Raw genomic sequence first — 115,343 nt, 5'->3', positions numbered from 1 at the left:
AGTTGTTGATGCGCTTAACCGCAGCCAGGCAGGCAATCGCTGACTACAAGGAATAAGAAGCACACAAGCATGTTTATAACTGGCGAAAAGAGACCGTGTTTAAAGAAAATTGAAATAGTAAGGTTCCGGGAAGATGAGTTAAATGCCTGATTATGGGGCAATTTGTGGAGAAAGGGATAGTACTCTACAAAACTTGTAGAAAAACATAATCAATGACTGATCCGCCTTATTCGTAAACCTCACAGTATCAACGTATGGCATGGTTTTAGTCATATGGTAAGAAAATCATTAATAACTAACCCAACAAAACCATGGCATCTCTAGGAAGTCAAATCGCAAATTTCTTTAGTGGTAATGATAATGATACCCGCGAAGGTTTACAAAGCCTTTTTGTTAGTGAACTGAAGGGAATTTACTATGCCGAAAAGCAAGCCGTAGACGCACTTGGCGAACAGGCAGATGCAGCTACTACAGATGAAGTCAGGAATGCATTCCTTCAGCACCAGGAAGAAACCCGTGGACAGGTCGCCCGTCTGGAAGACGTATTTCGTAGTGTGGGCGTAGAAGTGGATGATAAGACCTGTGCCGCAATCGATGGCTTAGTCGATGACGCCCAACTGGTTGTGTCTGAAACCGAGTCGGGGTCATTGACCCGTGACGCTGGCCTGATCATTGCCGCGCAGAAGATTGAACATCACGAAATTGCCGCCTATGGGTCGGCGGTAACGCTGGCGAGTGTACTTGGTTACACGGATGCGGCCCGTATGTTGCAGCAAACACTGGAGGAGGAAAAAAATACCGATAGAAAGCTGACTCAATTAGCCGAGTCGTTTATCAACCAGCGGGCTGCTTCGGAAGATGACAATTCTTCGTCTGGATCCAGCCAGTATGGTACTCAGGGCCAATATAGTGGTAGCCAATACGCCGGTACCGGTACCGACCAGTATGGTTCCGTAAATCCCGATGGAACCCGGTATGGAGATAGCTCGTCAACAACGGGTTATAATACGGGCGGCAGTTCATCGACGAGCGGTTCCGGCTTGATCTAAGCGGAGCTTTAGACCGATAGATTCAACAAAATAGGCTCACCACGATTGGTGAGCCTATTTTGTTGTTGAAGATGCCCGACTCTGGTTAAACCTGGCTTACCGGATCGGATAATTCCGGGTCCGGTTCCGTACCATCATTGTTACCTAAAGTATCCCCGTTGCCGTAATTCCCTGTATCTACTTCCATGTTGGGACTGCCCGAAAAAGCGCCGGTTCCATCATTGCCGGTAGCGGCTTCTTCCTCGTCCGTTGGGGTGGTAGGTGGTGCATTGACATCACCGGCTAAATCCGTCGGATTATAATCCTGATTGATGAGAATGCTGTCGTCCGGTGTTTGGGCCGTTCCGCCGGTACCGGGATCAAACGTTCGTGACTGCTCATTGAGCATTGCATCCTGATTTGTGTTTTCCATACGTGAGCTTTATTGTTTGGGACATGTTTCCCTGAATAACCCGAAAAATAAAGTTCAGTTTTTACTTGGTGAACAATTCCCACAGGCGACTGTACAATTTACCCGCATACGTTTTGATGTCGTTTGGTGAGGCATGAATTGTAAACGGAGTAAATTGAGTGGCCGACGAAGGCAGGGGTTCAATGCGAATTGTACGACCGGCGGTCCACATGCCCGCCAGCCGCCGAACGGAGCCCGTCAGACGAATACCGGCATCGTGCAGGTCGATCCGACTGGTTTCCGGGTATTGAGCAGCGGCCAGATCCTGCGAAAATCGCTGTAACTGGTTGGCATCGAACCAGGATAGCGAAGGCATATTCAGGTGTTTGGCATACCGCTCGCTGCGACACAAAAATTGCACGGACAGAATGGATTTACCGGCTGTTCGGCGGGAAGAAACCTGCAAGTCCAGTACTTCGAGTGGAGCGGTTTCTGAAGCAGTAGTAAGTTCTATATTCATAGGAGATGAAGAAGGTTGCAAAGCTGTTCCTGGCCAGTAATAGGGGGCGCTGCTGCACTGATTCCAGAGTGAACAGGGCAGAACAGTCCCCAAACGACTGACGATACTAACTAACTAATGGGGGTGGATGTTTTATTATATTTTCAGGCAATCATACGTAAATCATCTTTCGGGTCATTCCGCCGTCTACCACGAAGTTCTGCCCCGTAATGAAACTATTTTCCGGAGCGATCAGGAACAGGATCATCCGGGCTACATCGTCGGGCTGACCCACGCGCCCCGCCGGATGCTGGCTGTGATCTTCGGGCCGGAGTTTGTCTGCTTTGGCGTTTGCTTTTTTCTTCAACGCAGATACATCAATCCAGCCGGGACTAACGGCGTTGACACGAACGTTTGGCCCTAAACTAACCGCGAGTGAATGAGTAAGTGCCAAAATGCCGCCCTTGCTGGCCGAGTACGCAAACGTATCGGGCTCTGACTGAAAGGCACGGGTAGAACATAAGTTAACGATGCACCCTTTCTGATCGGCCAGGTGAGGAGCTGCGTATTTGGCACATAGGAAAGGACCGGAAAGGTTGGTGCCTATAACCGTGTTCCATTCAGCGAAGGTTAGTTTGTCGAGGGGTTTTGTCGTCATGAGGGCTGCATTGTTAATTAAGACGTCGATTTGCCCAAAATGAGACATCGTTTGTTCAATTGATTTTTTGACCTGGCCTTCGCTGGATACATCGCAGTGAACGAAAAGTAGTTGAGCCGATGAGGCTGAATAGGCTTCCTGAAGTTCGGTAAGCGCATCGGTATCGGCTTCCCATACGGCTACGTTATAGCCGTGTGTAAGCAGATATTGCGTGGTAACCCGGCCAATACCCTGACCTCCGCCCGTGATAATTGCTGTTTTCATACGACTGGGGTAAACCCTAAGAACCACGAAAATGCAGCCTTTGGTAACAGATTCGTTGCCGAATGGGTTAATAAAAACACATCTTTTATCGAACGGGACGGGCTACGTCTGCTTCTATGCTTCAGATTGCGTTTTCGCCGGTATACCGGTTACGGTTGCCGGAAGGGCATCGCTTCCCCATGCTCAAGTACGAATTGATCCACGAACAACTGCTGTACGAAGGCACCTGTACGGAAGCTAATTTCTTCGGCCCTGAACCCGTAGACGACCGCTGGGCGCTGGGCGTTCACACGCCTGAGTATGTACAGGCGTTGAAAACCGGCACTGTCGATCCCAAAATGATGCGCCGGATTGGCTTTCCATTAACACCCGACCTGATCGACCGCGAATGGATCATTACCCAGGGCACCATCGACTGTACACAGCTGGCCAAACGGGATGGAGTCGCCATGAACATTGCGGGCGGAACACACCATGCCTTTCCCGATCGGGGTGAAGGGTTTTGTATGCTCAATGACGTAGGGGTAGCCGCTAATTATTTGCTCGAAACGAAGCAGGTGAAAAAAATACTGGTCGTAGATCTGGACGTTCATCAGGGAAATGGTACCGCCGTCATGTTTCAGGCAGAACCTCGCGTATATACGTTTAGTATGCACGGTGCTGATAACTATCCCCTTCGAAAAGAAATATCTGATCTGGATATTGAACTGCCAACCGGAACTACCGACGAGTTTTATCTGAACACGCTTTACGATACATTGCCCCGGTTAATCAGCCAGCAACAACCCGATTTCCTGTTTTACGTGTCGGGGGTGGATATTCTGGCCTCTGACCGACTGGGGAAGCTGAGTGTAAGTCGGGAAGGTTGCCGGCAACGGGACGTTTTTGTTTTCGAACAGGCAATACAAAACAACCTGCCCATTGTCGTGTCAATGGGTGGGGGCTACTCCCCCCGGCTGACCGATATTGTAGAAGCGCACTGCAATACGTTTCGGGTAGCAGCAAATTTATTCTTCTAACGATAAACGGCCACCCAGTATCAATAAGGTAGCCGTTTATGAGTTGATTAACAGAAAACTAATGGTGTGGATAAAAAGCATGTAAAGATCAGAATAACCCGTTACGAGCGCAATACCCGAATTCGGGTATATTTATATGTTATATAGATTATATATTCATTTCGATGGCAAAGCGAACCAGATCGGCAACGGTACTTATATTGAGTTTGGCGTGTATATTTTTGCGGTGCGTATCGACTGTATGCTGACTCAGGTTTATTTTTTCTGCTATCTGCGGGCTACTCAAGCCATCTTTGATGAGCCGGATTATTTCTACCTCACGAGGAGAGAGTTTGTATTTTTTTAGAAAAATGTCATCAGCATGGTTACTGAATTGCTTATTATCGGCGAGTTTGGGGTCAAAGTAAGGCTGTTCCTGAGCAACGGTTCGAATAGCCAGTAGCAGTTCGTCTTTTGTGGAAGTTTTTAACATATAACCGAGGGCACCCGCTTTTCTGAAATCGTTGATGTAACGGGCTTCACCGTACATGCTCAGAATCAGGATGCGTTGTTGGCCGAGTAGAGCGATCAATTTCCGGGTAAGGGCAAGACCATCTATATCGGGCATATTAAAGTCAATTAGCAACACGTCAGGATTATACTCATTGACCTGCTGAATGGCTTCGCTGCTATGATACACATGGCCAACGATACGCATATCGGGCACATCGGCCAGCATGAGCCCCAGCCCGTCGTTAAACAGGCGATGGTCGTCAATGATCAGAATTTTGATCGGGCTAGAAACTGTTGATATCATAAGGAACGTCAAGCATCACAATGTAACTTTCGTCATTGCTGTCGGTGGTGAGAACAGCATGCAGGTATTCAGCCCGGTAATTTATGTTTTTTTGACCGATACCCGTTACTAACTGGTCGATGACAAACGCACTAATTTCTTTGTGTATTAATGGCGTATCTACCAGAATGCTCAGGTGTTTGGGGTGGTAGCCTAGTTGAACAATGGCCATTCCTGCTCCACCATGTTTGAGCGCATTTTGAACCAACTCCGCAATAATTCGGTAAATAACCAGTTCGCGTTCGGGCTTCATTCGCTCCACTTCACCAAACAGAATATACGCAAATGTTATCCGTGACGATTGATTGGCCCGGTCAACCAACTGCCCCACCACGTCGGGCAATGCATAGGTTTCAAACTCAATAGGCATCAGGTCGTGTGTAATGTTACGAAGGTCATTGCCCGCTTTGTCGATCATGGTATAGGCTTTATCAACTTCGGGCATCTGGTCTGTCTGGGTAAGCCGGTCTCTGGCCAATCCCAGTACCCCTTTAATCGCTGCCAGGGTGTTTCCTACATCATCGTGAAGGTCACGGGCAATTCGTCGACGCTCGTCTTCCTGGGTGGCCAGTGTATTCTGTAATAGTCGTCTTTGCTGGTTAAGTTTTTGCTGGTTATAGGCGGTTAACCAGGCCGCTACACTACCCACAATAACCAACAAGCCGAGCAGACGAAACCACCAGCGTTTCCAGTAAGGAGGATGAATGGTGATGGCCAACTGAATGGTTGGCGTAAGCTGTCCGCGGGCATCGGTAGCCCTGGCTTTAAAGATATAATCTCCGGGAGGCAGATCGGCATAACGCACAACGTTGGTACTCTTTAAATTAACCCAGTCCCGGTCAATACCAGACAGCGTGTAGGCAATCTGGTTTCGCCCGTTGCTGAGGTAATCCAGGGCGGCCAAACCGATAGACAATGTATTTTGCTCATGCGAAAGGTCTGCCCGGCCGGTTTCGCCTACAAAACCGTCAGTACGATAGGGGAGATCATTGACATCAAAACTGATGATCCGAACCGGAACGTTGGCCTTGTAGTTTTCCAACTGCTCGGGTACGAAGCGATCCAGTCCATGTACGCCACCTGCATAAAATGTTCCATCGGAGCCGGTTAGCAGCGCATGGCTGTTGTACTCCCGGCCCTTTGTCGAGACAACCGGAGCAAACTTCAGTTCGGTCGGGTAGAACTTCACCAGGCCATTATTAGTGCTCAACCAGAAATGGCCTTTTCGGTCGGGAAGTAAACCATAAACCACATTATTGGGTAACCCATCACGAACGGTGTATCGGTGAATGACCCGCCGGGTGGCCGGATCAAAACGCACCAGGCCCCGGTCTGTAGAAAGCCATAAGCAATGACGTGCCGGGTCGGCAAAGAAATCCATGATATTGTGGCCCGACAGGGTTATATACTCAAGCGTTAGCTGATCCATCCGTTGTGCTGATGCAAAACTGCCATTGCGCTGGTATTGATACACCGCCAAATCCTGATCGCGCCGTCCTGCATACAACAGGTTGGTAGCCGGATCAAAATAGAAAGAACCAAAATAGGTGCCGTCCGGATCAATGCGGCTCATAGGTTTCAGGTCTTTCGTCAGTACGAATAGCCCACCGAAAGTCGCCATGATAAATCGGCCATCGGGCAACTCGCAAATACCCCTTGCAAACCGGCAGTCGGGATCAGAACAAAGGGGATTCGGCAATTCAATAAAGCGATCCTGCTTAGGGTCGTAGCGCAGTAACCCCTGCAGGTTTGTTGCTAAAATTCGCCCATCTCTGGTGCAGATTATGTGGCGGACGTTGCCTTCTGCGGGAACACCCTGCGCCGACGTATAGGCTTGCATATAGCCCGTAGCGGGGTCATACCGCCGGATACCGCCGTCTACCGTCCCAATCCAGATTCGTCCCTGCGTATCTTCACACAATCCCCGAATTGGATGTCTGTTCAGGTCATGGATGTTGAGCGGATCGTCGGGGAAAGTTTCAACACTGAAGGCGTTTGGGTAGATAATGTCAATGCCAAATGGGTCGCTATTGGCCCACACGAGCCCCAGATCATCAATGTAGACGTCCGAAATCTGGTTCGTCATCAATGAATTGGAGAGGGTAGGGCCGGGGGTTACTTCACGGAGCAGGGTCATGGCATCCGGGTCATAAAGCCACACCCCTGAGCCCTCCGCGCCAATCCACCAACGTCCCTGTTTATCTTCGTCCATGCTCACCAGCCGATACATTCCGATTCCGGTTCGTACCGGGTGATATCTGAGCAAGTGAGTGAGGGTGGCGTCAAACTCATAAATGCCCTGAGGTCCGGCAAAGCAGTAATGCCCATAATGAGCGCCTGGTACGTGGCAGCGATGAATGGATTGAAACAGAGACGCCCTCCCGACAGGACCATGAGGAGAGCCGACAACGGGTTGGTCGGTAGTGCTGCCCGTCAGGAAGGTTGTAAGCTTGTGGGTTTGGTAATTGTAGCGGGCAAATCCCATGGGCAGCAGATAGAGCAAAGACTGCTGATCGGGCTGATGGAGAATCCATTCGGTATTAATGCTGAATTTGGGTTTCACCCACGGACTAATACTCGATTTTCGGCCTGTTTTGTAATTCAGTTTCATGATACCCTCCCGATTGCTGGCATACCAAACAGTTGAGTCGTCGGCGAAAAAGGGTTCCTGTAAAGCAGCAAGACGTTTTCCCCGCCGATCCGTAGCATACACATGCTCAAATGAATCGGTATGTCGACGATAGCGGTTGAGGCATTCCTCAGTCCCTATCCAAAGGTCACCGTGCGGATCTTCGACCACTCCCCGTACCTCCCCCTTGCCAATCGTAGTTGAATCCTGCTCATTGAAACTGTAAACGGTGAATCGACTCCCGTCGTACCGGTTCAGGCCATCCTGGCTACTCATCCACATGAACCCCCGCGAATCTTTCAGGATATAAAAACAGGAACCCTGCGACAGACCATCGTTTGTCGTGAGATGGTGGATCGAAAAGGGAGACTGTGCCCGCCCTATCTGTGTTAGTAAAAGGAAAATCAGAACTAACCAGTGCATAAAGCAGTGAAGTATAAAGCCCGTGCTGGCTCTTTATGGATGTATGACACTCTAAGATAAGGCAAATCAGCTACTTATGAACAGGTAATCTGACGATTGTTAGTACATGGTAGGAGGGTTTTCGTTGAAGCCGATTCGGTTGTAACTTAGCCGCCCAATATATTTCGTATAAAATGCAGTAAAGCGCGGCCAGGTGCCCGTTTTGCCTACACTATGAAGCAAAATATCGTTAAAACCCGGCTTAAAAATGGCCAACCCGTTCTGGGTGTCCTGTCGAATAGCAGCGATCCAACCGTTGCCGAACTTTGTGGCTTTTCGGGGCTGGATTTTTACATGATCGACGGCGAACACAGTCCCGTTACGACGGCCCAGGTTCAGGACATCGTACGTGCCTGTGAACTGACCGGTATTACGCCCCTGGCCCGTGTGCGCAGCAACGACCAGAAATTGATTCTACAGTTTCTGGATGCGGGCGTTATGGGCATCATGATGCCCGCCATCAGTACCGTTGCCGATGCCGAAGCGTTGGTGCGGGCCGTAAAATACCCACCGCTGGGCACACGCGGTTTCGGGCCGGTGCGGGCCAATGACTATTTGCTGGGCACCATGAACCAGGGCGAAGCCGTTGCGTTTGCCAATGAACAGATACTTGTTTTACCCCAGCTGGAAGATAAAGAAGCCATCGACAACCTGGACGATCTCCTGACCGTGGAAGGCATCGATGGCTTTGTGATCGGCCCCCGCGACCTGGCCATGAGTATGGGCTATTACGATGGGCCGGGTCATGATGAAGTAAAACGAACGATTGCCGGTGTTGTGGAGAAAATCAGAAAAGCCGGTTTGATAGCCGGAACTACGGCCGCTACCGGGGATCAGGCCAGGGCCTTAATCGACCGGGGTGTTTTGTTTTGCCTCAACTCCTTTGCCGGTCTGCTTAAATCGGCCGCCGGTGATTTTATGAAAGGAAGAGCGGCTTGAGATGTAGGATGTATGGGTTAGCGGATACATCATACATCACTCTTATTGTCAATAAAATTGCACGCCTTTATTCGTAAATCGTAATTTTTTTCTTACTTTTGCACCTCATTTCCAATTTTATACACAAAAAATGTACGCAATCGTAGAGATCGCAGGACAGCAATTCAAGATCCAAAAAGGTCGCCACATCTATACCCATCGGTTAGAAGGCGACGTGGACGCTGTACTTGCCTCCGACAAGGTGAAGATTCTCCTTGTTGATAACGAAGGGAGCATCACCATAGGTGCCCCAACCGTTGCTGGTGCAACAGTATCGGCCAAGATAATGGAACACCTTAAAGGTGAGAAAGTTATCATCTTTAAAAAGAAGCGTCGGAAAGGTTACAAAAAGAAAAACGGCCACCGTCAGTATTTGACCAAGGTCATGATTGAAGACATAACTTTATAACTAGTAGGTAGGAGTTAGGAGTTAGTAGTGAGAATGCTGGCGCAGCCATTTCTCCTAACTCCTAACTCCTAACTCCTAACTTCTTAAAAAAAATGGCACACAAGAAAGGTGTAGGTAGTTCCAAAAACGGCCGCGATTCGCACAGCAAGCGGCTGGGTGTTAAATTGTTTGGTGGTGAGTCGGCTATTGCCGGTAACATTATCATCCGTCAGCGCGGTACGAAACACCACCCCGGCAAAAACGTCGGCTGTGGTAAAGATTATACTCTGTTCGCTCTGGTAGCGGGTACGGTGAAGTTCCGTCCGGGTCGCGATAACCGCTCGTATGTAGATATCATTCCAGCTGAAGTGGCAGAAGTAGCCGCGGCTTAAGTACAGATTAAACCAATAAGGTTTTTGAAACTTTATTGGTTTAATGAAAACCCGTTCAACCACTGTTGAATGGGTTTTTTTATGGACAAAAACTAAAAAAACAAGTCGGCTGTTACGCTAGTACGAAAACCGACCGAACGTTTCGGTGAACTAAAATTTTGCGCTAAATGAACCCTACGCTAGACCGTCCCGTATCCATCTTTACGGAAGGAAGCCCCAACCCGAACTCTATGAAGTTCGTCGTTAACTTTGAACTTGTACCTGCTGGCCTTTCGTTCGACTATGCAACCCCGGGCGATGCCCTTCTTGATGGAAAAGCATCGCCGTTAGCCGTAGCCCTGTTTGGATTTGAGTTTGTTCGGCGGGTGTTTATTTCGGCCAACTTCGTAACCGTGACCAAAGACGACGAGACTGACTGGGATGAGGTAATGCTTGAAGTGAAACTCTTCCTGAAAGACTATTTCGGGGCACAGAAGCCCGTTTTTTCGCAACGGACCGTAGAAACGAACACGACCAAACTGGATATGGATTCCGAAACAGTCCAGAAAATCAAGGCCGTATTGGATCAATACATCAAACCTGCTGTAGAATCGGATGGAGGAGCCATTAGCTTTTACTCCTTCGATGAGCCCAGCGGCACGGTGAAAGTTTTGTTGCAGGGATCGTGCAGCGGCTGTCCTTCCTCCACGCTCACGCTTAAAGCGGGCATTGAAAACCTGCTGACGCGTCTGGTTCCCGAAGTGAAGCTGGTCGAAGCTGAGGGGGTGTAAGTAAGCTATAAAAGGAAAGCAGACAGGCATCCGTTCAGGTCAGAACGGATGCCTGTCTGCTATAAAGCCACCAGTAAAGCACGGGGATAACCGTCCAGGATACCAGTACGCCTACACACATGCCCCCAATAACCGATAGCGCCAGCGGTTGCTGTAGTTCGGAGCCCAGTCCGCCACTGAAAAGTACCGGTACCAGCCCTAGTACAGTCGTTAAAAACGTCATTACCTGCGATTTGAGCCGTCGTTGACCCGCCGACCGAATCGAGTCCATCAAAGACATGGCGTCCCGACTTCGGTTCATCGTATCTAGTTTCAGAATTGAATCGTTGTCCAGCAGGCCAATTAACACGATCATACCAATTACCGATAGTATGTTCAGGCTCTCGCCCGCCAGAAACAGCGACCAGATAGCTCCTGCCACACCTAAAAGGATAATTAGCAGGACAATAAGTGGTTGCTGAAGGGATTCAAACTGGGCTGTCAGAATACAGAATAATAACAAAATTGCGACCGCTACAACACCCAAGAGTTCGTTCAAATAGGTTTGGTCGCGAAAGTGCTGCCCCGACCACCCTGCCAAAACACCCGGCTCCTGTTGTAAAAAAGAGGCTACACGTTGCTGAACGGGCCTTACCAAAGGGCTGTCGATCAGAAAATCGAACGGGACATACGCACCTTCTTTGTCAGCGTAGAAAACAGAATAGTCGGTTTGGGGAATTGCCTCAATCAACTGTCGCAAAGGAATGGATTGTTTCTGGCGGTTATTCACGAAGGCCTGTTGCCAGGTCGAATACCCATTCGGGGTAGTAGGTTCCGAGAGTACCAGCGGAATAAAACGCTGCTCGCTTTGCAGATTCGTGACCTGATTGTTATTGAATACAGTTTTGAGCTTTTTGATCAGGGCGCTTTCATCGACATCATAAAGCAGCAGTTTATCGGTTCGAATCCGTACCGTTAGCTGATTTTCCTGCCCAACGGGGTTCGTTGTCAGTCCCGAACGGGTCAATTTTTCCTCTATCCCTGCCATACGAGCCGGATCAACGGGCTGCTTCCCCTGGGTATTATAGAGTTTCAGGCGAAGGGTGGGCTCTGTGGTGTTGAATAGCTGTTCAAATACATTTCGGGCTGGACGAACCGCCACAATAGCTGTGGGGTATTGTGGCCGTACCAACGTCATTATCTGCGCTGACAAGCGTCTGTAGGCTTGCTCAGACGCTGTTTGCAGACTAAGAAGCGTCTTGTTCTGGCTTTGCTGGAGTTGCCGGTTGAGGATAAACTGCTGTTGCCCTGTAAACATACTGACATACTCCGGCGCAGGGGCAAGTTGTCGACTTAGTTGTTCGGTTCGGCGTTGATTTTCAGCGACAGTCAATGGCTCGTTCCAGTCGATAAAGACCTCCAGTTCGGTTCGACTAACGTCGGGCATTCCCTGCTTCCCGATATGAACGGCCATCCAGCCCGCGCCAGCCAGTAACAGCAGTAGGCTTACCAACAGGCTCCGTTTAAATCGAAACGCCAGTGAAAATGTAGTGAGGTAAGCCGTATCCAACCACCGCATAAAACGGGTTGGCGATTGTGTCAGTTTAGGGCCTGTTTCCTGGCGATACAACAAAGAATACAAAACCGGCACGAGTGTATAGGAGCAGAGCAGCGAGGTGCCCAATGCCAGCGATACCGATACCGCTTGGTCGAAGAATAACGCTCCGGCCAGTCCGCTCAGAAGCAGCAGCGGCATAAACACCGCCGAATTGGTTAGTACGGAGGTAAACAATGGCCGAATGACCTCTTCGGTACCTGCTATACAACTAGCCTCGACAGGCATACCTCCTTCGCGCTTCTCCTCGATATTTTCCAGAATAATGATGGCACTATCCACAATTTCGCCCATGCCCAATACCAGCCCGGCCAGCGACACAATGTTGATCGACAGTCCCAGCAGGTAAAAGCCCAGAAACGTGACCGCAATGGAAACCGGAATAACCAGACCAACCAGTAACGGTAATCGCCGGTCGCGCATAAAAAAGAAAATCATGCCGAATGTCAGCAGAGCACCCGTCAGCAGGTTGCTGATGAGGTTATTCACGGATATATCCAGCAACTCGGTTTGGTCCTGACTCAGCGCAAAGTCGATTTGCGGGTAATCTTTGCTGAACTGAGTTTGCAAGTCGGCCAGTTCAGCCCGTAAATGCAGCAATTGAGCATCGCTTTGCTTAATAATGGCCAGGCAGACACTCCGCTTTGACGTAGCTTTTTGAGAATTCGACTCGTTTCGGCTAAAGCTGTATTCGCCCGTTAAGGGCTGTTCGCGCAGTGTTACCGTAGCTATTTCCCGGAGGGCAACAAGCCGACGGGGGGCTTCTGCCCGCGTTTCCTGAGCGGTCAGCACATTGTCGGCAAAATACGACACACGGGGATCGTTCTGCGCTGCGTTCGCTAGCGGTGTGCCTGAGCCACCAACACTGATGTAGATGTTCTCGACATCCTGTGGTGTTTGCAGTACCGACGAAAAGCGGATGTTGTACTGGTAGGGCCCTTCCCGAACACTAAAATTGCCGGGCTGGAGATTGGCCTGTTTCAGCACATCGGTCAGTTGCTGCTCGGTAATGCCCAAGCTGGCCAGCTTTCCCGGATCGACCTGAACGACGGCTTCGGGTTGTGCTAGGCCTGTTGCATCCACAAGAGCCACATCGGGAAGCTGCTCGATACGTCGTTTGAGCACATTCTCGCAGAACTCGCTCAACGCCAGAAAATCGCCTTGATAGCCAAGTCCCGGCAATACGTTCAGGTTGAAAACCGGAATGTCGCCCGCACCGGCTTTAATGACTTTAGGCCGTTCGAGATCGCGGGGAAGCTGCCCCAGAATCGCGTCGATTTTCTCGTTTGTTTCCAGATACGCCAGCCGGGTATTGGTGCCATAGTCGAACCGGAGTGTCAGAACGGCCAATCCGTTTTGCGTAACCGACTCAATATCATCAAGATGATTGACCTGCAGGAGCTGGTTTCGGAGCGGCTGCTCAATGATTCGCTGTAACTCCCGCGCCGATGCCGTTGGGTAGCTGACCTGCACCGTAATTTCCGGTACCGGAATGTCGGGTAACAGCGAAACCGGCAGTTGCCTGAACGCCAGGATGCCCAGCACGGCTAATGCCAGCGTGACCACACAAACGGCAATGGGGCGATGGATGAGGTAGCGTGTCAACTCGTCTGAACCGGGATTTATATGATTTTAATGATTTTCTTGATTATTCGCTAATGATTGAAAGTCTTGTAGTTAATACTAGGCTTCGACTCAAAACCTAAATTGATTATTGCTTTTCAACCCCCACCGGGGCATCGTGAGCCAAGTTCAGGTTACCGGAAACAATGACCCGGTCGCCGGGTTTTAGCCCCTCGCTAATGGCTACTTCCGTATCGTTTTCGTGAGCAATGGTCACGTAATTCCATTTGGCCAGTCCAGGCCGGGCCCAGCCTGGATTGTTTGCATTATCCTCGACTGTAAAAACTACCTTGCGCCCTGACCGCTCGACCACGGCCGATTTGGGAATAACCAATTGATCGGGTATACGCCGTTCTATAACGATCCGGGCGTTCATGCCCTCAAAAAGTTGGTTGTCGGGCTGGTTGATGCGCGCTTTCACCAGCACCAACCCCTGCGCGTTGACGAATGGGTTAATTTCCTGCACTTGTCCGGCATAGGTACGGCCCGGCACCGCAACGGGCATAACCCGAACCGGTAACCCAACCCGAACCGTAGCCAGTTCGCTTTCCAGGATGGAAAACTCGACCAGTAAGCCTGCCCGACTTAACAAGGTGCAGAAGGGTTCGTAAGACGTAATGAAGTTATAGGGTTTGGCCGTCAGGTTAGCGACCATGCCGGCATAGGGTGCGCGTAAGGTTGTGTAGTCCAATTGCTGACGTGCCTGCGCCAGGGCCGTTTGAGCCTTGTAAAATCCGCTTTTGGTAAGGACAAAAGCACGGGTGTTGGGCTTCAGGCTGGCCGTGTCGAGTTCGTTACCACCAAACTCGGCAATGAGTGCCCGGAGTTGAACGCGGCTCTCGGCCAGTTGGTCCTGCGCCTGCCGAAGAGCCAGTTGTTGGTCGCGGTCGTCGAGCCGGGCCATAACCTGCCCGGCGGAGAGTAACGAACCGTTATGCACCAGAACTTGCCGGATGGTGCCCCCCATCCGAAAGCTCAACCGGCTTTGGGCGGGCGTCCGAATCAGGCCCGTAGCGGCAGCGGTGAGGGCAAAGGTGGCCTTGCGGGCGGGCTGCCAAACCACAGTTGGTAGATTAGCAACTGCGGGTTTATTCAGCGCGGTGCTGTCGGCCTCGTTGGTAGAAGAGGTGGCCGGTTGGCAGTTGGTCAGAAGTCCACTCCCAACCAAACATAAAGCACTAAGTACGACTGGCCATCTATGTTTTTTCATTCACACACTTCTAAAACCCCGTGGTATAAAAAATGCCGGATGCGACTCAGGATTGTATCGACCAGTTCGGCCCGGTCTACCTCCGACTGATAAGCCGCCACCTGGTCACAAACCCCGTCGATGACCGAAGTAATGCTGGCAGGCGCTTCCAGAGTATCCAGAATCAGCATGTTCAACGCATCCAGCAGTTGTTCCCGCACAATGCCCTGATGTAGATAGATGTACAGAACCACTTCATGATAAGAGGGCTCCAGGTGCAGATTATGGGCCAGATCCCGGTCTGCCGTCTGCTGAGCGAACTCATTGGTCTCGGCCCAGTTCCAGTCCGACTCGATACGCTGGCAATAGCGTCCAAGCCGAATCGATTGCTGGTGGTATACTTCAGCAGGCAAAGCCAGCAGCGTATTGGTTTGTCGGGAATACGTTTGCCAGTGCTGGGTTAGCGTTGCCGAACCGGGTAGGGCGTCGATGAACCTCTGCCGACCGTATTCGAATTGATAAACATCCTCCAGAACAGATTTGACCTCGTTTTCGGGCAGGGCCTGGATATGGGTTGATAAGGCCGCTACGGATGGGCCAATGGGGTTTGGTAATTGGACCGACTCAAGCAGATACGCCGTTCGATAAAAGGGAGATGGTATTTGTTGTTGAACCGGTTGTGAAATGGGATGATGGGTAGCTTCCAGCTCGCGGCAAACGGTCAGTACCCGCTCATAAAGTTCCGGAGATTCCAGCCAAAGGCGTTGGGCTAACTGCTCGCAAACGGTAGAGTTGCGTTTGTAATTCATCACATGGATGTAAGGGCAGTTAGTAGGCAATTGGGTAAAATTGGCCATTTGGTAGTCTGGCGCAGGACCAAACTCTATTGAGGATACATAGTCAATGGGTATATTTTTATAGTCAGCAAATTTTTTGAAGAGGAATTGCTCGACAAAAATATTTATGTTCTCATAAGTACACTTTCTAAGCCCAGTCTCATTCTTTTGAAAAAATTCCTTTGTAAATGTTTCGAATTCTTTGAAAAAAGAAACGTTAGTACCGCCAATCAAACCAGCGTTTACGGCTGTTAAGCGGCCAAGTTCATCTGTTCTGATAAAATCGGGTAAGTACGTGCAATTGGCAATAACTTCCTGAAAGGATTGAGTATAATAGGTATGGTCGTATTCGAAATTCTGCGCTACTAATGGTGCGGTAAGAAGCTTACTGTGCAGTTGTTTGAATAGGTACGCGTCCGTGTCCAGGTGAATAAATGGTTCATTTTGGATGGAGTAGGTGTAAAGCTTGTTTGATACCCAGAAGTAGTTATCCTGCTTAATTGTTTCTAAGTCAGTACTGACATGAGTGTATGGTAACTGGAGTTTTCCTATAGCAAGTTCAGCACCGATACTATCGGTAATTAATTCTCTTTTGTTGTAGAACTGAGTAAGCTGTAAGCTGCTTAATACCCAACTGAAAAGGTTATACTTTGTATCTAACCACCCACAGGTAAAATATTTTTTTTCTGTTTCTCTTAGCCAAAAACTTTGAATTCCTTTCATTTTGATTTTCAATATAAATGAAAATTATTTTTTATTGGGAAAATGCCAAATTTTTATTTCTTATATATACTCATTAGGTAGTGTTTGGTCGAAACTATTTGGGACGAATAAATTCTTAAAGTTTAAGCCATTCGATACTATAGATAGAAACGGTACATATGTGATATTTATTTTTAAGTCTTTATAGGTTACTCCCAGTACTGTGAAGTCTTTTCTCCGTTCTTTGAACTCTACGACGGTTTCTCTTAGTCTATATGAATCGACAAAGATAATGATGTTACTAATCCCTATAATATTAGCAGTATTACTCGCGGATATGCATTAGAAATGTGCATCCGCGTATTTTTTCTTTATAACTTAAAATAAACAAATATTTTCCTAGGCTAACTTTCGTATCTTATTGGCAAGAAGTACTTGTTCTTTACTATTCTAAGATACTCGTCTGTTAAGTTTGGAGAGTTTAGGTTATGTATGTGCAGATTTTTTGCTCTTAAATCTTTATCTAAAACAAACATAAAGGGTGATGATTTATTAAATAGATCAAGGCCAAGCTCGCTACTTTCTACCCCATATATTTGAATATTGATCTTTTTGGCATTAACACCCAACTCAACAAACATTTCTCTTAATTTTGATTTCGGTACTAATATTATGAGATTATCTTCTCCAATTATTTTTGAGTAATTAATGAACTCCTCAAAGAACGTTTCATAGCATACATTGCATACACCTTCAGGAATGCAAAATGCAACCTTCTTTTCTAATTTTGTAATTTGCAATGTGTTGCTGTGTAAATCATACAATTTGGCTTTGGGACTTACTGATTTATCGAGATTTTCTATTTCTACATAATAGTACTGAGTCATCGTCTTAATAATTCCTTTATGCATGCTAGATGTTTTGGTAAACAGATCTCTTTGAGACGTTTCCCTATTTAGACCAACATAAAATACTATACCAATTATGGTTAGTAATACTACAATTATTAAACTCTTAGTGCTCATATTTTTAGAATCCAGCTAAAATTAAAATTGGGTTGTTTGAAAGTGTTGTGGTATTATATATTTGTTTAATATCTTTGTGATTTGTTAGCAATTTATTCCATGCTTGGTCACCTATCTTGTTTTTTACTTCCTGAACCATCTGTAAAAAGTCCTCTGATTCGATAGATATAACAAGCGATTTGTTGTCTATACCAGTAGGAATGGTATTAAAACTAACTGGTAAAGAAAGATTACCATCAAAATTAATATCATCAATTATGGCCTTGCACAATACAGTCTCTCCGTGCTTCTTATTGTATATCAAGTAAAGCTTTTGATCTGCATGATAAGTAATAACTAACCATTTAAAGTGATCAGTTTCAAGGTACATGGAGTTAAATATACCTACATATTCATTTTTTTTAAGGTAATTATCAAACTCTAACACATCATTGAAATTCTGATTAAAGACGTTGTCAGGAATTGTGTATTTCCCGAAATCTACGTTTAAATATGGGGTAAATTTATTTTTACTAAATTTATAGATAGTGTTATCTCCCGACTTTGTAAAATTTAATCCTTTATAAAAAATAAAATTATTATGATCGTCATATTGAAAATACCTGGCGTTTTGAGACTTTATTGGAAATTGACTATGAATTACTGAATTCTTCTCCCTGGAAAACACTCGAACCATACTATTGTCATCGTTGGGTGCATTACCACTATAAAACACGTAATTTCCATCAGGCATCTTTACAAAGTTGGTTGCAATAAAGGGATATTTCCATGAAAATAAAAACTTTCCAGTTAGATTAAAAACTATAACTTTACCACTTATGTGATCTAATATTTCTATGTTATCACTGATAATAAAATCAGAAATGGTTTTATACTCATTAGATCCTTCACCTTTGCTTGAGATATCAAAGATGTATTTCCCTTTTATATTAAAAGCAGTTATATTATCCTTAGTTTTTATAAAGAATACGTCTTTATGTAGTATTACTTTCGATATCGTTCCAATCAACTTATCTTTTTTGGATTCTAAAGGAATAAATTTAAATGTTTTAAATAATTCGGAAGCTTTAAGTGCTCTACTGTTGCTAATATTGCCCAGCTTCAAGTTTGGCACTTTATAGATATCTTCTTTTTCATTATTAGTAGAACAACCAATAAAAAAAAGCGCATACAACGCTAAAGGGATATATATTTTCATAAAATGAAACATTTTTTTTAAATCGAAATAAAAGACTGCCGGAGTACATCATGAATACTCCGGCAATGTATGTTTACTAGCAACCGGCTGCACCACAACTTGTTGTTTCAGTGTTTCCGCAACAGTATTTTCCGAGGTTACTCTTTTTAAGAGGTCCTTTACTACCGCTACCACCAGTAGCTTGGGCTTCATTAAACATTGATTGTCCTAATGTTAGACCCATTACTAAGGAAGTACTTAGAATAGCTGCCTTCAACAGTGTTTTTCTGTTCGTCACTTGAGTATTCATACTTATTTAATTTAAAAAGTGAAACAATCTATTGAACACTACAAAGTTTAACCTTCTCTTGGCCATACACAATGGATAACATTACCCATATTGATGGGTTACTTAACCCATTTTTCGAGCTCGGGCCGGATTTTTAGCGCAAATAGCTGCAACCTATGATAGCCTGTCAGGCCAAAACGAGTGCGGATGTTTTCGCGGTGGCGGGTAATGGTTTTGGGGCTACGGACGATTCGCTCGGAAATTTGTAAGATCGTTAACCCCTGTAGCCCTAGCCACAGCACTTCGGCTTCACGGGCAGTTAGGTAAGACCCGTGTATCGGGAAACTGGTTGGGAAAAACATATCGCTTATGTAGAAGGATTGGTGGATTTAATTTACTTGGCAAGTGTAAAAAAAAAAATATACTTTCGCCAAACAAATACACAAATTCTTTTTAAAAGATTACAGTGTACAACTTTCGGTATATGATATGCTCGCTAAAAGCTACCAGTTAGTAATCGTATTTACGGTTTTATCGGTTATAGGGCTTGCCTTACTACCTCGTTTATCGGTGCAACTGGCTCCCCAACAGGCAGGTCGCTCTATTACCGTGAGCTATGCCTGGTGGGGAGCCTCGCCGGAGGCCATTGAGCGGCAGGTGTCGTCGCGGCTGGAAGGGGCTTTCAGCACCCTGGCTAATGTTAAAAAAGTACGATCGGTATCCGCCTATAATCGGGGGTATGTAACGGTAGAGCTGGATCGTTCGGCGGATACCGATGCGCTTCGGTTTGAGCTGGCCGCGCTGGTTCGGCAGGTGTATCCCCGGTTGCCGCCATCAGTAGAGTATCCGCAGATCAGCCTGAACACGCCGGACGAAGAGAGCCGTACAAAACCTTTACTTACGCTCCAGCTCAGCGGCCCCGTATCGTCGGCCAGCCTTCAACAATACGCCAATGAGCAACTAAAACCCCGCCTGGCGGGCACAGAGGGTATCGGGAGTGTGGCGGTGTTCGGTGGTAGTCGGCCCGAGTGGGTATTGACTTACAACGCCGATGCACTGACTACGTTACAACTTACCGAAAATGATCTTCGGGTAGCGGTAACCGCCTATTTTGCCCGCGAACCCCTGGGGCTGCTTGTTTCGTCGACCGGTCAGACGCTGCGGGTCCGGCTGGATAATGTCCCCGCAACCCAGCCGAACGTTTGGGCACACATTCCGGTCGCAAACAGGGCCGGGCGGATCATATACCTGACAGATCTTGTCAGCATAGCCCGGCAGGAGCCCCCGCCCGATCAGTTTTATCGGATCAACGGCAAAACGGCCGTCAACCTGGTTCTGATGGCTACCGCCGGAGCCAACCAATTGGCTGTAGCGCAGGGGTTACGGAAGCAATTGGCCCAGCTTGTGCTACCAGCGGGCTATCGGTTAGACGTCGACTATGACGCCACCGTTTATATTGCCGAAAACCTGCGCAAAATTGGCATTCAAACCGGTGTTGCCATTGCCGTATTACTGCTTTTTGTGGCGCTTACTACCCGAAGCCTTCGCTACGTTAGCCTGATTGTGGTGAGTACGGTGGTGACCCTGCTTTTATCGGTGCTGGTGTTTGTCTGGTTGCGCATCGACATCCATCTGTATTCGCTGGCGGCCCTGACAACCTCGCTGGGTATTATCATGGACAACGTTATTGTGATGATCGACCATTACCGCCGATACCGGGATTTGCGGGTATTTACGGCCCTTCTGGGGGGCACGTTAACCACCTGCGCCGGTTTGGTTGTTGTCTGGTTTTTGCCCGAAGAAAACCGGCAGGCACTCAGCGATTTTGCGGTGGTAATGGCCATTACACTCGTTATTTCGTTGCTGGTGGCTATGCTCCTGACACCCGCCCTGATGGAGCAGTTCTGGAAAAATGAGCCCGGCCCGAACCCGTTGGCTTCTGAAAAACACCGCAAACGAGCGAAACGAACGCTTTGGTGGGAGCGGCTATACGGGCGCGTTGTGGCAGGGCTAATTCGGTATCGGTTATGGGCTATGGTGGCTGCCGTTCTGCTCATTGGCTTGCCGGTGTTCAGGCTACCAACGGCACTGGAACCGACGAACCCGCTGGCTCCGTACTACAAAGCCACGTTGGGCAGTGATTTTTATGCGGATAACCTACAACCTTCCGTTAACAAATGGCTTGGTGGTACGAGTCGGCTGTTTGTCAATTATGTGTATGCAGGCTCGTACCAGCGCGAGCCCGAACGCACGGCGCTATACGTCATAGCCGAACTACCTAACCAAAGTACGCCTGAACAAATGGATGCCGTATTTCGGCGGTTCGAATCCAATCTTGGCCAGTATGGAGAGATTGATAAATTCATTACACAAATCAACAACGGGCAGGAGGGTAGTCTGGTCGTGTATTTTAAAGAGCCACACGATCAGGGCATTTTCCCGTATCAATTAAAGAACCGGGCTATTTTACTCTCGACCGAAATGAGTGGCATCGACTGGAATATTTACGGCCTGGGGCAGGGCTTTAGCCAGAGCCTTAACGAAGACGAAACGCCGACCTTCAATGTTGAATTATATGGCTATAACTACCTACAGTTGGGGCAGCAGGCTACTGTACTGAAACAACTGCTGGAGAAACACCCACGCATTCAGGAAGTAAACATTAACCGGAGCCCCAGCTTGTTTCAGCGCAGGCGATTGTACGAATTTGTGCTGAAAAGCGACCCCGAACGACTGGCGTTACGGGGCATTGGGTCCAGTCAACTCTACGACCGGCTGGCCGAACTCAACGCCCGGCCCCAACCCGACCAGTATGCCTTTATCGACGGCGACTATGAGCCTATCAAACTAATACCGGCTCAAAGCCGAACGACAGACATTTGGCAATTGCAGAATCAGCCTTTGACGATTGGGTCGGCAAGCACACAATTGCACGATATGGGCACAATCGTGCGCCAAAAAGTAACCCCGGAAATCCATAAGGAGGATCAGCAGTACAAACGATTAATCAGTTTTGAGTATTTCGGGAGTTATAATTTCGGTGAGAAGTTCCTGAACAAAACGCTGGATACCCTACGGGCCAGGCTTCCGCTGGGTTACACCGCAAACGTTGCCGATCGCTTCTGGTTCGGTAAAGACGAGCGCACCCCTTACGAATTAATTGGGTTGGTTATCCTATTGATTTATATCATCTGCGCTGTCATCTTTGAAAGCTTTTGGCAACCACTGGCATTAATTGGCCTGATTCCCTTATCGTATACGGGTGTATTTCTGGCATTTTACTGGACTGATAGCAATTTCGATCAGGGCGGCTACGCTTCTTTTATTCTCCTGGCGGGCAATGTGGTCTGTGCCGGTATCTTTATGGTAGCCGAGATGAACCGGCTTCAAAAACGATTCCCGAGTTTAACACGCTTCGCTGCGTACCAAAAAGCATTCAGGCATAAAATTGGGCCGGTATTGTTAACGGTACTCTCGACCGTGGTGGGCATGGTTCCGTTTCTGCTATATGAGCAGGAAGCGTTCTGGTATGCCCTAGGTATTGGTACAATAGGGGGGCTGCTCATGTCGCTGGTAGCTGTCACGGGTTATTTACCTCTCTTTTTAGTTAGAAGAGCCAGGTAACGAACGCAAAAATTAGCTGGTTTGATTTTGGTAGTCGATTCGCTGCTAAATTGAAATAATTTGAAAAGAGTAAACACCAATAGCGGATTTGCGTTTCTTTTGCAGTATGCTATCGTATTCACCCAGTCATTGCATGAAGTACCCGTTTATTTGTGGTTTTTTAGTTCTGTGTGCAACCACCTGCTTTTCTCAAAATCTCCTTGGTATTTCAACCAGCCGATATGGCGGTACTAACCGGCTCTACATTAACCCTGCTTTAGCGGCCGACTCCCCCTCGAAATTTTACCTGAACATTGCTACGGGCAATGGACATGTTGATAATAACTACGTTCGTTATCAGGCCCCTTTTTCGCTGCTCCGGCTAATCACCGACAATGTACCCGCTCAGTACAAAAGTCCAGATGGTTCGATTCGTTTCGAAACCGATTACACCCGTGAAACATTAAATGGCCGCCCAAAGAATGGAACGATCTGGGGCGAAGTCCGGGGTCCTTCGTTTCTGGTGCGCACCAGCGAACGAGCCGCTTTTGCCGTAACCACCCGCTTTCGGGCGGTGGGGCAGGTGGTTGGGGCATCAGAATCCATTTTGTCGTCTTTGCGGGCCAGCCTGAATAATGGTGGATTCTATAGTATCCCGAGTAACGATAATAAATTTAGCGCCAACACCAATACCTATGCCGAACTGGGAGTTACCTATGCCGGTACCCTTTGGGAAGGCGATGGGCGAAAGCTTCTGTTGGGGGCCACCGGCAAGTTTCTGTTGGGCTATAACGCCCAGCAGTTGATAAACAGAGGATTGGACTACCGGATTATAACCGACCCTGATAACCTGAATAATGCGCTACTGGAGGTTACCGACCTGGATGCCACCCTTGCCTATACGACCTTTCTCCAGAACAGAAGCCTGAATCCACAAACACTATTCAATACATCTGCGCCTGGCAAAGGGCTTGGTCTTGATATCGGCTTTACCTATGTTGATCAGTATGATTCTGACAGCCCGGCATTACGGGTAGGGATGGCGATAGCCGATATTGGCGGAATTTCATACACGGGCGGTGAGTATAGCTTTACGGATATTGGGGTAAACCCGGTACGGTTTGCTGCAAGCGACTTTAATGGAAACAGCCGTCCACAAGCCATCGCTCAGGTTATTCAGGAAAAACTTAACACGGGTCGCGCTGCTGATAAAAACAGCTTCAACGCAGGTTTGCCAACGTCGTTTAATTTCACGGCAGATTATCAGCTTCCCGGTGGACTGGGTATCAACCTGACCTACCTGAAGGATATGCGGTCAATACAGGCAAAAGCGATTCATCAGCCCACGATTCTGGCCATAACACCCCGGTACGATGCCCGTTGGCTGAGTTTATCGGCGCCAATCGCCTATTTAAATGGGGCCGTTACCGCCGGAGCCTCCGTTCGGATGGGACCAGGTTGGCTGGGCACCGATAACCTGCTGGGGTTGATGGGTAATAGTTCTAACGGCATCAATCCGCGCGGATTGGATATCTACATGGGTGTAGCGTTTGGCATTGGGCGCGTGGAGGAGTAATCGGCAGAAATGCGTAATTTTGGTCTAATCCTGCCTATAAACCGGGATTTACCGGGTCTGTTATGACCGAACGAGCTACATTTTTTGATACTCCGCTTGCCTACCTCAAAGGCTTAGGACCGCAGCGTACAGAACTGCTCAACAAAGAGTTGAACCTGTTTACGTACGGTGACCTGATTCAGTATTATCCCTTTCGTTACGACGACCGGTCCCGCTACTATACCATCAGCGAGTTGATGGATTCGATGCCTTCTGCCCAGATTCGGGGGCGGCTGCGTGATTGGTATCTGGAAGGTGAAGGGCCTAAAAAGAGGCTGGTGGCTACTTTTTCCGACGGTACCGGCTCGATGAGTCTTGTCTGGTTTCAGGGAATCACCTTCATCGAGAAAACATTACGGCGGGAGGGCGAATACATTGCGTATGGCAAGCCCCAGTCGTTTAATGGCCAGTTTAGCATTGTGCATCCGGAGTTGGAGAACGCCAATGCCGCTACCGAAAATGAACCGGGTTTCTTCCCGGTCTATAACTTAACGGACAAGCTTCGCAAACGACATCTCGACAGTAAAGTGCTGGGTAAGGCCATGCGAATCCTGCTGGAACAATCCTGGACACATATCCGCGAAACTCTGCCCGAGTCGCTCATTCAGCAGTACCGGCTCATTGGCAAACGGGAGGCAATGTGGAATATCCACCTGCCGCAGAACCAGGGCTGGCTAAAGCAGGCCCAGCGCCGATTGAAATTCGAAGAACTGTTCTATAACCAGCTTCGGCTGATCAAGAACAAACTCATTCAAAAAGAGGAATTTCCCGGACAGATTTTCCGGGATACTTCCCTGATGAAGCATTTCTACAACGAACTGCTGCCCTTCGAACTGACGGGGGCGCAGCAGCGCGTTATCAAAGAAATCTACGCTGACTTCCTGAGCGGTAAGCAAATGAACCGGCTGTTGCAGGGCGATGTGGGCAGTGGTAAGACAATAGTAGCCTTTATCACCTGCCTGATCGCGATTGGCAATGGAGCACAGGCCTGCCTGATGGCCCCCACGGAGATTCTGGCCGATCAGCACTATAATGGCCTGAAACCCTTTGCCGACGCTATGGGCCTGAACCTCGGGATTTTGACCGGTTCGACTAATAAAAAACGGCGGGTTGTGCTTCACGAGGAATTGCAATCGGGAAAAATGCACATTCTGGTGGGTACGCATGCGCTGCTTGAAGATGCTGTTCAGTATAAGAATCTAGGCCTTTGCATCATTGACGAACAGCACCGGTTTGGCGTAGCGCAACGAGCCAAACTGTGGCGTAAAAATGAGACAGTTCCCCCTCATATTCTGGTGATGACGGCAACGCCCATTCCGCGCACGCTGGCGATGACGTTATACGGTAACCTCGATGTGTCGACCATCGATGAGTTGCCCAAAGGCCGCAAGCCTATTAAAACCGTTCATAAGTACGACAAGCACCGGTCGGAAGTGTTCGGGTTTATCCGGCAGCAAATCGAACTGGGTCGGCAGGTGTACGTGGTGTATCCGCTCATCGAAGAATCTGAAAAGCTGGATTACAAAGACCTGATGGATGGCTTCGAGAGCATGCAGCGGGCGTTTCCCCGGCCTACGTATGAAATTGGTATGCTGCACGGCAAGATGTTACCCTACGAAAAAGACGATGAGATGAAGCGGTTCCTGAAAAAGGAAACCCAGATTATGGTGGCAACGACGGTTATTGAGGTTGGTGTAAACGTGCCGAACGCCAGCGTAATGGTCATTGAAAGTGCCGAGCGGTTCGGCCTTTCACAGTTGCACCAGTTACGGGGTAGGGTAGGTCGGGGAGCCGACCAGTCCTATTGTATCATGATGACCGGGTACAAATTGAGTACAGACACCCGCACCCGGCTCGAAACGATGGTGAGGACCAATAATGGCTTCGAGATTGCCGATGTCGACCTTCAACTACGTGGCCCCGGCGACTTATCGGGCACCCAGCAGAGCGGTGTGATGGACCTCATGATTGCTGACCTCGCAAAAGACGGAGCAATTTTATCAGCCGCCCGTGAATCAGCTCAGGCCATTCTGGCCGAGGATCCAGAGCTTCTATTACCCCAGCATGCACCCATTCGTAATCACGTAGATTCTATCAAACAGTCAGAAAACAACTGGGGTAGGATTTCATAGTAATTCAGTACTAAGTAAACTGAACAAGATAATAGTATATTTATAAATTTAAATATATATATAAGTCGTATAATTGTCTTATTTAATGTTAAAATAGATCAAATTTTGGTTAAGAATTGCTGAGTATAATTATTTCCGTGTGCTACTTTAGCCTATAGTTAATATAGGCTTAATCATAAGTACACATGTACAAACAATTTACTCAACAGGAAGCGCTCTTTCAACGCGATGAGGCTTTTCCATTCTACGCGACCGTCAGTCGACAGGTCGCTTTTTGTTCCTTATTTCTCCTGTGCCTGCTGGCCTCGGCAGGTGCTTACGCCCAGACAAAGGTTGCGGGTAAGGTAGTCGATGCGCAGGGTCTGTCCCTGCCGGGGGTGAGTATCGTCGTGAAAGGCACAGCAACGGGTACGGTTTCGGGTAGCGAGGGCGATTTTTCGCTTAACGTAGCCAGAGGTAACGAGACGCTGGTTTTCTCCTACATCGGCTTCATTACACAGGAAGTAGCGATTAATAACCGCAGTAGTATTAACATTACGCTGGCCTCTGACGATAAAATGCTGAGTGAGGTTGTTGTTGTCGGTTACGGTGAGCAGAAGAAAGAAACCGTTACGGGTGCCGTGGCAACCGTAAAGGGCTCGGATCTGGTTAAGTCGCCAGCCGTAAACCTGAGTAATTCCATTGCGGGCCGGATGCCAGGCGTTATTGCCACCAATGCCAGTGGTGAGCCGGGCTATGATGGAGCAGCTATCCGGATTCGGGGTTCCAACACATTGGGGAACAACGACGCCCTGATCGTTATCGACGGTGTGCCCGCCCGGGCTGGTGGTATCGACCGCCTGAACCCGGCGGATATTGAGAGCATGTCGGTACTGAAAGATGCCTCAGCAGCTATCTATGGCTCACGGGCGGCCAACGGGGTTATCCTCGTGACTACCAAACGGGGTAAGAGCGGCAAACCGGAACTGTCATACAGCTTCAATCAGGGCTTTGGTCAGCCAACCGTCATTCCCAAGATGGCCTCTGCGGCTGAGTATGCTCAGCTTAACAACGAGATCAACGTGTATAACCTGCCTTCGCAGTATTGGAGAGATGCAAATACCGCGTTTAATACGACGGGAAGTTATACCCGGCCTGATAATGGATCCATTGCCAAAGCCGCTTTCACACCGGATGACATCAAGAAATTTCAGGATGGATCCGATCCCTGGGGACACCCTAATACCGACTGGTTTGGTGCGGCTCTGAAAACCTGGTCGCCACAGTCACGCCATACGCTGCAACTGGTGGGTGGCAATGAGAACGTGAAGTACCTTACATCAGTCAACTACCAGAATCAGGATGCCTATTACAAGAGCTCCGCAACTGGCTACAAGCAATACGACTTTCGTCTGAACCTGGATGCCAAAGTGAGTAAATACATCAACCTGGTAACAGGCGTGGTCGGTCGTCAGGAAAACCGGTTCTTCCCAACGGTAGGTGCCGGAGATATTTTTCGGATGTTGGCGCGGGGGTATCCAAACAAACCGGCTTTCTGGCCCAATGGCTTACCTGCTCCCGACATCGAAAATGGCCAGCAGCCCGTACTTGTTACAACCAGCGCCACGGGTTACGATCGGGATACCCGGTATTATCTGCAAAGTAATGCCAGCGTTAACATTACAAATCCCTGGGTTGCGGGGCTGAAGTTAACCGCTAGTGTCGCGTTGGATAAATACATTCAGCAAGGTAAACGGTGGCAGACCCCCTGGTTCGTATATAGTTGGGATTATACCTCCTACGACCCAACAACGAAAGAACCCCTTCTCCAGCGGGTGCAGAAAGGCCCGGCCCAGTCTACCCTCAATCAATATACCAACGATCAGCTCAATTCGTTGCTGTCGGGTATTTTGTCCTACGACCACACCTTCGGCGGCAGCCATGCCATTACACTGCTGGCCGGTATTACGAAAGAACAGTCTAACTCAACCGGTTTTTCGGGCTTCCGTCAGTATTTCAACTCGACGGCCATCGATCAGTTGTTTGCGGGTAGTCAAACCCAGCAGGTTGCCAATACAACGGCTGCCTGGCAACGGGCCCGCATGAGTTACTTTGGTCGGGCAGCGTATAACTATAAGGAAAAATATCTGGCCGAATTCCTCTGGCGTTACGATGGCTCGTATATGTTCCCGGCAGCTAGTCGGTGGGGCTTCTTTCCCGGTGTAACGGCGGGCTGGCGTATCTCAGAAGAAGATTTCTTCAAAAAAGCCTTACCGGTTGTCAGCTCACTGAAACTTCGCGCATCGTGGGGTCAATTAGGTAACGACCAGGTGTATTTTAACAACACCCTGCGCGAGTACGATTACCTGCCTACCTACGCCTACGGCGATCCGGTCAATTCAGGCTGGGGTTACGTAATCAACGGACAAGTGGCCCAGACACTGTATGAAAACGGTGTTCCTAATACCAAGTTAACCTGGGAAGTTGCCAACAATTCTGACATTGGTCTGGAAGGATCATTGCTGAATGGAAAGGTCTTCTTCGAGTTTGATGTATTCCAGAACAAACGGTCGAACATTCTGTGGCGCCAAAGTGCATCCATCCCACAAACGACAGGTGCTACCTTACCCGCAACTAACATTGGCAGGGTTACCAACAAGGGATATGAGTTCCGGATTGGCTACAACGGACAGGCTGGCGACTTCAAATACAACGTTAGTGTGAACGGGGGGTATGCTAAAAATACCATTACGTTCTGGGATGAAACCCCCGGCGCACCGGAATGGCAACGGTCAACGGGTAAGCCGATTCCAAGTAACGTGAACGACCCGAGCCAACAAAATGGTACCCTTATGTATCAGTATGATGGCATTTTCTCGACACAAGCCGATATCGATGCCAATACGCTGGATTACAGTGGCGTAGGGGCTAGTTTGTTGCGCCCTGGCGACATGAAGCTCAAAGATATTGATGGAAATGGGAAAATTGATGGAAATGACCGTGTACGGGCCGACCGTAACAACCAGCCTCGTTTTCAGGGCGGTTTGAACGCTGGTGTACGCTATAAAAACTTCGATCTCAGCATTCTGTTCCAGGGATCGACCGGTGGCCAGATTTTCCTTCAAACAGAATCCGGTACCATTGGTAACTTCCTGCAGTACAGCTACGATCACCGCTGGACGGTGGATAATCCCAGCACGGTTGACCCCCGTATTGTTGACCGCAGCAATCAGTACTTCTCCAACGGTACCACTTATTGGTTGAAGAGTACAGACTATATCCGGTTGAAAAACCTGGAGCTTGGTTATAGCCTGCCTAGTACGGTCGGGAGCAAGATTGGTTTAAATAACTTACGGGTGTATGTAAACGGCTTGAATTTGGCCACTTACGCGCCTGCCATGAAAGGTATATACGATCCTGAGTCGACGAATAGCGCGGGGCAGTACTACCCACAGGCACGGGTTATCAACGCGGGTTTAACACTTAGTTTCTAAATGATTAATCAGAATAGTATGAATTATATAGCGAAGTGCATATCGTTTAGTCTGCTGTTGGGCACAACGATGGTCGCCTGTAACAGTGATTTTCTCAATACACAACCCCTTGATAAAGTATCAGGTGATGCCGTTTGGGCCGATCGTGCCCTTTCGGAAGCCTTCGTTACCGATGTATACAACGGTATTCGGGATGGCTTGCTGGATCAAATGAGCCTGGACTGTCAGACAGACAACGCTTTGTACAGTTTTGGTAAACAGGATGTCAATGAAGCAAACGTCAGCCCTTCCAACACGGGTACGATCAAAAGTACGATGGAATGGGGTGCTGTTTATGCCCGAATTCGGGCTGCCAACATTGCCCTGGCGAAATTAGCCAAACCTACATTTGATAACAGTGGTGATCTGGCCGGACGAATGCGCGGTGAAATGTACTTTATGCGCGCCTACCTGTATAACCAGTTATTGCGTTACTATGGGGCCATCCCTATGATCAAAACGCCCTATACGCTGGATGAGCCGGATTTTACGGTTGCTCGTAACACGTATGAAGAGTGCGTTAATGGCATCGTTGCCGATCTGGATTCGGCTTCTACGCTGTTGAAAGGCCGGAGCATGCAGGCTGGCCGAGCCACCCAGGGCGCTGCCTTGGCCCTCAAATCACGGGTGCTGTTGTATGCCGCCAGTGACCTCCACGACATTCCGACGGCAAAAGCCAAGTCGACGGTGATCGCCAGCTTCACCAAGCCCGAACTGCTGGGCTATGTGAGTGGCGACCGGACGGCACGCTGGCAGAAAGCCAAGGATGCGGCCAAGGCGGTGATGGATCTGAACCAGTATGGTTACAAGCTTAACCTGGCCGCCCCTGTTACGGCGGCTGAAGGACAGCAGAACTATGTTAACCTGTCTTTGTCGCAAAACGGGGGCGAAGCCGATGGTATTTTTCTGAAATATTACATCAGGGCATCCAACGACGACTGGGGTTCCTGGTTTCCGCGTAACAATATGCCTAACGGATACCATGGCTGGACCTCCAGCGAACCGACCCAGCAGATGGTGGATAACTATGAGATGATGGATGGTACTAAGTTCAGCTGGAGTAATCCGGTCCATGCCGCAGCTCCCTATGAAAACCGCGATCCCCGCTTCTATGCCTCTATCCTGTATGATGGTGCGCAATGGAAACCCCGCACGCCCGATGGCGCCGGTATTGATCCCTTCGGACAGATTCAGATGGGGGAATACGAGGTAGGCTCCTCTGCGGCTCCAACCAAGTTCTCGGGTCTTGATACGCGTAACAGTACCATTGAAAACTGGAACGGTACCTGGACAGGTTACGCCATCCGCAAGTTTTTCAATACCGACCCGTCAATTGTGGATCAGAACATTCGCCAGGAAATTCCTTCGATTCAGATTCGCTTTACGGAAGTTGTTCTGAACTACGCTGAAGCCTGTCTGATGCTGGGGCAGGAAGCAGAAGCCAGAACATGGATCAATGCCGTTCGCTTTCGGGTAGGCATGCCCGCCATCACCGAGTCGGGTGCTGCCCTGGTGGCGCGCTACCAGAATGAACGAAACGTTGAAATGTTCCTGGAAGATCAGCGTTTCTACGATGTTCGCCGGTGGATGATTGCGCCAGCCGTACTTGGCCAGCAAGCCCGGATTATTTCAATTACGGGTAAACTCAAACCGGGTAAGACCGTAACCACCTACAAGTACAGCAAGGAGAACTATACGTACTCGTATAATGTACAGGACCTGGGCACGGGTAAGGAGAACCGCAGATGGGCGGATAAGATCTATTTCCTGCCCATCAGCCGCGATGAGATCAACCGGAACAACAAACTGGTGCAGAATCCGGGCTATGAATAGCGCCTAAGAACACTCTCTGAAATACGCTGTAGTTGCTGAACTCACAAAGTGTAAGCAGGAGTGAACCCAAGGCTGACTTTATTACAGAGGCTCCTTTAAACAATAAAGCGGTACTGAGAAATCTCGGTACCGCTTTATTGTTTAAAGGAGCTGGGTTGTTAGGGCTGGCCTGTGCTCCTTCCCTTATAGAAACTACCCATATTGACTGATTTTAATCTAATTAGCAATCGAAGGACACAATAGACCGCCCTCTTAGCTCGAATTTATCTTTAGCTGGAAATTATAACGAGTTCTATATATATAGATACATACTTGTTGCTGTAGACCTTTTCTGACCAACACCATCCCTAAAAGCGCCGATGGTCTCTCCTAGATCAATGGAATTTACTTCTTAGTATATAGACTTACTACTCATACAAGTGTAAGTAGTATCATATAGTATATCATAAGTATAACCTACAATCGACTTTAGTATCTTCTAATCGGTATTTACCTGAAAATTTGCCTGATTTCAATAATTAATGTTAAAATAAGTTAGGCATTGGATAATAATTGATAGGTAGAAACACTCATGCACCAAGCTTTGGGCTCTAGTGAATCTCTATTAAAAACAGGTTTATCATGCAGAAAATGTTTACACAAGAAAAGCTCCTCTTGTTCAGAGTAGGGGCTTCCCTGACAAACGCGGACGTCAGTCGACGATTCGCGTTTTGTTCCTTATTCCTTCTGAGCCTGTTGGTCTCGGTAGGTGCCTACGCCCAGACCAAAGTTTCGGGTAAGGTTGTCGATGCGCAGGGACTGGCGCTGCCGGGGGTAAGTATCGTGGTAAAAGGAACGACGATGGGTACGGTTTCGGCCGCACAGGGTGATTATACCCTTAATTTGGCTAAAGGGAATGAGACGCTGGTTTTTTCCTACATTGGCTTCCTGAGTCAGGAAGTACCCGCTAACAACCGGTCTACCATTAACATTACACTCGCTTCAGACGATAAAATGCTGAACGAAGTAATCGTAGTAGGTTATGGAGAGCAAAAGAAAGAGACCGTTACGGGTTCGGTTGCTACCGTTAAAGGAAGTGAGCTGATCAAGTCGCCAGCGGTCAACCTTTCCAACTCGATTGCTGGTCGGATGCCGGGCGTTATTGCCACCAACGCCAGCGGTGAGCCGGGCTATGATGGAGCTGCCATCAAAATCCGGGGTTCGAACACGCTGGGAAACAACGACGCCCTGATCGTTATCGACGGTGTACCCGCCCGTGCCGGGGGTATCGACCGCTTGAATCCGAATGATATTGAAAGCATCTCGGTGTTGAAAGATGCATCGGCAGCCATCTACGGCTCGCGGGCGGCTAACGGGGTTATCCTGGTAACGACCAAACGGGGGAAAACAGGTAAGCCCGATATTTCATACAGCTTCAACCAGGGATTTTCTCAGGCAACCGTAATTCCTAAAATGGCGACTGCATCGCAGTATGCCGAGTTGAACAACGAGATCAACGTCTATAACCTACCCTCTCAGTACTGGAAAGATGCCAATGCGGCTTTCAAAGCTACGGGTAGCTACACACGTCCTGACAACGGGTCGATTGCCAAGGCGGCTTTCACACCTGATGATATGAAAAAGTATCAGGACGGTTCAGATCCCTGGGGTCATCCCAACACCGACTGGTTCGGGGCGGCTCTGAAAACCTGGTCTCCTCAAACGCGTCATACCTTACAACTGGTGGGTGGCAATGACAATGTAAAGTATTTGACCTCTCTCAACTACCAGAATCAGGATGGCTACTACAAGAACTCGGCCACGGGTTATAAGCAGTATGACTTCCGGATCAACCTGGACGCTAAAGTCAATAAATACATTAACACAGTTGTTGGAGTGGTTGGTCGTCAGGAAAACCGGTTCTTCCCTACGGTAGGGGCGGGGGCCATCTTCCGGATGCTGATGCGGGGCTATCCCAACAAACCCGCCTTCTGGCCCAACGGTCAGCCTGCGCCGGATATCGAGAACGGACAGCAGCCCGTACTGGTAACGACAGATGCTACAGGTTACGATAAGGATACCCGGTACTATGTACAAAGCAATGCGAGCGTAACGGTAACAAACCCATGGATTGCAGGTTTGAAATTCGTTGGTAGTGTTGCGCTGGATAAATACATCCAGCAGGGAAAAACCTGGCAGACACCCTGGTTTGTTTACAGCTGGGATTACACCTCCTACGATGCTAACAAGCAACCATTACTGCAACGCGTTCAGAAAGGACCTGCTCAGGCAACGCTGAACCAGTACACCAACGACCAGTTTAACTCGCTGCTGTCGGGTATTCTTTCTTACGATCATGTCTTCGGCGGTAACCATGCTCTGACGCTACTGGCGGGTATCACCAAAGAACAGTCCAATTCCAGCGGTTTCTCGGGCTTCCGCAGATACTTTGCCTCCACGGCCATCGACCAGCTGTTTGCCGGTGGTAGCGCTGAGAAAAACGCCAACACGACGGCCGCCTGGGAGCGGGCACGCATGAGCTACTTTGGTCGGGCGGGTTACAACTACAAAGAGAAGTACCTGGCCGAATTCCTGTGGCGCTATGATGGTTCCTACATGTTCCCTTCGGCAAGCCGCTGGGGCTTCTTCCCGGGGGTAACGGCGGGCTGGCGTATTTCGGAAGAAGAGTTCTTTAAGAAAAGTATGCCAGCGGTAAGTTCACTGAAACTACGGGCTTCGTGGGGACAATTGGGTAACGACCAGGTGTACTTCAACGGCGCTCTCCGTGAGTACGATTACCTGCCGACGTACGCCTACGGCGACGTAGTCAACTCGAACTGGGGTTACGTAACGGGTGGTCAGGTGTCGCAGACGCTCTATGAGAACGGCGTGCCTAACCCAACGCTGACCTGGGAGGTTGCCAACAACGCCGACATCGGTCTGGAAGGCTCGCTGTTGAACGGAAAGATCTTCTTCGAGTTTGACGTTTTCCAGAACAAGCGTTCCAACATCCTGTGGCGTAAGAGTGCTTCCATCCCTCAGACAACGGGGATGACCCTGCCCGCTACCAACATTGGTAAAGTGACCAACAAAGGGTACGAGTTCAATATTGGCTATAACGGCCAAACGAGCGGTGGCCTAAAGTATAGCGTTAGCGTCAATGGCGGTTATGCCAAGAACGAAATCACCTTCTGGGATGAAACGCCGGGTGCACCAGAATGGCAGCGTTCGACGGGTAAGCCTATCCCAAGTAACGTAAACGATCCAAATCAGCAAAATGGTACGTTGTTGTACCAGTATGAGGGCATCTTCTCCACCCAGGCCGACATTGATGCCAATAAGCTGGATTACAGCGGTGTAGGAGCCAGTCTGCTACGTCCTGGCGACATGAAGCTGAAGGACATCAATGGCGATGGCAAGATCAACGGCGATGACCGTGTACGGGCCGACCGCAACAACCAGCCTCGTTTCCAGGGTGGTCTCAACGCCAGCCTGCGGTATAAGAATTTTGACCTGAGTGTGCTGGTTCAAGCCTCCGCTGGTGGTCAGATCTTCCTGCAAACGGAGTCGGGCACGATTGGTAACTTCCTGGCCTGGAGCTATGACAACCGGTGGACGGTCGATAACCCAAGCACGGTTAATCCCCGCATCGTTGACCGCAGCAACCAGTACTTCTCCAACGGTACCAGCTACTGGTTGAAGAGCACCGATTACGCTCGTCTGAAAAACCTGGAATTAGGCTATACGCTGCCAAGCACGATTGGTAGCAAAATTGGCCTGAACAACCTGCGGGTATACGTCAACGGACTGAACCTGATCACGTATGCACCAGCTATGAAAGGACTGTTCGATCCTGAGTCGACCAGCGGTAGCGCACAGTACTATCCTCAGGCACGGGTTATCAACACAGGGGTATCCGTTAGTTTCTAACTGATTAATTCGATTTTTTATGAACTACATATTTAAAAGCTTATCGTTCTGCCTTTTTCTGGGCGTAACGCTGATAGCCTGTAATAGCGATTTCCTTAACACCAAACCCCTCGATAAGGTCTCGGGGGGAGCCGTCTGGTCTGACCAGGCCCTGGCCGAAGCCTTTGTAACCGACGTTTACAATGGTATACGTGACGGTATCCTGGACCAGATGAGTCTGGACTGCCAGACCGACAACGCCCTCTACAGCTTCGGCAAGCAGGACGTCAACGAAGCTAACGTGAGCCCTTCCAACACGGGTACCGTTAAAAGTACGATGGAATGGGGTACCCTTTACGCCCGTATCCGGGCCGCGAACATCGCCCTGGCCAACCTGGCCAAACCTCAGTTCGACAACGCTACTGTTGCCGACCGGATGAAAGGGGAGATGTACTTCATGCGGGGCTACTTCTACAACCAGCTGCTGCGTTACTACGGTGGTATCCCCATCATCAAGTCGCCCTACACGCTGGACAACCCCGACTTCACCATCGCCCGTAACACCTACGAGGAGTGCGTCAACGCCATCGTGAGTGATCTGGACTCGGCGGCTATCCTGCTCAAAGGCAAGAATCTGGCTGCTGGCCGGGCTACTCAGGGGGCCGCTTTAGCCCTTAAAGCCCGGGTGTTGCTGTATGCTGCCAGTGATCTGTACGACGTTCCAACGGCCAAAGCCAAGTCGAGCGTGATCGCCAGCTTCACCAAGCCCGAATTGCTGGGCTACGTGAGCGGTGACCGCACGGCGCGCTGGCAGAAAGCCAAAGATGCGGCTAAAGCGGTGATGGATCTCAACCAGTACGGCTATAAGCTCAACCTGACGGCGCCGGTTTCGGCGGCTGAGGGGCAGCAGAACTACATCAACCTGTATCTGTCCCGCAACGGGGGTGAGGCTGACGGGATCTTCCTGAAGTACTACATTCGGGCCTCGTTTGACGATTGGGGTTCTTGGTACCCCCGCAACAACATGCCCAACGGTTACCATGGTTGGACATCGAGTCAGCCGACTCAGCAGTTGGTTGACAGCTATGAGATGATGGATGGCAGCAAGTTCGATTGGAAGAATCCGGCGCAGGCTGCCTCGCCTTACGAAAATCGTGACCCTCGTTTCTACGCGTCGATTTTGTTTGACGGTGCGCAGTGGAAGCCTCGTACGCCCGATGGCGCGGGGATCGACCCGGCCGGTCAGATTCAGATGGGTGAATACGAAGTGGGTAGCTCGGCTAGCCCAAGCAAATTCTCAGGTCTGGATACCCGTAACAGTTCCATCGAGAACTGGAATGGAACCTGGACGGGGTATGCGATTCGGAAGTTCATGGATCCGGACCCTACGCTGGTGGATCAGAACATTCGTCAGGAGGTGCCATCGATTCAGATTCGGTTCACCGAAGTGGTGCTGAACTATGCCGAAGCGTGTATGGCCCTGGGTCAGGAAGCGGAAGCCAAGAACTGGATCAACAAGATTCGTTTCCGGGTGGGCATGCCTGCAATCACCGAGTCGGGAGCGGCTCTGGTGGCCCGTTACCAGAACGAGCGGAACATCGAGATGCTTTTTGAAGATCAGCGTTTCTACGACGTTCGTCGGTGGATGATCGCGCCGACGGCCCTGGGCAGTCAGGCCAAGATCATCACGATTACAGGCAAGCTCAAGCCGGGCAAGACGGTGACCACTTACAAATACAGCAAGGAGAACTACACGTATTCGTACAGTGTACAGGATCTGGGTGTGGGTAAGGAGAACCGCAAGTGGGCCGACAAGATTTACTTCCTGCCCATTAACCGGGACGAGATCAACCGGAACAATAAACTGGTACAGAACCCAGGCTACCAATAAGAGTTTTAAACCAACTCAACTACAAAAAATGCCAGTACCCTCGGGTACTGGCATTTTTTTAGTTTATTTTTATAGGATTTTGGGTTTCAATGTCGGCTCTTCTATGACAAGCACCGCCCGTGACTGTAACTTTCTAACCATGTCAATCCTTAAAAAAACGGATTTCGTGAAAACGATTACGTATTTAATTGCCCTAACCAGCCTCATTTCACTAACCGGGTGTAATCAGTCGAAGTCAAGTGAGGAGGCAACGAAGAATGAGGGACCACCGCTGTTCACATCCCTAAGCCCCGAACAAACCGGGATTACCTTTGCCAATAATTTGACCGAAGGACTCAACACAAATGTGCTGATGTATGAATACTTCTATAATGGGGGTGGTGTTGCAGTAGGCGACTTAAATGGCGATGGGCTGGACGATATTTACTTTAGCGGCAACATGGTGCCCAACCAGTTGTACATTAACAAAGGGGGGCTGAAGTTTACAGACGTAACCGCCACGGCGGGTGTGGCCGGACGCGAAGGCCCCTGGCGAACGGGCGTCTCCATGGCCGATGTGAACGGCGATGGCAAACTGGATATTTTCGTTTGCTACTCCGGAAGTTTACCCCCACACAAACGCATTCCCCAACTGTTTATCAACGAAGGGCCGGATGCACAGGGAGTTCCCCACTTCTCCGATCAGACCGCACAATACGGATTGGACAAGCCACAACAGAGTACACAGGGTGCTTTTTTTGATTACGATCTCGATGGGGATCTCGACTTGTTTTTGCTCAACCATAACCCCCGTTTACTCCCCATCCTCGATCCGGATGCAACGGCGGCTATCATGAAACAGCCCAATCCCGAAATTGGCGTTCGATTATTGAAAAATACCGGTAATCGATTTGATGATATTACCGAAAAATCGGGACTTAGTAGTTCAGTATTGACTTATGGATTAGGCATTGGCGTATCGGATATAAACGGCGATGGCTGGCCCGATATGTATATCTCCAACGATTATGGCGTTCCCGATTATCTCTATATAAACAACCAGGGTGGCCGAGCGGGCGGTCCGGTGTTCACCAACCAGTTAAAAGCCAGTATTGGGCATACGTCTAACTTTTCAATGGGGAATGCCGTGGTTGATGTCAATAACGATTCACGCCCGGACATATTTACCCTCGATATGTTGCCGGAAGACAACCGTCGGCAGAAACTATTGATGGCCCCCGACAATTACGAAAAATTTGACCTAAGTGTTCAGTCGGGGTTTCATTACCAGCATATGCGAAATATGCTTCAAATCAACGAAGGAATAATCGGTTCAAGGCTGGGAACAAAAGGCCACTCATCAACGGCAGTGGCCCCTTTATTCAGCGAAACAGGCCAGTTGGCCGGCATTTCCAATACCGACTGGAGCTGGTCGCCGTTGTTCGCTGATTATGATAACGATGGCTGGAAAGACCTGTATATCACCAATGGCTACGTCCGCGACTATACGAATCTGGACTTTCTTAAGTTCATGACGGACTACATGCAGAACCGTCCGGCTAATTTCCGACGTGAAGATGTGCTCGAACTGGTTCACCGGATACCTTCGTCCAACGTAATGAATTACATGTTTCGCAACCGGGGCAGTGAACAGGGAGATGAAGTAACATTTACCAATGTTGGAGCCGACTGGGGGTTAACCCAGGCCTCGAACAGTACGGGGGCCGCCTACGCCGATCTCGATAACGATGGCGACCTGGACCTGATTGTCAACAATACGAACCAACCGGCCTTTGTTTTTAAAAACGAAGCAAATACCCTTCGTAAACACCATTACCTTGCCCTTCAGTTGGCAGGAGGTCAGGGCAATACGCAGGGGTTAGGCACCAAAGTAACGCTCTATCGAAAAGGCAAACAACAGTTTCTGGAGCAGATGCCTACCAGTGGGTATCAATCGAGTATGTCGCCCCGGTTGCATTTTGGCCTGGGAACCGACCCGCTCATCGACTCTCTGCGAATTGTGTGGCCAACGGGAAAACAGCAGCTGCTGACTGGCGTTAAAGCCGATCAACTCCTGAAACTGGACGAGAAAGATGCGGTTACCCCGTACAAAAAGCCAACACCAGCACCGGGGCTGTTTCAAGAAGTAAAATCGCCGGTAGCGTTTGCCGATCCGGCCAGGCGAATAAACGATTTTAAACGACAGCCACTCCTGGTTAATTCGCAGTCATTCAACGGGCCTTGCCTGGTTAAGGCCGATGTCAATGGCGATGGTCGTGAGGATATATATGCCGGTGGAAGCAGCGGACAGGCCGGGGCTTTGTTTATTCAGCAGGCTTCCGGGCAGTTTAGTCAACTGACACAACCTGCGTTTGAGGCCGACAAGCTATGTAATAATGCCGATGCGGCTTTCTTCGACGCCAACGCCGATGGTTTTCCTGATTTGTATGTGTGCAGTGGTGGCTATGCCGATCTGGAGATTGGAAACGACCTGCGCTTGCTGGATCGGTTATACCTCAACGATGGCAAGGGTAAATTCACCAAAAGCCCGAATGCGCTGCCTGCCATGCAAACCAGCGCTGGTTGTGTACGGGTGGCCGATGTGAACGCCGATGGTCGCCCTGATCTATTTATCGGTGGGCGTGTCGTACCCGGTCGGTATCCTGAAACACCCCGGAGTTACCTGCTTGTTAATGCCGGGAAAGGGCCGGACGGCCAGCCGAAGTTCACGGATCAGACGGCCCAGCTGGCTCCCATGCTCTCGACCCTTGGTATGGTTACCGATGCGGCCTGGACAGACCTCAACGGCGACCGTAAACCAGAGTTGGTGATCGTTGGCGAGTGGATGCCCGTCACGGTTCTCGGGATAGAAAAGGGAGGCAACTCCGTGCAGTTGGTTGACCAGACAAAAACGTACTTTGAAAAAGAATACCGGGGTTGGTGGAACAAACTGCTGGTAGACGATATAAACGGAGACAGTAAGCCCGATTTGGTGATCGGTAATCAAGGACTCAACACCCAATGCCGCGCCAGCGACAAAGAACCTGCGGAACTGATCTACAAGGATTTCGACAACAATGGTAAAGTCGACCCAATCCTTTGTTTCTACGTACAGGGAAAGAGCTACCCCCACGCTACCCGCGACGAACTGCTCGACCAGCTCGGTATGCTCCGCCATCGGTTTACCAATTTTGAAAGCTACTCAAACGCCACCCTGACGGATGTGTTTACGGAGTCGGAGTTGTCGGGGTCGAATAAACTGACGGCTAATCAGTTAACCACCAGTGTCTTTGTTAGTAGTGCGGGCGGAAAGCTGGTAGGAAAGACACTTCCGCTGGCGGTCCAGGCGGCACCCATATTTGCCTTAACGGTGTTAGATTTCAATCATGACGGCCGAAAAGACCTGTTGCTGTGCGGTAATGCAACACAGGCTCGGTTGCGGTTTGGTCGCTCGGAAGCGAATGCCGGTTTACTGCTTGAGGGAGATGGGAAAGGTGGTTTTCGGGTGGTACCGCAATCCCGTTCCGGCTTAAAATTGACCGGTGATGTACGTAGTATATTACCCGTTGCCAGCACCAACACATTTGTGTTTGGCATCAGCCAGCAGGCCGTACAGGCGTATCAACTGGCTGGTACTAAATAGGTGTTTTGCCCGATGTGATGCGGATATTTTTTATTTTTGAAAACCGACTGGTGGGGAACGCCCTGCATTCACCTGAACCGCCAATGGGCGGAGCAGTGGTACCTGATTCGGTATTTCGGGCCTTGCGCCAGTTTGTTATGGACGATGAAGAGGCCGAGGGCTTGTTTACGTTTACTGTACAAAAAGGGCGTGAATACATCCGTGCCCATAATTATGTCGGCTTACTGACCCTGCCCGATGGAAGCTGCCTTGAAATTCTACCCAAAATAGAACAGCTGTCGGATACCCGGCCTTTATTGCTGTCCATGCTTCGGCACCTGCGGCACAGTCCGTTCAGGACGTTGCGTACTGCGCATAGCCGGGCTGTCCGAATTCCGTTGTGGGAGGTGTTCATTGCTGCTTTTCTGGATGCTGTAGACGGGTTGGCGCAGCAGGGCCTCCAGCGGACTTATGTATCGGTGCAGAGCAATGAGCGGTTCTGGAAAGGCAAATTTCAGGCAACGCGTCAACAACGGGAAAATGCCTGGCACGCCGAACGATTGGCGGTGGTTTACGATACCCTAACCGCCAACGTACCCCCCAACCGAATCCTGAAAACGGCCTTGTCGTATGTACATGAAAAAACGACGCAGCAGGCTAACAAACGACGGATTCATCACCTGCTGTCGGTTTTGGAAGAGGTGCCGGTTTCTGATGCTGTGCGAGTTGATTTACTGGCTGTCCGGCGTAGCAATCGCTTGTTCAGTCGATATGAAACAGCTTTGTGCTGGGCTGAGATGTTGTTATTGGGGCAGGGACCGGGGGTAAAAAAGGGTCCGAAAGAAAGTATAGCCTTACTATTCCCTATGGAGCGGGTATTCGAAGACTATGTTGCTCATGGTATACGGATGTACTGGCCCAATGCAGACGAAATTAATGTACAGGAGTCATCCACACATCTGGTCGACGAACACGTAGGCGTACCCCGGTTCAAACTCCGGCCGGATGTTGTCATTCGGCATCAGGATAGAACCTTTGTTATGGACACAAAGTGGAAGCAGGTTAATGGACTTTCCCCGGACTCTTCCTCACGAACTGCCAGTTACGGTATTGAGCAGGCAGACATGTATCAGGTATATGCCTACGGGAAAAAGTATGCTGCCAACGACCTCTTCCTAATCTATCCGGCTAATCCAACCTTCCGCGAACCGCTGGCGGTATTTGCGTATGATGCCACCACTCGTCTTCATGTTGTACCCTTTGACGTGACCAATTCACTGGCTAATGAAGTAGAAAAATTAGCCCTATACGCTTTGTCGTTCTAACTAGAACTACCACCATGCCCCTGATTTTAACCTTAATCGGTATTTTAACCCTTGTTCTTCTCGTCGCTTTTGTTCGTTTAGATACCTTTATTTCGTTTGTCATCGTATCCCTGGGTATTGGCCTGGCGTCCGGAATGGACGTTGTCGCGGTTGGTAAATCCATTCAGACCGGTATTGGCGGTACACTGGGTGAGCTGGTGCTGATTATTGGTTTTGGGGCAATGCTGGGCCGGTTAGTGGCCGAAAGCGGAGCCGCCCGACGCATCACTGATGTGCTTATTGGCTGGTTTGGAATCAAAAACATTCGGTGGGGGCTGGCTTTGGCGGGCTTTGTAATTGGGATTCCGCTGTTCTACAATGCGGGGTTCATTATCGTCGTTCCACTCATTTTTACCATTGCGGCTTCGGCCCGTCTGCCGCTGATGTCGGTTGCTGTACCCATGCTGTCGGCGCTGTCCGTTGCCCATGGCTACCTGCCCCCACATCCATCGCCGTCGGCGGTAGCGGGTCAGTTGAATGCCAACATCGGACAAACGCTCATTTATGGAATTATCGTAGCCATTCCCGCTATTGTCATTGCCGGACCACTCTTCGGAAAAACACTGGTTAACGTGAAGGCGACGCCAAATCGGGAGTTATTCAACACCCGCGAAATACCCAAAGAGAAGTTACCCAGTGCAGGGATTAGCTTTTTCGTAGCCCTATTGCCGGTAATTTTGCTAACCACGTTCGGCCCGCTAAAAAATGCGTTACCTGCCGAATCTCCTCTGAAAACAATCGTTACCCTCATGGCTGAACCCTATATGGGTATGTTGTTGTCGGTATTGGTGGCAATGTATGCCTTAGGTATTCGGCAGGGCTTAAGCATGAAAGCCATCACGAAAGATCTGGAAGAAGCGGTTAAGGCGGTGGCACCTATTTTATTGGTTATTGCCGGGGCGGGTGCCTTGAAACAGGTCTTTAGCGACAGTGGAACGAGTAAATACATTGGTAGTCTCCTGGCCGATGCCGCCATTCCGCCTTTGCTGCTGGGCTGGGGTATTGCCGCCTTTATTCGGGTTTGCGTAGGTTCGGCAACGGTCGCGGGTTTGACAACGGTTGGTATTATCTTACCGCTGATCCAATCGCAGGCCATTAAGCCTGAACTCATGGTACTGGCTATTGGCTCTGGAAGTCTCATGTTTTCACACATCAACGATGGAGGCTTCTGGCTGTTTAAAGAGTACTTCAACCTGACCATTGGGCAAACAATCCGGACATGGTCGCTCATGGAGACAATCGTATCCATTGTGGGCCTGCTGGGCGTATTGGCGCTGAACCTTGTTGTTTGAGTTCATTTTTGCCCATCTCAGTCTTATTTTGGCTGATAAACTGCGTGATAAATTGCCTGAATTCCACTCGGGTGAGTGTTTCTTTGCCCGTGCATCAATAATTCAAGTACCAGCTACCTCCCAATCACTATGCACTGGCTCAACTAATTTAGCCATCAACGCTCGGGTATCTGCCTTTCTCGTAAACATGCTGAAAGAAAGTACGGTGAGGCCCAAATTTATTATTGTACAATTCATTTGAGATGCCTGGTTACCCGTTACTGGCTTCCAGATTAAATAGAGATTAAAAATTTGCAGTATAGATAAATTTAGGTGTCATACATCTAGAAATCTATGAAATTTTTAACATAAATTGACGTCTGAAGGATAAGTGATTTTCCGGCAGGTATAGGTTTTTTTGTTTTATGCGTGTTTATGTTTTAAAGTAGTTTAGCTGATTTTTTAGTTTAATATCTTCTATTTTTTTAATTGATTACTGCATCCAACTTATTAATTGACTAGTACATTCACTTGACTACTTGTAAAGGAAATAATATAATTTACATACAGATTTGACTCGAAAAAAGCGGGTTTCTGTCAGAGAGAAGGCTAATCTTGTGTCTTTAAATTGCTGATTAATAGATATTTGCCCTAGGATAAGGGAAATGTCGTAAGCAAAGGACATTATATTTTCTTACTAATTTGTAAGTACATCGGTCTATTACAATTTTATATTTTGAAGAATCTAATAGCTTTAAATTCTTGTGAGGAAAATCTGTAATTCATAAAATGTAATTAGTTTTGATAACTAACCTGAAAATTTTGTCTGAATCAATTTCGAAGAATTTTAAGTTCACTAATAAACTTAAAATTGACTTGCATTATATCACAATTCAATAAATTTTTTCTCATAGTACAGGAGAATAATGCTCGCACGATAATTTTATGCTACAAATCACGACTACTATTTTTTTTGTATAATATATAATAAGTAATATAGTATTTATGAATAGTAATACTATGATATAGATGTAGTAATTCGCTAGTAATTATTGGTCATGTTACTCTTAAAAATAACTACAAGTTGAGTAAAGGCTAATACTTAGTAACAAATAGTATTAATGGACAGAATTCCACTGGTACCCCCAACTATCCACCCTATAAAGAAACTATTGAGCGGCCGCTTTGGTCGGTTATGATTCCGGCTTACAACTGCGCTTCTTTCCTGAAAGAAACGCTTTACTCCGTATTGGCGCAGGACCCCGGTGCTGATCAGATGCAGATCGAAGTAGTTGATGATGCCAGTACTGATGCCGACGTTGAAGCCCTCGTAGCTACTATTGGTAAAGGTAGAGTGTCCTACTTTCGGCAACCACAAAACGTAGGTAGCCTGCGCAACTTCGAAACCTGTATTAACCGCGCTAAAGGCCATTTGGTACACCTACTGCATGGCGATGACCGCATACGTCCTGGCTTCTATGGTAAAATGGGTGAATTATTTACAGCATACCCAACCATAGGAGCGGCTGCCTGCCGATACGCTTATATCGATGTATGGGGAAATGACCGGCAATGCAGCGACCCGGAACGGCCAGACGATGGTCTATTAGACAATTGGCTGATCCGCATAGCCCAGCAAGACCGGCTTCAATATGTATCGATGGTTGTTAAACGCTCCGTTTACGAGCATTTGGGGGCTTTCTACGGCGTTACCTATGGCGAGGATTGGGAAATGTGGGTGCGTATCGCCCGGTATTATTCGACGGCCTATACGCCCGAGGTACTGGCTGAATATCGCGGACGTCCTGAATCGATCAGCGACCAAAAAATGGCAACGGGTCACGCACTTCGGGATTTACGTTCTGTTATATATGTAATTCAGAATTACCTGCCCGCTGAGTATAAAAAGTCAGTTTTACGACACAGCAAAGACGTTTATGTTCGCTTCGGTATGTACGGTGCCTTCAACGCCTGGAAAGTCTCCGGCAACACAAACTATATACTGAGTACTATTCGGGAAGCATTTAGATTGGATTCGGGTTTATCTTTTTATCGAATCTTCACTAAAGTTTTTTTAAAAATAATTTGGTATAATTGTACTCCACATAAAGTGGAAAACGTAAACATGGCTACGGGCCCGGTTTTCCTTTCGGATACAAAAAGGATAGAATAGTATATATAGTAACTGTATTTTATAGAGATAAAACGGCGTAAGCCAGAAGTATAATCAACAACGGTACCTACATTATGGATATAAAAGAGAAACAGTTTGATTGGGATTGGCAAACAACGAGCAAGACCAACTGGTGGCAATTGGATTTGCGTGAGGTTTGGGGGTATCGAAATCTACTAGCCCGGCTGGTAAGACGTGATTTTCTTCTCAGCTATCAGCAAACGCTGCTTGGACCCCTCTGGACCCTGTTGCAACCCCTGCTTACCGTATTTACGTACGTTCTGGTCTTTAGTAAACTCGTAGGTATCTCAACGGGAACCGTTCCACCTGTCTTGTTTTATCTGACAGGGACGATCTTATGGGGGCTGTTTAACGATGTGTTTACCGGAACGTCAACAACCTTTACAACAAATGCTGACCTGTTTAGTAAAGTGTATTTTCCCCGACTGGTTATGCCCTTCGCATTTGTTAGTGCTCAACTCTTACGGCTTCTTGTTCAGTTGGCCTTGCTGGCGGCATTTTTGATCTTTTACTCCTTCCGGACCGACGTGACTATACACATGAATGCCTGGGCACTTGCCCTTCCGGGAATACTAATCGTGGTAGCCATTTTAGGCCTTGCCGGGGGACTGATTTTCTCGGTTATAACGGCTAAATACCGTGATTTGATGAACATCGTGCCAATTTTAATGCGTATACTAATGTACGTAACCCCGGTTATTTACCCCATGAATATCATACCGGTTAAGGTACGCTGGATTCTGGCAATTAACCCAATGACACCTATGTTCGAACTATTTCGGTATGGCTTGCTGGGGGAGGGTAGTTTTACGAGTGCCCAACTTGTGTACAGTCTGGTTTGTACCGTAGTATGTCTGTTAGTTGGGCTGTTTCTCTTTAACAAGCAAAAGGATGCCCTGATGGATATTCTCTAAAAACGTATTCATGGCCAAGCTCGCAATTCAAGTTGATAATATATCGAAACTGTACCAGTTAGGAACAATTGGCACGGGTTCATTCAAGAGAGACCTCCACCGCTGGTGGTCGACCTCCATCCGTAAACAGAACGACCCATTCGAATTGAATTCGACGGGTGAAAATGAGGCACAAGCGTCTCATATCTGGGCACTGCGCCAGGTAAACCTCGACGTGGCAGAAGGAGACGTTTGGGGTATTGTTGGCGGCAATGGCTCCGGAAAGTCAACCCTGCTTAAAATTATTTCGCGAATTATTCGGCCTACGCATGGCACCGTTCGCGGAAGAGGCCGATTAAGCAGCATGCTGGAAGTGGGCACAGGATTTCACCAGGACTTGTCGGGGCGTGAGAATATCTACCTGAGTGGCTACGTCCTGGGAATGAAGCGTCATGAAATTCGACGACGCTTTGATGAAATTGTTGAGTTCTCAGGCATCGGTCAATTCGTGGATACGCCCGTCAAGCGTTATTCATCGGGTATGTATGTTCGACTGGCGTTTGCTGTTGCTGCCCATCTGGATTCCGACATTCTGATTGTGGATGAAGTGCTGGCGGTAGGTGATGCTGAATTTCAGAAAAAATGCCTGAACAAAATGCAGGAGTTTACCCGTACTGAAGGCCGGACTATTCTCTTTGTTAGTCACAATATGCAGGCTGTCAGTCAGTTGTGTAAGCATATTCTTTGGTTGAAAAAAGGTCAGATGGTAGCCAGCGGGCCTATTCAGTCAATTTTAAATCAATACAGTAATCAGTCGCAGATCAATCAGCTCAGTCAAAACTGGCACACGCCCCAGGAGGCTCCCGGAAATCACTGGATTCGGCTAAAATCAATTGAATTGATTCCCCAAAAGGAAGCAGAAGATTCGTTGGTAGACGTGCGCACACCATTAACGTTACAGTTTAAGTTTTGGGTTTGTCAGGATCAGCTACGCTTATTAGCTGGATTTCAGTTGATGAATCAAACGGGCGAATGCGTTTTTGATATTATGACTCCCTTTACCGATTGCAAGCGGGGATTAGTGGAGGCAACCTGCGAAATTCCCGGCAACTTTTTGAATGATGGGTCCTATTCCATTTCGCTGATTGCCTACCGGAACTCCTGGGAAGATTACTTCGATTACCAAAACTGCCTGTCGTTCGAAGTGGAAGATTTCCGGGGCGAAGGAATGAACTTTACCGGTAAATGGTGGGGGAGCGTTCGACCCAAATTTCCGTTAACGCTGGTGCATAAACCCGAGAATCAGCCTCTTAGCCTTTCTTTATGAAGCAATCATTTGTTTATCAGATAAAGCACATTCAGCTTGCTGAATCGATTAATTTACCCGCTGTTCCAACCAATGAAACGGGTTGGTATCTGGTATTCTGGTGGCGGCAAGTACCTGTTGGGCACTTGTTTGTCGAACCGGGGGAGGTAGTAACACCGGCTGAATTAGCCGAAAAATGCTGGCTGGCCATACAACCAACCCTTCAGGTCTATTGTACAGCATCAAACCTGCCCGACCTGGCAGGTTTATCAGCGACTGCCCCGCCAACGGATTTACAGGAAGTACTGTCGACCACGCTAAGCACGTTCGATGTTGAAACACTGCCGAACGAAGTGCCCATCTCAGTTGTCATTTGTACCCGAAATCGGGCTCCTGATTTAAAGATCGCCCTTCAGGCGTTGAAGGATCTACCCTGTAAACCCGCCGAAATCGTCGTTGTCGATAATGCACCGACCGACAACAGCACCGCTCAGGTTGTAGCGCAGTTTCCGGATGTTATCTATTGTCATGAACCCCGTCCGGGGCTTGACATTGCCCGAAACTCGGGAATTCGGATGGCGACAATGCCTGTGATGGCTTATGTAGATGACGATGTACAGGTGCATGCGCACTGGGCTTATCATATTTGGAAAACCTTTCAGGATACCAACATTGCCGCCATGACGGGGCTGGTGATTGCAGCCGAACTTGATACCGAAGCGCAACTTATTTTTGAAAAACACTGGAGTTTCAACCGGGGCTACGTGGATAAGCAGTATGATGCTACCTATTTCAATCGAACCCTGTTTGGCGGGCCACCGGTCTGGGAAATAGGCGCTGGGGCAAACATGGCATTTCGACGGGACTTATTCGAGAAGATAGGGTATTTCGATGAGCGACTGGATGTAGGGGCTGCTGGTTGTAACGGCGATTCGGAAATGTGGTTTCGCGTATTGACAAACAACTACGCTGTACACTACAACCCAAGAGCGGTCGTCTTTCACAAGCATCGGCAACAACTGCCGGCTCTGAAAAAACAGCTGTTCAGTTACATGCGCGGGCATACCGCAGCCGCCCTTATTCAGCAGAAGTATCATCCACAAGCGGGCTATCGCCGACACGTGTTCAAAAGTCTGCCTCTTTACTATCTGCACTATATTAAAGATGGGTTTCCTGCCTATGCCTTCCGGCATCAAACCATTGGTATGGAAATAAGAGGTGCTTTGTCGGGCGTACTTTTTTACCTCAAAAATCGAAATCGGCCTTCTCAACCACAGGTATAACCGTATGGACCAGCAATACTATAACGTTCATCTTCAGCGATTGGGACAAGGTTTGTACAATAGGTTAGTAAAACGCTCTCCTTTGGCCACAGCTGCAATTGCGTATAAAGTTCGTCTCCAGCGAGTAGGACAACGTTTGTATAATAAGATAAAGGAGCGCCCTCCGCTGGTCACGGTTGTTATCACTTGCTATAATCACGGAAATTTTCTGCCAGATGCCATTGACAGTGTATTTCAGCAAACGTGGAACCCGGTGAGCCAAATGGCGAGAATGGAAAACCCCATTGAAATCATCGTCGTGGATGATGGTTCGACGGATAATACCCGAGAAGTGGCAGGTCGGTACAGTAAGGTGCGGTATATCTATCAGGAAAATCAAGGTCTATCAGCGGCCCGGAATACCGGGATCTTGCAAAGCCGGGGGGATTTTTTAATTTTTCTGGATGCAGATGACTGGCTATACCCGCAATGCGTTGACATCGGTGTTGGTTTGCTAAGCGATAATCCTACGGCTGCCTTTGTGTCGGGCGGTCATGACAAGGTAACGATAAACAAGCAGTTGATATCGTCCGAATCCCGGTTTGTGGGGGGCGATCACTACCTCCTGTTTCTGGAAAGCAATTACATTGGTATGCATGCAACCGTCATGTACCGGCGTACCATTCTGGATGAGTACAAATTTGATACGTCCCTGAAGGCCTGTGAAGACTATGATATGTATTTACGGATAGCCCGTAACCATCCCGTCCTTCATCACCCCCATATAGTGGCGGCTTACCGGATACTTCCCAAAAGCATGTCGTCCAATAACACGACGATGCTTGCGGCTGTTCAGCGTGTGCTGAAGCGGCAACAGCCTATGCTGAAAGATGAACCGGAGCAACAGGCTTACCTGCGGGGACAGCAAATCTGGATCGACTATTACCAGTCTCAGAATACCCGCTCTACCCAGTCACCCTAGCCGGATCCTACCATGGGTCAATGAATTTAATTGTTTAACCACCATAAAACGGCAAGCTTATCAAAACGTTTATCAAAAAAAGTGCCCCGGCGTTCGCTTTGCGCTGGTTAAAGCAACTAGGGCTATACACAGCATTTACCCCGCCAGTTGGACAGGTACAGTTTGGCGATCTCAATCGGACAACCCCATTCAGCACTGAATTTGGCTATGATCGGGGAGGGCCCGTTGACCGCTATTATATTGAAAGTTTTTTACAGAAACAGGCGGGTAATATAAAAGGGCGGGTGCTCGAAATTGGTGACAATGAATACACACTCCGCTTTGGTGGTCAGCAGGTTACGAAAAGTGACGTACTACATATCCATAGCAATAACCCCATAGCGACCATAGTGGGCGATCTTAGTAATGCTCCCCATATACCCGATAACAGTTTCGATTGCATTGTACTGACGCAGACACTTCATTTGATTTATAAGGCGCAAGATGCTCTGAAAACCTGCGAACGCATTTTGAAACCCGGTGGAATATTACTGCTTACCTCGCCCGGTATTTCGCAAATCGCGAGTGATGAGTGGCAGAGTACCTGGTTCTGGTCGTTTACGGCCACCTCCATGCGCCGAATGCTGGGCGAAGTTTTTCCACCTGCAAACATAGAGATTGAACAATACGGAAATGTATTTGTGGCCACGAGCTTCCTATATGGGGTGGGTGTATCTGAAGTAAGCAAAGAACAATTGGCGGCTAAGGACCCCAATTATCCGGTAATCATCACGGCTAAGGTCATTAAACCGAGTATCTCTTGATCAGAACGTGGCTCAATAAACTCATTAATAAGACATCAGCGAGCAAAGCACTTATTCTGATGTATCACCGCGTCGATACCTTACCATGCGACCCGTGGCAGTTAGCAGTTAGCCCCGCTCATTTTGAGGAGCAACTAGCCGTAATCTGCCAAAATTGGCGACCGATCTCACTGACAAAATTAGGTCAGGATGTAGCCAGACGATCGGTTGAAGACCGAAGCATAGTGTTAACGTTTGATGATGGCTACATCGATAATTTTGTCCATGCCAAACCCTTGCTGGAAAAATACAAGGTGCCTGCTACTTTTTTTATTGCTACCCAGCATACCGAAAGCCAGGCCCCGTTCTGGTGGGATGAGTTACAAACCATACTTGTCGATACGCCAAAACTACCCGAGCTGTTGCAGGTATTGATTGGCGATGAGCTCATTACCGCCGATCTAAGCAACGAAGCAACACTGACCCCAATGCTCCGGGAGAAGCAAAACAAGTGGACTGCCTGTGTAAATACACCCACTGAACGGTGCCGTATATACGAGCAGATTTGGATGCGGTTAAAAACAATGTCAGCTCACAACCAGCAGGTACAGATGGCTCGATTAAGAGAATGGGCAGGATTGTCGCAAGATAGCCCTGCTGCACTACGCTGTATGACACCGGATCACCTGCATCAGTTAGTGTCAAATCCGTTATTCACGATCGGGTCGCACACAATGAATCACCCGGCACTAGGTGAACGGCCTGCCGATGAGCAGTCCAGCGAGATTGTGGGTGGTAATCAATACCTCAACAATTTGATGGGCAAGTCTGTTGAGTTGTTTGCCTATCCGTATGGCAATTATAATGAAACGAGTGTTTCGTTGGTCAAAGGAGAAGGTCTGTCTACAGCCGTTACAACCGAGGAGGGAGTTATTACAAATCGATCCAATCCGTTGAGAATGAGTCGATATCAGGTGTGTGACTGGGATAGCTCCACGTTTGGAAAGAAGCTCGACGCCTGGTATTCGCACCAGTAAAGAAAATCCAAAAACCCAAGGGAATTACGTTATTATTTACTTAATACAACGAACATTATTCGACACGCTGGTCTGGATAATGAAGTGACTAAACTAGTTTTTGAAATGGATCGCATCCCGCAACAGCCACCTGTAATACTTCCATTGGCAGACGAGGTAAACCGGCCTCTCTGGTCGGTCATGATACCCGTTTACAACTGTTCGGATTACCTGCGCGAAGCCCTTAACTCCGTATTGGCACAGGACCCCGGTGCTGATCAGATGCAGATCGAAGTAGTAGACGATGCCAGCACCGATGCCGATGTGGCAGCTCTGGTAACTAGCATTGGGAACGGACGTGTCTTGTATTACCGGCAACCACAAAATGTAGGGAGTCTGCGCAACTTCGAAACCTGTATTAACCGCGCCAAAGGACAACTGGTGCATCTGTTACACGGAGATGATCGGACCCGGCCGGGCTTTTACCAAAAAATGAGTAAATTTTTCTCAGAGTATCCTGAGATTGGAGCCGCCTTCAGCCGGTTTACACACATCGATGACAAAGGAAATCCCCTTTCGGAAGATCCCCCTTTGATGGATTACGATGGTATTATTCCGGACTGGCTCTTTAGGATTGCCCAACAGCAACGTCTTCAATACGCCTGCAAAGTTGTGAAACGTTCGGTATATGAAAAACTGGGTTCCTTCTATGGGGTTACATACGGCGAAGACTGGGAAATGTGGGTGCGTATTGCCAAATATTATCCGGTTGCCTATACACCGGAGGTGCTGGCCGAATACCGCGTTCATAATGACTCGATCTCGAATACTAAAACACTGGCTGGGCAAACGGTTCGTGATCTGAAGTTCCTTTCTAAAGTGATAAGTGAGCATTTGCCGGCATCACAGAGAAAGGAAGTTTCGCGCAAATCAACACGTATCTGGGCTGGTTACGAGTTGGGCAAGGCAAGTGCGTTATGGGATCGTACCCATAATTATAAACAGGTTGAAAACTACGTTAAAGGTATTCTGGACTTACATACGGATGTTGGTATTTTGTTGCGCGTTTGTAAGCTTTACGCAAAAATGGCTATTCAGACAGTCGTACCTCCATCGAAACCAGCCAGCTCGCGTCCGATAGGTCACTAAGCAACGGGAATATTGGCGCAGGATTTATTTTGTCATCGCCCCAAAATACTTATTATCAGAGGCTTGGTTTCTTTTGGCGGGTAGAGAGGGGTAATTCAGTAACAAAAAAATCATCTGCGTCAATATCAAACTTCCGGGCAAAGAAATAATTTTCTGACCTTTTCTGAATCAGTTGAGGAAGATTATCTCTGGAAAACGTTATAGGGGAGGGAGAATTTTTGCTTGACCATTCGGTATATGTAATAGAATGCTTAATAGGATTATTTTTTAGAACATGCGGTAGGTTCATTAGCAACGTATGAAAGAAAATTTCATCAGGTGAGTGAGTAAATTTATACTGGTTTAGATTAGCTGGATTATTTCTGGTATGTGCCAACATTGCTTCGGCAGTAGACTGGTTAAGAGCCCACCACTGGCTTCCGGCAAAGTTTTTAGAGAAAAATGAAGTTCTGGAATGTCGGAACTCTTTCAAAAAATTCAGTTCATCATATCTTTTCTCTATTAGACTAAATGCGATAAATTTTAGCACTCGCTTTAGCTCAAATAAAAGTGTTTTGAATGATGTTACCGGGTTTATACTAACGGCTATTCTTGGCCTAAAATGAATGGTATAAGCAAGAAATCTTCTTTTCATTTCCTCCAGGTCCAGGAAATTCTCAAGTTCAAAGATGTCAATAAAGTTTACGTCTTGATTATCAGACAAATACTTGGTTATGTCGTCATTTGACGCGAGTGGCATACAAGCGCCGGATAAGAGAATTAAGTGGCCATTTTTTTTTAATTTCAAGGCAAATTCAATCATCACCAACGTTGCCTGAACAATTGAAATATTACCCCAGATACAGGAAATCCGTTCTTCAATAAAATGAACATTTTCCAGAGAAATTGTAGCCTTGAAATCGGCAATATTTGACCCTTTGTCTACATGAATAATAAAGATTGAATTTGAATCATTCAATTTATTAATTAGAATTTGTAATTGAGAAGGCCTGTGATGAGCCAGGATGAGATATAATTTATGATACATTACCTTTTATTGACAAAATAGCTTTAGCTATGGATGGATATGTTTAGTATTGTGCAATAATAGTTAACTGATTATTAAAATATGATAAAAAGCCATACAAATAAATCTGCACAAAGTTAAGGAATTAGTATTCTTTATGGTTTAAATCTAACTTATTTGTTTGTAGAATTTTATAAATGGGTAACTAAATATATTAAATGGTATTTAAACGATAATTAGCTATGCCAGCCTTATATCTATGAGTAATGGTTAATGTCTGGCTACTTTAGTATGTATGAAGACTATCATCAAATCTCTGCTTTTTTTAGTTACCATGGGCCTGCTGGCCATGAATGTGGCAAAGCCCACTCGTGTTGTTTTCTTTGGCGACTCCATTACGCAGGCAGGCGTAAATCCCGGCGGTTACATCGACTTACTCCGGAAAATGGTACCCGCTGATCAGTTTGAACTCATTGGTGCGGGCATTGGCGGCAATAAGATCTATGACCTTTTCCTGCGTATGGACGACGATGTTCTGGCTAAACAGCCCGATGTCGTGGTGGTTTGGGTAGGCGTTAATGATGTTTGGCACAAATCATCGTTCGGTACCGGTACAGACCCCGATAAGTTTGTGAAGTTCTATGAAGCAGTCGTGAAAAAACTGAAAACGGCCAACGCCCGCGTGATCTTGTGCACGCCAGCCGCCATTGGCGAAAAAACCGACTTTAGCAACCAGCAGGATGGTGACCTGAATCAGTATAGCCAGTTGATCCGCGATCTGGCCAAACGACAGAACCTGCCTCTGGTCGATTTACGGAAAGCATTTCTGGACTATAACCTCAAAAACAATCCTGAAAACAAAGAGAAAGGAATTTTAACGACCGACCGCGTTCACCTGAATGAAGCCGGAAACAAACTTGTGGCCGAGCAAATGCAGAAAGCACTCATGGGCGCTGCCAAATGATTACCCTCTGGCGGTCTACTTCTATATTCCTACCAACATGACTCGATTTAAGCCATTCTGGAAGTTAGTGACGCTGATGCTGTTCGTAACTGTAACGACCATGGCGCAACCAAGTCAGGTAAGTAACAACGGTCCAATGCCCGGCCACCCGAGGTTGCTGTTGCTCAGCGGTGAGGAAGACGCGTTAAAGCGCACCATTAGCGCCGACAAAACCTGGGAAAAGCTCCACCAGGCTATTGTAGCGGAATGTGATCAACTGGTTGGTATTGAGCCGCTAAAGCGAATTCAGATCGGACGACGGTTGCTCGATAAGTCGAGGGAGGCACTGCGCCGGATCTTTTACCTGTCGTATGCCTGGCGGATGACCCATCAGCTCAACTACCTGCAACGGGCTGAAACGGAGTTGTTGACCATCGCGGCCTTCTCCGACTGGAATCCAACACATTTCCTGGACGTAGCCGAAATGACCATGGCCGTTTCAATCGGTTACGACTGGTTGTACAACGACTTGTCCGAACAGTCCCGGTCGACCATTAAAGAGGCAATCCTGAAGAAAGGTATTGAACCTTCTATGGATTCGAAATACAATAGCTGGCTCAGGAGTAGTAACAACTGGAACCAGGTCTGTAATGCCGGGATTACCTACGGGGCCATTGCCGTATACGAAGATCAGCCGGAGCAGTCGAAGGCGTTAATTAGCCGGGCGGTATCAGCCGTTGTGTTACCCATGGGCGACTACAAACCGGATGGAGCATACCCCGAAGGCTACAGCTATTGGGGCTATGGAACGAGTTTTAATGTGATGCTCATTAGTGCCCTCGACAAGCTCTTTGGGAACGACTTCGGGCTATCAGCGCAACCCGGATTTTTGAAAACAGCAGGTTACCTGGAAAATATGACGGCCCCCTCGGGCAATGCTTATAATTACTCGGACTCTGGCCTGAGTGGCGAATTACAGCCCGCTATGTTCTGGTTTGCCAAAAAGCTGAACGATCCTTCGCTACTCTGGGTCGAACGAAGCCGATTGATGAACAGCAACCCCCAAAATCACCTTCGGAACCGGCTCCTGCCTGCCGCCTTACTTTGGAGTAATGGCGTAAAAGTTGCCCAGATGAACGCACCGAAAGAAGCTATGTGGGTAGGAGAGGGTAAAACGCCGGTTGCGCTCATGCGTACCTCCTGGACTGATCCGGCGGCAATTTTTGTCGGCATGAAAGGTGGTAGTCCTGGCACGAGCCACGCTCACATGGATGTGGGGTCATTTGTGATGGAGGCCGATGGCGTTCGCTGGGCTATGGATTTTGGTATGCAGGAATATGAATCGCTGGAGTCGAAAGGAGTTGACTTATGGAATATGAAGCAGAACTCGCAACGCTGGCAGATTCTACGCTATAATAACTTTGCCCATAACACCTTGAGCATTAACGATGAACTTCAGGCGGTTGACGGTAAGGCACCGCTCACGGCTCATTCATCGTCCGCCAACTTCATGAATGCACAAGTGGACTTATCCAGTCTGTATAAACAATCGATAGCTAAAGCGAACCGGGGTATTGCCGTTGTTGACAAAGCCTATGTAGTAGTCCAGGATGAAATTGAAACATCACCTGCTGAGGCCACCGTACGCTGGACACTCCTCACGTCGGCCACGGTAAAAGTAACCGGTGCGAATCAGGCTGAACTGACCAAAGATGGCAAGGTGCTCACGATTCAGGTCATGGAACCTGCTCAGATTGACTTTAAAACCTGGCCGACTGAGCCTGTTTACGACTTCGACGCGCCAAACCCGGGAACGACACTGGTTGGATTTGAGGTAAAACTCCCCGCCAATACTAAATCAGTTATTCAGGTTACGCTCACGCCGGGATCGTCGGCCGGACAGAAAAAAAAGCCTGTAGAACCACTGTCTCAGTGGCCGCGCTAGGCAAACGTAGGGACTATAAGTTCTCGAATTGGGTATGGTCGCTTAGACTATACCCAATTTTTGTTTCAGCTAAACACGTGTTCGGTTAGGCAACAAGTATATAAGTCAGGGTTTGTGTAATAGGATAATTATTGGATTATATAATATCTGTAGGTCCATTGTGATCATTAATAAAGTAGTAGCAAGTCACTAGGCTGGTAGTGCCAGCCCTTAAGCTTATTAATCCTTTTTAAGAACAGGATTTTATGCAACCGTTCCCGCAAACGCTTGTGGGAACGGTTGCATAAAAAAACCGTGATTGTATATGAGTAAAGCTCGTGTAAGTTAAACTCTATGAAGAAATAGGCTCAAATTGGCTTTACTGTATCGTAAATAAGCCAGCCATCAGCTTGAACAATAGTAGCGCACCATTAAAGCTGAGCAATCGGAAGTAATACTTTTTCAAGTTGTGCGGATGATCAGGCAACTGGACTAACGTAGATGCATTAATGTTTCGGTACTTAAATAGCGTTTTTCAAAAGGATTCAATTTGGTCAAATTTTCATCTTTTATGTTCAAATAACTATGCAACACAGTTACTTATTCCGAAGGGTGGCACTTGTCTGGCTCTTCGTTCTACAAATGGTCGTTAGTTTATCGGTGTCGGCTACTGCCGCCGACCAGCCCGTATCCGGAAAGATCACTGACGAAAAAGGCGAAGGTTTACCCGGCGTTAGTGTGGTAATTAAAGGCACAACGCGTGGTACGACCACAGATGCAACCGGGCAGTTTAAAATTAGTGTCTCAAGCGGGAAGTCGATCTTGATTATCAGTTTTGTGGGGTACACACGACAGGAAGTTGAAGTCAATAACCGGTCGGTCGTTAACGTACAGTTGCTGAATGATGATAAAGCGCTGGAAGAAGTTGTGGTGGTTGGTTACGGTACACAGAAGAAAGTGAACCTGACCGGGGCCGTATCAACCGTAGATTCCAAATCACTTCAATACCGCCCAACGACCAACCTGGCCAATGCCTTACAGGGCGTTACCCCCGGACTGACCATTACCCGTCAGAGCGGACAGCCCGGTAATGAATCCATCCGACTTCAGATTCGGGGTGTTACATCGGCTAATGGTAACGTCGACCCACTGGTTATTCTGGATGGGGTAAGTGTTCCCATTTCCACCATGACCACGCTGAATCCCAACGATATCGAGAGTATCAGCGTACTGAAAGATGCTGCTGCAGCCGCTATTTATGGCGCCCAGGCAGCGGGCGGTGTCGTGCTGGTGACGACCAAAAAGGGAAAGTCGGGTAAAGTTACCTTCGATTATCTGGCTCAATATGGTACCGACTGGTCCATCAATGTACCGGGCCGCATGAGTTTGCTCGAAGAAGCGCAGTTCTCGAATCTGGCCCGTGCCAACTCGGGAAGTGCGCCGGAGTATACAGAAGAAGATTTACAGCGCATCCGTAATAATGTTCCCTACGTGGTCAATCCAGCCGATACGGGAACGTATCTGTATTATAACCAGCAATCACTCACAGACCAGTTGCTGCGCAAGTATACCGCCATGAAGACCCACAACTTTACGGCGCGGGGTGGTAGTGATAAAGTGAATTTCCTGCTCTCGGGCGGCTATTACGAGAAACAGGGGGTATTTAAAGTCGGTCCGGACAATATGAAACGGTATAACGTCCGGCTTAATCTGGGGGCTCAGCTTACCAAACACATCTCGCTGGATACCCGGTTGTCGTATTCGCTGGAGAGAATCAGACAGTCTTCGGCCGATGCCAACGGAAGCGGGTTGTTATATCAGGTGTACCGGCTTCGAACTCGGACGCCTTTCTTCACGCCCGAAGGACGGTACAACGGGGCTGGTTCGGCAGCTACAGCTTACGGCTTACTCGAATCGGGGGGGTATAACAACCAGAATAGACGCCAGTTCGACGGTGTCGTGACCCTTCAGGCGGCCAATTTTGTAAAAGGCCTCACTCTGCGTAGTGTGGCTGGTGTACAATACCGCCCGTCAAATCGGCAGCAATTTTTCCGTACGGTACCGCTCTGGGGCAAATCCCGGATTTTGAGTTATGCCAACAACCCCAATTCGTATCAGGTAACGAATGAACTGGTTCGAAATACGAACCTCCAGTTCCTGGCAACCTACGAATATAAGTTAGGGGAGAAGCATAATTTCAGTATACTCGGTGGTTATCAGTGGGAAGACTACCGCGAGGAAGGGGTTGCCACCGCTTCATCAAACCTGGTGAGTAATGACTTGCCCACGCTCAATCTGGGCGACGACCGTACGAAAAGCAATAGTGAATACGTACGCGCCCGGGCATTTCAGTCGGTATTCGGTCGATTTAATTATAACTACGATGGGAAATACCTGGTTGAGGCTACCCTGCGCCAGGATGAAAGTTCGAAACTGGCTTCCGGTCTGCGCACCAAGATATTCCCATCAGCTTCGGCGGGCTGGAACCTCCAGCGCGAAAACTGGTTTGCCAAAGCCTTGCCCTTGTTCTCGGAATTTAAACTACGGGCATCCTGGGGCCGTCTGGGCGGTGCTTTAGGAGACAACATCGGTAACTATGACTACCTGAGCCAGTTAAGCCGTGGATCGGCTCTGGTGCTGGGCGATGCCCGGACGTCTTATATCTTCCAGGGCTCTATTCCGTCGGCCGCTCTATCGTGGGAAACCATCGAAACCAGCGATGTAGGTCTTGATTTGGGCTTGTTGCAGAACCGGCTTCAGTTTACCGCCGATTACTACGTGAAGTTCAACCGCAATATGCTTACCCCGTTGCAACTACCCGGAACCATCGGTATTGGAACGCCAAGACAAAATAATGGCGAGCTGAAGTCGTGGGGTTGGGAAACGGAAATCAAATACCGCGACCGGATCGGTAAGGATTTTACCTATTCTATAGCGGCCAACCTGTCGGATAACTTCAACAAACTGGTGAGCTACGTTGGTCGGACTGTAGTAGGTGCCGGCACGAACAACCTGATCGAAGGCTACCCCATCAACACCATTTGGGGTTATCAGACAGCGGGCTATTTCCAGTCGGCAGATGAGGTAAAAGGCTGGGCCTTCCAGGACAACCGCACCGGTGCCGGGGATATCAAGTACACTGATCTAAACGGCGACAGTAAAATCAACGTGGGCAAAGGCTCCATTGCCGATCATGGTGATCTGGTGCTGTTAGGCACGACCCAGCCACGCCTTCAGTTTGGCTTCACGTTAGGGGCTCAGTGGAAAGGGTTCGACCTCACCATCTTTATGCAGGGTGTGGGTAAGCGCAGTTACCGACCCAATACGGAGTCAATAGCGCCATTGTTGGTTACCTGGAAACAGGCACTGGCCATTCACAACGACTACTGGACACCCGAAAATCCTAATGCACTCTACCCAAGGCCTTACGTTGGCGCAACGCATAACTATGTTTCGTCCGACAAATGGGTGCTGAATGCCAGTTATGTTCGAATGAAAAACCTGCAATTCGGGTATACCCTGCCAAACACGTTAACGGAGAAAATCCGGATCACGCAGGCTCGTTTCTTCTTCTCCGGGCAGGACTTGTTCACGGTGTCCGGGCTGAAGGCATTCCAGGGATATTACGATCCTGAAATGCGTGATGGTGTCGAGAATGATTACCCATTCTTTGCCACCGCTTCGGTGGGGCTGAACGTCTCCTTTTAACGAACCGACTTCCGTAGAACGAATCATCAGTTAGCCATGAAAAAAAGTTTCAGATACATCATTATTGCATTGGGTATGGCCATAGGCTTACCCGCCTGCGAGGTGGAACGCCTACCCGAAACCTCCATCAGTGACCAGACATTCTGGCGCTCGGAAGGTGATTTGAAGGCCGCAGCCAATTACCTCTACACGTTTTTGCCGAACTGGTCGACGGATGATGTCTGGTCGGACGATGCCATCGGGTTGGCGTCTAACAGCATCAGCGATGGCTCCCGATTGGCCCCCGCAACGGATGGGAATTATAACACCAACTACAACCTGATTCGAGCGGCTAACAACATCGTTGAGAAAGCGCCCCGGGCATCGGGCAATGCTTCGCAAACCGTTATTGACCGGTACTCCGCCGAGGCCCGTTTCTTTAGAGCCTGGGGTTATTTTGCACTGGTTCAACGCTATGGTGAGGTGCCCCTGATTCTGAAAACACTCGATGAATCGTCGGCTGAACTGACCGCTCCGGCTAGTCCGCGCGAGGCCATCTTCGATCAGATTTATCAGGATCTCGACTTCGCTGCCCAAAAACTGCCAACGCATACGGCATTGGGGACGGCCGATTTTGGCCGTATCAGCAATACCACTGCCTTGGCGTTTAAAGCGAGGGTTGCCTTATTTGAGGGGACAAGGGCAAAATATCACGCCTATGGCGATCCAACCAAACACCTGAAAGCGGCTGCGGATGCCGCCAAAGCGGTAATCGACAGCAAGCAGCATAACCTGTATACAGGGCAGTATTTCGATCTGTTCCAAATGCCGGGCGAAGGTCGCCAGAATCCCGAAAATATTCTGGTAAAGCAGTTTGGTGTATCATTGACTGAGCGTGTTGTTACCCATTCGTATTACCGGGGCTCACTCGAAAACGGGAACATGAATCCAACGAAAAGTCTGGCCGATTCATACCTGATGAAGGACGGATTACCCATCACTAAATCACCCTTATACAAAGCGCCGGTTGCCTCTGTCGATGTGTTCCGCGACCGCGACACCCGCATGGGCGATACCTTCATGAAGCGCGGTGATCCAATGATGACCACAAAGCCCATTTTTGATATTGCGCCCCTGGTATTCAATAAAACGGGCTTCATGTTCCGTAAAACAGCGAATATCGACGACTGGAATACCCAGGCATCAACCATCGACCGGCCCATCATCCGGTATGCCGAAGTACTGGTAACCTACGCCGAAGCGCTCTTTGAACTGAACGGAACCATTAGCGACGCCGACCTCGATCTGACCGTTAACCGACTGCGGCAACGGGGTGGAGTAGCCAAACTAACCAATGCGTTCGCAACTGCCAATGGCCTGACTATGCGCGACGAAATTCGTCGGGAACGCCGGGTTGAACTGGCGCAGGAAGGGCTTCGGTACTGGGATTTGATCCGCTGGAAAACCGCCGAAGTTGAATTGCCAAAACCCGTATTGGGAAATTTCTTCTTCAAAACTGAATTCGGGACGGTAGCTGCGGTTCGGCTCACCGCCGATAACTATATCCTGGTTCAGGATGCGAGTTTCCGGAGGTTCGACGCTCAAAAGGATTACCTGTGGCCATTACCAATCAACGAAATAGCCCTTAATCCTTCGCTCAAACAGAATCCCGGCTGGTAAGGATTGGTTAATGGTTATTGAGTCAATGGTTATTGGTCAAGCGGATTGCCTAATAACCATTGACTCAACAACCATTAACCAACAATAACTTTTCTTATGAAAAAAATCGTCTTTTTAGCCATTGCCAGTCTGGTATGTCTCTCGATTTTTGCGCAGGGGCAGAACCTGTTAAGCGGGAAGTTTACGAAAGAAACGTTGCAAAACGTCCTGATTCCGCAGGCAGAATGGGCTCCGTTTCCCCGGCGCGACGATCGGGCAGGATGGGCCAAAGCCGACCAGGCGATGATGAAAGCGTACGTCAAAACAGCAGAAACCTATTTGACCTACCAATGGCCCTACGTACCCGCCACAAAGTCACTGCTTATCGAACGTACCGGCGACCGTGACCAGTACCAGGCCGTAAGTTTCCAAAAACGCGAAGTGCTGGGTACCCTGTTGCTTGCCGAAATCTACGAAAACAAGGGGCGGTTTGTCGATCAGATCATCGATGGCGTCTGGTCGATTTGCGAGGAGTCTTTCTGGGGGGTATCCGCCCATCTGCCAAAGTCGAAAGAATACGCTGGCTTGATGGATGTATCCAAACCGTTCGTCGATCTGTTCGCGGCCGAGACCGCTACCTATCTGGCCTGGGTGGATTATTATCTGGGAGATAAGCTGGATGCCGTTTCACCTCAAATCCGGAAGCGGATTTATACCGAAACCAACTACCGTATTTTTCAGCCCCTAATGACAAAACCGCACGGCTGGATGACCAAAACTGCCGCCGGACGAGCGCCCAATAACTGGAATCCCTGGATTTGCTCGAACTGGCTAAATGCCGTTTTACTGCTGGAGAAAGATGACGACAAACGAGCGGCCTCTGTGCATAAATTGCTGACTGTGCTGGATGAGTTTCTCAATCCCTATCCGCAAGATGGCGGATGCGATGAAGGTCCAAGTTACTGGGGAGCCGCAGCTGCTTCGCTTTACGACAATATTGCTATGCTCAACACCGCCAGCAATGATGCGTTTCAATACGTTTATGCCGATGAAAAATTCAGGAATATGGGCCGGTTCATTTATCGTGCCCAAATCAGCGAGAAGTATTTCCTGAATTTTGCCGATGCCGATCCTCAGCCCGCTATGGCCGCTACTATGATCTACCGATATGGCAAAGCCATTAATGACCCGGATATGATGAAGTTCGGGGCTTTTTACCGCAAGCCGGAAGCAGGCGAAATCGGGCGGTTTCATTATTTCCGACATTTCTACGCCCTGTTTATGCAGGATGAATTTCAACAGGCGCAGCAGGGGTTACCATTGCCCAAAAATGTGTGGTTGCCAGACCTTCAGGTGTTTGCTGCCCGCGATCAGGCCGGGACAACAGATGGATTTTACGTTGCCGCCAAAGGTGGGCACAACGACGAAAGTCATAACCATAATGACATTGGTAATTATGTGGTGTATTATAATGGACAGCCGTTACTGATTGACGTTGGGCGCGGTACCTATACCGCCAAAACGTTCAGTGCCCAACGCTACGAAATCTGGTATAACTGCTCCGATTATCATAACCTGCCAACTGTGAACGGAGTCAATCAGCTACCGGGTATGGCGTTTAACGCAACCAATATATCCTATAAAGAGGATAATATGACTACCCAGTTTGGGGTTGATATTGCCCAGGCTTATCCGAAAGAAGCGGGCCTCAAAAGCTGGCAGCGTACCATACAATTAACTCGTGGCAAGGGCGTTCAGGTGCAGGATGTGATTAGTTTAAATCAGGCCAGTTCCCTGACGCAGCACCTGATGACCTGCTACCCGGCAGAAATAAGTAAGCCCGGCGAACTGATTATCCACTACGCCCCGAAAGGCGGGGTCGCCAAAAAGTTTGTTGTGAAGTATAATCCCAAACAAATGCAGCCAACTGTCGAAAAGGTGAAGCTGGAAGCACCCGAAGACCGGGGCATCGTTACGAAATGGGGCGATACGATCTACCGAATCAACTTCCAGCTACTCACGCCTAAACTAGCCGATAAACTACTATTTGAGGTCGCGGCCAAGTAATTTGTGCGGGGTCACCAAAATAGCCCCGCACAAACCTTACTTCTTACTGAAGTCCAGATCGTACTTTACGTTCAGACGGAAGCCGTTATTGATTTCAAAAACGGGCTTTTGGGTAATCGGTTCCAGCTCCGGGTGCTGCGTGATCTGGTTCAGGTAGTTCAGTTCAATCTTGAACGCATCGCTGAACTGATACCCGAACCCTCCCGAAAGTCGGTTCTGGTTGAAGACGTTCTGCCCAACATTCCGGCCAAATCCAATAAAAATCTCCTCGAAGAAGTCTGCGTAAAATTCGCCGTCGTCAATGGTTGACCCCTGGAGGGGAATCGTCCCTGAAATCTGGTAACGAGCCCGGTTCTGAAACTCCCAGCTCTCAACATGGCGCGGCTGGTCATCGGCACCGATTCCAAGCCATCGCTGCTCAAGCCTGAAACGGTGGCTTAATTGTATCACCCCTGCCGTAGCGCTCAACTGAATATCCTGATGGGTACGGTTTTCGATGGTCGGCACACCGGCGTCGGCCACTGGGTAATCGCCGTAGGGAAAAGTTGTAAAAAACGTATAGCCGCCAGCCAGTTTAACCTGATCTGTTAGCGTATAGGCCAGTCCAAGCCGAGCCAACGATTGTTGCCAGGACTGAATCAACTCCACCCGTCGCCATTGGTATTCGGTATGAATTTCCCAACGTTTGCTTAGTTTATGGTCGCCGTTAAACGTATACCACCCAATGGCATTACGGTCAATAATTCGGTTTTGCTGCCCGAAACCGCTTAATGAGAGAAGCGTAAAGAAAAGAAGGTAACGAAATTGCATCAGGCTGATGTTGAGAAGGCACTTATTGAATAAGTGCTTTCTGGCCTGATAGGTTTGAAATTAGTACCGACTGGTTCCCGGACGAAAGGTTTGCCAGCTATGCCAGAATTCCTGATGAGCCGGAAGCCGACCTAAAAGATGATTTTTATGATGTAATGAATAATAGCCCGCTGATTTTACGATTGATTTTAAACCAGCGGGCCGTTATTCATTACGGCAGGGAAAACGCCACATATTGATTTCCTTTCTTCGCCCCCAGTTTACCGCCCCCACAGGCAATGACAACGTATTGTTTGTTACCAACCTGATAGGTAGCCGGGGTGGCAAAACCAGCGGCCGGTAACGTTGTTTCCCAAAGTTGTTTGCCGGTTTTCTTATCGAAAGCCCGGAATTTACCATCTTTTGTAGCCGCGATGAACAACAAGCCACTGGCGGTTACTACCGGGCCACCATAGTTTTCAGAACCTGTATTGCGAATTCCCTTTTTAGCCAGTTCAGGTTCTTCGCCGAGGGGTATTTTCCACAGGTATTCGCCCGTATTAAGGTCAATGGCGTTGAGCGTTCCCCAGGGGGGCGAAATGCCCGACAGACCTTTGCTATCGAGAAACTTCGTGTAGCCGGAGATTTTGTAAGGCACAAACGGTGCTTTGCTTCCTTTCGACGCCTGACCACCCGCTTCAATCTTTTCATCATCGAACAGAAAACCGACCAACGCCTGTTTTTCTGCCGTCGACAGTTGGGCGAAACCCGGCATCATCCCTTTTCCGTGACTGATTACCTGGTTTACATAAGCCCGGTCGCGTCGCTGTCCAATGTTCACCAGCGAAGGGTAGCCACTAGCAGCATTACCCTTCCGTTGGGCACCGTGGCAACTTGAGCAAGTTGTAGTGTAAAGCCGGTTCCCGAGCGTTAAATGGGCCAGTTCGTCCTGTTTAGGAGCCTGGTTCAGCGCAATGAGCCAGGCCGCTTCGTTGGCATTAACGTACATGATTCCGTTAGGGTCGGTGGCGGCACCACCCCACTCGGCACCACCGTCGAGACCGGGGTAAATAAACGTTCCCTGTCGGCTTAGTGGCTGGAATGTTCCCTTGCGACTCCGCCGGAACTGAGCCAGTAACGTATCGCGGTCTTCAGAGTAGGGATTGAGGTCGGCTTCGGTAAAATTCTGCCGGGCAAAGGGAGCCGGACGGGTTGGAACGGGCTGTGTGGGCCAGGCTTCCTCTCCCGGAACGTCGGATTTAGGCATTGGCATCTCCTTGATCGGGAAAAGCGGCTTGCCCGTGACCCGATCAAATACCAGCACATGGCCCGATTTGGTAACCTGAGCTACCGCATCTACACGCCGGGGGCGGCCGTCGGAACCTTTGGTCGTCACCGTCAGCAAGTTGGGCGGGGCCGGGAAGTCGCGGTCCCAGATGTCGTGGTGAACGGCCTGAAAATGCCAGAGTCGTTTGCCGGTGCGGGCATCGAGGGCCAGCAAACAGTTGGCAAACAGATTTGACCCTTTACGGTTGCCGCCGTAGAAATCGAACGCGGCTGAGCCAGTTGGTACGTACAGGATACCACGTGGCCGGTCGACCGACATGCCCGACCAGTTATTGGCTCCACCCACATCGGTATTTTTGTAGGTGTCTTTGGGCCAGGTATCGTAGCCATATTCGCCGGGTTGCGGAATGGTATGAAATATCCAGGCTAGTTTTCCCGTGCGGACATTAAAGGCGCGAATATGCCCCGGTGCCGCATCGGCCCCTTCCGATAAACGAACGGGCATAATGATCAGGTCTTCAAAAATCGTACCCGGTGTATTGGAGATAACAAACTTGTCTTTGGCCTGCTCGCCCAAACCTTCGTGCAGGTCGACGTGCCCATCCTGACCGAAACTCGGAATGGGTTTCCCCGTTTTGGCATCAAGCGCATAGAGTAACGACCCAACGGTGTACAAAATTCGGGCTTCGGGCTCGCCCGTAGCGGCTGGTTTGCTGGATTGCCAATAGGTAACGCCCCGGCTGGTACTGAGCGACTGCTTCGTTGGACTGCCAAACTTCCAGATTTCTTTACCCGTGGCAGCATCCAGCGCAATGGCCTGCACGGTTGGCGTGACGCTGTATAAAACGCCATCGACAATAATGGGGTTGGCCTGAATCTGACCACTGTCGGGTGCTGAGTAGGTCCAGGCAACGGTTAAGTTCTGAACGTTTTCCGGCGTGATTTGTGTCAGCGCCGAATAATGGCTACGGTCGGGACCACCGAGGTATTCACCCCAGTTTGTGTAATCATTCGGTTTTGTATCGGTGGTATTCTGGCTTAGCTGAGACCAGCCAACTGCCAGTACAGCCAGCCCACCGAGCGCAAGAAAAAATCGTTTCATGAAGCTAAAGGAGTAGTCTAACAAATCTACACTAAAAGCAGAAACGATGTACTGTCTACGCAAATCAGGCTGATTTGCACGTAAACAAAAAGCCCCGGAGAATGTCCGGGGCTGAATCGTTAATAATTTTTATCAGAACTGGAATTGCTGAAGCGGCTGTTTCCCGTGCCCCGACTTTGGGGCTGCGACGGACGGCTGCTAGGTCGCTTTGGTGCACTGGTTTCGTCACGGCGGAAGTTACCTTCCGATGGTCGTTGCTCAGTTGTCCGGGCTGGACCGCTGTTTTCGGCCCGACGACTGTTGTTAGTGTTACCACTCCGATTGAACGAACCGGAATTGCCGGAACCTCCCGAGCGACCGCTACTGTTGCGGTTGCCGCCGTTTCCACCGCGGCCTTGTCCCTGCCGGGCAGGAGCTGGAGTAACGGTTGCAGTAGCAATGTCGAGCACATACGGGTGGTTGTCGATTACCGGCACCCGCTTGCCAATCAACTTATGAATGTCGCGCAGATACTCGGTTTCTTCGGCATCGCAAAACGAAAGTGCAATGCCATCGTGACCCGCGCGGCCCGTCCGGCCAATCCGGTGAACGTATGTTTCCGGAATGTTGGGCAGTTCGTAGTTGATCACGTGCGACAGTTCATCGACGTCGATGCCCCGGGCGGCAATATCCGTAGCGACCAGCACCCGCGTTTCCCGGCTTTTAAAGTTCGAGAGGGCACGCTGGCGGGCGTTTTGTGATTTATTGCCGTGAATGGCTTCGGCACCAATACCCGCTTTCAGCAGGTCTTTTACGACTTTGTCCGCACCGTGTTTGGTACGGGCAAAAACCAGCGCCGATTTAATGTTTTTATCGTCGAGAATATGGACAAGCAGTTTACGCTTATCTTCTTTACCAACGAAATACATCGCCTGTTCGATGGTGTCGGCCGTAGAGGATACGGGCGTCACTTCGACTTTGGCGGGGTTATTTAAAATCGTATCGGCCAGTTTAGCGACATCGGGTGGCATCGTTGCCGAGAAAAACAGCGACTGCCGATGCGTGGGCAATTTGGCAATGACTTTCTTCACGTCGTGAATAAAGCCCATGTCGAGCATGCGGTCGGCTTCGTCAAGGACAAAGAACTGCACATCACGGAGCCCAACAAATCCCTGATTCATAAGGTCGAGCAAACGACCGGGCGTAGCGATCAGCACATCGACACCCGATTTGAGCGTGTTCACCTGCGAATGCTGCGAAACACCCCCAAAAATAACCGTATTACGAATGTTTAAATGGCGACCATAAGCCGTGAAACTTTCGGCGATCTGAATCGCTAATTCACGGGTGGGAGTCAGAATGAGGGTTTTAATCCGACGGGGACCGCCAGCACTTTTGCTTCGTTCTTCACTCAGCAGTTGTAAAATAGGAATGGCAAAAGCGGCTGTTTTACCGGTCCCGGTTTGGGCGCAACCTAATAAATCCCGGCGGCCCAGTAAGATTGGTATGGCGTTTTCCTGGATAGGAGTTGGGTTGGTATATCCTTCTTCAGCGAGTGCCTTCAGGATGGGGTCAATTAATGATAAATCGGAAAATTGCATGTGTCGGATGGACGTCGGTAGGCAATGGAATAAGGTAATGATTAGTGTCCAGCATCCAACGTCTTTGTAAAGTTATATTGGTACAACGGGCATGTGGCAAATAAAGTGCCATTTTCGCGCATCTTAGGCATTTTGCTATAGATCTGGCCCTTTTGCTTCTGTTTAGCTACCCATAAACCTGATCTTAGTCGGGTAGGTATGGTCCTGATTTTTCGGGGATTCAGAGAAAAAAAACGACCGCCCTCTGATGAAAGCGGTCGGTGATAAGTAAGTCATTTGGCTGTCTACTCGTAAATACTTCCGGCGGTCTGTTCAACCAACCCTTTGGGGAGTAACCAGGCCATAAACTTTCCTGCTTTGTTCAGAAAACCGGTTACGACTTCTGTTTTTCCCGCCAGCGTGGCTTCTACGGCCTGTCGGGCAACCTCCTCAGGAGTCATATTTACTTTTTCGGCGGCTTTCCGGCCTTTATCGCCAATCTGCGCCCGGTCAACAAAGTTGGTGTCGGTAGAGCCGGGACAAACGCAGGTAACCGAAACCGGTGTACGTTTCAGCTCCTGATGCAGCCCCCGGCTAAACTGAAGAACGAACGATTTGGAGGCTGAATACAGACTTAACTTGGGTACCGCCTGATAAGCCGCTGAACTGCCAATGTTAAGGATATAGGCTTTGGACTGCTGCTTAAGCTGGGGCAGGAACAGATAGGTCAACTCGATGAGTGCCGTCATGTTAACGTTCATCATGTTGATGTGCTCAGCAAGGGCATGTTTCTCAAAAGGGCCACTTAGCCCGTAGCCCGCGTTGTTGACCAGCATCTGAACAGAATATTGCTTTTGGCTACACCAGTCGAAAACATGCTTGGCGGCACCCGTTTCGGCCAGATCAACAGCCAGATAATCGGTTTTGATGCCGTGTTCGTTTGCCAACTGACCCGCCACCTGCTGTAACAGCGATTCGGATCGGGCGATGAGCAGCAGATCAATTTTTCGTCGGGCTAGGTCCCGGGCAATGGCCAGGCCAATGCCCTTGCTGGCTCCTGTAATTAAGGCGTAGGCCATAAGGTATTGAGTTGTACGTGGTAGGTTCTTAAGCAGTAAGTGGCTGACGCGTTCTAATAACATGCGTCAGCCACTTATTGCTTAAGAACCTACCACGTACAACTATTAAATGTTTACTTTGGAAATAAACCGGTGGTAGAATGGCGTTTTGCTGTTCTCGTTTTTCGGCATGTACTTGCCCGTTACCACGGGAACGTACATAACCCGCCGACGGCTGGCCTCTCCAACGAAAGGCGACTGCTGCGCCCGGTGCCAAAGCCGACCATCGTGAACCGACAAATCGCCCGCGTTCATGTCGAAGCCAATTTCGTGTTTATCGGGGTCGTTATCGACAAAATACTTTTTACGGAACAGCATTTTGAAAAGGCCCTGCTTGTGCGTACCCGGAATAACGCGTAACCCGCCGTTTTCGTAGGGAGTTGGATTCAGGTGAATACCCACATTAAGCATCGGCATGATCCGCTGACCCAGAAAAATATCGCGGGGGCTATCCGTATGCCAGCCCATCTGCGAAAACTTACTGTTTGGCGTCCGAACGTAGTGATTCAGAATCAGGCCATCCTTTTCGATTTCGGCGATGCGTCCTTCGTAGGGCTGGAGGAGGTCAACAACGGCTTGTAGGCGTGGGTCCTGCAAAAACTCATGGAGTACGTTGCTGTGCTGGGACAAAAAGCACATCCGCTGAATCATTGAATTCCCCTCTTCGTCCTGACCGAATTTGAGGGGCACACCATTGACTTTATCACGCCCTTCGGCCAGCCATTCTTTCTCTATTCGTTCAACCTCGCTGATGAATAACTTAACGGTTTCGGGGTGAATAAAATTACGAAATACGATGACGCCATTTTTGTTGAAAAACTGGCGTTGTTCGGGGGTAATCGTTTCGCCCAATGTAAAGGGCGGCAAGTTTAATTTGCTCATATCGGTGGTTTACAATTCGGAGGTTCCATCCTTGATGCCGACCGGCGACCGCGCTCCAACTGGATGAGCGCAAGTTTAACGGTTTATTAAAGGCTCAAATCTACGAAATTTACAATTTTAGGATTACTTTGCCGCAATTTAATTAATGTGACTTTAATAAACGGTCACTCAAGTTCTAGTCCGTAACTTACTGTATAAAAGGTCGATTTTGCTGTTAATCAGTCTGTTGGTAGATGGTTTAATGCCCTCATGCAGCCAGTCAGATAGTTTAAAGTTGCCCTTCGAGCCCCTCCCAAATCAACGACTAAAAACCAGAAATACCCTACTTCTACCCTTAATTTCCCGCTCCATCGAAACAGATTGGTCTAATGGGTAGCTGGGTCTTTCACATTTCGGCTGGCCGAGTAAGGGTAAAGAGCGACTCAACCTCCGCGTCGATTATGGATGGGGGATTGGCCGGAGCCATTCCCATTAACTGTATTTTCAGTTAGGCGAAGCGTTCTGATCGTCATTACTCTCCACAGCAAGCGTGTTCCAGCCCCTCAAGGCGAACTTCTTTCCGAGCCAGTACAGTGGGTAGGTGAAAACAAAGGCTCCCAGTACATCAATGGTGTAATGGACGTGCTGCACCAGCAATAAACTGCCCACAATGAGAGTACCAATAAAGGCAAACAGGCGGTCCCACCGTTGGCGTAAGCATAAGAACATCAAAAAGATAGTAGATGTGTGGCCTGAATAAAACAGATCCTTCGTGATGAAGGTCTTGCCGTAAAAGGCATTACTCAGCGGGTCGATCAACGGAATAAGCCCTACCGGTGGATCGAGCGGTACCAGGTTGATGCTAATCATACGGGACAGACTGACAATCAGGTAGCTGTAAATGAACATCATAAAAATGGCGGGACTTCGCCGGGCGCGGATCAATAACAATAAAGCTGTAGCCCAGATCGATAAAAAAATACCGAGCGATACGTCCTGCGCGGGTATCTGGTTAAGAACCCAGTCGTTTAAGACCGGGCCCGAGTGCTGCTGAATCGTTTGAAAAAAGTACGGGAATGTGAGCAATAAAATCAGAACGAGGATAATGCCCAGAATAAATTTCCTGCGAAAGGCCGGAAATTGCCAGGCTTTTTGCCAGACAAAATCGCCGATTGGATTAGGTGTTAGAATTGACATGTAAACCTGTAAAAGGCCGCAAATTTACGAAGTAGAAGGAAAAATCACCGTTTATCTTCTAATCGAACTCAACAACATGAGAATAGTTAACAGGCCAATACGCTTTAAAAATAGAAAGTGGAGTTTAGTGAAGGTGAAAATGCCGCTCGGTAACTTATAGAGCAGCTCCACAGTATTTGCAATGAACCGCATCGGGATCGTGGCCCTGCCGCCCGCAATTGGGGCAGGCCTGGGTCGAAATCTCATGCTTTTTGCTAGCCGCCGTCAGGCTAACCGCCACGATTCCGGTTGGTACCGCAATGATTACGTACCCGAGTAGCATGATTAGGGTAGCGATGAACTTGCCCATGGCCGTGCTGGGTACAATATCGCCGTAGCCGACGGTGGTAATCGTGATAACCGCCCAATAAATGCTCAGGGGAATACTTTCAAATCCGTTGGCGTGCCCTTCCACTACATACATCATGGAGCCAAGCGTAATGACCAATGTGAAAATAGCCACGAAGAAGACCGTAATCTTGGCCCGGCTTTCCCGTAACGAATAGGCAAGTATAGAAGCCGCCGAGGTGTATTCACCCAGTTTCAGGATTCGAAAAATACGCAGGAGCCGAAGAATACGGACAGCCGCCAGCTCGTGCGCTCCAAACAGAAACAAACCGAGGTAACTCGGTAAAATAGCCAGCAGGTCGACGAGCCCGAAAAAGCTGGTCATGTACCGCAGGGGCTGACGGATACTGATAATGCGGAGGAGGTATTCAATGGTAAACAGGCCGGTAAACAGCCACTCAATGTTATCGAAAACAGGCCCATACGAGTGGGTCAGGGATGGTATACTCTCCAGAATAACCGCGAGTACACTCAGCATGATCAGGAAGAGGAGCGTAATGTCGAAAGCGCGACCAGCCCAGGTATCGGCTTCGAAGATTATTTCGTGCAATCGGTGCCGAAAACGTTGCCATCCAGATTCCATAATACTGGTTTCGTTTAGAGCCTAAACCATTAACAATCGCCAGATGCCCGAAATCAGCAGGAGAGCCAGCCCAACCGGTGTCAGCACTTTCCAGCATAAATACATCATCTGATCGACTCGAACGCGGGGGAACGTCCAGCGCACCCACATTTGCAGCAGCACCGCAAAAAATACCTTGGAAAGCAGCCAGAATGCGCCCGTCAGATTGCCCCACAGTGTGCCGGGTGCCCCGCTCGTCCAATCGGCCAGTTTGACCGGGCCGATATTGGGAAGGGGCGTGTTCCAGCTTCCCAGAAACAGGACGGCACCCAGAAAAGAGACCAGCAGCATCATGGCATACTCGGATAAGTAAAGCAACGCAAAGCGCATTCCCGAATATTCGGTGTGAAAACCGGCTACGATTTCGGATTCGCCCTCGGGTAGATCGAAGGGTGCCCGGTTACTTTCGGCCAGTGTACAGATGAAAAAGACGACGTATGCAATGAGTAGAAATGGGTTCCGGAGGATGTTCCAGGAGAAAATACCACCCCATCCGGTCACGTCGATACCTGTGGCTTTCAAGCCGAAAAGGTAGTTTGTTTCGTGGGTGTAAATGCCCTGTTGAAAACTCAGTGTTTGTAGGTTGAGCGTCTGGCAAATCATGACCACACACAGAATGGTGAGGCCCAGCGGAATTTCGTAGGAAATGATTTGCGCTACCGACCGCATGGCGCCAAACAGCGAGTACTTATTATTGGAGCCCCAACCCGCCATCAGAATACCCACAACGTCGAAAGAAACAATAGCCATCAGGTAGAAAACTCCAACGGATGCTCCTGAACCCTGCAAATCCGGCGAGAGAGGAAGCACCGCAAAACCCGCAAAGACCGAAGCGAAAATAATGGCGGGTGCCAGCAGGAAAAGCCGACGGTCGGCCGCTGTGGGCACAATGTCCTCTTTCTGAAGGAGTTTCAGTAAGTCAGCAAAAAGCTGAAGTAGCCCCCATTTTCCCGTTTCCATCGGACCCAGGCGGTCCTGCATGAATGCGGAGACCTTTCGTTCGGTGTAAACACCTACGACCACAAAGCCGGAAGCCAGGGCTAGGAAAATGGGGAGTGCAAGCATAAGTTGTCTTTTATAGAGACGCAATACCTTGCGTCTCCGAGGCTTGGATAGAAAATACAATTCCGTCCGGTCAGAAGACGCAAGGTATTGCGTCTCTACGATTAAAACTCAGCCGTTTTCGGTGCGCGTGGGAAGGGGATCACATCGCGGATGTTGCCCATACCGGTTACGAACAGAACCAGTCGCTCGAAGCCAAGGCCAAATCCGGCGTGGGGTGCCGACCCGAAACGACGCGTATCCAGATACCACCACAGCGCTTCGGGTTCAATGCCAACCTCCTGCATACGAGCGGTGAGCTTGTCGAGGTCATCCTCACGCTGGGAGCCGCCAATGATTTCGCCGATGCCGGGAAACAGAACGTCCATGGCCCTAACCGTTTTACCATCTGGATCTTGTTTCATGTAAAACGCCTTGATTTCGCGGGGGTAGTTGGTCAGGATTACTGGTTTCTTAAAGTGTTTTTCCACCAGATACCGCTCATGCTCCGACTGTAGATCGACGCCCCAACTTACTTCGTACTGGAACTGGCCCTTCTTCGCCGGTTTGGAATTCACCAGGATGTCGATGGCTTCGGTGTAGGTCAGCCGAACGAATTCGTTGCTGATCACAAACTGAAGTTTTTCAAGTAAGCCTAATTCACTCTGTTCCTCCTTCTTTTTGGTTTTTTCTTCGTCTTTCAGACGGGTATCCAGGAAGGCAAGGTCATCGGCGCAGTGTTGCAGCGCGTACCGGATAACGGTTTTAACGAAATCTTCGGCCAGATTCATGTTGTCTTCCAGTTCGAAGAAGGCCATTTCCGGCTCAATCATCCAGAACTCGGCGAGGTGGCGGGTGGTGTTGGAGTTTTCGGCCCGGAATGTAGGGCCAAATGTATAAATCTTACCCAGCGCCAGTGCGCCCAGCTCACCCTCCAGCTGACCGGATACGGTCAGGTTGGTTTCGCGACCAAAGAAATCCTGGCTGTAATCAACCTTTCCATCTTCGGTTAACGGTGGTTTGGTGGCATCGAGCGTCGTTACCCGGAACATTTCACCGGCACCTTCGGCATCGGAGGCCGTAATGATGGGTGTGTTCAGGTAAAAGAATCCGTTGTCATTGAAGTATTTATGAACGGCGAAGGCCAAGGCGTGCCGGATGCGTAAAATAGCACTGAACGTATTGGTACGAGGCCGCAGGTGGGCAATTTCGCGCAGGAATTCCAGCGAGTGCCGTTTGGGCTGCAGCGGGTATTTGTCCGGGTCGGCGGGGCCGTAAATGGTCACGTTGGCAATTTTAACTTCAACCGCCTGTCCGGCCCCCTGCGACTCCACCAACTGACCCGTAACGGCCAGGCAAGCACCGGTTGTGATGAGTTTCAGCGTTTCTTCGGGAAGCTGACCCGACTCGGCCACCGCCTGAATGGTATTAATGGTAGAACCATCATTTAGGGCAATAAAGACCGCGTTTTTACTTTCCCGCTTGGTACGGACCCAGCCCTTAACGGTCACTTCTGTGCCAGTTGGGGCGGTTTTTAATAATTGTTGAATGGATTGATAACTCATACTAAAACAGCGACCGGATAGTGATTGTGGGCGCAAAAGTACGGATTGTCACGCGAAACGCCCAGAAATAGATTCGTACACCTATAAAGTTGGATAGATCTGGTTTGTAACGCTCATGCACTAATAAAAGCTATAGACTTCACTTTAACTTTGTTTTTATATGCATACAGAATAAATATAACGGTATACGGGAAACTTCTTACATGTTAGTTAGCTAGCAGCCTGCCAGGCTATTATTTTTGCAACCTACCTCTCTCTATTATGCCAATTACACTTTATATCGTTCGACATGCGAAAGCCGAAGACCGTGCGATGTTCATGTCTGACCACGATCGTCAACTAACTTCCGATGGAATCATGGCAGCCGCCCGGATAGGGCGTTACCTTCATGGGAAATCCATTGCCCCCGATGCGCTAATCAGCAGTACCGCCCCTCGCGCCAAAGACACTGCCAAGGTGATTGCGGAGCAAATTGGCTACGACCCGGCAACGATTCAGTTAAACGACCTGCTATTTGATGGCGGACCCAAAGCGTACCTGGCTGCCATCAATGCATTACCGAACGATCTGAAATCGGTGATGATTGTGGGGCACAATCCCGATGTGTCGTATCTGGCTGAGTTTTTAACGCACCAGAACATTGGCTCGATGAGCAAAGGAGCCGTTGTGGCTATTACCTTTGATGGCACGAATTGGGCTGAAGTCTCGGGTCGGACGGGAAGCGTGGTGTTTCAGATTGCCCCCAAGCAACTTCCCCAGGAATAAGCTGATGTAATACAGTGCCTGAATAGCTGTAGTACACTAATAACCAGAACAGGGTATGAACCGAAACCGTAAGATTTTTATCACCGTTTTTATTCTTTTCACATCCATTGTCATTCTAATTGCCGTCGACATGGGCCGTCGAACTACGGCACCCTGGAACAAACGCCGGGAAGTGGAACGGGCACTACCAACGGCCAAAGATGGCGTTGCGACTGATACATTGGCAACAGACACGTTACTTACGCCCTAGTCCTTATGCTCAATCTGGCTGCTGTTCATCATATTGCCCTCATTTGCTCGGATTACGAAACGTCGAAACGATTTTATACCGAAATACTAGGCCTCTCTATTCTCGGCGAGTACTTTCGGGCCGAGCGAAACTCGTATAAGCTCGATTTGGCTCTAAATGGCCAGTATATCATTGAGTTGTTTTCGTTTCCAGATCCGCCTAAACGGCCTTCCCGACCCGAAGCGCTTGGGTTACGCCATTTAGCCTTTGCCGTCCCGGACCTCGATGCAGCTATTGCGCATCTGAACGAAAATGGAGTAGAAACGGAGCCTGTTCGGGTGGATGCCCACACCAGTAAGCGATTTACCTTCTTCGCCGATCCGGACGATTTGCCATTAGAATTTTATGAATTGTAGAGACCGCACCGGCGGACCGGCAATACCTTGCGTCTCCTCGTGCGACAGCAACTGGCGCAAAAAAGAGACGCAAAGGGTTGCTGTCGCATGAGGAGAGACGCAAAGGGTTGCTGTCGCATGAGGAGAGACGCAAAGGGTTGCGTCTCTACATAGCTAACACCTTTGTCAGCACCCGTACCAGTGCGTCGGTGTCCTCGGGCGTGTTGTAGACATGTGGGGCAATGCGTAAGGCTCGCGCTCTGGCCGAAACAGACACTTTTTCGGCTTGTAATGCCTGTTGAACGGTCATTGGATCGACGTGTTCGGGTAGCCATAAGCCAACCAAATGGTGGCTCCGTCCCTGGTTTCCATTGAGGGGTTCCACCTGACAGCCAAGTTGCTCCAGGGCTGGCCAGGCATGCTGCATAAGCTCGCTGGTGTAGGTCTGAATCCGTTCCGGTTGCCAGTCGAGAAGCTGCTCCAGAGAGGCTTCGAGCATGGGCATCTGGATAAAATGCGTGTGTTCGCCTACGTTATACCGGTACGCTTTGGGTCGATAAATGGGCTGGTAATCCATCAATTTATGAAACTGATTGCTGTCGAGTCGATTCATCCAGCCTTCTTCCAGTGGAATGCCTTCGTCAAAGGCTACACCATAATAGGCCAAACCGAGGGAATAGGGACCCATCAGCCACTTATACCCTGCGCAAATGACGGCGTCGGGTTGGATCGCCGTGAGGTCGAAGGGCAGGGCACCAATGGCTTGCGTGCCATCTACGGCTAGCCAGGCACCCACCTCGCGCGCCCGGTGCCCTACAGCCTCCAAATCGAAACGGATACCGTACATCCAATGAACGGGTGGGGCAATAACCAGCGCCGTATTGCTGTCGATAGCGTCCAGCAACTGCTCATTCCAGCGTGGCCCTCTGGGGAATTCATTGGGCATGGGCACGGTTTTAATCGTCAGGCCCAGGTCTGCACAAACGCGGTCCCATGCGTAAACATCACTGGGAAATTCACTGCCGACAAGCACAATGTGCTGCCCGGCCCTGATGCCGGGTTTGTTCGGGAGATTTCTGGCCACCACCGCCATGCCATACGAAACGGAAGGCACCACCGCAATTCGATCGGGGTCTGGATTGTTAATGAGTTCGGAGAATAACGTTCGGACGCGAATGGCAGCGCTGAAAAAGTCGTCGGGACGCAGGCCAAAGGGATTGCTGTCGCGGTGAACGGCATCGTGACCTGCCTGCTCAACCGTTCGGCTGAGGGGCGAGCGGGTGGCGCAGTTCAGGTAGTGGATACCGTCTGGAAGGGAGAATTTATCTTTTTGGGTCGTTAGTGGCGAAGCGACAGTAAGCATAAAGAAAGACTGATCGGTTAAATTATTCTGGCACGGGGTTTGTAAATACGAGGCTGAAATGTATAAACAATTCTTATTATGAATACCCTGTTGGGCATTGGTTCACGCATTCAGCACGATGAGTTTGGTAACGGAGTCGTCATTAATCTAAAATCGAATGGGTACATCGTTACCTTTCTCGAACAGGGCGTGAAGATACTTAAATTCGACGCGCCACTAACGATTATAGAGGCTATAGAACCGGATAGTGATCTGGTCAGCTTATTCGATGTCGAACAGTCATTGGGGCGCATTCTTCAACGCTGGGCTGACCAGACCGAAGTTGTCCCACTGGGTGATAAATGGAAAGGAGGGAAGCTTATTCTCAAACCCGGTCGGACTGATCTGTCCTCTAAAGAAATACCAATAGATGCCTTTTTTCATAAAATCGTAATGGTGCGCGACCGCCTTCGGGTTCTTGAACAGCGCGTAAATGCCAGTAACATGGACGATGAGGAAAAGGTAAACATTCAGCAGTACATCACCCGTATTTACGGTAGTCTGACCTCGTTCAATGTCTTGTTCAAGAACCAGCATCAGCAATTTGTTGGCGAAAAGACGTCTGTCGAAGCCTGATTTACCGCTGCACCCGCTGTCCCTTTGCTCTAGGGTGATACTCTTTTAAAGTCTGCTGTAAATAATCGCGATCCAGGTGGGTGTAGATTTCGGTGGTTGTGATGGACTCATGGCCAAGCATCTGCTGGACGGCCCGTAAATCAGCGCCCCCTTCAATAAGGTGCGTCGCGAACGAATGCCGGAAGGTGTGGGGGCTGATCGTCTTTTTGATACCCACCTCAGATGCCAGTTTTTTGATGGTCGTAAAGACCGAAATGCGCGAAAGCTGTTTGCCGCGTAGATTGAGGAAAATCGTGTCCTCATCGCCCTTCTGTACATCCAGCTTTTGCCGAACGTGTTCCACATAAATACGGGTATAATGCATGGCATCTTCGCCAATGGGTACCAGCCGTACTTTGTCGCCTTTTCCCAGAACGCGCACGAAACCTTCGGTAAAAAAACAGTTTGTCAGGCGGAGATTGAGCAGTTCAGACACGCGCAGTCCTGAACTGTAAAGAACTTCCAGCATGGCACGATCGCGGGTGCCGCCGGGGGTGGAGAGGTCGATGGCGGCCAGTATGTCTTCAATTTCGGGAAAACTAAGCGTGTCGGGAAGTTTTCGGCCCAGTTTGGGCGATTCCAGTAACTGAGTAGGGTCACGCTGGATTAACCCTTCTAGCAATAAGTATTTGAAAAACGATTTTATACCCGACAGCATCCGGGCCTGGCTGTGCGCCGATAAACCCAACTCACCCAGATACTTCAGGAAGTTCATCAGCTCCTTCTCCGTAACCTGCATGGGCGTCCGGGCGGGGTCGGTCAGCAGTATGTATTCGTACAGTTTTTCGGCATCATGCAGATAGGCCTCCACCGAATTTTCGGCCAGCGACCGTTCTAGTTTGAGGTAGTTCTTAAAGGCGTTTATATAACTTTGCCACATAGGAGTGAATGAATAATTTATAATTGTTAATGAATAATAGTTGAGTGGTTGTTTATTCCTCTGGTTCATTAACCATTATTCATTAACCATCATACATTATATGAAACAACTGTTAATCATTAACGGCCCTAACCTCAACCTGTTAGGCAAACGCGAGCCGACAATTTATGGGAACCGCTCGTTCGTTGGGTATCTGGAAACGCTCGAAGCACAGTTTCCCGACGTGCAACTTCGCTATTTTCAGTCGAATCACGAAGGCGAACTGATTGATAAAATTCACGAACTGGGCTTCGATGTGGACGGCATCGTCATTAATGCCGGGGCTTACACCCACACATCCATCGCCATTGCCGATGCGCTGTCGGCTGTAACGGCACCCGCTGTAGAGGTGCATATTTCCAATGTTCATGCCCGCGAGTCGTTTCGGCACCACAGCTATTTGTCGGCCAAATGCAAAGGCGTCGTCGTTGGTCTAGGGTTGTTGGGGTATGAGATGGCCGTGCGGTATTTATTGAATGATGCATGATGTAGGACATTATCTTAACTCCTCATTTCTATTCCTGCATCTACTTCTCTGTTATCTACTAACTCCTCGCTCCTCACTCCTAATACTAAAACATGATCACCTTCTACCCCGGTCCGTCGAAAGTTTATCCGCAGGTAGCCGACTATGCGGCCGAAGCTATACGTGAGGGCATTGTAAGCCTGAACCACCGAAGTGCCGGGTTTATGGATATTGTGAAAGAGACGGTTCGGCTGCTTCACGACAAACTTGATATCCCGGCCGACTACCACATTGCTCTGGTATCATCGGCCACAGAGTGCTGGGAAATTGTGGCCCAGTCGCTAACCGCTGTATCCAGTTTGCACCCCTACAACGGCGCCTTTGGTAAAAAATGGGCTGAATACGCGTATAAAATCAAACCCCCGGTCAGCCTGAGCGATGCCGATGTACTGTGTCTTGTACAGAATGAGACCTCTAACGGTACGCAGGTTAGTATGGAAACACTGGCTCAATTTCGGCGGGATTTTTCGGCGCTGATTGCCGTCGATGCCGTTTCGTCGATGGCGGGTATCCAATTCGACTGGTCGCTGGCCGACGTCTGGTTTGCATCCGTTCAGAAGTGTTTCGGCCTTCCGGCGGGTCTGGCGGTGCTTATTTACTCACCAGCCGCACTGAAACGGGCCGAAGAAATAGGAGAGAACGCTCACTATAATAGTCTCCTGTTTATTCATGAGAATTTCTCGAAATTTCAAACGCCTTATACGCCCAATGGTTTAGGTATTTACCTGCTGATGCGGGTGTTGCAACAAGTGCCGCCTATCGGCACGGTGGATGCTCTGACAAAAAAGCGGGCTACTGACTGGTATGCCTTCTTTGAACAGGAAATGATGAATTCGCCGTTTCGCGTTCTGATCAACGACCCCACGACCCGGTCTGATACCGTTATTGCAGTGCAGGGTAACGAGCAGGAAGTGAATAAACTAAAAAAAGCTGCTCAGCAAGAAGGTATTACGTTGGGTAACGGCTATGGCGACTGGAAAAACACAACTTTCCGAATTGCTAACTTCCCCGCTATTACGGACGAAGAGATTGGAACCTTAACGCAATTTCTTCGGTCATACTAAGCATGAATAGGCTCTGGCTATTCATAAGTATCAGCTAATTAGATAACAGCCGAAGCCTGTTTGTGCCTTGTCATGTTGAGTCTTAAAGAAATCGTTTCGGTTACGCTCATTCTCTTTTCCGTTATCGACGTCGTTGGGTCGTTGCCGGTAATTATTGATCTGCGTAAAAAAGCCGGTAAAATAGAGTCCGAGCGGGCCACATTCGCATCGGGTGTGTTAATGATCTCCTTTCTGTTTGTTGGGGAGAAGATTCTCAAATTGTTTGGGGTCGATGTTCAGTCATTCGCTGTGGCAGGGGCGCTGATCATTTTTCTGATCGGACTGGAAATGATTCTGGGGCGAACCATCTTCAAATCGGAAATGAGTTCGGGCGGGGCTACACACATTGTGCCGATTGCCTTTCCACTGATTGCCGGGGCCGGTACGTTAACGACAATTATTTCACTGCGGGCCGAGTACCAGACGCTGAACATTGTGATCGGGATCGTGCTCAACCTCGTTCTGATTTACGTGGTACTTAAATCATCGGGCTGGCTCGAAACCCGACTTGGGACGGGCGGACTGGAGGTATTGCGTAAAATATTCGGAATTATTTTGCTGGCCATCGCCATCAAACTCTTCAAAACTAATCTGATACCGGGATTATAACAGCTACCAGACCCAGTTATTCCGGAAGTTTCTGAAAAGGCTAAAAGTTAGGAATAGTACCATTTTTTTAGTTAGCACCTATGAATTTGAAGCAACTTCAAGTTTATAGGTGCATTTTTTTTGGTAGCTGCTTTATCTGATAAACTTATAAAAAATGAGGCCAAATGTTGTAAAATACTGTACAGAACAAACTTTAATTATAATAATTCCATAAAATCAGTAAGAAATACGGTAAAAGGCACTAACGGCATTTATATTTTATTGTAAAGGCGTACTATATTTGCTGAAAGTATTGTGAGAACAACCCTATTCAATTAATCCACTTGTACATCATGGCAAAGGCTAAGTTAGAATACATTTGGCTCGACGGCTACAAGCCCACCCAAAGCTTACGTTCCAAAACTAAAATTGAGGCTGATTTCTCGGGTAGTCTCGAAGATTGCCCTATGTGGTCGTTCGATGGTTCATCGACCGAGCAGGCCGAGGGCGGTTCGTCCGACTGTTTGCTGAAGCCGGTTTTCATCTGCCCTGATCCACAGCGTAAGAACGGTTATCTAGTTATGTGTGAAGTCCTCAATGCAGATGGTACGCCACACGTAACGAATGGCCGGGCTACGATCGAGGATGATGATAACGATTTCTGGTTTGGCTTTGAGCAGGAGTACTTCCTGTGGGATATGGCCATTGACAAGCCACTTGGTTTCCCGGCTGAAGGCTTTCCAACTCGTCCACAAGGTCCTTATTACTGCTCGGTAGGTGCTCAGAATGCCTATGGCCGGAACATCGTTGAAGAACACCTTGATGTATGTCTTGAGGCTGGTTTAAATGTTGAAGGTATCAATGCTGAGGTAGCTACGGGCCAGTGGGAGTTCCAGATCTTTGCCAAAGGGGCTAAAGATGCTGGCGACCAGATCTGGGTAGCCCGTTATCTGCTGGAGCGTATCGGTGAGAAATACGCTGTTTCGATCAACTGGCATTGTAAGCCACTGGGTGCTACCGACTGGAATGGTTCGGGTATGCACGCTAACTTCTCGAACACCGCCCTGCGTACATCGGGAAGCAAAGAAGTATACGACAAAATTTGCTTGTCTTTCTCACCTGCCGATGTCATCAAAGCGCACATCGCCGTGTACGGTGCTGACAACGAACTTCGCCTGACGGGTAAGCACGAAACCCAGTCGATCGATCAGTTCTCGTACGGTATCTCCGACCGCGGTGCTTCGATCCGTATCCCCATCGCAACGGTGGAGCGCGGCTGGAAAGGCTGGTTGGAAGATCGCCGGCCAAACTCGGCGGCTGATCCCTACAAAGTAGCCGCTGTGATCATCAAAACCGTTAAATCTGCTGACGTTCTGGAAACAGTTTAGTCAGATCAATTACATATTCTAAGCCCGGCTACGAAAGTGGCCGGGCTTTTTTGTTAATGAATTCGTTCACAATAGAAAAGAGAGGTAGTTATCCTGGTTGATAACCTGAAATGTAGAGCCGGGGTAATGCTCCGTCCAGGAGGCTGGTGCTTTGGATGGTTTACGCGAAAATTTAAACTCAACACCAGCTAATTGTCCATTACTTTCCTCAATATAATCGAGTTCGGCCCCCGTGTAGGTTCGCCAGAAATAAGTATTGACAAAATTCCCTTGGTACGCGTTTCGCTTACGACGCTCAATTACCAGAAAGTTTTCCCATAAGGCTCCAACATCTGTTCGAAGATCGAGCGGTTGGAAGTTGTCAATGAGCACATTGCGGATGCCGAGGTCATAGAAATAAATCTTGTCCATTTTGCTGACTTCTTTTCTAAGATTGCGGCTAAAACCAGACAAACGGAACACAACAAATGCCTTTTCCAAGAGGTCGATGTAGGTGTTTACTGTGTCTTTACTCATACCAAGCGTGGTTCCCAGTTCGCTCAATGATACTTCGGAGCCAACCTGAAAGGACAAGAGTTGCAAAAGTTTTCGAAGCTTATCCGCATGACGTATAGCGGCCATTTCCAGAATGTCTTTGTATAAATAGGCAGACGATAGCTCGCGTAGGTATCGTACCTTGTCTGTTGCGTTGGGCAATTGAAGCGTATCGGGATAAGACCCAAAACGAAGTAGTTCGTCAAGGCGCTGCGTTAACGAGAATGCATTTTGCTGAAGGTGCAGTTCGCCCAGCGAAATCGGGAAAAGTTCGTACGTCCAAGTCCGTCCTGTTAACGCTTCTTTGGTTCGGTTTGCCAATTCAAAAGAAGAGGAGCCTGTTGCTACAATCTTCAGCTTAGGGAGCCCATCGTGTAAAATCTTGAGGTTTATACCAATATCCGGAATACGTTGGGCCTCATCTATAAAAAGTAGTTCGTAGCCTTCTACCAGAAGCTTCATCCGGGTTAAATCCCGCGCTGATAAAACGGTTTGATACAGCAGTTCGTCAGCACTAACCTGTAATGATTTGTAAGGCAATTCGTTAATCAACTCTCGGATTAATGTAGTCTTGCCAACCTGACGAGGGCCATACAAAATTACAATTTTATTAGAGTCAATAATGCGTTGACGAAGGCTATCTGCTAATAGACGAGGAATCATATTGCTCTTAAGGTTAATATAGCTGGTATATTAGCTGTATTAGCGCTAATACAGCTAATATACCAGCTATTTCTTGTTATCAGTATATTTATTGAGATCAGCTTAATTATTACTTTCAGCATTTATAGGCTATGATGATCAATACCGTTAGATTGAAGTGCTGGAAACAGCTTTATCAGAACCTATATATATCAGCCCGGCTACCAGTATGGCCGGGCTTTTTTGTTCCTCCCATTGTAATCTGTTCATAAGGCGTGTATGTTTGGTTAAATTTTAAAACCTAAATCGAAACGCCTTTTCAATGTCTAATTTTCGTTTCAAAGCCCTTGAGGTTGCTCAAACTCGCCACGCCGTACCGGTAGCCGCACCAACTGAGCGCGTCGGCGATTTTTTTGGTAGTTACACCTTCAACAGTGAAGTGATGCGGGCCTTGCTGTCGCCCGAAGCGTATCTGAAAGTTACGGAAGCGATTAATACCAATGGTCAGATCGACCGGAACATCGCCGATGAAGTGGCGGGCGCCATGAAATCTTGGGCCACGTCGAAAGGCGCTACACACTATACCCACTGGTTTCAGCCGTTGACCGGCGAAACTGCCGAAAAACACGATGCCTTCTTTGATATCACAGTAGAGGGGAAAGCTGTTGAGAAATTTAAAGGAAGTGCCCTCGTGCAGCAGGAGCCCGATGCGTCGTCGTTCCCGAACGGCGGTCTTCGTAATACCTTCGAAGCGCGCGGGTATACCGGCTGGGACCCGTCGTCGCCCGCTTTTTTGATGGACAATGGGGCCGGGGGCAAAACCCTGTGCATTCCCTCCGTCTTTATCTCCTATACCGGCGAAGCACTGGATTACAAAACGCCACTGCTCAAAGCCCTGAATGCGCTGGACAAAGCCGCCACGGCCGTTTGTCAGTATTTCGACCGGAACATTACCAAAGTAACTCCAACACTCGGACCTGAGCAGGAGTATTTCGTCGTTGACCGGGCGTTGTTCTATGCCCGGCCTGATTTAGTGTTGGCGGGTCGTACCGTATTCGGGCACGCACCCGCCCGTGGGCAACAACTGGAAGACCATTACTTTGGGTCGATTCCTCCACGTGTCAATGCGTTTATGGTCGACTTTGAGTTCGAATCCATGAAACTCGGTATGCCCGTCCGAACCCGGCATAACGAAGTGGCTCCGGGTCAGTTTGAAGTAGCACCAACGTTTGAGGAGGTCAACCTGGCCGTCGACCACAACGCGCTGCTGATGGATTTGATGGAAAAAATTTCCGAGAAGCATAACCTGAAAGTGCTTTTTCACGAAAAACCATTCGCCGGTGTCAACGGCTCCGGTAAGCACAACAACTGGTCGATGGGAACCAATACGGGCGTGAATCTGCTGGCTCCCAGCACCAAGCCAAAAGAAAGTCTGCGGTTTTTGACGTTCCTGGTCAATGTTGTCAAGGCTGTTCACGACAATGCCGATTTACTGCGGGCCAGTATTGCCTCGGCCGGGAATGAGCACCGCCTTGGGGCAAATGAAGCACCGCCCGCCATCGTGTCCGTATTCCTGGGCGAAGCACTGACCCAGACCCTGAATGATCTGGAAACGAAGTCGGAAGTAACGGTCAACAAGGGCGATAATGTGTATTACAAACTGGGCCTGAACCGGATCCCAAGCCTGATGCGCGACAATACCGACCGTAACCGAACATCGCCATTTGCCTTTACTGGTAATAAATTTGAGTTCCGGGCCGTAGGGAGTTCGGCGAACTCGGCGTCGACCATGACGGTTTTGAATGCGATTGTGGCCGATCAGCTACATAAATTCAAATTTGATCTCGATGCCCGTCTGGCACGGGGCGAAAAGAAAGAACTCGCGATTGTCGACATCCTGAAAGACTACTACGCCAACTCAAAAAGAATTCTCTTCGAAGGAAACGGATATTCTGATGAGTGGGTGGAAGAAGCCGCCAACCGGGGACTGTCGAACATCAAGTCGTCGCCGGAAGCGTTGGGCGTGTTTGTACAGCCCGAATCATTGGCTCTGTTCGAACGGACGGGCGTCATGAACCATGCCGAAGTGGAGTCACGCTACGAAATTGAACTGGAGAAGTACATCAAAAATGTGCAGATCGAGTCGCGCGTGATGGGCGATCTGGCCATGAATCACGTGGTATCGACCGCTCTGAAATACCAGAACAAGCTGGCCGAAACGGCCCGCAATCTGGTGGAGTTGGGCATGACGGCCGAAGCCGAACCGATCAAGGATATCCTGCGCGAAATTTCGACCCGCGTCATTGTCATCAAAAAAGGGGTAGAAGCCATGATCGAGTCGCGCAAGAAAGCCAACAATGTGACCGATACCCGCGAACGCGCCAAACTATACGCTACTGAAGTAAAGAACCACTTCGATCCGATCCGCTATGAAGTGGACAAACTCGAAGAAGTGGTCGATGATGAAGACTGGCCATTGGTGAAGTACCGGGAATTGCTCTTTGTGAAGTAAATCAGGACTTTTTAAGAGAACACGGGGTTATGGGCTATATCTTCAGGCATAGCTCGTAACCCCGTGTTTATAAAAGGTTGAATCACCTTTCCCGTAAAATCAATTACTTAATGGAAATTCCGCAGGGCCGTCCGTCGGTTCAGACAATACTAGAAGAACTTACGGCTTTTCCCCACCGGGGAGCCGCCACCGCTAATGAAGGCAAAGCCGCTGAGTTATTGCAGGGCTACCTTTCCGATATGGGTGCTGTGGTTCGAAAAGAGCCATTTGATACCCCCAAAACGTATGCTACCATTGTTTATTGGCTTACTGGGGGCTTGTTGACCGGGCTGGCGTTGATTCCGGTAACGGGGGTAGCTATCGGGTTAGTCTGGTATTTTATCTGGCTGGGCTGGCTCTACTTCAACTGGCGGTATTCGTTCATCACCCGGTTCCCGGTGCAGCATACGGCCTATAACGTAATCGGTCGCTGGCCCGCTGCGGGGGCAACAGCCCGGAAGATTATTCTAATGGCGCATTACGATACCGCGCCGATATCCAGGCTCTATAGCCCCAAAAAACAGGCTGGCTTCCGATTATCACTTATTGTATCGTTATGGCTCATGCTGCTGGCCGGAGTTACTTCGTTGCTGGAAGTTGCGGGAATTGGGCGGTCTTATATTTCGTACCTGCGGTATGCTCTGATGGCCTACTTTGTCGTTCAGGCGATAATGAGCACCCTGGGCTATTGGCTCAAAGGCTATTCGAACGGGGCCAGCGATAACGCAACGGGCGTTGCTGCCGCTCTCGCTACCGCCGATCAACTCCGACAGGCTAATTTGCCCGATATGAGTATTGAGGTCGTCTTGACCAGTGCCGAAGAAGTAGGTATGATCGGCGCTTATCAGTATGTGGAAGCACACCGGAAAAAGTGGAACCGGTCGCAGACAATCGCCATAAACTTCGATACCCTCGGTGCGGGTAAGCTCACCGTTGTAGAACAAACCGGCACCGCCGAACTGATCCGGTATGATAATGCGCCCACCCGAATAGCCCGTCAGCTACTTAAAACCGAAGCTTTCCGGGATCGGGCGCAGGTAGGGGAGTGGCATACCGCCGACTTCGATAGTGTCTGGTTTGTCCGAAACAAAATTCCCGTGCTGGCACTCTGCGCCTTGGATGAAAGCGGCCAAATGCCCCGTATTCACCAACCGAGCGATACACTGATCAATGTGGACTTGACCCCTGTTTACACCGCTATCGAGCTGGCCGAAGCCGTTGTCCGGGAATGGGCGCAGGATGGCCAAAACTGAACGGTTGGTTATTGAAATCAGCAAAATCAGTTGATCGATTTTGCTGATTTCTTCATTTCATACTGTCGCCCATAAATATACCGTAACGAAGCACCAAAGCCCCAGCCAGTGCCATTGGCAACGACTGTTGCAGTCTGTAAGGACGTTTTATTGACGGTATACGCCAGGTCGGAGCGGAGCGCATTGCCCAATCCCCAGTACTTACGCATATAGAACCCAAGTTCGAGTTGCGGAGATAACCGGGCTGCATACTCAACCCCCAATTCTGCAAGCCCTGTAATACTCTTCGACACGGTTGTGGTGTTGGTCAGTCGGATCGTATCCGATCGGTTGCGTCCCCGGTACGTGTACCCGATCAGGCTGAACTCGCCCATCTGGCCGCTGCCGTTGGGAACAAGCCAGGCTCCTCCGGTAAGCCAGAAACCAGTGCCATTAGCTGCCCGGGACCCTAGGCCGATACGCCGTTTTATCCGGAACGGAATGCCAAATCCGGTATTTTGATAGTTGAAAACCAGTGGGTTCGAGCCGTTTGCAATCCGGATATTCAGGTGTGTTGGCGACTGCATGTAGCCGGTTTCCAAAGTCCACGCGTTTCGGTAGGTGTACCCAAGGTAAACGCCCCAGTTCACTTTCGTCTGCGTAGGCGTGGTCACTAACTGGTCGAGGGAGTTGCTGAGGATACTACCATCAGTGCGCCAGCCACCCTCGGCCCCGACATACCAGGTTTGGACCTCATCGAGCTGTTTGAGTAATTCGCGCCGTTTATCAGCCCGCCGACCGGCATTCGATGTGTTCTGGTCGGCGTCTGCCATCAGTACCCGCCGACGCACAACGGGCGGTGGGGCGTAGTAATTTGTATCGATCACAACCTCCTGAGCCTGCGCCGACACCGATAAGGCGACCAGAAAAGAAAGAAGCGAGATGTGTTTCATTGGTAGTGAATGGTTTGACGGAAAACTAGACAAAGTTATACGGACAGATACGCAGATGATACGGCCGATGTTGCTGCACCCTGAAATTCATTTGTATAGGGCAGCAGACTACACCTACAAATAGACTCGGTTGAATGATTAACTAAATAAATTGCTGAATAAAGGATAGTTAGCCGTAGGGTTTTCAAACGAATGTCGTTTAAGGATATAAACCCATCTTATATGAAAAAGCTACTATTCATTCTCGCCATATCCGTACTGACCCTGCAAGGTTGTACTCAACCAAGTGAGTCTGTAGAGGCAGCCGTGGCCGCTGGTTCTGCCCGGCCCGAACTGGCCTCGTACAATTACCTGGTTGAACTGCCAGCGCACATTCAACAGGCGCTGGTGGCTACGGACAACAGTCCGGCCAATAACCCCATAACGAATGATGGCGCTACTTTGGGACGGGTGCTTTTTTATGATAAAAACCTGTCGCTGAATCGGACAGTTAGCTGCGGTAGCTGTCACAAGCAAGCCAGTGCTTTTGATGATGACGTTGCCTTGAGTAAAGGGTTTGCCAACGCCCGAACAACGCGTAACTCAATGTCACTGCTGAATTTACGTTTTTACAAATCGGGGCGAATGTTCTGGGATGAACGCGTGCCTACCGTTGAGAAGCAAGCCCTTCAGCCCATTCAGAATTCGCTGGAAATGGGCCTGACGCTGACCGAGCTCGAAAGCCGGGTCAAGTCACTCACCTACTATCCGGATTTATTTCAAAAGGCGTTTGGTAGCCCGGTAATTGACTCGGTACGGATTGCCAAAGCACTGGCGCAGTTTGAGCGGTCCATTGTTTCCTATCAATCGAAATACGACAAGGTAAAACAGGGTTTGGAAACTTTCACGGCCGCTGAAGCGCGTGGAGAGCAGATTTTCCTGACCGCGCCCAATGCGGGTCCGGGAGGAGGGGGTATTTCCTGCGCGGGCTGCCACACGCCCCCCATGTTTATTACGTCGACACCCGCCGGAGGCTTTGCTTTTCCACTGGAATCGGGCATCAATGGACAAAATCGCTTTAAAAGCGGGTCATTGCGGAACATCGCTACCCGAAAGTTTCTATTTCACGCAGGAACAATAACCGACTTAAATGCCATGTTCACCGGCCCACAGCCCGTCCCTGCGCATGGCGTCCCTCCCCAGGATGTGGCGGCCATGATCGCCTTCCTGAACACGCTGACCGATACCGCCATCACCCAGGACCCTAAGTACGCCGATCCCTTCCGGTAATACCTCAGGCTGTCCGTGTGCTCGGATAGTCGCTGATCAACGGTATGCTGATATGGTTTCTGATTTAGAAATAGTAGCTTTGTCCCATGGCAAATTATAAGAATGAAGGGTTCGACCCTGAGGAAATCAGCGCGCTCAAAGAAGAGTGCCTCCAGGAAGGCAAGTCGTTTATCTATGTAGAAGATGACGATCTGGACGTACTGGAAGAAGGCGAATGCCGCCACATTCAGTTTCCCGGAAAATACCAGGGCCAGGAGGTTATTTTCGATACACTGGTCTACACGCTACGGCTTCACCATAGCAGCTTGGTCTATGAAATGGCCGTTGAGGAAGTACAGAAAACCTTCCCAACCTACGTGCCGCCCGAAGAGCGTAAACCCAATTATAAAATTACGCCCGAACTGGAAGAAGAGGCCGAAACGGCTCTGACCGAGATTATCGAAGAAATCGAAGAAACAGAGACGGTTAAGGTGCAGGAACACGTTGAAGTCGACATGGATTCCGATTATGGCATTGCGCTCGACGTATGCCTGAACGTTGAAGAAATAACGGACGAGGTGATCGAAGACTTTATCGCCCATTTTCAGGCAAACACCCTTTCATTAGATACCACCCTTTATTCGTTTTCCAGCGCCGAAGACGAAGAATAACGTATTCGTTAAGCATGTAGCGTGTATAGTAAAGAATAGAAGGACGTTCCTGTATTCTTTACTATACACGCTACATGCTTAACTCCTAACCACCAAATTATGCAACAGCCGGACTCACTTAACCAGGTTGCGGAGTTCCACCGTACCTTTCATGCTCCTATTTTAGACGCTCCCCAGATTCCATCCGAAGCGCGTAGTCAACTGCGGGTTTCGTTGCTTGCCGAAGAACTGGATGAACTTCGTGAGGCCATCGCCGAGGGCGACATTGTAGCCGTTGCCGATGCCCTTTGCGATTTACAGTATGTGCTGTCGGGCGCGGTGCTTGAATTCGGGCTTGGCGATTCGTTCAAAGCCCTGTTCGACGAGGTACAACGGTCGAATATGAGCAAAGCCTGCCTGACCGTTGAGGAAGCGGAGGCCACCGTAGCCCAGTATCAGGCCAAAGGGGTGCCCTGCCACTACATCGAATCGGATGGTAAATACCTGGTGTATCGCGACGCCGACCGTAAAACGCTCAAAAGTGTAAATTACTCCCCCGCCGATCTGGAGGGAATACTCCAGAACGTTCAGTAAGCGATTTGCAGTACACAACGCCAACCCGTAACCGAAATACAAAAAGAATTGAATGGAGAATCATCAACTTTCTGAACGTCAACCCAGTGTGGTCGAGCGTTTTTTGCGCTACGTCCGGATAGACACCCAGTCGGACCCGCAGTCGGCGACGAATCCGAGTACCGAAAAGCAAAAAGACCTCAGCCGTGTATTGGTGCACGAACTGCTCGATATGGGCATCACCGATGCCGAAATGGATGAGTGGGGCTATGTATACGCCACCATTCCGGCCAATTCAGACAAGCCGAACATACCCACAATTTGCTTCTGCTCGCACGTCGACACATCGCCCGACGTGACCGGTGCCGGGGTAAAACCCATCATTCACCGGCAATGGAATGGCAATGACATTATCCTGCCGGATGACACAACCCAGATTATCCGCGTAGCCGATCATCCTGATCTGACCAGTCAGGTTGGCAACGACATCATTACCGCCAGTGGTACAACCCTGCTGGGGGCGGATAATAAAGCCGGACTAGCCGAAATTATGGCCGCTACTGAATATTTAGTTGCACATCCGGACATAAAACACGGCCGTATCCGGTTGCTGTTTACGCCCGATGAAGAAGTAGGGCGCGGTACCGAAAAGGTGGATATTCAAAAGCTCGGGGCCGATTTTGGCTACACCATCGACGGAGAATCGCTGGGTACGCTGGAAGATGAAACCTTCTCTGCCGATGCCGTAAAGATCACCATTCAGGGCGTCAGCACACACCCTGGCTTTGCCAAAGGCAAACTCGAAAACGCACTGAAGATTGCCGCCGATGTGCTGGCTGTTTTACCCAAAGATGCGCTGTCGCCCGAAACGACGGACGAAAAAGAAGGATTCGTGCATCCCACCCGCCTGGAAGGCAATCAGGACAACGCCGTTCTGGAGTTTATCATCCGCGATTTTACCGAAGTGGGTTTGCATGAAAAAGAAACCTACCTGCAAAATCAGTTGAATGATGTGCTGGCCAGTTACCCCGGCTCGTCGGCGCAGTTTGTCGTGAAAGAGCAGTACCGCAACATGAAAGACGTGCTGGACCAGCACCCGGCGGTAGTCGACAATGCACTGGAAGCCATTCGACGGGCGGGGCTTTCGGCCCGACGACGCAGTATTCGGGGTGGTACAGATGGGTCGAGACTGTCGTTTATGGGCTTGCCCTGCCCGAACATTTTTGCTGGTGAACACGCCTTCCACTCACGACAGGAATGGGTGTCGGTGCAGGATATGCAGAAAGCCGTTGAGGTGATAGTCAACGTGGCCCAGGTGTGGGAAGAGCGGAGCTAAGGCTGTTTTCATTCCAACATATCAAGAAACAATCCATTGATTCCGTGGGTTAAAGGGGAATTAAACTCAACGCACATGGAAACTCAACTTGAACTGGATGCGCCGGTGGATACCGGCGGTAAAACGCCCTATGATGTTACTGCCGATGTAGCGGGCATTAAAACACTGTTCGTCAATGTATTTTTTATCGGTACGCCCGGCCACGGCAACCATTGGGTGTTGGTGGATGCAGGTTTTATGGGCTACGCCAGCCAGATAAAAAAGCGGGCAGAAGAGTTATTCGGCCCCGGTACCAAGCCAGATGCCATTATCCTGACGCACGGCCATGCCGACCATGTCGGCTCATTAAAAGCGCTGCTCAAAGACTGGGATGTGCCCGTCTACGCCCACAAACTTGAATTGCCGTTTTTACAGGGTAAATCGAGCTATCCGCCACCAGATCCTGCCATTGGCGGGGGTGGCATGTCGTATATGTCGTGGGTGTTTCCCATTGGGCCAATGGATTTTGGTGACCAGATCAAAGCACTTCCCGACGATGGGAAGATTCCTGAACTACCCGATTGGCGGGCGATCCACACGCCGGGACACGCACCGGGCCACATTTCCCTGTTTCGGGACAAAGACCGAACGCTCATTGCGGGCGATGCCTTTGTGACGACAAACCAGAACGCCATTACGGCGGTAGCTACCCAACGCGAGGAGTTTCATGGTCCACCGGCCTATTTCACCTGCGACTGGCAAGCGGCCAAACAGTCGGTACAGAAGTTGAACAACCTGAATCCGGCAGCTGCTGGCACGGGTCATGGTGTATCGGTGCGGGGACTCGATTTGAGTATGGGCCTGAATAAGCTGGCGCACGAATTCGAAGCCCGTTCCATTCCGTCAGAAGGTCGGTACGTGAAGCAGGCGGCCATTACCGATGAAAATGGCATTGTGGATATGCCCGCACCAACCTCCTTCCACGTAGCCCGGGCAATCGGTCTGGGAATTTTGACCGGCGTGATTGGCTATGCGATTTGGTCAGTGGTGAAACAGAACGACTAACCGAAAGTACACGAAACAAAAAGCCTTGCTGATGCAGGGCTTTTTGTTTTTAAATCCTTTTTGCTCTTCAGGCTATGTATCAAACGTCATTGTGTACTTACTTTTGAGAAAAAGAATAGTCTATGGCTCAGAAAAAGCCTAAATTTTATGTTGTCTGGCAGGGCCGTAAGCCGGGAGTTTACGACAGCTGGGACGAAGCCAAAACCCAGACAGACGGATTTGCCAAACCCCTGTTTAAGTCGTTCGATAGCAAACCCGCTGCCCTGAAAGCGTTTAAGGAAAAGCCACATGTCCACATCGGGCAGGCACCAAAAGTAACGGGTAAGCAGGGGAAATTAACCGAATTGGTGGGCTTACCGATTCAGGATAGCCTGGTGGTCGATGCCGCCTGGAACACGGCTACCGGTGATATGGAATACCAGGGGATTTATCTGGCAACAAAGCAGAAGCTTTTCTTAATGGGTCCTTACGCAGATGGGACAAATAACATCGGCGAGTTTCTGGCCATTGTTCATGCGTTGGCGTTGCTGCATCAAAAGAATAGCAACATCCCCGTTTATTCCGATTCGCGAACGGCTATTGGCTGGGTAACGAAGAAAAAAGCCAATACCAAACTCGAGGAAACCTCCCGTAACGCCGAACTCTTCGAACTGCTGGAGCGAGCCGAAACCTGGCTCAAAACGCACCGTTTCGCCAATCCCGTTTTGAAGTGGGAGACCACCGTCTGGGGCGAGAATCCGGCCGATTTTGGGCGAAAGTAGGACCGGAATTTTAACAAGATTTGACCGATTTGCACGATTATCCGATTGGTATTGGACTCAGTAGTTTAATTTTCCTGGTTAACGTGAATAAGGGCCGCGTAGCGACGGTCGGCCGTTGCCGTTGGATGTTTGTAGCAACCATGAGTCATCCCGAATTTTGAGTTAAGTCGTCAGCCTCATCGGAGACTAGTAAAGGTGGGCATGCGGTGGTCGTTGGGCATAGTCTGTGACTATGTCCGGGTGTTATCCGGTCTCTGACCGGTGTATCAGGTTGGTCATCTACGCCGGTCAGAGACCGGATAACACCCGGACATAGTCACAGACTATGCCGAGCCACTAGCTAAATCCATAACGCAAGGTATATTCAGCAGCCCAGACTAAAATTCGGGATGACTCATGTTGCTGCAAACATCTCGTGCCTACAGCACTTAAAGGCCTGAAATTTAGTCACGTTAATCCGTTATTCACGTTACTTAACGGATTTGAATGGTGTCGTTTACACCCAACCCCCAATACCCATAGGACACCGTAGCCTGCTTTGAACCAGCTGGGAGCTTGTAACGCGCCGTGAAAACACCCGAATCGGGGGCGGTTTCCTGAACGGGTACCTGAAAGGGAGCGTTACCATCGAGGCTCACCAATACCCAGCCTGCTTCGGCTTTGGCAGGGTCCTGATTCAGGGCTGCGGTTAGTTCGAGAGTGACGGACTGCCCGGCTTTCCCGTTGCGTAACGGCTTCTTCCCGGCGGCATCCAGTACCCGGATTTTCTGCGTACCCAAAGGGGCAAACGTGAGGGTGGCCATCCAGCCTCGATTCGAGATTGCCCAGCCTTCGGTAGCATAGGCATTCTGACCAATGTGGTCGCCTTGTCCGGCCGTCGATTCGTTCGCTGTCATCAACTTGCCTGGCCGGGGAAACTGGGCATCGAGTGGTGTACCGTCGAGTGTGCCGCGCACCTTGCCGAGCATGCCGTAACCATTAGGGTGCGCCCTGGGCCAGCCATTTTCGACCCCTGCCCAGTAGCCATTGATAGCCAGCCGTTCCGGACTTTTGTTGCTCAGGTGTGCCCCGATGGGATTGAGGCCAAATACAAAGTTCACCTGCGACCAGCCAATGTTGCGTAACTCGCGGTCGCCCAGCAGATGCGCCACGGCAAACATCGAACCACCCAGGGCCGGAGCACCGCCCAACTCTTTGGTGCGGGGATGTGCCCATTCGGTTTCGCTGTGAACCCGGTACTGCCAGAAATTGGCGGTTTTCTGCTTCATATGGTCGCGCCAGGCCATGAGTTTTTCGCGGGTACCTTCGGGAGCTTTGTCGGGCGCAACGAGTAGAAAGAACGCCAGTGCCTGCGGGGTAATGTGCTCGGCGTTCCGAATCCACCACATGTGACGGGGATTGTTAAAATCCCAGTTTTTGATGATGTCTTCGGCGCTTTCCTGCGCCCAGCGGAGGTACTGGTCGGGCTGGCCGTCGGCGTCTTCTTTCTCAGCAAGGTACATGAACAGGTTGCTGAACACCGACTGCCCGAAGGCGTTACCCATTTCGTTGAACTCCTGAAAGCCTTCATCCACCCATTTCGTACTTTGTGTCCAGTGCCGAACGACTTTATGCCGGTCGTAGGCCTGCCAGCGTTTCCGGCACTCGTTGCGGTAGTTCAGGTAGGTTTGCCGGGGTAGGTAGGGTTTTAGAAAACTGTGGTAGCCTGCACATACGGCCGCCAGTTGGTCGAGCGTGTTCCAGTAGTCGTAGTTCATCCGGGGCTGACCTTCGTAGCCGAGGGTGCCGTGCCGATTGGCTACCGGGCCGTTGTAGTCCACATGATGGTAAGCAAACTCGCCATGCCAGAGAATAAGGTCGATCAGGTCGGCGGTTTTTTTGTCGCCGAGTTCCGTTGTCCAGCGCTCGAACAGCGCCGGGTTAGATGCGTAGAAGAGCGTTTCGAAGGTTGTTTCCAGTCCATATGAGCCCTGATCGCGGGAGGGTCCACCACCGTATACCTTTGCTTCGTTCGAATGTACCGGGTCTTCGGAGCCGCGAACATCCACAAAAAAATCATAGGCCAGTTTCGAGGAAATCCCTTCGATCAGGTGGTCGGCAATACGAAACGGCACACTCGGTTTCCGGCCTTTTAGGGTTACTACGTACTCTACGCGGGCGTCTTTGGGGTTGAAACTGGAAAAGTCGCCCGCGCGGTTCATAATTTTCCCGTTAAAGACAATGGCTTTATCCGATTGCCGGATGAGCTGGAACGGGCTGCCATCGGGGGCTTCGTAGCAGACAAACCGTTTGGCTTCCCCTCGGTTATAACCCGCCTGATTGACCAGCGGCACCGCCAGCGGATTAGTCTGAGCCATCGACCTGTGGCCCAGGAAAAAGCAGAGGAGCAGCAACGTTGTTCTGATGTTTATCATAGGGGAGAGGGGTCTATCGAGCGGCTCATTCATAGCACCGGATTTCCAGCAACGAAGCGGGGGCCAGTCCATTCATGGCGCTGAGGTGTAGGCTCAGGCTTCTGGTCTCCACCGGTTTGTTAAACCGGATAATCTGCTGGCTGAGGTAGTTGCCCGTCTGCTCGTAAATGCGCTCGTTGCGGTCGTTGCACAGGACAAAGTCCCGGACACAGAACGGCATCGCTGTTTCGGGGTGGGTCATCAGCACCGACTCCAGCGGGTGGTCGAAATCGGCATCAAAGTGCAACACGACTTCCCGAATCAGTTTGAGACTATCCCACTGTATGGTAAGGGTCGGATTCGTATCCCAAGGGTCAGCTACCCACGCATTCGGCTGATGGGTAGGCCGCTGAATGCCGTTACGGATATTTTCTACCGCAAACGGGCGTAGTGCCGGCTCGATCAGGAGGGCAATATTATGCCCATCCGGACGGCGTTCGGGTGTCCAGAATTCAAATGCATCGACACCAATATCGTTGGTAGGTTCCTGCCTGCCGTAGTTCGATACCGCCGGGTTGGTTTTGTTGAACACGGATAACAGTCCTGTTACGCGCAACTGGCTTCCCTGCACGGAAACAGCTTCATTTTCCCCAAAACAGATAAAGGCATAAGTCGTGTCGGTCATTAACGCATCGAAATGCAGACTGACGGACTGTTGACCGCTATGCAGGGCAATTTGTTTGGTTTCCAGCGTTATATCGGGCGTGTGATTCTCGGGGCGGCTGCTTCGACGGAGTTCAACGGTAAGGCTGGTGTCGTGAGTGGCCGTGGCCCAAAACGTCAGTTCAGGAACAGGTCCGGGTGTAAGCGGCAGCATTTGTGCCGCCGAATGACGCAGGGGAATGAGTGGGCCATCGGGCGGTAATTCGCTTAGCGTCAGTTTGCTGGATGCTGACAGGCGACCCTGGTGAACCAGATTCTGTTCGTCGTGTAACCGAAGGCCGGGAATGTGGTGGCCTGTCTTCATCAATTCCGTTTGCAGCGTTTTTAGCTTCTCGCCGGTGAGGTCTGCCGGACGTACCTGCTGCCGGGTACAAACGGCTGCGGCCATGCCCACGGCCTGCCCCACGTAGGCGCTCGTGCCCATCACCCGCGACGAGCCAAAAGCCACGTGCGACGCGCTGATGATGCGACCCGCCAGAAAGAGGTTCCCGACATTTCGGCTGTACAGGCACCGGTACGGAATCTGGTAAATGCCTTTGCTGTGCCACTGATTGCAGCCCGGCTTTTCGCTGAACACCCCATCGGCCGGGTGCAGATCAATCGACCAGCCGCCATACGCCACCGCGTCGGCGTGGGTGCGCTGCTCTACAATATCAGCCTGGGTCAGCATGTAATCGCCCTCAAACCGGCGGCTCTCGCGTTTACCGGGAATCTGCCCGACCCATTCGAGGGTCAGGTTTTGGGCCTCGGGAAACTGCCCCGAATTTTTGATGTGGTTCCAGACGCCATAAACCACTTTCCAGAGTTCCCACTTGATGGTTTCGGTATCATGAACGGTGTCCAAGCGTCCGCCATATTCGATCCACCACAGCCGACATCCGTAGTCGTTGACGTTGAACGAGCGAAAACGGGGTATTTTGGTGATGTCCTGCAAGGCATAGGCGGGTGGCACAAACCGAACCGGCTTCCCAGTATCTTTCGAGTAGAAATACATGGAGTGGCCCAGCAATTCGCCGTAATCAGCGGAGGGGGCGAATTTCTCGCCGAACTCTTCCCTCGATTCGGCCCCCATTCGGAAAGCCGCACCCGCCTGAAAAGCCATGATGCCATCGCCGGAGGCATCGCAGAAAAGGGGGGCGGTCAATTCATAGGTCGTACTGTTTTGCGAGCAGAAAGCGCTCACCGATTTGATGCGGTTACTGGTTTCTGCCCCGCTGTCCGAGTCCATCTCTACCGAATAAACGGCCGTGTTCAGCAGCAGGGTAATATTGGGTTCGGAAACGACTTTTTCGAGCAGAATGGTATCGTAAATGAGGGCGTTGCCTTCGGGGTTGCGGTACAGATTTTCGAGCAGGATTTCGTCGATGGCACCCCCTTCTCGGGCCCAGCGGTTGTTGTTGCCCATGTGGGAGGTGGCACCCAGCACCCAGAGCCGCACTTCGCTGGAGGAGTTGCCGCCCAGCACCGGCCGGTCCTGCACCAGCAGCACCCGAGTGCCCGCCCGGGCCGCTGTCAGCGCACAGCAGACGCCGGATAGCCCCCCGCCAACAACCAGCAGATCGGCTTCGTGGCGAATACTTTTAAGTGTTCGTTTATCAGTTGCTTGCTCGCGTATCATTCGTTGGATCAATCGTTTGGGTAAGAATTGAAAAGCCGGTTGGTTTGATGACCTCTACCGTCAGGGTCTTGTCGAAACCACGTACCGGGAACGTGAAGTTGGCCTGTTGACCCGGCTGTAAATCGGGAATAGACAGCAGCGTCTTATCCACTTTCAGATGGTACTTTTTAAGGGCGTAGGCAGGGAAGTCGGCACGGGCGGTAACCCGGAGGGTGACGGTATGGACGCCCTCAGTGCCTTTTGTCCAGCTCACTTTTTCAACGGTAACAGGTGCCATGCCGGTCTGGTGTGCCTTGTAAAGCAACCGTTTCGAGCGGTCACCCCGAACCAGCCCCCACGGGCGGGTGCCGTCCGGGTTGGTGCCGTCGTGCCGACTCAGGTAATCGTTGAACGACCACCACGACGCACCCACCACATAGGGCAGCGGTCGAATGTCGGCCAGGAATTTCTCGATGTGCGTTACCTGACCGGCTTCGCCCTCTCTTCCATCGGCCCGCGTGCCGTATTCACTCACGAAAATCGGCTTGTCGGGGTAGAGCGAGTGAATGTGTTTCAGGATATTGGCGTGGTTGCCATAGGTGTTGGTCGAGATGAAGTCGCAGTACTGGCTGGCTTCATCTTCCGGTTTTTTGGGCAGGGCATTTAATCGCATGGATGCGAAGGTGTACAGACGGGTAGGGTCGAGTTCGCGAGCGTAGGCAATCATATCTTTGGTCCATCGCTGGCCCGCTGGTTGCTCGGACAGGTATTCGTTGCCCACGCTGTAGGCAATCACGCTGGGATGATTCCAGTCGCGCTCGGCCATCTCGCGAAACTGCTGCCGGAATTTGGTGCGCATGGTGTCGTTGTCCATTTGCCGGGGCGTAAGCTGCCAGTTGCCCGCTTCGCTGATAATCAGCATCCCGTTGCGGTCGGCCCAGTCGTATACGGTTTCGGACGGCGTGTAGTGGGTGAGCCGATGCAGCTCCATGCCCGCTTCTTTCATCAGGCGCATGTCTTTCTCCACCAGCCAGTCGGGTTCCAGTGAGCCCAGTCCTGCGTGGTCAACAACACGATTGCCACCCGCTACCTTAATCGGTTGCCCGTTCAGCAGCAGTTGGGCGTTGCGAACTTCTACTTTCCGAATCCCGAAATGTGTCCGAACGGTGTCGGTGGCGGCAATTACCTGAAGGTCGTACAAGGTAGGCTGGTCGATGCTCCAGAGCTTCACATCGGCGGGCTTGAGGATTGTTTCCGCTTCCAGCACAACCGTTTGGCCAGCGGCAACAGAACCCGTCGACTGCTTCCAGGTCAAGCCAATGGGTTTGCCATTCTGCTCTACCCGGAAGGCCAGTTTTGGCGTAATGGCCTGCTTTCCTGCATTCCGAATGCGTGTTTTTAGCGTCAGGGTTGCGGTGCCTTTCGTTAGATCGGGCATGGCTTCTACCTTCATGTTCTCTACGTATACCTCCGGCTCAACGGTCAGGTAAACGGGCCGGATCAGGCCCCCGTAGTTGAGCCAGCCCGGAAACGATTCGGGCAGGTTATTGTCCTTAGCACCCGGTATGGTCGTTGTTTTCCAGGTATTGTTGTTAACCGAAATAGCGATGGTGTTCAACGCGCCATTGGCCGATTCCGGTTGAAGGAAGTCAGTAATGTCAAAGTGAAACGGCGTGTAGCCACCTTCATGCGTCCCGACTTTCCGGTTGTTTATCCAGACCGACGTTTCGTAGTAAGCCGCGTCGAAATGAAGAATAACGCGTTTGCCAGTGGTGGGTTGAAAGGGGAATGTCCGGCGGTACCAGGCCGTTCCGGTGTAAAACTGAAAGCGGGGATCGACCGAGAAACAGTGCGGTACCGTAACCTTTTCCCACCGATTGAGGGACGCATCGTCACGGTACCAGTTGCCCCGCTGGCCCGCGTCGACGGGGTCGAGGGTAAACCGCCACTCGCCATGCAACGGAATAGCGTTCGGGTCGCGGATGGTGTATTGGGCAAAGCCGGGGAGTGTACAGAGCGTGAGCAGTACAAGAAGAAGTCGTTGATGCATAAGTGGGTTAAGCTAAGTTTAGGGGTGATTAACTTCCCGGATCAGTGCAGGTTCGGGCTGTACCTGAATGCGGAGGGCGGCAACCCACGAAAAGGCAGCCCCGCCCAAAATAAAGATGGCAATGATCGCCGTTACGCCCGCCCCCTGCGCCGTGAGCAGGCTGAGTCCCAGCAGCATGAGCGCCGTGAAGGCCAGCGCACCCGCAATCACTTTCAGGCCAAATCGGTTTTGCCGCCGGGTTTCCAGTGCCTCCGAAGCGGCCTCTTCTGAGGAAATCACGGGCGTATCGGCTTTTTCCTGCACATACCGGAGGTAATCAGCACTGACGGTGCCCTGGCGCGAGGCCAGCCATTCTGCCAGCGCCAGCAGTAAGATAGGTACGCCCATACCCATCACCATTTCTTCGGCCCGGCTCAGTTTGATACCGGCCAGTACCGGAAGAATTAGTTTAAAAACCAGATTCAGGCCAAGTGTCGAACAGGTTATCCATAAGGTGGTGCGGCCCGTTTGTCGCTTGGAAAACAGTGCCCAGATCGCCGGTGCCAACAGGGGGCCACCGGTTACGGCCCCAATACTGAGCACCACTTCGACAATTCCACCCACATAAGGCACCAGCAGCGCAATGCCAATCATGCCCAGACCGAACCCCCATGACGACAGCCGGGCTACCCGAATAAGCTGCCGGTCGGTGGCTCCGGGGTTGATGATGCCTTTATAAATATCGTTCGTAAAGACCGCCGACACCACATTAAGGGCGGTGTTGGCACTGGCCGACGTAGAGAAGTACATGCCCGTGAGCATCAACCCGAGCAGTCCGGGGGGTAACACCAGTCGGCAGATTTCGAGGTACGCATTCTCCGTGTCGAGCCCCACCAGCGACGGGTTAATGGCCTTGTAGATCATGGGCGGCATCATCCAGATAATCGGGCTGACGAGGTAGAGTCCGGCAAACAGAAACGCTACTTTCCGGGCCGACTTTGGGCTGTCGACGCTGGTGTACCGCTGCACAAAGGTCCAGTTTCCGCCAATGTAGGCGATGTGGTAAAAGATAAATGCCAGCACGAACCCGAAGGTGTACTCACCATTAAGCGGTTCAAAAAAGGTAGCGGGTACTTTCTGGGTAAACGCTTCAAATCCACCCACTTTATCAAACGCCAGCGGCATCAGGATAAACACCGCTGCTGATAGCACCACAAACTGGAGAATGTCGGTCACCATAACCGCCCACAACCCGCCAACGGCGGTGTAAGCAATCATGAAAATACCCAGGCCAATGGTGGTGGGTACCAGCGGCAGGTTGAGCGACACGCTCACCAGTTTGGCCACCGGATACAGCACCGACCCTTTGATGAAGATGCTGACGAGGGTAAAAATAAAAATATAAGTTTTCTGGACGGGTAGGCCCAGGCGTTTGCGAATGAACTCGGCGGCCGTAAGAGCACCCGTTTTTTTCCAGCGGGGAGCCAGCCAAAGGCCGGTAAAAATGGCCCCAATGCACATGGTCCACTGGATGGTAATGGCTACCCAGCCGTATTTGTAGGCAATGCTTCCCCAGGCCACGAACGTACCCGCCGAGAAAAAGCTCATGAACAGCGAGAGACCGCCAATAAACCAGGGCACCGCTTCGCCCCCGGCAAAGAACGATTTGAGGTTACGACCGGTACGGGCAAACAACATGCCGATGACCAGCACAAAGGCCGAAAAAATAACAATAACGGCCGTATCGATGGTTGTATTCATAACTGAAACCCTGTCAAAAAAATATCCTTTAGTTTAACGCTACTTCAAGCACTTGCTGCCCAAAACCCGGCAGGTCGAGCAGGATGTCTCCCGTAGGAACAGCCTGCTTTGTGGGTAGCCAGTGGGCCGTTGTGATGGTCTTCTGAATAACGGCCGGGTTCAGTTTTACCGTTGTCTTTGTGGCCTGCGCCCGATTGTTCTGCAAAACGATGTACAGCTTTTTCTGATCGGCAGAGCGAGCCAGGATGTAGTCGATAACCGGGCTGTCGGGCTGCACCAGCCCTTCCTGAATGAGCAGACTGGCCGGTTGACCATACACAGAGCCTGCCCTGAAGCCGTACGTCTGGTGCGGGCCAACCTTCGGCGTAACGAACCCACGCGGAAAGGTCACCTTCCCCGCCGAGCGTAGTTCGGCTTCGGCCATCAGGTAGTCGGTGAGCCAGCCAATCTGCCACCAGGCGTGGTGCGGGTACGGCCCCGAGCCTTTATTCATCCGTTCCCAGTAATACGACGCCACACTCGTTTTCGGGTCGACAAACGCATCCCGGCCGATGGCTCCCGCGCGTGCCATGTCCGCAAAAATTGGTTCTTTCGTGAGTTGATACATGCGAATGAACAAACCCGCGTGGCTACACAACTGAATGGGTCCCAGCCGCGTGGCCGAGCCGAAAATGCCGCCATGTTCAAAACTTAAGCCTGTCTGACTAATTTCCCAATCCTCACGTGGGATACCGTTCGCCGTTTTTTGGGTATGACTGGCAATGGGGTGCGTGTAGATTGAGGTCGTGTATATTTTAGCTGCCGTAATGGCCGCCCGCTGATAGCGAATGTCGTTTGTCAGGTCATAGAGATCCAGCAAGGCCTGCGCCGACTGCCCCGTTGCAAAATCGGGGGCGTATCGGGCATCGCCACACACACCCAGAAAGTTACCCGTTTCGACCGCGTTTTTGATGAACCAATCGGCTCCTTTCCGGGCGGCAGTCAGGTATTTCGGGTCTTTCAGGATTCGGTAGGCAACAATCAGGCCGTAGAACGTGGGACGCACATCCTGAACATCGGTAAAGATCTCCTGTTCAGTGTTCCGGTCGTAGGCCACCGCCCAGCGTCCATCCGGTTTCTGCCAGGTCAGCAATCGGTCGGCACCCATTCGCAGCCGCGCTTTGAGTTCTGTATTAGCCGGGTCGAAAAGGAGCATGTTGCCCATGTCGAGTGTGGTGTAGTACGTCAGGCCAATGGGTTCCACGACGGAGCCCCACTCCTCCACGAACTTCTTTGACTTCGCCAGATAATACTGTCCCTCGGGTGCACCTTTGAAGAAACTGCTGCCGGTTTCCTGCTGGGCCAGCTTGAAGTTTTCGGCGTAGGGTAACACGTTTTCGGTCAGTAACGGGTCGTTGGTGGCGTTGGCGAGCATCCACATGGCCCCGTAGTCGGAGTTTTTCATGGCATCTTTATCGGAGCCGACAACGCCACCCAGATACGACTGCGCGCCAAGCTTTTTACCCTCAAACTCCTCGATGTTCCACAGCGACGTTTTGGGGTCGGTGAGGTAGTGGTGCATCTTCTGGATACGGTTGGTGAGCGATTGGGTCGACTGCCGCAACGCGAGCGTTTGCCGGAATTGATAGATATCGTACACGGCATGGTTGAGCGCTTTGAACCAGTCGCCATCCGTCAGGCTGTACCGAAACGTATACTGAATGCTTCCGCCGGTTTGCAGGCTGGATTTTGGCTCACCCAGAACGGGGTAATACAACGTTGGCGACAATTGGGCCTTTCGGTTCATGTGCGACAACCCAATTTCCCAGTCCGTCTGGGTGCTTTTATCCACGGCCCAGGGGTCGCGGGAGAGGCCCGGCTCCGGTATAACCGAGATGGTAACGCCGTTCTTCGTGGTCACCATGGGGCAAAGCGTACTGGCGCATCGCTCGCGATAAACGGCCGGAATCGTCGGAATGCCGTGCCCATAGGCGTAGGCCAGCGCGAAATTCGGCTGGAGTTTATTGCCTTGGAAATAGCCCGGAATGGTTGCCCAGGATAGATTCTGCTCAGAAACTTGGAACAGGGTCGGACTGGCCAGTGAGAAGTACCCTGCCTTTTTTGCGGTGACGGTCTGTTTTACAATAATGTCGGACGGAAACTTAGGATCGAATGTCCAGACCGTGCTAACCGTGGCTGCGTCTGTCTCCTGCCGAAACGACAGGCTATTCGGGCTCGTCTGTTTCGCTTCTTTCGGAAAAAAATACATCGATTTTCCGGCCTTATTCAGCGAAACAGGATTGGTACTTTCGGCCCACTGTTTCTGCTGGTAATGGTATTTTTCGGAGGGAAACGGCTGTCCCGTAATATCCGTAAAGGTCGTGTCGGGCTTCTCTGAAGGCTTCTCGGCGGCATACAGCAGCGTATTCTCACCAGAGGGCGCTGGCAGGTTCACCCAGCTCGCGCCTTTCCGCACGGCCAGCTGACCAATAGTCCAGCCGGTCGGGGTATTTTTCCAGACGATCCTGACGCGGTCGTTCGCCAGCGATACGGGCTGGGTCGATTGGGCCCGCACCGTGAGCCAGCCAATACTTAAAAGTGATATTTTCCAGATAAAACGCATTGAGTGAGTGGTTTAATCGTACCCACGGACTTCAGTCCGTGTTTCGTATTAAATAGTACTAAAGAAAACACGGGCTAAAGCCCATGGGTACGTTACTTTCAGGCCGGGTTATGCTTCAGTTTGAGTTTGGTAAGTAGGGTAAGTGTTGAAAATTAAGCCTTTAGCTTTATCTGGATGTTGTACGACAAGTCCGAATCATCCGCGTCGTCTTTGGCTTTTACTGCCAGAAACAGCACCGACGGTTTGCCATTTTCGAGCCATACCTGCGGCTGATCGAGCCGGTGGAGCCGGTCGCTGACGGACCCGTTGGCCCAGCGAAGGTGAAAATCCGACACAAAAGGATGAGCGGCCAATGTCCAGTCGCGCCCGGTTTCCGACGTAAACAGCACCAGCGACTCTTTTTCTACTGAATCCGGTCGGGCCTGTTTGGTGTAAAAGCCCCGGTAGTCTTTCACGATGGCATAAAAGCGGCCCGCACCGTTTCCGGTTGGCTGATACCAGATGAAGTTATCGTCGGTCGGAAATGGCTCCGTCGGATGATCGAAGAGGGTAATGTTTTCCTTTTTCCAGGGACCAAGCGGGTTCGTTGCTGTTGCCAGCCCCATTCTGACCTTGCCGCCAAACGGCATCGGCCCCTCGCTCACGCCTTTGTAAACCATCACGTATTGCCCGGCCTGGTTGCGGGCTACGGTAGGGCTATTGACCAGCAACCCATCGAAGGAGCCGGGTGTTCTGTCGAGCAGGGGCTTATCGAAGCGTTTCCAGGGTCCGGCCGGATGGTCAGCAACGGCTACTCCCAGTCGCTGGTTGTTGCGGTGAATCCACCAGCCATCTTTGGTGCCGTTGCGTGGTCCGAAATTGCCCGAGTAATAGAGGTAATACTTGCCGTCGAATTCCTGAATCAGCGGGTTGTGCAGGTTATCCGCATCCCAGAAACCCGGTCGGCGCTCAAAAATCGGCCCCGTCACGGTCCAGGGGCCAAGCGGGTCGTTGCTGGTGGCGTGGGCAATTTCGGAGTGTGTCACCCAGGCATTGAACCCTTCTTTACGCGGCCATCGGGCAAATAGCATATGACAAACGCCATCGGAAGTGCGCACCATGCCGCCCCCCCAGATAAACCAGTTGGGGTCGCGCAGTACGGAGCGGGGCTGTACGGGCTGCATCAGCGCATTCAGGTTAAGACTATCGGGGAGACTACTGGTTGGGTCGGGCGAACTTTGCCGAAGTGACCCCATAGCAGAGCCCGTCAGGAATAACCCGGCGGCTGAGGCCAGAAAGGTGCGTCGGTCTGTCATTGTTGAGAAAGGGTGATAGGGTAAAGCGTTGGCTGTTATTTCCAGGCCGGGTTTTGCTCCAGCTTTGAGTTGGTCAGCACTTCGACGTTCGGAATGGGAAAGAATCGGTGCTTATCCTGGACCGGCCTCGATGGATAGTACGAGTTCAGCACATTGGCCACCATCTTGAATTTACCCGTACGGGTGAGATCATACCAGCGGTCGGCTTCTACAAACAACTCCCACGAGCGTTCCTGTAAGACAGCTTCGATAAAAGCATCTTTGCCCAGGCCCGGTGTCAGGTCGGGGATGCCCGCCCGCCGACGAACGGTATTGATGGCGGTATAGGCTACGGCTGTCGGGCCATTTTGCCGGGCTTCGGCCTCGGCAGCAATGAGATACACGTCGGCCAGTCTCAGAATCGGGAAGTTATTTTCGCCGTTGGCTCCGTTGGAGTTGGGGTCAAGAAACTTCTTGATAATAACGCGGTCTTTCAGCGTTGCGTCGGCCTGACCAATCAGCTTACCGGCCGAATTTACGTAGGCTGTATCGAGCAGTTGCCGACGTTTATCGATTGGATTGAATGAATTATAGAACGACATGTAGCCGAAGGCTGACCCAAAAGCCGTTTTCGAGAAAACCGGGGGCGAGTTGGCCGGGGCATAGAAACCCACCAGATCGGACCCGTTCAGGCCGCTCAGCGCCGAAAATTCAGCCGCAAAAATCTGCTCCGTCCGAGCGGCATCTTCCCGGAGGGGATTGTACAAATCCAGCACGTTGGGCATCAGGCTGTAGCGGTTCGACTGAATAACGGCCTGTGCATTTTCGGCCGCTTTAGCCCAGTTTCCGGCATACAGGTGTGTTTTTGCCAGCAGGCCCTGAGCGGCACCGATTGCCGCCCTGCCCCGGTCTTTGGGTGTTGCGGGCAGGTCTTTTACCGCCTGTTCGAAATCCTTGACAATGAGTGCGTACACTTCTTCGACTTTGCTCTTGGCGGCTTCTGTTGAGGCAATGTCTTTGGTACTAGCCTGTTTGATGGGGACTTCACCAAAGGTCTTCACGAGGTGGAAATAGTACAGCCCCCGCAAGAAATACGCTTCGGCCAGAACCTGCTTTTTCCGGGTGTCGTCCATCGTAATCTTCGGGACATTTTCGAGTACCTGATTAGCCCGGTTAATCCCGTTAAAGCAATGCTGCCAGTACCCGCCAATCAGATCCATGGTGGCATCATACGAGAAAACCGTCAGCTGGTCGCGGCCTACGACGGCCCTCGGAAATGACTGATCGGCAGAATAGTCGGGCAACTGTGTACCCACCCGGCCATACAGATCGGTAACGGGTGTATAGGCGGCCGTGAGAGCTGCTTCGGCATCGGAAGCCGAGGTATAAAACTGTTGGGGCGAAACGAAGGAATAGGGCGTTTCGGTTAACTGACACGCACTGAGCTGAGCCAGCATAAAGGTCAGTCCCAGGAATGAACGAATTCGGGTAAATTTCATGGTAGGAGTTGGCTACGGTTAGAAGTTGAGTTGAAGACCAGCAATGAACGACTTGGCCACCGGGAAGCCGATATTGTCCACGCCCAAATTGAGGTTATTCTGCCCGGCGGTATTCACTTCCGGGTCATAGCCCGAATAGTTGGTCAGGGTAGCGAAATTGTTGGCACTCACATACACCCGCGAATTTGCCAGCCAGGCCAGTTTACCAACGGCAGGGATCGTATAACCGAGGGTTATGTTCTTGAAGCGGACAAACGAACCATCTTCAATGTGAATGTCCGACTGGTTGACCCGCTGCCCCGTCGAGGCTTTCAGGTACTCGTTGGAGGGGTTGGTGGGTGTCCAGCGGTTTACATAGCTGGCGTACTGATTGATCATACCCGCCCCAGCCTCCAGCCGGACTCTCGAAACGGCAAAGATCTGGTTGCCTTGCACACCCTGCACAAACAGGCTCAAGTCGAAGCCTTTGTACTTCAGCGTGTTGTTGATCCCGAAAATATAGCTTGGGTTCGGATTGCCGATAATGGTCTGGTCGGCCCCCGAAATGACGCCATCGCCAGTCAGGTCACGGTACCGGATGTTGCCCGGAATACGCCCCGTCGGGATGTTGTCGCCGGTTTGGTAAATTCCATCGAAGACGTACCCGTAGAACGAGCCGATGGGCGCGCCCACCCGCAGAATGCTGTTGTTGGTGAAAGCGCCAATGGAGCCATCACCACCACCGGGGATAATTTCGGTGCGGGTTCCGTCGATCAGCGTGAGCTTGTTCCGGTTGGCCGAAACGTTGGCGTTGATGTCCCACTTCAGCGGACCATTCAGCACGCCCGCGTTGACGGTTACTTCGATGCCCCGGTTCTCGACCGAACCAAAATTGCCGAATACCGACCCGAAACCCGACGAGAGCGGAATAGTGCGCGACAGCAGCAGATCGGTCGTTTTCTTGTAATACACATCGGCCGTTACCTGAATCCGGTTGTTGAGCAGGCCGAAATCCAGGCCAATGTCAGCCTGCGCACTTTTCTCCCATTTAAGGTCGGGGTTGCTGATGTTGGCTGCGGCAATACCGATGGTACGCACGTTGTTGAAGTTGTAATTACCAACCGAATTCAGGCGCGACAAGGAGTTGTAGAGCGGAATATCGGCGTTGCCGGTCATGCCATAACTGGCCCGGAGCTTCAGGTCGCTTAGCACCTGCTGCCCCTGCATAAAGGCTTCTTCCGATACCCGCCATGCCCCCGCCACCGAGGGGAAAAAGCCATATTTGTTATTGGTGCCGAACCGGCTGGAGCCATCTACCCGGCCGGTCAGCGTGAGCAGGTATTTACTCTTGTAGTTGTAGTTGATCCGGCCCGTGTATGAGTCTAAGCGCCAGGCCTGTTTGTTACTGGAAATGGTTAAAATGGATGCCTGCGACAGGTTATTGTTCAATACAAGGTCGTTGGGAAACTGCTGGCCGGTCATGGCATCGGCGGTTTGTAGCTGCCCCTGGGTCGAAAACACGCCGGTCAGGTTTACATCGTGGGTACCAAACAGGCGATGGTAATTCAGCAGACTCTCGTGCAGTACCGTATTGGTGTTGGCATTCCCTTTGCCACCAATGCCGTTCACCTGCGAACCCGCCCGAATGTTGCGGGTAACGTACGAGTCGCGGGTATCGGTAACGAGGTCACCCCCAAACGAAGCGCGGTAGGTTAAGCCACTGGCAATGGTCCAATCGGCAAAGATGTTGCCCAGAAACCGGCGGGTTGTATTTCGGTTCAGTACCTCCGTAGCCATAGCAATAGGGTTGTTGAGATCCAGGTAGCGGTTCGTGAAAATGGCGGGCGTACCGTCTGCGTTATAAGGTGAAAAGACGGGCGGAGCGGTTAGAGCCGACAGGATAATTCCTCCCGAAGGACCGCCGTCGCCCAGCGTGGCGGTAATGGCTCCATTATTCACGGAGTACGTATACGTCAGGCTCGTACCTATTTTAAGGTTTTTACTGACGGTATTGTCCAGATTGACTCGCACCGACCCCCGCTTGAAGTTGGAGTTTATGATGATTCCGTCCTGATCAAAGTAATTCATCGACAGCGCAAACTGCGAGCGCTCGTTGCCGCCCGATACGGAGAGCTGGTGGCTCTGCATGGGGGCTTTACGGAAAATGAGCGACTGCCAGTCGGTACCCTGCCCCAACTGATCGGGGTTTGGGTAGAGTGTTGTACCGGCAATCTCGTTTTCGTATTTGGCAAACTGCGCGGCATTCATCACATCCAGCGTTTTTCGGATTTGCTGTTCCCCGTAATAGCCGTCGTAGCTCACGCGGGTTTTACCGGCTTTTCCCCGTTTGGTTGTGATCAGCACCACACCATTGGCCCCGCGTGTACCGTAAATGGCGGTGGCTGAGGCATCTTTCAGTACTTCCATCGACTCAATATCATTGGGATTGAGCGTCGACAGCACCGACAGCCGGTTGCCATTGTCGTTCCCGAGTCCGCTGCCGCCCCCCGCTACCGGGTTGTCGCCCCCGGCAATGGGAAATCCGTCGACTACATAGAGCGGTTCGCTGCTGCCGCTAATCGAGTTATTTCCCCTGATCCTGACGCTCACACTCCCACCCGGCGCGCCGGAGTTCTGGGTAACCTGCACCCCCGAAGCCCGTGCCTGTAAGCCCTGTACAAAGTTGGCAATGGGCGTTTGCCGTAGTTCAGCGGCTTTCACCGACGATACCGAGCCGGTCAGGTCGCTCTTTTTAACGGTACCGTACCCCACAACGACCACTTCGTTCAGGGAACGATTATCGGGTTGCAGGGTGATGGTTAGCTTGCTCTGGCCCGAAACTGGCACTTCCTGTGTTTGATAGCCTATCGACGAGACGATAAGCACCAAAGGCCCGGCGGGGGCTGAGAGCGTAAATTCACCGTTGGCGTTGGTCGTAGTACCCAGTTGCGTGTTCTTAGCCATAACATTGGCTCCGGGGATTCCCTGGCTGCTTTCAGCCGATGTAACCAGACCACTGACGGTGCTCGTTCGGTTCGATTGGGCCAGCGCGGGCAATCCCAGTACGAGCAGCAGGCCGACGAGCCACCCGATTTTAGGTTGGACTTTACTTATCGTAGAAAATGGCATATATAATAGGTAGGAGTTTAAAGGGTTTTAGTGGAAAAATACAATATAGGTAATGCGCTGTTGAGTCGACTTGCTATTTACCGTCAGCTTAACTCACTTGGAAAATGTTAATGCGAATGATTAAGTAAGTGCCGGTATTTTGCTTGCTGTCTTTTCACAGCACAAAACTTAAAAAGTATAGTACAATAAATTCTTTTAGTTGGCATTATTTTTCGTTGGGAACGCTCCCATTTTTTGGGAACGTTCCCAAAGTGCGGCTTTTAAAATATGGATAAACTTTTGAGCTATTCTTTATTTATTACAATATAATCGGGCTCTGATTCTGGAATGCTCCAATTGAATACCAGTTTGTTGTATGCGCCTAAATCACGTTTTTTGCCGTTTCACTAAGTTGTGTATTTAAGGGGCACTTTCCTGAGCAAATTCCCGTAACTAGATTATGTTTTCGTTCAAGCAATTCACCATTCAGCAGAATCGTACGGCCATGAAAGTGTGTACGGATGCCTGCGTGCTTGGGGCGTATGCTAATCAGGATGCGGGGGAGCGCGTCGAGCCTACTACGGAGGTGTCGCGGATTCTGGACATTGGCACCGGCACCGGCTTACTGGCGCTTATGGCAGCGCAACGAAATCCAAGGGCGGTAGTCGATGCAGTTGAGGTAGATGACGCGGCCTTTAGTCAGGCTATCGAAAACGTAGCGGCCAGTCCGTTCGCTGACCGGATTCGGGTAACACAGGGTCGGATACAGGATTACCAACCCGCCATTCGCTACGATCGAATCCTGACCAATCCGCCTTTCTATACCAACCACCTTCGTTCGCCGGATGCGGCCGTTAACCGGGCCCTTCATACCGACTACTTACCGTTTCCGGAACTGGTAGAAGCTGTTACCCGGCTGATGCAGCTTACCGGGCAGTGGTGGGTTTTACTGCCGCCTTATGAAACAGACTTGCTCGATGAACTGGCCCAAAAAGCAGGCCTGCACGCCTTTAAACGCCTATTTCTGCGGCACAATGCGCAAAAGCCCGCTTTTCGGGTTGTGAGTGGGTATTCGTATACGGAAAGGAGTCCTGAGCAGGAAACGCTGACCATTTATGAGCGTACGAATGTATCCGATCAGACGAAAACGCAGTCAAAAGAGATATATACGTCAGATTTTCGGTCATTACTCCGGGATTTTTACCTGATATTCTGAAAAGTCTGCGACCTTTGCAGAAATCTTTGCGCCCGTTTCGGCGTAGGGCCGCCCGTGCGGTTCGACCTTGCGTTTAGAAAAATATATGCCAGAACCGCTTCAACTAACCGTTTTGATTCCGCTTTACAACGAAGATGAGTCGCTGCCCGAACTGCACGACTGGATTGTAAGGGTCGTAACGGAACACCAGTACACATACGAGATCCTGTTCGTTGACGACGGTAGCACGGATAATTCATGGGCTGTTGTTGAACAGCTGGCAGCTCGAAACCCGAATGTACGGGGCATTCGATTCAACCGGAATTATGGTAAAACGGCCGCCCTGCAAACTGGTTTTCTGGCCGTTCGGGGGCAGGTGGTCATTACGATGGACGCCGATCTTCAGGACAGTCCGGACGAAATACCGGAGCTGTACCGCATGATCACGAAGGAGAAGTACGACCTCGTTTCGGGCTGGAAACAGAAGCGATACGACCCGATCACCAAAACGTTGCCGACCAAGCTGTTCAATGCGGTTTCGCGCTGGATATCCGGGGTTCAGTTACACGATTTCAACTGTGGCCTGAAAGCGTACCGGCAAAAAGTGGTGAAAACCATTGCCCCATCTCTCTACGGCGATATGCACCGAAATTTGCCCATTGTTGCCAATTGGGACGGGTTCAGCCGAATTGGCGAGAAAGTTGTGCAACATCGGGCCCGAAAATACGGTACCACCAAATTTGGTTTGGAACGTTTCGTGAACGGCTTTCTGGATGTACTCGTTATCGGGTTTGTCCACCGGTTCAGCAAACGGCCAATGCACTTCTTCGGAACCTTCGGGACGCTGTCGTTTTTCATCGGCTCGCTACTGGCCATTTGGCTCATTGTCGAGAAGCTCATTAATATTTCAAGAGGGGAGAAGTTTCGTAATGTGACTGATAACCCGCTGTTCTTTTTCGGCCTTGTGGCGATCATTCTTGGCGTACAACTGTTTCTGGCGGGCTTTCTGGGCGAAATGCTCGTTCGCCAGAGCCTGAATCGCTCAACGGATCAACTGGTAGCCGAAAAAATAGGATTTACTGACCAAAACGTGCCGGTATAAACGGCTTTTCTTTATCAATCAATAGCATAAATTAGTAATACAACCAACCATGAAGAGTAATTTTAAAGCCCATCCCTGGCACGGCATTTCAATTGGCGACTTAGCGCCCAAACAAGTAACGTGCTTTATCGAAATCGTACCGACGGACACCGTTAAGTACGAAATTGATAAAACCACTGGCTACCTCAAAATTGACCGGCCTCAACAATACTCCAACGTACTGCCAGCTTTATACGGCTTTATTCCACAAACCTTTTGCGGTGAACAGATTGCCCGTCTGGCCAGTGAAAAGTCGGGCCGGACGGTTGAACTGGGCGATGGTGATCCCCTCGATATTTGTGTGTTGACCGAGCGAGAAATCACACACGGTGACCTTATTTTACAGGCTATCCCCATCGGCGGTTTCCGCCTGATCGATAAAGGAGAAGCAGACGATAAAATTATCGCTGTGCTGAAAGGAGATGCCATGTACGGCCAATATACCGAACTGGCTCAACTGCCCGAGGCCGTTGTAAAGCGGCTTCGCCACTATTTCATGACTTACAAAAATCTGCCCGACGAACCGGCAGTAATGGAGTTAGCCAACATCTATGGCCAGGAAGAAGCCTGGGAGGTAATCCAGACCTCAATCAACGATTATAAGCTGATGTAAGGTTTACGCCATTCGTCCGCTATTTTCGCGTACTTAACACTTTTATAGCCCGGAAACTTACTTCCGGGCTATATTTGTATATAGCCCGATTTGTAAAG

81 protein-coding genes are annotated in these 115,343 nt (G+C 50.1%); 48 read left to right on the top strand and 33 right to left on the bottom strand.

Annotation, left to right across the window (positions count from 1 at the left end):
• The first annotated feature begins 311 nt into the window (after positions 1-311).
• Positions 312-1,049, top strand: coding sequence for a YciE/YciF ferroxidase family protein (locus CRO74_RS10455; RefSeq protein WP_097125881.1), 738 nt, complete (start codon positions 312-314; stop codon positions 1,047-1,049).
• Positions 1,050-1,134: 85 nt separating this feature from the next.
• Here CRO74_RS10455 and CRO74_RS10450 read toward each other — a convergent pair whose 3' ends face one another.
• The 3 genes from CRO74_RS10450 to CRO74_RS10440 all read right to left on the bottom strand — a co-directional run bounded on the left by CRO74_RS10450 (position 1,135) and on the right by CRO74_RS10440 (position 2,861).
• Complete coding sequence (locus CRO74_RS10450; protein ID WP_097125880.1) at positions 1,135-1,461, bottom strand: hypothetical protein; 327 nt, start codon at positions 1,459-1,461, stop codon at positions 1,135-1,137.
• 61 nt (positions 1,462-1,522) lie between these two features.
• Entirely contained in the window at positions 1,523-1,960 is a 438-nt protein-coding gene (locus tag CRO74_RS10445) for a hypothetical protein (protein ID WP_097125879.1), read from the bottom strand.
• 151 nt (positions 1,961-2,111) lie between these two features.
• The gene (locus CRO74_RS10440) at positions 2,112-2,861 is read right to left on the bottom strand and encodes an SDR family oxidoreductase (protein ID WP_097125878.1); all 750 of its coding nucleotides are present in this window, start codon (positions 2,859-2,861) and stop codon (positions 2,112-2,114) included.
• 116 nt (positions 2,862-2,977) lie between these two features.
• Between CRO74_RS10440 and CRO74_RS10435 the strand changes: the two genes are divergently transcribed.
• On the top strand, positions 2,978-3,880 hold the full coding sequence (locus CRO74_RS10435) for a histone deacetylase family protein (protein ID WP_097125877.1): 903 nt from the start codon (positions 2,978-2,980) through the stop codon (positions 3,878-3,880).
• A 148-nt stretch (positions 3,881-4,028) separates the two neighbouring features.
• Here CRO74_RS10435 and CRO74_RS10430 read toward each other — a convergent pair whose 3' ends face one another.
• Both CRO74_RS10430 and CRO74_RS10425 read right to left on the bottom strand, forming a co-directional pair.
• On the bottom strand, positions 4,029-4,676 hold the full coding sequence (locus tag CRO74_RS10430) for a response regulator (RefSeq protein WP_097125876.1): 648 nt from the start codon (positions 4,674-4,676) through the stop codon (positions 4,029-4,031).
• Positions 4,657-7,767 (bottom strand): ligand-binding sensor domain-containing protein, encoded by a 3,111-nt coding sequence (locus CRO74_RS10425; protein WP_097125875.1) that lies wholly within the window; start codon positions 7,765-7,767, stop codon positions 4,657-4,659. Before CRO74_RS10425 ends, CRO74_RS10430 begins: the two co-directional genes overlap by 20 nt.
• A 213-nt stretch (positions 7,768-7,980) precedes the next feature.
• On the opposite strand from CRO74_RS10425, the gene CRO74_RS10420 reads away from it, so the two are divergent.
• The 4 genes from CRO74_RS10420 (at position 7,981) to CRO74_RS10405 (ending at position 10,334) form a co-directional block, all read left to right on the top strand.
• On the top strand, positions 7,981-8,745 hold the full coding sequence (locus CRO74_RS10420) for an HpcH/HpaI aldolase family protein (RefSeq protein ID WP_097125874.1): 765 nt from the start codon (positions 7,981-7,983) through the stop codon (positions 8,743-8,745).
• A 130-nt stretch (positions 8,746-8,875) separates the two neighbouring features.
• On the top strand, positions 8,876-9,193 hold the full coding sequence (gene rplU / locus CRO74_RS10415) for a 50S ribosomal protein L21 (RefSeq protein WP_097125873.1): 318 nt from the start codon (positions 8,876-8,878) through the stop codon (positions 9,191-9,193).
• Between the two features lie 92 nt (positions 9,194-9,285).
• The gene (rpmA, locus tag CRO74_RS10410) at positions 9,286-9,564 is read left to right on the top strand and encodes a 50S ribosomal protein L27 (protein ID WP_097125872.1); all 279 of its coding nucleotides are present in this window, start codon (positions 9,286-9,288) and stop codon (positions 9,562-9,564) included.
• A 167-nt stretch (positions 9,565-9,731) separates the two neighbouring features.
• Positions 9,732-10,334 carry a NifU family protein gene (locus CRO74_RS10405; protein ID WP_097125871.1) on the top strand — a complete coding sequence of 201 codons (603 nt, stop codon included), beginning with the start codon at positions 9,732-9,734 and terminating at the stop codon, positions 10,332-10,334.
• Positions 10,335-10,368: 34 nt separating this feature from the next.
• Here the strand turns inward: CRO74_RS10405 and CRO74_RS10400 are convergent, their stop codons facing one another.
• The 6 genes from CRO74_RS10400 to CRO74_RS10375 form a co-directional block, all read right to left on the bottom strand.
• Positions 10,369-13,533, bottom strand: coding sequence for an efflux RND transporter permease subunit (locus CRO74_RS10400; protein ID WP_097125870.1), 3,165 nt, complete (start codon positions 13,531-13,533; stop codon positions 10,369-10,371).
• A gap of 106 nt (positions 13,534-13,639) precedes the next feature.
• The gene (locus tag CRO74_RS10395; RefSeq protein ID WP_097125869.1) at positions 13,640-14,761 is read right to left on the bottom strand and encodes an efflux RND transporter periplasmic adaptor subunit; all 1,122 of its coding nucleotides are present in this window, start codon (positions 14,759-14,761) and stop codon (positions 13,640-13,642) included.
• Positions 14,758-16,299 carry a DUF6734 family protein gene (locus tag CRO74_RS32300; RefSeq protein WP_097125868.1) on the bottom strand — a complete coding sequence of 514 codons (1,542 nt, stop codon included), beginning with the start codon at positions 16,297-16,299 and terminating at the stop codon, positions 14,758-14,760. The genes CRO74_RS10395 and CRO74_RS32300 overlap by 4 nt, the downstream gene beginning before the upstream one ends.
• A gap of 383 nt (positions 16,300-16,682) precedes the next feature.
• Positions 16,683-17,189, bottom strand: a complete 507-nt coding sequence (locus tag CRO74_RS10385) for a hypothetical protein (protein ID WP_144035894.1) — start codon at positions 17,187-17,189, stop codon at positions 16,683-16,685.
• Positions 17,190-17,307: 118 nt separating this feature from the next.
• Positions 17,308-18,501, bottom strand: a complete 1,194-nt coding sequence (locus CRO74_RS10380) for a DUF4934 domain-containing protein (RefSeq protein WP_179830159.1) — start codon at positions 18,499-18,501, stop codon at positions 17,308-17,310.
• A gap of 387 nt (positions 18,502-18,888) precedes the next feature.
• Positions 18,889-19,131, bottom strand: coding sequence for a LuxR C-terminal-related transcriptional regulator (locus CRO74_RS10375; RefSeq protein ID WP_097125865.1), 243 nt, complete (start codon positions 19,129-19,131; stop codon positions 18,889-18,891).
• Positions 19,132-19,258: 127 nt separating this feature from the next.
• On the opposite strand from CRO74_RS10375, the gene CRO74_RS10370 reads away from it, so the two are divergent.
• The 18 genes from CRO74_RS10370 to CRO74_RS10285 all read left to right on the top strand — a co-directional run bounded on the left by CRO74_RS10370 (position 19,259) and on the right by CRO74_RS10285 (position 53,063).
• Entirely contained in the window at positions 19,259-22,393 is a 3,135-nt protein-coding gene (locus CRO74_RS10370; protein WP_097125864.1) for an efflux RND transporter permease subunit, read from the top strand.
• 133 nt (positions 22,394-22,526) lie between these two features.
• Positions 22,527-23,948, top strand: coding sequence for a DUF5723 family protein (locus tag CRO74_RS10365; RefSeq protein WP_097126093.1), 1,422 nt, complete (start codon positions 22,527-22,529; stop codon positions 23,946-23,948).
• 62 nt (positions 23,949-24,010) lie between these two features.
• Positions 24,011-26,119, top strand: a complete 2,109-nt coding sequence (recG, locus tag CRO74_RS10360; RefSeq protein ID WP_097125863.1) for an ATP-dependent DNA helicase RecG — start codon at positions 24,011-24,013, stop codon at positions 26,117-26,119.
• A gap of 185 nt (positions 26,120-26,304) precedes the next feature.
• Positions 26,305-29,592: a SusC/RagA family TonB-linked outer membrane protein gene (locus CRO74_RS10355; RefSeq protein ID WP_097125862.1), complete on the top strand. Its 3,288-nt coding sequence runs from the start codon at positions 26,305-26,307 to the stop codon at positions 29,590-29,592.
• 18 nt (positions 29,593-29,610) lie between these two features.
• Positions 29,611-31,464, top strand: coding sequence for a RagB/SusD family nutrient uptake outer membrane protein (locus CRO74_RS10350; protein WP_097126092.1), 1,854 nt, complete (start codon positions 29,611-29,613; stop codon positions 31,462-31,464).
• Positions 31,465-32,085: 621 nt separating this feature from the next.
• On the top strand, positions 32,086-35,373 hold the full coding sequence (locus CRO74_RS10345) for a SusC/RagA family TonB-linked outer membrane protein (protein WP_097125861.1): 3,288 nt from the start codon (positions 32,086-32,088) through the stop codon (positions 35,371-35,373).
• A gap of 19 nt (positions 35,374-35,392) precedes the next feature.
• Positions 35,393-37,243 carry a RagB/SusD family nutrient uptake outer membrane protein gene (locus CRO74_RS10340; protein ID WP_097125860.1) on the top strand — a complete coding sequence of 617 codons (1,851 nt, stop codon included), beginning with the start codon at positions 35,393-35,395 and terminating at the stop codon, positions 37,241-37,243.
• Positions 37,244-37,382: 139 nt separating this feature from the next.
• The gene (locus CRO74_RS10335; RefSeq protein ID WP_245877801.1) at positions 37,383-40,865 is read left to right on the top strand and encodes a VCBS repeat-containing protein; all 3,483 of its coding nucleotides are present in this window, start codon (positions 37,383-37,385) and stop codon (positions 40,863-40,865) included.
• Positions 40,866-40,882: 17 nt separating this feature from the next.
• Complete coding sequence (locus CRO74_RS10330) at positions 40,883-42,169, top strand: McrC family protein (RefSeq protein WP_097125859.1); 1,287 nt, start codon at positions 40,883-40,885, stop codon at positions 42,167-42,169.
• Between the two features lie 14 nt (positions 42,170-42,183).
• On the top strand, positions 42,184-43,500 hold the full coding sequence (locus CRO74_RS10325; RefSeq protein WP_097125858.1) for a gluconate:H+ symporter: 1,317 nt from the start codon (positions 42,184-42,186) through the stop codon (positions 43,498-43,500).
• 1,174 nt (positions 43,501-44,674) lie between these two features.
• The gene (locus tag CRO74_RS10320; RefSeq protein ID WP_245877800.1) at positions 44,675-45,652 is read left to right on the top strand and encodes a glycosyltransferase family 2 protein; all 978 of its coding nucleotides are present in this window, start codon (positions 44,675-44,677) and stop codon (positions 45,650-45,652) included.
• Between the two features lie 74 nt (positions 45,653-45,726).
• Positions 45,727-46,587, top strand: coding sequence for an ABC transporter permease (locus CRO74_RS10315; protein WP_097125857.1), 861 nt, complete (start codon positions 45,727-45,729; stop codon positions 46,585-46,587).
• Between the two features lie 10 nt (positions 46,588-46,597).
• Positions 46,598-47,893, top strand: a complete 1,296-nt coding sequence (locus CRO74_RS10310; RefSeq protein ID WP_097125856.1) for an ABC transporter ATP-binding protein — start codon at positions 46,598-46,600, stop codon at positions 47,891-47,893.
• Entirely contained in the window at positions 47,890-49,155 is a 1,266-nt protein-coding gene (locus tag CRO74_RS10305; RefSeq protein WP_097125855.1) for a glycosyltransferase family 2 protein, read from the top strand. The genes CRO74_RS10310 and CRO74_RS10305 overlap by 4 nt, the downstream gene beginning before the upstream one ends.
• Positions 49,156-49,159: 4 nt before the next feature.
• Entirely contained in the window at positions 49,160-50,116 is a 957-nt protein-coding gene (locus CRO74_RS10300; protein WP_097125854.1) for a glycosyltransferase family 2 protein, read from the top strand.
• Between the two features lie 98 nt (positions 50,117-50,214).
• Complete coding sequence (locus tag CRO74_RS10295) at positions 50,215-50,919, top strand: methyltransferase domain-containing protein (RefSeq protein ID WP_245877799.1); 705 nt, start codon at positions 50,215-50,217, stop codon at positions 50,917-50,919.
• Positions 50,916-51,935, top strand: a complete 1,020-nt coding sequence (locus CRO74_RS10290) for a polysaccharide deacetylase family protein (protein WP_097125852.1) — start codon at positions 50,916-50,918, stop codon at positions 51,933-51,935. The genes CRO74_RS10295 and CRO74_RS10290 overlap by 4 nt, the downstream gene beginning before the upstream one ends.
• A gap of 105 nt (positions 51,936-52,040) precedes the next feature.
• Positions 52,041-53,063: a glycosyltransferase family 2 protein gene (locus tag CRO74_RS10285; protein WP_097125851.1), complete on the top strand. Its 1,023-nt coding sequence runs from the start codon at positions 52,041-52,043 to the stop codon at positions 53,061-53,063.
• Positions 53,064-53,118: 55 nt separating this feature from the next.
• Here CRO74_RS10285 and CRO74_RS10280 read toward each other — a convergent pair whose 3' ends face one another.
• Positions 53,119-54,090, bottom strand: a complete 972-nt coding sequence (locus CRO74_RS10280) for a beta-1,6-N-acetylglucosaminyltransferase (protein ID WP_097125850.1) — start codon at positions 54,088-54,090, stop codon at positions 53,119-53,121.
• Positions 54,091-54,364: 274 nt separating this feature from the next.
• Between CRO74_RS10280 and CRO74_RS10275 the strand changes: the two genes are divergently transcribed.
• The 5 genes from CRO74_RS10275 to CRO74_RS10255 all read left to right on the top strand — a co-directional run bounded on the left by CRO74_RS10275 (position 54,365) and on the right by CRO74_RS10255 (position 64,349).
• Positions 54,365-55,033: an SGNH/GDSL hydrolase family protein gene (locus CRO74_RS10275; protein ID WP_097125849.1), complete on the top strand. Its 669-nt coding sequence runs from the start codon at positions 54,365-54,367 to the stop codon at positions 55,031-55,033.
• A 37-nt stretch (positions 55,034-55,070) separates the two neighbouring features.
• A complete protein-coding gene (locus tag CRO74_RS10270) occupies positions 55,071-56,957 on the top strand; it encodes a heparinase II/III domain-containing protein (RefSeq protein WP_097125848.1) in 1,887 nt (628 codons plus the stop codon).
• 564 nt (positions 56,958-57,521) lie between these two features.
• Positions 57,522-60,644 carry a SusC/RagA family TonB-linked outer membrane protein gene (locus tag CRO74_RS10265; protein WP_097125847.1) on the top strand — a complete coding sequence of 1,041 codons (3,123 nt, stop codon included), beginning with the start codon at positions 57,522-57,524 and terminating at the stop codon, positions 60,642-60,644.
• A gap of 36 nt (positions 60,645-60,680) precedes the next feature.
• Positions 60,681-62,303 (top strand): RagB/SusD family nutrient uptake outer membrane protein, encoded by a 1,623-nt coding sequence (locus CRO74_RS10260; protein WP_097125846.1) that lies wholly within the window; start codon positions 60,681-60,683, stop codon positions 62,301-62,303.
• Positions 62,304-62,399: 96 nt separating this feature from the next.
• Positions 62,400-64,349, top strand: a complete 1,950-nt coding sequence (locus tag CRO74_RS10255; protein WP_097125845.1) for a heparinase II/III domain-containing protein — start codon at positions 62,400-62,402, stop codon at positions 64,347-64,349.
• 36 nt (positions 64,350-64,385) lie between these two features.
• Here CRO74_RS10255 and CRO74_RS10250 read toward each other — a convergent pair whose 3' ends face one another.
• The 9 genes from CRO74_RS10250 to asnS form a co-directional block, all read right to left on the bottom strand.
• Complete coding sequence (locus tag CRO74_RS10250) at positions 64,386-65,159, bottom strand: DUF2490 domain-containing protein (protein WP_097125844.1); 774 nt, start codon at positions 65,157-65,159, stop codon at positions 64,386-64,388.
• A gap of 211 nt (positions 65,160-65,370) precedes the next feature.
• The gene (locus CRO74_RS10245; RefSeq protein ID WP_097125843.1) at positions 65,371-67,527 is read right to left on the bottom strand and encodes a BamB-related PQQ repeat family beta-propellar protein; all 2,157 of its coding nucleotides are present in this window, start codon (positions 67,525-67,527) and stop codon (positions 65,371-65,373) included.
• Between the two features lie 119 nt (positions 67,528-67,646).
• Positions 67,647-69,107 (bottom strand): DEAD/DEAH box helicase, encoded by a 1,461-nt coding sequence (locus CRO74_RS10240; RefSeq protein ID WP_097125842.1) that lies wholly within the window; start codon positions 69,105-69,107, stop codon positions 67,647-67,649.
• A gap of 284 nt (positions 69,108-69,391) precedes the next feature.
• Entirely contained in the window at positions 69,392-70,165 is a 774-nt protein-coding gene (locus CRO74_RS10235) for an SDR family NAD(P)-dependent oxidoreductase (RefSeq protein ID WP_097125841.1), read from the bottom strand.
• 105 nt (positions 70,166-70,270) lie between these two features.
• On the bottom strand, positions 70,271-71,086 hold the full coding sequence (locus CRO74_RS10230) for a phytanoyl-CoA dioxygenase family protein (RefSeq protein WP_097125840.1): 816 nt from the start codon (positions 71,084-71,086) through the stop codon (positions 70,271-70,273).
• A 483-nt stretch (positions 71,087-71,569) separates the two neighbouring features.
• The gene (locus CRO74_RS10225) at positions 71,570-72,262 is read right to left on the bottom strand and encodes a phosphatase PAP2-related protein (protein ID WP_097125839.1); all 693 of its coding nucleotides are present in this window, start codon (positions 72,260-72,262) and stop codon (positions 71,570-71,572) included.
• A 154-nt stretch (positions 72,263-72,416) separates the two neighbouring features.
• Positions 72,417-73,232, bottom strand: a complete 816-nt coding sequence (locus tag CRO74_RS10220) for an ion transporter (protein ID WP_097125838.1) — start codon at positions 73,230-73,232, stop codon at positions 72,417-72,419.
• Between the two features lie 21 nt (positions 73,233-73,253).
• Positions 73,254-74,336, bottom strand: coding sequence for a complex I subunit 1/NuoH family protein (locus CRO74_RS10215; protein WP_097125837.1), 1,083 nt, complete (start codon positions 74,334-74,336; stop codon positions 73,254-73,256).
• Positions 74,337-74,437: 101 nt separating this feature from the next.
• Positions 74,438-75,877, bottom strand: a complete 1,440-nt coding sequence (asnS, locus tag CRO74_RS10210) for an asparagine--tRNA ligase (protein WP_097125836.1) — start codon at positions 75,875-75,877, stop codon at positions 74,438-74,440.
• Positions 75,878-76,138: 261 nt separating this feature from the next.
• Here asnS and CRO74_RS10205 point away from each other — a divergent pair, with 261 nt between their 5' ends.
• The 3 genes from CRO74_RS10205 to gloA2 are packed head-to-tail and all read left to right on the top strand — an operon-like array spanning position 76,139 to position 77,287.
• The gene (locus CRO74_RS10205) at positions 76,139-76,642 is read left to right on the top strand and encodes a SixA phosphatase family protein (protein ID WP_097125835.1); all 504 of its coding nucleotides are present in this window, start codon (positions 76,139-76,141) and stop codon (positions 76,640-76,642) included.
• A gap of 55 nt (positions 76,643-76,697) precedes the next feature.
• Entirely contained in the window at positions 76,698-76,892 is a 195-nt protein-coding gene (locus CRO74_RS10200; RefSeq protein WP_097125834.1) for a hypothetical protein, read from the top strand.
• 5 nt (positions 76,893-76,897) lie between these two features.
• On the top strand, positions 76,898-77,287 hold the full coding sequence (gloA2, locus tag CRO74_RS10195; RefSeq protein ID WP_097125833.1) for an SMU1112c/YaeR family gloxylase I-like metalloprotein: 390 nt from the start codon (positions 76,898-76,900) through the stop codon (positions 77,285-77,287).
• 145 nt (positions 77,288-77,432) lie between these two features.
• Here gloA2 and CRO74_RS10190 read toward each other — a convergent pair whose 3' ends face one another.
• Positions 77,433-78,629, bottom strand: coding sequence for an aminotransferase class V-fold PLP-dependent enzyme (locus CRO74_RS10190; RefSeq protein ID WP_097125832.1), 1,197 nt, complete (start codon positions 78,627-78,629; stop codon positions 77,433-77,435).
• Between the two features lie 78 nt (positions 78,630-78,707).
• On the opposite strand from CRO74_RS10190, the gene CRO74_RS10185 reads away from it, so the two are divergent.
• The gene (locus CRO74_RS10185; RefSeq protein WP_097125831.1) at positions 78,708-79,244 is read left to right on the top strand and encodes a DUF8685 domain-containing protein; all 537 of its coding nucleotides are present in this window, start codon (positions 78,708-78,710) and stop codon (positions 79,242-79,244) included.
• A 1-nt stretch (position 79,245) separates the two neighbouring features.
• Here the strand turns inward: CRO74_RS10185 and xerD are convergent, their stop codons facing one another.
• Positions 79,246-80,163, bottom strand: coding sequence for a site-specific tyrosine recombinase XerD (gene xerD / locus CRO74_RS10180; protein ID WP_097125830.1), 918 nt, complete (start codon positions 80,161-80,163; stop codon positions 79,246-79,248).
• A 100-nt stretch (positions 80,164-80,263) separates the two neighbouring features.
• Here xerD and aroQ point away from each other — a divergent pair, with 100 nt between their 5' ends.
• The 4 genes from aroQ (at position 80,264) to CRO74_RS10160 (ending at position 83,807) form a co-directional block, all read left to right on the top strand.
• Positions 80,264-80,689 carry a type II 3-dehydroquinate dehydratase gene (gene aroQ, locus CRO74_RS10175; RefSeq protein WP_097125829.1) on the top strand — a complete coding sequence of 142 codons (426 nt, stop codon included), beginning with the start codon at positions 80,264-80,266 and terminating at the stop codon, positions 80,687-80,689.
• Between the two features lie 92 nt (positions 80,690-80,781).
• Complete coding sequence (locus CRO74_RS10170) at positions 80,782-81,792, top strand: aminotransferase class V-fold PLP-dependent enzyme (RefSeq protein WP_097125828.1); 1,011 nt, start codon at positions 80,782-80,784, stop codon at positions 81,790-81,792.
• A 72-nt stretch (positions 81,793-81,864) separates the two neighbouring features.
• Entirely contained in the window at positions 81,865-82,440 is a 576-nt protein-coding gene (locus CRO74_RS10165) for a MarC family protein (RefSeq protein WP_097125827.1), read from the top strand.
• Between the two features lie 332 nt (positions 82,441-82,772).
• Positions 82,773-83,807, top strand: coding sequence for a glutamine synthetase beta-grasp domain-containing protein (locus CRO74_RS10160; protein ID WP_097125826.1), 1,035 nt, complete (start codon positions 82,773-82,775; stop codon positions 83,805-83,807).
• Between the two features lie 66 nt (positions 83,808-83,873).
• On the opposite strand, the gene CRO74_RS10155 is transcribed toward CRO74_RS10160, so the two are convergent.
• A complete protein-coding gene (locus tag CRO74_RS10155; RefSeq protein ID WP_097125825.1) occupies positions 83,874-85,004 on the bottom strand; it encodes an ATP-binding protein in 1,131 nt (376 codons plus the stop codon).
• A gap of 301 nt (positions 85,005-85,305) precedes the next feature.
• Between CRO74_RS10155 and CRO74_RS10150 the strand changes: the two genes are divergently transcribed.
• The gene (locus tag CRO74_RS10150; RefSeq protein ID WP_097125824.1) at positions 85,306-87,495 is read left to right on the top strand and encodes a glutamine synthetase III family protein; all 2,190 of its coding nucleotides are present in this window, start codon (positions 85,306-85,308) and stop codon (positions 87,493-87,495) included.
• 110 nt (positions 87,496-87,605) lie between these two features.
• On the top strand, positions 87,606-88,787 hold the full coding sequence (locus tag CRO74_RS10145; RefSeq protein WP_097125823.1) for a M28 family metallopeptidase: 1,182 nt from the start codon (positions 87,606-87,608) through the stop codon (positions 88,785-88,787).
• Between the two features lie 26 nt (positions 88,788-88,813).
• On the opposite strand, the gene CRO74_RS10140 is transcribed toward CRO74_RS10145, so the two are convergent.
• A complete protein-coding gene (locus CRO74_RS10140) occupies positions 88,814-89,719 on the bottom strand; it encodes a hypothetical protein (protein WP_097125822.1) in 906 nt (301 codons plus the stop codon).
• A 222-nt stretch (positions 89,720-89,941) separates the two neighbouring features.
• Between CRO74_RS10140 and CRO74_RS10135 the strand changes: the two genes are divergently transcribed.
• The 6 genes from CRO74_RS10135 to CRO74_RS10110 all read left to right on the top strand — a co-directional run bounded on the left by CRO74_RS10135 (position 89,942) and on the right by CRO74_RS10110 (position 95,331).
• Positions 89,942-90,988 (top strand): cytochrome-c peroxidase, encoded by a 1,047-nt coding sequence (locus CRO74_RS10135; protein WP_179830158.1) that lies wholly within the window; start codon positions 89,942-89,944, stop codon positions 90,986-90,988.
• Between the two features lie 86 nt (positions 90,989-91,074).
• The gene (locus tag CRO74_RS10130) at positions 91,075-91,638 is read left to right on the top strand and encodes a hypothetical protein (protein ID WP_097125820.1); all 564 of its coding nucleotides are present in this window, start codon (positions 91,075-91,077) and stop codon (positions 91,636-91,638) included.
• A gap of 99 nt (positions 91,639-91,737) precedes the next feature.
• Entirely contained in the window at positions 91,738-92,211 is a 474-nt protein-coding gene (locus CRO74_RS10125; protein ID WP_097125819.1) for a pyrophosphohydrolase domain-containing protein, read from the top strand.
• Between the two features lie 52 nt (positions 92,212-92,263).
• Positions 92,264-93,526 (top strand): peptidase T, encoded by a 1,263-nt coding sequence (gene pepT, locus CRO74_RS10120; RefSeq protein ID WP_097125818.1) that lies wholly within the window; start codon positions 92,264-92,266, stop codon positions 93,524-93,526.
• A 75-nt stretch (positions 93,527-93,601) separates the two neighbouring features.
• On the top strand, positions 93,602-94,570 hold the full coding sequence (locus CRO74_RS10115; protein WP_097125817.1) for an MBL fold metallo-hydrolase: 969 nt from the start codon (positions 93,602-93,604) through the stop codon (positions 94,568-94,570).
• A 122-nt stretch (positions 94,571-94,692) separates the two neighbouring features.
• Entirely contained in the window at positions 94,693-95,331 is a 639-nt protein-coding gene (locus CRO74_RS10110; protein ID WP_097125816.1) for a ribonuclease H1 domain-containing protein, read from the top strand.
• Between the two features lie 473 nt (positions 95,332-95,804).
• Here the strand turns inward: CRO74_RS10110 and CRO74_RS10105 are convergent, their stop codons facing one another.
• The 8 genes from CRO74_RS10105 to CRO74_RS10070 form a co-directional block, all read right to left on the bottom strand.
• A complete protein-coding gene (locus CRO74_RS10105; protein ID WP_097125815.1) occupies positions 95,805-97,745 on the bottom strand; it encodes an early set domain-containing protein in 1,941 nt (646 codons plus the stop codon).
• 25 nt (positions 97,746-97,770) lie between these two features.
• On the bottom strand, positions 97,771-100,065 hold the full coding sequence (locus CRO74_RS10100) for an FAD-dependent oxidoreductase (RefSeq protein WP_097125814.1): 2,295 nt from the start codon (positions 100,063-100,065) through the stop codon (positions 97,771-97,773).
• Positions 100,043-102,094, bottom strand: a complete 2,052-nt coding sequence (locus CRO74_RS10095) for a glycoside hydrolase family 2 protein (RefSeq protein ID WP_097125813.1) — start codon at positions 102,092-102,094, stop codon at positions 100,043-100,045. The genes CRO74_RS10100 and CRO74_RS10095 overlap by 23 nt, the downstream gene beginning before the upstream one ends.
• Positions 102,095-102,112: 18 nt before the next feature.
• Positions 102,113-103,834 (bottom strand): sodium:solute symporter family protein, encoded by a 1,722-nt coding sequence (locus CRO74_RS10090; protein WP_097125812.1) that lies wholly within the window; start codon positions 103,832-103,834, stop codon positions 102,113-102,115.
• 28 nt (positions 103,835-103,862) lie between these two features.
• Positions 103,863-106,436: a glycoside hydrolase family protein gene (locus tag CRO74_RS10085; RefSeq protein WP_097125811.1), complete on the bottom strand. Its 2,574-nt coding sequence runs from the start codon at positions 106,434-106,436 to the stop codon at positions 103,863-103,865.
• Positions 106,437-106,588: 152 nt separating this feature from the next.
• The gene (locus tag CRO74_RS10080; protein ID WP_097125810.1) at positions 106,589-107,731 is read right to left on the bottom strand and encodes a glycoside hydrolase family protein; all 1,143 of its coding nucleotides are present in this window, start codon (positions 107,729-107,731) and stop codon (positions 106,589-106,591) included.
• Between the two features lie 35 nt (positions 107,732-107,766).
• Positions 107,767-109,209 (bottom strand): RagB/SusD family nutrient uptake outer membrane protein, encoded by a 1,443-nt coding sequence (locus CRO74_RS10075; protein ID WP_097125809.1) that lies wholly within the window; start codon positions 109,207-109,209, stop codon positions 107,767-107,769.
• 18 nt (positions 109,210-109,227) lie between these two features.
• Positions 109,228-112,317 (bottom strand): SusC/RagA family TonB-linked outer membrane protein, encoded by a 3,090-nt coding sequence (locus CRO74_RS10070; protein ID WP_097125808.1) that lies wholly within the window; start codon positions 112,315-112,317, stop codon positions 109,228-109,230.
• A 439-nt stretch (positions 112,318-112,756) separates the two neighbouring features.
• Here CRO74_RS10070 and CRO74_RS10065 point away from each other — a divergent pair, with 439 nt between their 5' ends.
• The 3 genes from CRO74_RS10065 to CRO74_RS10055 all read left to right on the top strand — a co-directional run bounded on the left by CRO74_RS10065 (position 112,757) and on the right by CRO74_RS10055 (position 115,245).
• Positions 112,757-113,512 (top strand): tRNA1(Val) (adenine(37)-N6)-methyltransferase, encoded by a 756-nt coding sequence (locus CRO74_RS10065; protein ID WP_097125807.1) that lies wholly within the window; start codon positions 112,757-112,759, stop codon positions 113,510-113,512.
• Between the two features lie 85 nt (positions 113,513-113,597).
• Positions 113,598-114,593, top strand: a complete 996-nt coding sequence (locus CRO74_RS10060) for a glycosyltransferase family 2 protein (protein ID WP_097125806.1) — start codon at positions 113,598-113,600, stop codon at positions 114,591-114,593.
• Positions 114,594-114,642: 49 nt separating this feature from the next.
• Entirely contained in the window at positions 114,643-115,245 is a 603-nt protein-coding gene (locus CRO74_RS10055) for an inorganic pyrophosphatase (RefSeq protein ID WP_097125805.1), read from the top strand.
• Positions 115,246-115,343: the final 98 nt, after the last annotated feature.

Origin of the sequence: Spirosoma fluviale (assembly GCF_900230225.1) — a bacterium.
Lineage (GTDB): Bacteria > Bacteroidota > Bacteroidia > Cytophagales > Spirosomataceae > Spirosoma > Spirosoma fluviale.
Note: the sequence above shows the minus strand (reverse complement) of the source record. Positions and strands in the feature narration are given on the sequence as shown.

Bases quoted from the DNA above. Each gene is read 5' to 3' on its own strand.
- CRO74_RS10455 (WP_097125881.1), top strand. From the start codon at position 312: ATGGCATCTCTAGGAAGTCAAATCGCAAATTTCTTTAGTGGTAATGAT.
- CRO74_RS10450 (WP_097125880.1), bottom strand. From the start codon at position 1,461: ATGGAAAACACAAATCAGGATGCAATGCTCAATGAGCAGTCACGAACG.
- CRO74_RS10445 (WP_097125879.1), bottom strand. From the start codon at position 1,960: ATGAATATAGAACTTACTACTGCTTCAGAAACCGCTCCACTCGAAGTA.
- CRO74_RS10440 (WP_097125878.1), bottom strand. From the start codon at position 2,861: ATGAAAACAGCAATTATCACGGGCGGAGGTCAGGGTATTGGCCGGGTT.
- CRO74_RS10435 (WP_097125877.1), top strand. From the start codon at position 2,978: ATGCTTCAGATTGCGTTTTCGCCGGTATACCGGTTACGGTTGCCGGAA.
- CRO74_RS10430 (WP_097125876.1), bottom strand. From the start codon at position 4,676: ATGATATCAACAGTTTCTAGCCCGATCAAAATTCTGATCATTGACGAC.
- CRO74_RS10425 (WP_097125875.1), bottom strand. From the start codon at position 7,767: ATGCACTGGTTAGTTCTGATTTTCCTTTTACTAACACAGATAGGGCGG.
- CRO74_RS10420 (WP_097125874.1), top strand. From the start codon at position 7,981: ATGAAGCAAAATATCGTTAAAACCCGGCTTAAAAATGGCCAACCCGTT.
- rplU (WP_097125873.1), top strand. From the start codon at position 8,876: ATGTACGCAATCGTAGAGATCGCAGGACAGCAATTCAAGATCCAAAAA.
- rpmA (WP_097125872.1), top strand. From the start codon at position 9,286: ATGGCACACAAGAAAGGTGTAGGTAGTTCCAAAAACGGCCGCGATTCG.
- CRO74_RS10405 (WP_097125871.1), top strand. From the start codon at position 9,732: ATGAACCCTACGCTAGACCGTCCCGTATCCATCTTTACGGAAGGAAGC.
- CRO74_RS10395 (WP_097125869.1), bottom strand. From the start codon at position 14,761: ATGAAAAAACATAGATGGCCAGTCGTACTTAGTGCTTTATGTTTGGTT.
- CRO74_RS32300 (WP_097125868.1), bottom strand. From the start codon at position 16,299: ATGAAAGGAATTCAAAGTTTTTGGCTAAGAGAAACAGAAAAAAAATAT.
- CRO74_RS10385 (WP_144035894.1), bottom strand. From the start codon at position 17,189: ATGCATAAAGGAATTATTAAGACGATGACTCAGTACTATTATGTAGAA.
- CRO74_RS10380 (WP_179830159.1), bottom strand. From the start codon at position 18,501: ATGAAAATATATATCCCTTTAGCGTTGTATGCGCTTTTTTTTATTGGT.
- CRO74_RS10375 (WP_097125865.1), bottom strand. From the start codon at position 19,131: ATGTTTTTCCCAACCAGTTTCCCGATACACGGGTCTTACCTAACTGCC.
- CRO74_RS10370 (WP_097125864.1), top strand. From the start codon at position 19,259: ATGCTCGCTAAAAGCTACCAGTTAGTAATCGTATTTACGGTTTTATCG.
- CRO74_RS10365 (WP_097126093.1), top strand. From the start codon at position 22,527: ATGAAGTACCCGTTTATTTGTGGTTTTTTAGTTCTGTGTGCAACCACC.
- recG (WP_097125863.1), top strand. From the start codon at position 24,011: ATGACCGAACGAGCTACATTTTTTGATACTCCGCTTGCCTACCTCAAA.
- CRO74_RS10355 (WP_097125862.1), top strand. From the start codon at position 26,305: ATGTACAAACAATTTACTCAACAGGAAGCGCTCTTTCAACGCGATGAG.
- CRO74_RS10350 (WP_097126092.1), top strand. From the start codon at position 29,611: ATGAATTATATAGCGAAGTGCATATCGTTTAGTCTGCTGTTGGGCACA.
- CRO74_RS10345 (WP_097125861.1), top strand. From the start codon at position 32,086: ATGCAGAAAATGTTTACACAAGAAAAGCTCCTCTTGTTCAGAGTAGGG.
- CRO74_RS10340 (WP_097125860.1), top strand. From the start codon at position 35,393: ATGAACTACATATTTAAAAGCTTATCGTTCTGCCTTTTTCTGGGCGTA.
- CRO74_RS10335 (WP_245877801.1), top strand. From the start codon at position 37,383: ATGTCAATCCTTAAAAAAACGGATTTCGTGAAAACGATTACGTATTTA.
- CRO74_RS10330 (WP_097125859.1), top strand. From the start codon at position 40,883: ATGCGGATATTTTTTATTTTTGAAAACCGACTGGTGGGGAACGCCCTG.
- CRO74_RS10325 (WP_097125858.1), top strand. From the start codon at position 42,184: ATGCCCCTGATTTTAACCTTAATCGGTATTTTAACCCTTGTTCTTCTC.
- CRO74_RS10320 (WP_245877800.1), top strand. From the start codon at position 44,675: ATGATTCCGGCTTACAACTGCGCTTCTTTCCTGAAAGAAACGCTTTAC.
- CRO74_RS10315 (WP_097125857.1), top strand. From the start codon at position 45,727: ATGGATATAAAAGAGAAACAGTTTGATTGGGATTGGCAAACAACGAGC.
- CRO74_RS10310 (WP_097125856.1), top strand. From the start codon at position 46,598: ATGGCCAAGCTCGCAATTCAAGTTGATAATATATCGAAACTGTACCAG.
- CRO74_RS10305 (WP_097125855.1), top strand. From the start codon at position 47,890: ATGAAGCAATCATTTGTTTATCAGATAAAGCACATTCAGCTTGCTGAA.
- CRO74_RS10300 (WP_097125854.1), top strand. From the start codon at position 49,160: ATGGACCAGCAATACTATAACGTTCATCTTCAGCGATTGGGACAAGGT.
- CRO74_RS10285 (WP_097125851.1), top strand. From the start codon at position 52,041: ATGGATCGCATCCCGCAACAGCCACCTGTAATACTTCCATTGGCAGAC.
- CRO74_RS10280 (WP_097125850.1), bottom strand. From the start codon at position 54,090: ATGTATCATAAATTATATCTCATCCTGGCTCATCACAGGCCTTCTCAA.
- CRO74_RS10275 (WP_097125849.1), top strand. From the start codon at position 54,365: ATGAAGACTATCATCAAATCTCTGCTTTTTTTAGTTACCATGGGCCTG.
- CRO74_RS10270 (WP_097125848.1), top strand. From the start codon at position 55,071: ATGACTCGATTTAAGCCATTCTGGAAGTTAGTGACGCTGATGCTGTTC.
- CRO74_RS10265 (WP_097125847.1), top strand. From the start codon at position 57,522: ATGCAACACAGTTACTTATTCCGAAGGGTGGCACTTGTCTGGCTCTTC.
- CRO74_RS10260 (WP_097125846.1), top strand. From the start codon at position 60,681: ATGAAAAAAAGTTTCAGATACATCATTATTGCATTGGGTATGGCCATA.
- CRO74_RS10255 (WP_097125845.1), top strand. From the start codon at position 62,400: ATGAAAAAAATCGTCTTTTTAGCCATTGCCAGTCTGGTATGTCTCTCG.
- CRO74_RS10250 (WP_097125844.1), bottom strand. From the start codon at position 65,159: ATGCAATTTCGTTACCTTCTTTTCTTTACGCTTCTCTCATTAAGCGGT.
- CRO74_RS10245 (WP_097125843.1), bottom strand. From the start codon at position 67,527: ATGAAACGATTTTTTCTTGCGCTCGGTGGGCTGGCTGTACTGGCAGTT.
- CRO74_RS10240 (WP_097125842.1), bottom strand. From the start codon at position 69,107: ATGCAATTTTCCGATTTATCATTAATTGACCCCATCCTGAAGGCACTC.
- CRO74_RS10235 (WP_097125841.1), bottom strand. From the start codon at position 70,165: ATGGCCTACGCCTTAATTACAGGAGCCAGCAAGGGCATTGGCCTGGCC.
- CRO74_RS10230 (WP_097125840.1), bottom strand. From the start codon at position 71,086: ATGAGCAAATTAAACTTGCCGCCCTTTACATTGGGCGAAACGATTACC.
- CRO74_RS10225 (WP_097125839.1), bottom strand. From the start codon at position 72,262: ATGTCAATTCTAACACCTAATCCAATCGGCGATTTTGTCTGGCAAAAA.
- CRO74_RS10220 (WP_097125838.1), bottom strand. From the start codon at position 73,232: ATGGAATCTGGATGGCAACGTTTTCGGCACCGATTGCACGAAATAATC.
- CRO74_RS10215 (WP_097125837.1), bottom strand. From the start codon at position 74,336: ATGCTTGCACTCCCCATTTTCCTAGCCCTGGCTTCCGGCTTTGTGGTC.
- asnS (WP_097125836.1), bottom strand. From the start codon at position 75,877: ATGAGTTATCAATCCATTCAACAATTATTAAAAACCGCCCCAACTGGC.
- CRO74_RS10205 (WP_097125835.1), top strand. From the start codon at position 76,139: ATGCCAATTACACTTTATATCGTTCGACATGCGAAAGCCGAAGACCGT.
- CRO74_RS10200 (WP_097125834.1), top strand. From the start codon at position 76,698: ATGAACCGAAACCGTAAGATTTTTATCACCGTTTTTATTCTTTTCACA.
- gloA2 (WP_097125833.1), top strand. From the start codon at position 76,898: ATGCTCAATCTGGCTGCTGTTCATCATATTGCCCTCATTTGCTCGGAT.
- CRO74_RS10190 (WP_097125832.1), bottom strand. From the start codon at position 78,629: ATGCTTACTGTCGCTTCGCCACTAACGACCCAAAAAGATAAATTCTCC.
- CRO74_RS10185 (WP_097125831.1), top strand. From the start codon at position 78,708: ATGAATACCCTGTTGGGCATTGGTTCACGCATTCAGCACGATGAGTTT.
- xerD (WP_097125830.1), bottom strand. From the start codon at position 80,163: ATGTGGCAAAGTTATATAAACGCCTTTAAGAACTACCTCAAACTAGAA.
- aroQ (WP_097125829.1), top strand. From the start codon at position 80,264: ATGAAACAACTGTTAATCATTAACGGCCCTAACCTCAACCTGTTAGGC.
- CRO74_RS10170 (WP_097125828.1), top strand. From the start codon at position 80,782: ATGATCACCTTCTACCCCGGTCCGTCGAAAGTTTATCCGCAGGTAGCC.
- CRO74_RS10165 (WP_097125827.1), top strand. From the start codon at position 81,865: ATGTTGAGTCTTAAAGAAATCGTTTCGGTTACGCTCATTCTCTTTTCC.
- CRO74_RS10160 (WP_097125826.1), top strand. From the start codon at position 82,773: ATGGCAAAGGCTAAGTTAGAATACATTTGGCTCGACGGCTACAAGCCC.
- CRO74_RS10155 (WP_097125825.1), bottom strand. From the start codon at position 85,004: ATGATTCCTCGTCTATTAGCAGATAGCCTTCGTCAACGCATTATTGAC.
- CRO74_RS10150 (WP_097125824.1), top strand. From the start codon at position 85,306: ATGTCTAATTTTCGTTTCAAAGCCCTTGAGGTTGCTCAAACTCGCCAC.
- CRO74_RS10145 (WP_097125823.1), top strand. From the start codon at position 87,606: ATGGAAATTCCGCAGGGCCGTCCGTCGGTTCAGACAATACTAGAAGAA.
- CRO74_RS10140 (WP_097125822.1), bottom strand. From the start codon at position 89,719: ATGAAACACATCTCGCTTCTTTCTTTTCTGGTCGCCTTATCGGTGTCG.
- CRO74_RS10135 (WP_179830158.1), top strand. From the start codon at position 89,942: ATGAAAAAGCTACTATTCATTCTCGCCATATCCGTACTGACCCTGCAA.
- CRO74_RS10130 (WP_097125820.1), top strand. From the start codon at position 91,075: ATGGCAAATTATAAGAATGAAGGGTTCGACCCTGAGGAAATCAGCGCG.
- CRO74_RS10125 (WP_097125819.1), top strand. From the start codon at position 91,738: ATGCAACAGCCGGACTCACTTAACCAGGTTGCGGAGTTCCACCGTACC.
- pepT (WP_097125818.1), top strand. From the start codon at position 92,264: ATGGAGAATCATCAACTTTCTGAACGTCAACCCAGTGTGGTCGAGCGT.
- CRO74_RS10115 (WP_097125817.1), top strand. From the start codon at position 93,602: ATGGAAACTCAACTTGAACTGGATGCGCCGGTGGATACCGGCGGTAAA.
- CRO74_RS10110 (WP_097125816.1), top strand. From the start codon at position 94,693: ATGGCTCAGAAAAAGCCTAAATTTTATGTTGTCTGGCAGGGCCGTAAG.
- CRO74_RS10105 (WP_097125815.1), bottom strand. From the start codon at position 97,745: ATGATAAACATCAGAACAACGTTGCTGCTCCTCTGCTTTTTCCTGGGC.
- CRO74_RS10100 (WP_097125814.1), bottom strand. From the start codon at position 100,065: ATGATACGCGAGCAAGCAACTGATAAACGAACACTTAAAAGTATTCGC.
- CRO74_RS10095 (WP_097125813.1), bottom strand. From the start codon at position 102,094: ATGCATCAACGACTTCTTCTTGTACTGCTCACGCTCTGTACACTCCCC.
- CRO74_RS10090 (WP_097125812.1), bottom strand. From the start codon at position 103,834: ATGAATACAACCATCGATACGGCCGTTATTGTTATTTTTTCGGCCTTT.
- CRO74_RS10085 (WP_097125811.1), bottom strand. From the start codon at position 106,436: ATGCGTTTTATCTGGAAAATATCACTTTTAAGTATTGGCTGGCTCACG.
- CRO74_RS10080 (WP_097125810.1), bottom strand. From the start codon at position 107,731: ATGACAGACCGACGCACCTTTCTGGCCTCAGCCGCCGGGTTATTCCTG.
- CRO74_RS10075 (WP_097125809.1), bottom strand. From the start codon at position 109,209: ATGAAATTTACCCGAATTCGTTCATTCCTGGGACTGACCTTTATGCTG.
- CRO74_RS10070 (WP_097125808.1), bottom strand. From the start codon at position 112,317: ATGCCATTTTCTACGATAAGTAAAGTCCAACCTAAAATCGGGTGGCTC.
- CRO74_RS10065 (WP_097125807.1), top strand. From the start codon at position 112,757: ATGTTTTCGTTCAAGCAATTCACCATTCAGCAGAATCGTACGGCCATG.
- CRO74_RS10060 (WP_097125806.1), top strand. From the start codon at position 113,598: ATGCCAGAACCGCTTCAACTAACCGTTTTGATTCCGCTTTACAACGAA.
- CRO74_RS10055 (WP_097125805.1), top strand. From the start codon at position 114,643: ATGAAGAGTAATTTTAAAGCCCATCCCTGGCACGGCATTTCAATTGGC.